The 115,343-nt window shown below is 38.2% G+C and carries 86 protein-coding genes (2 of these 86 running past the window's edge); 55 read left to right on the top strand and 31 right to left on the bottom strand.

The annotated features are described in order from the left end of the window. On the top strand, positions 1-2,599 hold the 3' portion of the coding sequence (locus tag H0W64_05685; GenBank protein MBA3661195.1) for an FAD-dependent oxidoreductase. 902 nt of this gene lie to the left of the window's left edge; only the last 2,599 of its 3,501 coding nucleotides appear in the window; the start codon falls outside the window, past its left edge; it ends in the stop codon at positions 2,597-2,599. Positions 2,600-2,775: 176 nt separating this feature from the next. On the opposite strand, the gene H0W64_05680 is transcribed toward H0W64_05685, so the two are convergent. Beyond that, complete coding sequence (locus tag H0W64_05680; GenBank protein ID MBA3661194.1) at positions 2,776-3,435, bottom strand: class I SAM-dependent methyltransferase; 660 nt, start codon at positions 3,433-3,435, stop codon at positions 2,776-2,778. Between the two features lie 155 nt (positions 3,436-3,590). Here H0W64_05680 and H0W64_05675 point away from each other — a divergent pair, with 155 nt between their 5' ends. The 15 genes from H0W64_05675 (at position 3,591) to H0W64_05605 (ending at position 19,968) form a co-directional block, all read left to right on the top strand. Continuing rightward, on the top strand, positions 3,591-4,166 hold the full coding sequence (locus H0W64_05675; protein MBA3661193.1) for a LemA family protein: 576 nt from the start codon (positions 3,591-3,593) through the stop codon (positions 4,164-4,166). A 6-nt stretch (positions 4,167-4,172) separates the two neighbouring features. Then, positions 4,173-5,219, top strand: a complete 1,047-nt coding sequence (gene htpX, locus H0W64_05670; protein MBA3661192.1) for a zinc metalloprotease HtpX — start codon at positions 4,173-4,175, stop codon at positions 5,217-5,219. Positions 5,220-5,221: 2 nt separating this feature from the next. After that, a complete protein-coding gene (hemH, locus tag H0W64_05665) occupies positions 5,222-6,214 on the top strand; it encodes a ferrochelatase (GenBank protein MBA3661191.1) in 993 nt (330 codons plus the stop codon). A gap of 250 nt (positions 6,215-6,464) precedes the next feature. Then, positions 6,465-7,688: a hypothetical protein gene (locus H0W64_05660; protein ID MBA3661190.1), complete on the top strand. Its 1,224-nt coding sequence runs from the start codon at positions 6,465-6,467 to the stop codon at positions 7,686-7,688. Between the two features lie 191 nt (positions 7,689-7,879). Beyond that, entirely contained in the window at positions 7,880-8,431 is a 552-nt protein-coding gene (locus tag H0W64_05655) for an acyloxyacyl hydrolase (GenBank protein MBA3661189.1), read from the top strand. A gap of 38 nt (positions 8,432-8,469) precedes the next feature. Further along, a complete protein-coding gene (gene mrdA / locus H0W64_05650; GenBank protein ID MBA3661188.1) occupies positions 8,470-10,410 on the top strand; it encodes a penicillin-binding protein 2 in 1,941 nt (646 codons plus the stop codon). A 60-nt stretch (positions 10,411-10,470) separates the two neighbouring features. Then, complete coding sequence (gene rodA, locus H0W64_05645; protein MBA3661187.1) at positions 10,471-11,610, top strand: rod shape-determining protein RodA; 1,140 nt, start codon at positions 10,471-10,473, stop codon at positions 11,608-11,610. A 13-nt stretch (positions 11,611-11,623) separates the two neighbouring features. After that, positions 11,624-12,628 carry a lytic murein transglycosylase B gene (gene mltB / locus H0W64_05640; GenBank protein ID MBA3661186.1) on the top strand — a complete coding sequence of 335 codons (1,005 nt, stop codon included), beginning with the start codon at positions 11,624-11,626 and terminating at the stop codon, positions 12,626-12,628. 11 nt (positions 12,629-12,639) lie between these two features. Next, positions 12,640-13,581 carry a septal ring lytic transglycosylase RlpA family protein gene (locus H0W64_05635; protein MBA3661185.1) on the top strand — a complete coding sequence of 314 codons (942 nt, stop codon included), beginning with the start codon at positions 12,640-12,642 and terminating at the stop codon, positions 13,579-13,581. Then, the gene (gene rseP, locus H0W64_05630; protein ID MBA3661184.1) at positions 13,581-14,939 is read left to right on the top strand and encodes an RIP metalloprotease RseP; all 1,359 of its coding nucleotides are present in this window, start codon (positions 13,581-13,583) and stop codon (positions 14,937-14,939) included. Before H0W64_05635 ends, rseP begins: the two co-directional genes overlap by 1 nt. A 140-nt stretch (positions 14,940-15,079) precedes the next feature. Further along, entirely contained in the window at positions 15,080-15,826 is a 747-nt protein-coding gene (locus H0W64_05625) for an ABC transporter ATP-binding protein (GenBank protein MBA3661183.1), read from the top strand. Then, the gene (locus tag H0W64_05620; protein MBA3661182.1) at positions 15,826-16,569 is read left to right on the top strand and encodes an ABC transporter permease; all 744 of its coding nucleotides are present in this window, start codon (positions 15,826-15,828) and stop codon (positions 16,567-16,569) included. Before H0W64_05625 ends, H0W64_05620 begins: the two co-directional genes overlap by 1 nt. A 64-nt stretch (positions 16,570-16,633) precedes the next feature. Next, on the top strand, positions 16,634-17,635 hold the full coding sequence (locus H0W64_05615) for an ABC transporter substrate-binding protein (protein ID MBA3661181.1): 1,002 nt from the start codon (positions 16,634-16,636) through the stop codon (positions 17,633-17,635). Between the two features lie 228 nt (positions 17,636-17,863). Further along, positions 17,864-19,042, top strand: a complete 1,179-nt coding sequence (locus H0W64_05610; GenBank protein ID MBA3661180.1) for a DNA recombination protein RmuC — start codon at positions 17,864-17,866, stop codon at positions 19,040-19,042. After that, entirely contained in the window at positions 19,036-19,968 is a 933-nt protein-coding gene (locus tag H0W64_05605; protein ID MBA3661179.1) for an LD-carboxypeptidase, read from the top strand. Before H0W64_05610 ends, H0W64_05605 begins: the two co-directional genes overlap by 7 nt. A 186-nt stretch (positions 19,969-20,154) precedes the next feature. Here H0W64_05605 and H0W64_05600 read toward each other — a convergent pair whose 3' ends face one another. Continuing rightward, on the bottom strand, positions 20,155-21,234 hold the full coding sequence (locus H0W64_05600) for a hypothetical protein (protein MBA3661178.1): 1,080 nt from the start codon (positions 21,232-21,234) through the stop codon (positions 20,155-20,157). Between the two features lie 211 nt (positions 21,235-21,445). Between H0W64_05600 and H0W64_05595 the strand changes: the two genes are divergently transcribed. Next, positions 21,446-21,667 (top strand): hypothetical protein, encoded by a 222-nt coding sequence (locus H0W64_05595; protein MBA3661177.1) that lies wholly within the window; start codon positions 21,446-21,448, stop codon positions 21,665-21,667. A gap of 46 nt (positions 21,668-21,713) precedes the next feature. Here the strand turns inward: H0W64_05595 and H0W64_05590 are convergent, their stop codons facing one another. Next, the gene (locus tag H0W64_05590) at positions 21,714-23,195 is read right to left on the bottom strand and encodes a carboxypeptidase M32 (protein ID MBA3661176.1); all 1,482 of its coding nucleotides are present in this window, start codon (positions 23,193-23,195) and stop codon (positions 21,714-21,716) included. 181 nt (positions 23,196-23,376) lie between these two features. Here H0W64_05590 and H0W64_05585 point away from each other — a divergent pair, with 181 nt between their 5' ends. Next, positions 23,377-24,669 carry a glycoside hydrolase family 16 protein gene (locus H0W64_05585; GenBank protein MBA3661175.1) on the top strand — a complete coding sequence of 431 codons (1,293 nt, stop codon included), beginning with the start codon at positions 23,377-23,379 and terminating at the stop codon, positions 24,667-24,669. 149 nt (positions 24,670-24,818) lie between these two features. Here H0W64_05585 and H0W64_05580 read toward each other — a convergent pair whose 3' ends face one another. After that, positions 24,819-25,808, bottom strand: coding sequence for a hypothetical protein (locus H0W64_05580; GenBank protein MBA3661174.1), 990 nt, complete (start codon positions 25,806-25,808; stop codon positions 24,819-24,821). A 100-nt stretch (positions 25,809-25,908) separates the two neighbouring features. Between H0W64_05580 and H0W64_05575 the strand changes: the two genes are divergently transcribed. Together H0W64_05575 and H0W64_05570 are read left to right on the top strand one after the other, a co-directional pair. After that, complete coding sequence (locus H0W64_05575) at positions 25,909-27,492, top strand: hypothetical protein (GenBank protein MBA3661173.1); 1,584 nt, start codon at positions 25,909-25,911, stop codon at positions 27,490-27,492. A 74-nt stretch (positions 27,493-27,566) separates the two neighbouring features. Continuing rightward, positions 27,567-28,775, top strand: a complete 1,209-nt coding sequence (locus tag H0W64_05570) for an outer membrane protein transport protein (protein MBA3661172.1) — start codon at positions 27,567-27,569, stop codon at positions 28,773-28,775. 45 nt (positions 28,776-28,820) lie between these two features. Here H0W64_05570 and H0W64_05565 read toward each other — a convergent pair whose 3' ends face one another. Together H0W64_05565 and H0W64_05560 are read right to left on the bottom strand one after the other, a co-directional pair. Then, positions 28,821-34,064, bottom strand: coding sequence for an AAA family ATPase (locus tag H0W64_05565; GenBank protein ID MBA3661171.1), 5,244 nt, complete (start codon positions 34,062-34,064; stop codon positions 28,821-28,823). Positions 34,065-34,256: 192 nt separating this feature from the next. Beyond that, a complete protein-coding gene (locus H0W64_05560; protein ID MBA3661170.1) occupies positions 34,257-36,962 on the bottom strand; it encodes an ankyrin repeat domain-containing protein in 2,706 nt (901 codons plus the stop codon). A 255-nt stretch (positions 36,963-37,217) separates the two neighbouring features. Between H0W64_05560 and H0W64_05555 the strand changes: the two genes are divergently transcribed. Then, positions 37,218-37,574, top strand: coding sequence for a hypothetical protein (locus tag H0W64_05555; protein ID MBA3661169.1), 357 nt, complete (start codon positions 37,218-37,220; stop codon positions 37,572-37,574). A gap of 78 nt (positions 37,575-37,652) precedes the next feature. Here the strand turns inward: H0W64_05555 and H0W64_05550 are convergent, their stop codons facing one another. After that, a complete protein-coding gene (locus H0W64_05550; protein MBA3661168.1) occupies positions 37,653-40,652 on the bottom strand; it encodes a glycoside hydrolase family 9 protein in 3,000 nt (999 codons plus the stop codon). A 170-nt stretch (positions 40,653-40,822) separates the two neighbouring features. Between H0W64_05550 and H0W64_05545 the strand changes: the two genes are divergently transcribed. From H0W64_05545 to H0W64_05520, 6 genes are all read left to right on the top strand, one after another. Next, a complete protein-coding gene (locus H0W64_05545; GenBank protein MBA3661167.1) occupies positions 40,823-41,851 on the top strand; it encodes a linear amide C-N hydrolase in 1,029 nt (342 codons plus the stop codon). A 244-nt stretch (positions 41,852-42,095) separates the two neighbouring features. Beyond that, on the top strand, positions 42,096-43,916 hold the full coding sequence (locus tag H0W64_05540) for a fatty acyl-AMP ligase (protein ID MBA3661166.1): 1,821 nt from the start codon (positions 42,096-42,098) through the stop codon (positions 43,914-43,916). 13 nt (positions 43,917-43,929) lie between these two features. Next, positions 43,930-45,354, top strand: coding sequence for a cyclic nucleotide-binding domain-containing protein (locus H0W64_05535; protein MBA3661165.1), 1,425 nt, complete (start codon positions 43,930-43,932; stop codon positions 45,352-45,354). 79 nt (positions 45,355-45,433) lie between these two features. Then, a complete protein-coding gene (locus H0W64_05530; protein ID MBA3661164.1) occupies positions 45,434-46,732 on the top strand; it encodes a cytochrome P450 in 1,299 nt (432 codons plus the stop codon). Positions 46,733-46,736: 4 nt separating this feature from the next. Further along, entirely contained in the window at positions 46,737-47,159 is a 423-nt protein-coding gene (locus H0W64_05525) for an acyl-CoA thioesterase (GenBank protein MBA3661163.1), read from the top strand. Positions 47,160-47,343: 184 nt separating this feature from the next. After that, positions 47,344-47,760 (top strand): CBS domain-containing protein, encoded by a 417-nt coding sequence (locus H0W64_05520; protein MBA3661162.1) that lies wholly within the window; start codon positions 47,344-47,346, stop codon positions 47,758-47,760. 45 nt (positions 47,761-47,805) lie between these two features. Here the strand turns inward: H0W64_05520 and birA are convergent, their stop codons facing one another. Next, complete coding sequence (gene birA / locus H0W64_05515; protein ID MBA3661161.1) at positions 47,806-48,792, bottom strand: bifunctional biotin--[acetyl-CoA-carboxylase] ligase/biotin operon repressor BirA; 987 nt, start codon at positions 48,790-48,792, stop codon at positions 47,806-47,808. 245 nt (positions 48,793-49,037) lie between these two features. Here birA and H0W64_05510 point away from each other — a divergent pair, with 245 nt between their 5' ends. Together H0W64_05510 and H0W64_05505 are read left to right on the top strand one after the other, a co-directional pair. After that, positions 49,038-50,093 carry a hypothetical protein gene (locus H0W64_05510; protein MBA3661160.1) on the top strand — a complete coding sequence of 352 codons (1,056 nt, stop codon included), beginning with the start codon at positions 49,038-49,040 and terminating at the stop codon, positions 50,091-50,093. Positions 50,094-50,504: 411 nt separating this feature from the next. Then, positions 50,505-51,677, top strand: a complete 1,173-nt coding sequence (locus tag H0W64_05505; GenBank protein MBA3661159.1) for a hypothetical protein — start codon at positions 50,505-50,507, stop codon at positions 51,675-51,677. 389 nt (positions 51,678-52,066) lie between these two features. Here the strand turns inward: H0W64_05505 and H0W64_05500 are convergent, their stop codons facing one another. Beyond that, on the bottom strand, positions 52,067-60,547 hold the full coding sequence (locus tag H0W64_05500) for a filamentous hemagglutinin N-terminal domain-containing protein (GenBank protein ID MBA3661158.1): 8,481 nt from the start codon (positions 60,545-60,547) through the stop codon (positions 52,067-52,069). A 229-nt stretch (positions 60,548-60,776) separates the two neighbouring features. Between H0W64_05500 and H0W64_05495 the strand changes: the two genes are divergently transcribed. The 4 genes from H0W64_05495 to ettA all read left to right on the top strand — a co-directional run bounded on the left by H0W64_05495 (position 60,777) and on the right by ettA (position 65,490). Beyond that, a complete protein-coding gene (locus H0W64_05495) occupies positions 60,777-62,060 on the top strand; it encodes an ATP-binding protein (protein MBA3661157.1) in 1,284 nt (427 codons plus the stop codon). A gap of 31 nt (positions 62,061-62,091) precedes the next feature. Beyond that, positions 62,092-63,318 (top strand): PAS domain-containing sensor histidine kinase, encoded by a 1,227-nt coding sequence (locus H0W64_05490; GenBank protein MBA3661156.1) that lies wholly within the window; start codon positions 62,092-62,094, stop codon positions 63,316-63,318. A gap of 24 nt (positions 63,319-63,342) precedes the next feature. Next, positions 63,343-63,723 carry a response regulator gene (locus tag H0W64_05485; protein MBA3661155.1) on the top strand — a complete coding sequence of 127 codons (381 nt, stop codon included), beginning with the start codon at positions 63,343-63,345 and terminating at the stop codon, positions 63,721-63,723. 93 nt (positions 63,724-63,816) lie between these two features. Continuing rightward, positions 63,817-65,490, top strand: a complete 1,674-nt coding sequence (ettA, locus tag H0W64_05480; protein ID MBA3661154.1) for an energy-dependent translational throttle protein EttA — start codon at positions 63,817-63,819, stop codon at positions 65,488-65,490. A gap of 101 nt (positions 65,491-65,591) precedes the next feature. On the opposite strand, the gene H0W64_05475 is transcribed toward ettA, so the two are convergent. Both H0W64_05475 and H0W64_05470 read right to left on the bottom strand, forming a co-directional pair. Continuing rightward, entirely contained in the window at positions 65,592-65,951 is a 360-nt protein-coding gene (locus tag H0W64_05475; GenBank protein MBA3661153.1) for an Hpt domain-containing protein, read from the bottom strand. Between the two features lie 4 nt (positions 65,952-65,955). Next, positions 65,956-66,465: a response regulator transcription factor gene (locus H0W64_05470; protein MBA3661152.1), complete on the bottom strand. Its 510-nt coding sequence runs from the start codon at positions 66,463-66,465 to the stop codon at positions 65,956-65,958. Between the two features lie 256 nt (positions 66,466-66,721). Between H0W64_05470 and H0W64_05465 the strand changes: the two genes are divergently transcribed. The 4 genes from H0W64_05465 to H0W64_05450 all read left to right on the top strand — a co-directional run bounded on the left by H0W64_05465 (position 66,722) and on the right by H0W64_05450 (position 70,815). Then, on the top strand, positions 66,722-67,294 hold the full coding sequence (locus H0W64_05465; GenBank protein ID MBA3661151.1) for a hypothetical protein: 573 nt from the start codon (positions 66,722-66,724) through the stop codon (positions 67,292-67,294). 71 nt (positions 67,295-67,365) lie between these two features. Next, entirely contained in the window at positions 67,366-67,785 is a 420-nt protein-coding gene (gene arfB, locus H0W64_05460) for an aminoacyl-tRNA hydrolase (protein ID MBA3661150.1), read from the top strand. A 99-nt stretch (positions 67,786-67,884) separates the two neighbouring features. Next, entirely contained in the window at positions 67,885-69,783 is a 1,899-nt protein-coding gene (locus H0W64_05455; GenBank protein MBA3661149.1) for an ATP-binding cassette domain-containing protein, read from the top strand. A gap of 57 nt (positions 69,784-69,840) precedes the next feature. After that, a complete protein-coding gene (locus H0W64_05450) occupies positions 69,841-70,815 on the top strand; it encodes a hypothetical protein (protein ID MBA3661148.1) in 975 nt (324 codons plus the stop codon). Positions 70,816-70,904: 89 nt separating this feature from the next. Here H0W64_05450 and bioD read toward each other — a convergent pair whose 3' ends face one another. From bioD to bioB, 4 genes are read right to left on the bottom strand one after another with little or no spacing between them, the layout of a single operon-like run. Further along, positions 70,905-71,576, bottom strand: a complete 672-nt coding sequence (bioD, locus tag H0W64_05445) for a dethiobiotin synthase (GenBank protein ID MBA3661147.1) — start codon at positions 71,574-71,576, stop codon at positions 70,905-70,907. Continuing rightward, positions 71,577-72,314, bottom strand: a complete 738-nt coding sequence (locus H0W64_05440; GenBank protein ID MBA3661146.1) for a methyltransferase domain-containing protein — start codon at positions 72,312-72,314, stop codon at positions 71,577-71,579. Continuing rightward, entirely contained in the window at positions 72,292-73,455 is a 1,164-nt protein-coding gene (locus H0W64_05435; GenBank protein MBA3661145.1) for an 8-amino-7-oxononanoate synthase, read from the bottom strand. The genes H0W64_05440 and H0W64_05435 overlap by 23 nt, the downstream gene beginning before the upstream one ends. Positions 73,456-73,457: 2 nt before the next feature. Next, positions 73,458-74,426 carry a biotin synthase BioB gene (gene bioB, locus H0W64_05430; GenBank protein ID MBA3661144.1) on the bottom strand — a complete coding sequence of 323 codons (969 nt, stop codon included), beginning with the start codon at positions 74,424-74,426 and terminating at the stop codon, positions 73,458-73,460. A gap of 103 nt (positions 74,427-74,529) precedes the next feature. Here bioB and bioA point away from each other — a divergent pair, with 103 nt between their 5' ends. Further along, a complete protein-coding gene (gene bioA, locus H0W64_05425) occupies positions 74,530-75,831 on the top strand; it encodes an adenosylmethionine--8-amino-7-oxononanoate transaminase (protein ID MBA3661143.1) in 1,302 nt (433 codons plus the stop codon). Positions 75,832-76,187: 356 nt separating this feature from the next. After that, positions 76,188-76,334: a hypothetical protein gene (locus H0W64_05420; GenBank protein ID MBA3661142.1), complete on the top strand. Its 147-nt coding sequence runs from the start codon at positions 76,188-76,190 to the stop codon at positions 76,332-76,334. Positions 76,335-76,423: 89 nt separating this feature from the next. Here H0W64_05420 and H0W64_05415 read toward each other — a convergent pair whose 3' ends face one another. After that, positions 76,424-77,008 carry an outer membrane beta-barrel protein gene (locus H0W64_05415; GenBank protein MBA3661141.1) on the bottom strand — a complete coding sequence of 195 codons (585 nt, stop codon included), beginning with the start codon at positions 77,006-77,008 and terminating at the stop codon, positions 76,424-76,426. Positions 77,009-77,267: 259 nt separating this feature from the next. Between H0W64_05415 and H0W64_05410 the strand changes: the two genes are divergently transcribed. Beyond that, a complete protein-coding gene (locus H0W64_05410; GenBank protein ID MBA3661140.1) occupies positions 77,268-78,497 on the top strand; it encodes a cyclic nucleotide-binding domain-containing protein in 1,230 nt (409 codons plus the stop codon). 274 nt (positions 78,498-78,771) lie between these two features. After that, the gene (gene recQ / locus H0W64_05405) at positions 78,772-80,592 is read left to right on the top strand and encodes a DNA helicase RecQ (protein ID MBA3661139.1); all 1,821 of its coding nucleotides are present in this window, start codon (positions 78,772-78,774) and stop codon (positions 80,590-80,592) included. 31 nt (positions 80,593-80,623) lie between these two features. Here the strand turns inward: recQ and H0W64_05400 are convergent, their stop codons facing one another. After that, complete coding sequence (locus H0W64_05400; GenBank protein MBA3661138.1) at positions 80,624-81,100, bottom strand: hypothetical protein; 477 nt, start codon at positions 81,098-81,100, stop codon at positions 80,624-80,626. A gap of 225 nt (positions 81,101-81,325) precedes the next feature. Here H0W64_05400 and H0W64_05395 point away from each other — a divergent pair, with 225 nt between their 5' ends. Then, positions 81,326-82,237 carry a hypothetical protein gene (locus H0W64_05395; protein ID MBA3661137.1) on the top strand — a complete coding sequence of 304 codons (912 nt, stop codon included), beginning with the start codon at positions 81,326-81,328 and terminating at the stop codon, positions 82,235-82,237. A gap of 425 nt (positions 82,238-82,662) precedes the next feature. Here the strand turns inward: H0W64_05395 and H0W64_05390 are convergent, their stop codons facing one another. From H0W64_05390 to H0W64_05380, 3 genes are all read right to left on the bottom strand, one after another. Next, a complete protein-coding gene (locus tag H0W64_05390; protein ID MBA3661136.1) occupies positions 82,663-83,565 on the bottom strand; it encodes a LysR family transcriptional regulator in 903 nt (300 codons plus the stop codon). A gap of 170 nt (positions 83,566-83,735) precedes the next feature. Further along, entirely contained in the window at positions 83,736-85,427 is a 1,692-nt protein-coding gene (locus H0W64_05385) for a hypothetical protein (protein MBA3661135.1), read from the bottom strand. 131 nt (positions 85,428-85,558) lie between these two features. After that, entirely contained in the window at positions 85,559-86,323 is a 765-nt protein-coding gene (locus H0W64_05380) for a helix-turn-helix transcriptional regulator (protein ID MBA3661134.1), read from the bottom strand. A gap of 143 nt (positions 86,324-86,466) precedes the next feature. On the opposite strand from H0W64_05380, the gene H0W64_05375 reads away from it, so the two are divergent. Then, complete coding sequence (locus tag H0W64_05375; protein MBA3661133.1) at positions 86,467-88,029, top strand: trehalase; 1,563 nt, start codon at positions 86,467-86,469, stop codon at positions 88,027-88,029. Between the two features lie 17 nt (positions 88,030-88,046). Here the strand turns inward: H0W64_05375 and H0W64_05370 are convergent, their stop codons facing one another. Then, entirely contained in the window at positions 88,047-89,039 is a 993-nt protein-coding gene (locus tag H0W64_05370; GenBank protein MBA3661132.1) for a hypothetical protein, read from the bottom strand. Positions 89,040-89,217: 178 nt separating this feature from the next. Here H0W64_05370 and H0W64_05365 point away from each other — a divergent pair, with 178 nt between their 5' ends. From H0W64_05365 to H0W64_05355, 3 genes are all read left to right on the top strand, one after another. Beyond that, positions 89,218-89,913: a MerR family transcriptional regulator gene (locus H0W64_05365; protein ID MBA3661131.1), complete on the top strand. Its 696-nt coding sequence runs from the start codon at positions 89,218-89,220 to the stop codon at positions 89,911-89,913. Between the two features lie 12 nt (positions 89,914-89,925). Continuing rightward, positions 89,926-90,441, top strand: a complete 516-nt coding sequence (locus H0W64_05360; GenBank protein ID MBA3661130.1) for a hypothetical protein — start codon at positions 89,926-89,928, stop codon at positions 90,439-90,441. Between the two features lie 542 nt (positions 90,442-90,983). After that, the gene (locus H0W64_05355) at positions 90,984-94,865 is read left to right on the top strand and encodes a hypothetical protein (GenBank protein MBA3661129.1); all 3,882 of its coding nucleotides are present in this window, start codon (positions 90,984-90,986) and stop codon (positions 94,863-94,865) included. A 444-nt stretch (positions 94,866-95,309) separates the two neighbouring features. Here H0W64_05355 and H0W64_05350 read toward each other — a convergent pair whose 3' ends face one another. Further along, entirely contained in the window at positions 95,310-96,680 is a 1,371-nt protein-coding gene (locus tag H0W64_05350) for a hypothetical protein (GenBank protein MBA3661128.1), read from the bottom strand. Positions 96,681-97,119: 439 nt separating this feature from the next. On the opposite strand from H0W64_05350, the gene H0W64_05345 reads away from it, so the two are divergent. From H0W64_05345 to H0W64_05335, 3 genes are all read left to right on the top strand, one after another. Continuing rightward, entirely contained in the window at positions 97,120-98,142 is a 1,023-nt protein-coding gene (locus tag H0W64_05345) for a PAS domain S-box protein (GenBank protein ID MBA3661127.1), read from the top strand. Positions 98,143-98,177: 35 nt separating this feature from the next. Further along, positions 98,178-99,512, top strand: coding sequence for a response regulator (locus H0W64_05340; protein MBA3661126.1), 1,335 nt, complete (start codon positions 98,178-98,180; stop codon positions 99,510-99,512). A gap of 243 nt (positions 99,513-99,755) precedes the next feature. Next, entirely contained in the window at positions 99,756-101,003 is a 1,248-nt protein-coding gene (locus tag H0W64_05335) for an outer membrane protein transport protein (protein ID MBA3661125.1), read from the top strand. 48 nt (positions 101,004-101,051) lie between these two features. Here the strand turns inward: H0W64_05335 and H0W64_05330 are convergent, their stop codons facing one another. The 4 genes from H0W64_05330 to H0W64_05315 all read right to left on the bottom strand — a co-directional run bounded on the left by H0W64_05330 (position 101,052) and on the right by H0W64_05315 (position 103,843). Next, positions 101,052-101,939: a DMT family transporter gene (locus tag H0W64_05330; protein MBA3661124.1), complete on the bottom strand. Its 888-nt coding sequence runs from the start codon at positions 101,937-101,939 to the stop codon at positions 101,052-101,054. Continuing rightward, positions 101,926-102,762, bottom strand: coding sequence for an SDR family oxidoreductase (locus H0W64_05325; protein ID MBA3661123.1), 837 nt, complete (start codon positions 102,760-102,762; stop codon positions 101,926-101,928). The genes H0W64_05330 and H0W64_05325 overlap by 14 nt, the downstream gene beginning before the upstream one ends. Positions 102,763-102,872: 110 nt before the next feature. Beyond that, positions 102,873-103,169 carry a hypothetical protein gene (locus H0W64_05320; GenBank protein ID MBA3661122.1) on the bottom strand — a complete coding sequence of 99 codons (297 nt, stop codon included), beginning with the start codon at positions 103,167-103,169 and terminating at the stop codon, positions 102,873-102,875. 290 nt (positions 103,170-103,459) lie between these two features. After that, the gene (locus H0W64_05315) at positions 103,460-103,843 is read right to left on the bottom strand and encodes an ester cyclase (protein MBA3661121.1); all 384 of its coding nucleotides are present in this window, start codon (positions 103,841-103,843) and stop codon (positions 103,460-103,462) included. Between the two features lie 373 nt (positions 103,844-104,216). On the opposite strand from H0W64_05315, the gene H0W64_05310 reads away from it, so the two are divergent. Both H0W64_05310 and H0W64_05305 read left to right on the top strand, forming a co-directional pair. Continuing rightward, positions 104,217-105,476 (top strand): MFS transporter, encoded by a 1,260-nt coding sequence (locus H0W64_05310; GenBank protein ID MBA3661120.1) that lies wholly within the window; start codon positions 104,217-104,219, stop codon positions 105,474-105,476. A gap of 305 nt (positions 105,477-105,781) precedes the next feature. After that, entirely contained in the window at positions 105,782-106,558 is a 777-nt protein-coding gene (locus H0W64_05305) for a uroporphyrinogen III methylase (protein ID MBA3661119.1), read from the top strand. On the opposite strand, the gene H0W64_05300 is transcribed toward H0W64_05305, so the two are convergent. Beyond that, positions 106,555-107,928 carry a hypothetical protein gene (locus H0W64_05300; protein MBA3661118.1) on the bottom strand — a complete coding sequence of 458 codons (1,374 nt, stop codon included), beginning with the start codon at positions 107,926-107,928 and terminating at the stop codon, positions 106,555-106,557. The two genes, H0W64_05305 and H0W64_05300, sit on opposite strands and share 4 nt — an antisense overlap. A gap of 68 nt (positions 107,929-107,996) precedes the next feature. Here H0W64_05300 and H0W64_05295 point away from each other — a divergent pair, with 68 nt between their 5' ends. The 3 genes from H0W64_05295 (at position 107,997) to H0W64_05285 (ending at position 111,030) form a co-directional block, all read left to right on the top strand. Continuing rightward, on the top strand, positions 107,997-108,578 hold the full coding sequence (locus H0W64_05295; GenBank protein MBA3661117.1) for a hypothetical protein: 582 nt from the start codon (positions 107,997-107,999) through the stop codon (positions 108,576-108,578). A gap of 264 nt (positions 108,579-108,842) precedes the next feature. Beyond that, on the top strand, positions 108,843-109,931 hold the full coding sequence (locus tag H0W64_05290) for a TraB/GumN family protein (protein MBA3661116.1): 1,089 nt from the start codon (positions 108,843-108,845) through the stop codon (positions 109,929-109,931). Between the two features lie 454 nt (positions 109,932-110,385). Then, complete coding sequence (locus H0W64_05285; GenBank protein MBA3661115.1) at positions 110,386-111,030, top strand: GNAT family N-acetyltransferase; 645 nt, start codon at positions 110,386-110,388, stop codon at positions 111,028-111,030. 26 nt (positions 111,031-111,056) lie between these two features. Here the strand turns inward: H0W64_05285 and H0W64_05280 are convergent, their stop codons facing one another. Then, positions 111,057-111,947, bottom strand: coding sequence for an EamA family transporter (locus H0W64_05280; GenBank protein ID MBA3661114.1), 891 nt, complete (start codon positions 111,945-111,947; stop codon positions 111,057-111,059). A 234-nt stretch (positions 111,948-112,181) separates the two neighbouring features. Further along, positions 112,182-112,472 (bottom strand): hypothetical protein, encoded by a 291-nt coding sequence (locus tag H0W64_05275; protein MBA3661113.1) that lies wholly within the window; start codon positions 112,470-112,472, stop codon positions 112,182-112,184. A 196-nt stretch (positions 112,473-112,668) separates the two neighbouring features. Here H0W64_05275 and H0W64_05270 point away from each other — a divergent pair, with 196 nt between their 5' ends. Further along, complete coding sequence (locus tag H0W64_05270) at positions 112,669-113,811, top strand: hypothetical protein (protein ID MBA3661112.1); 1,143 nt, start codon at positions 112,669-112,671, stop codon at positions 113,809-113,811. Between the two features lie 10 nt (positions 113,812-113,821). On the opposite strand, the gene H0W64_05265 is transcribed toward H0W64_05270, so the two are convergent. Then, positions 113,822-115,237 (bottom strand): hypothetical protein, encoded by a 1,416-nt coding sequence (locus H0W64_05265; GenBank protein MBA3661111.1) that lies wholly within the window; start codon positions 115,235-115,237, stop codon positions 113,822-113,824. A gap of 76 nt (positions 115,238-115,313) precedes the next feature. Further along, positions 115,314-115,343, bottom strand: the 3' portion of a protein-coding gene (locus tag H0W64_05260; GenBank protein ID MBA3661110.1) for a catalase. 2,100 nt of this gene lie beyond the right edge of the window; only the last 30 of its 2,130 coding nucleotides appear in the window; the start codon falls outside the window, past its right edge; its stop codon occupies positions 115,314-115,316.

Genomic DNA, 115,343 nt, shown 5'->3' with positions numbered 1-115,343 from the left:
GCTTGCCTCCTTAGCAATGGTGATGGTTGATAACCCGATGTGTCCTGCTACAGGGCATCGCATCTGTAATGAATGCATGAAAGCCTGTATTTATCAGAAACAAGAACCGGTCAACATTCCACAAATTGAAACCCGTGTTTTAACCGATGTCCTTGACTTACCATGGGGCGTTGAAATTTATGATTTACTCACCCGCTGGAATCCTTTACGTCAACATCAGTGGGTAATGAAACCCTTTAATGGCTTGAAAGTGATGATCGCAGGCATGGGTCCTGCTGGTTTTACGCTTGCTCATCATTTGCTGCTGGAAGGGTTTGCAGTTGTTGGCTTTGATGGTTTAAAAATCGAGCCCCTACCTGAGGCATATTTAACGCAACCCATTTATCGATTCGATGATTTAAAAGAGGCGCTCGATGAACGGCTGATGTCTGGATTTGGTGGGGTAGCTGAGTATGGCATTACTGTACGCTGGGATAAAAACTTTCTAAAACTTATTTATGTAAGTTTACTTCGCAAACCTTATTTCCAAGTTTTTGGCGGCGTTCGATTTGGGGGCACCATCACAGTTGATGATGCCTGGGATTTAGGATTCGATCATTTAGCCGTTGCTGTAGGAGCAGGCTTACCCAAAGCATTGCCTATCCCTGGTAGCATGGCACCGGGTATGCGCCAAGCTAATGATTTTCTTATGGCCTTACAATTAGGTAATGCTGCGAAAGATGACAGCTTAAACAATTTGCAAATGCGATTACCGGCTGTGGTCATCGGTGGTGGATTAACCGGTGTTGATACTGCAACGGAACTGCAAGCCTACTATATTGTGCAAGTAGAAAAAACATTAGAGCGATTTGAAACACTGGTGCAAACGTATGGCCAAGATTATGTGCACGCAACTCTTGATGCTGCATCCCAAGCAATTTTGTCTGAATATTTAAACCATGGGTTAGCGATTCGTGCAGAGCGAGAACGCGCTAAAGGAGCAAACGAATTACCGAATTTCATTCAACTCATCCGGCGTTGGGGTGGTGTTAGTATTGCTTATCGAAGGAGTATGCAAGAGTCACCCGCTTACATTAATAATCACGAAGAGTTAAAAAAAGCATTAGAAGAAGGAATTTATTATCTCGAAGGCGTTGAACCTTCTGCTGTCGAACTCGACGAATTTGGTCATGCTGCAACTTTAATTTGTCAAAAACGAATTCGGAATGAAGACTTACGCTGGGTTGCAACTGAGGAAGAAATAAAATTACCTGCGCGCTCAATTCTTGTTGCAACCGGTACACAACCTAATATTGCTTATGAGTTTGAACATCGCGGAACATTCAATAGAATGAATTTGCAATATCAACATTATGAGGAAGATGAAGAGGGAACGCTCGCAAGCGCCCCCGGTGTTCAACATTGCAAAGATCCTTTTTTTGGTGCTTTCACTTCTTATCAGAAAAAAGATAAAAGAGTCAGTTTAATTGGCGACACTCACCCCGTCTTTCACGGCAGTGTTGTTAAGGCAATTGCATCAGGCATGCGAACCTATCCCAAAATTGTGCGGACCTTGCAAGATCGATGTAGAGATAAAGTTGATGAAGCGATTTACCAACAATTTTCTCAAACCATGAAAGAATTATTTTTAGCGAAACTCGTGACCGTAACCCGCAAATCACAAGATACCCTTGAACTCATCATTAAAGCACCGCTTGCTGCTCGGCATTTCAAAGCTGGCGAATTTTATCGCCTGCAAAATTATGAAACTTATGCAACCAAGGTCGGCGCCACTTTACTTCAACTTGAACCCCTTGCGCTCATTGCCGCAGATTGCGACAAAAAAAAGGGGCTCCTTACTTTTGTTGTTAAAGAAACGAATGCGACTACGAAAATTTGTGCAACCTTAAAACCAGGTGAACCTGTATCGCTTATGGGTCCCACGGGTGTGCGTGCTAAAGTACCAGCAGTGAGAGAAACGATATTAATCGTGGGTGATCATTTTAGTTTATCTTTTATCCGAGCCTACGGTGCTGAATTAAGGACGCATCAAAATCGTGTCATTTATCTTGCGACCTATCAAGATCAAGATGATATTTACTCACAAACTGATTTAGAAGATGTGACTGACTTAATTATTTGGCTTACGCAGAAGGGGAACCCTTTTACCGCTAATCGTCCTCAAGACATTGTTTATCATGCCCTGACTCCTTTAGAGGGACTCATCAAATATCACCAAGAAAATAATAGTATTCCTTTAGCTGATGTTGATCGTATTCATATTGTGGGTAATACTGATTTATTGCGCATGTTTCAATCTTCGCAACAAATGCTTTGCAATGACTACTTCATCAAAAATCCAAAAATATACGGATCTGTTTATGGCAACATGCAATGCATGTTAAAGGGTGTGTGTGCGCAATGCTTACAATGGCAAATCGACCCGGAAACCGGTCAACGCACCAAAGCCGTTTTTGCCTGTTCTTGGCAGGATCAACCCTTAGAAATTGTTGACATCAATCACATCGATGAACGTCAAACCCAAAACCGTTTACTCGAGAAGTTAACAACCCTGTGGGTTGATTATTTGTTTGATCATTATCAAGTAGCAAGGATTTGATTAGGGCGAGTATTAATTAATACTCTAATCTTTCGTGGATTGTCCCCGTTGCTTGCAAGCTATTTCCCCGGCCCATAAATGCACAATAAGTCATTCAGATAAAACAACCTTAAACCAGGGAAATACTCAGCAAGGTAAACAAACAATTCAAATTTATCCAATGCTCTCCCAAAAATCTAACGCTTTCTCACTAAACTTAAACCATCACCGATAGGGACGAGATTATGCGTTACGCGGGTATCACGTAGAATTTTTTTATTCAGAGTGCGCATCGTTTGAGTTATTTCATCATTTTCTACGGATGCAGCAACTTTACCGCCCCACAAAACATTATCAATAGCAATCAATCCACCACGTCTTAAAAGACGAAGTGATTGCTCATAGTATTCATCGTAATTTTTTTTATCAGCATCAATGAAAATAAAATCGAATGTGGAAGCTTCATCATCAGTAAGTAGTTGATCTAACGTGCTAAGCGCAGATCCGAGTCTTAAGGAAATTTTATCGGTCATGCCAGCTTTTTCAAAATAACGCAGCGCAACCGTTGTCGCTTCCGGACTGACATCGCAGGTTACGACTTGACCATCAGATGGGAGGGCTAATGCGGCGATGAGGGCACTGTAGCCAGTAAAAGTGCCAATATCTAGCGTTTTTCGAGCATTGAGCAATTCTAAAAGTAAACCCATCAGCTGCCCTTGCTCTGGAGAGATGATCATTTCTGATCCAGTCATCTGCGCCGTTTCATGACGTAAAGCGCTTAAAATCTCGGGTTCGCGCGTATTAGAAAGAATATATTGATATAAATGAGGGGTTAAATTAAGGGTTTGATTTGACATAACGGAATTCTTTAGGGAAATTAAATGGGACATCGATCATAGCATTTATTTGGACTGAAACGAATGGTATAATTTGAAACTTACATTACCAAAAAATGCCCCCCGGAAACGCGTCTTCGCGTATACTATTTATAATTCTTTAGTGGGAGTAGACCATCGTGTGGTTAATTATTTTATTAGTTATTATTGCCATTTTGGGCTTTGTCGCGCTTACTTACAATCGCTTAATCGCTCAAATTGAAACCATTCACAATAATCAAAAACAAATTGATATTCAATTGGATCGACGATTTAAAGTATTTGAATCTTTAATTAATGTTGTAAAGAAATATATGGATTACGAACAAACAACATTAAAAGATGTTGTTGCACTACGTAATCAAGCACAACAAGCCAAAGCGAGTGGTAATGAAAAAGCAAGAATTGATGCAGAAAATCAAATTTCAGGTATTGCAAGCCGCATCAACGTTGTTTTCGAACAATATCCTGAGTTAAAAGCAAATCAAAACGCAATTCAACTGCAAGAAGAAATCGTTAGCACTGAAAACAAACTTGCTTATGCTAAGCAATCATACAATGATAGTATTGAAATTTATAATGCCAATAAAAAATCTTTTCCAGCGAACTACATTGTTTCAAGCTTTCGAAGTAAGCTCGACTTTGATTTCCCCTATTGGCAGTTGAGTCCAGAAAAAGTTACTGAACAAGAATCATATACGGTTCGTTTATAACTAATCATGTCTAATCCTCTCAACGAATTTACCAATACTACAGCTGATTGGCGCAAATCACTGCGCCAAAATCAGTTCCGTAGTACCATGGTTATTATTTTCTTTATGCTTATTTACATCAGTATTGGCTTACTTATTGATGTTTATTTATATGCTAGCACTTATCCGGATGCGCCACTGAGTACGCTGCTTATAGCCCTTGTTACTTTTAAACTTTTTCCTATTGCGACTTTAATTCTCGGTGGCATCGCCGGTATTTCTTTACTGGTCACTTTTACTTTGTACGATAAATTAATGTTACTAGGAACCGAATATCAGGAAATTACGCCGGAAACTGCTCGCTCGACACAAGAAAAACAACTGTATAATACGGTAGAAGAAATGAAAATTGCCGCAGGCTTACGATACATGCCAAAAGTTTTTGTAATCAATGCAGCGTATATGAATGCTTTTGCAAGTGGTTATAGTGAAAAATCTGCAATGGTCGCCATTACACAAGGTTTACTTGATAAATTAAACCGTGACGAACTACAAGCGGTAATGGCCCACGAATTAAGTCATATTCGTCACCTCGACATCAAACTTACATTGATGGCATCTCTGCTTGCCAATATTATGTTAATGGTTTTAGATTTATTATTTTATAATGCGATATATAGTGGCAACAGAAGTAATGGTCGATCGCGCAATTCTTTGCTTTCTGTGATTATTATATTGCGCTATCTCCTACCCGTCATTAGCATGATTCTCTTACTCTATTTAAGTCGTAAAAGAGAACTCATGGCAGACGCAGGCGCAGTTCAACTTATGCGAACCAATGAACCGTTGGCTAAAGCATTACTCAAAATTCAAAACGATCACCTAAGTCACCAGGAAGAATATCAAGCAGCTTATCGCAATACTCGGAATGAAAACATTCGCCGTCAAGCTTATCTATTTGATCCAGCTGATGCAGGCATTAAACCGCTCACTTCCATTAGCGATTTATTTGCGACGCATCCAAGTATGGAAGAGCGTTTGAAGGCACTTGGTTATACTAAAAAAATAAAATAAATATGCATACTATTAAAAAAAACATTGGTGTATTACTTACCAATACCGGTACACCTAGCGCACCCACGACGAAAGCAGTACGCGCTTATTTGCGAGAATTTTTATCTGATAGCAAAGTTATTCAGCTTCCTCGTTGGCTATGGCTTCCTATTCTTTACGGATTTGTTTTAACAACACGCCCCCAACAAAGCGCTAAACTCTATCAAAAAATATGGACTGCAGATGGTTCGCCCATGCGCATAAACATGCAAGAAATTGCAGAGCAACTCGCGCTCAACCTTTCACATGATTTACAGGCGAATGTCTTTGTTGAAGTTGGCATGAATTATGGAGTTCCTAGTATTGAAAATGCTTTGAAAAAATTAGCTGCCTGTCAACTTGATCATCTTATAATTCTGCCCCTCTATCCCCAATTTACCCAAGCAACCACTGGCTCATCGATCGACAAAGTAAAACGCCAACTTGGTGCATTAGCGATTGAAACTAAATCTCATTCCATTACCAACTACGCGGCATTTCCCGCCTATATTAATGCCCTTGCTGAAAGTACCAAAAGATATTGGCGGGAAATGAAAGTTCAACCAGAACATTTACTCGTTTCTTTTCATGGTATTCCGAAACGATACGTAGAAGCAGGTGATCCTTACCAACAGCAATGTGAAATAACTGCTAAACATTTTATTCACGCTTTACAATGGCCAGAAGAAAAGTGGACCCTCTGTTACCAGTCTCGATTTGGTTATGAAAAATGGCTTCAACCTGCTCTCCCTGATGTTTTAATCAAACTCTCACAACAAAATATCAGCCAAGTTGATGTCATTTGCCCAGGATTTTCAGTCGATTGCTTAGAGACGTTAGAAGAAATTGCTATACGTAGTGAAGAATTCTTTCTAGAAAATGGCGGAAGGTCTTTACGTTATATTCCTGCACTTAACGCGCTTCCCGCTCACATTAAAGCGCTTGCAAAGCTTGTTGTTGAAGAATTAAAAATTTAACCGGCTTTAACTTCGAGCGTTTTATCTTAAATTTAATGAAATAAAGATAATTTTTCTTGAACTCCAATACTCGCTCATCTTTATTATTATAAAATTTATTTCATATTCTAAAAGCTTAAGAATTGCTTAAGGTTTCTATAGGATCATGATCCATAACAATAATCGCTTTGAGAAGAAATGTAATTGACCTTTAATTTAGCCTTAACAAATTGCAGTTACAATGAGGCAAGTTTTAAAATAGGTATAAATAATGCAAAATCGAACGTTTTCGTTTGGCGCTTATCAGCCAAGTCTTTTGAAATATAACTTTCATTTTGATATTACGACTTTTGAAAAAGGCGAATATAGCGCTGTTGCTAGACTCATGGTCTCCCCTTATCAACGTCATTCTCTCAGTGCTGGGAAGAAAATACTTAAACGAAGATTAGCTCTCTTAGGAATCGACCGCGCAGAGCATTGCACTATTTATTTTGACCAGGGAATGATGTGTATTCTGCCTCCTTCAGGCCTTCCGCTTAAGGATTTCGTAGCTATATTACTATCTATAGATAAAAGACAGCCCCCTATAATTACCTATGGAAAATATGGAACCGTAAACACGACCCCACTCAGTGATAATGTAGCGTCAATCATTCAAAATACAGCTGTAAATCATTTTCACTTTGAAATTTATTCTGAAGATAAAAATTATGAATTTGTTATTAAAGTATTGACCAATCCTTTTTATGGGTCAAATCCCCAAGAGAATTCATTAAGATTTCAAAATTTACTTAAACGTGATGCTGGTCATCTGATACCAACTGCCTTATATGCTTGCCAGTATAGCAGTGATGATCAATATTTTTATCTTCATATCCAAAAAAATATGGGCTTAAACCTTGAACTAATCATTCAAATGCTGCAAACCTTAGAGAAAAAGTTTGGCCCCATTAAAATCAGCTTTGCAGATCAAAAAACAGAAGTCATAAGCCAAATGAATACGAGTTGTTCTCAGCAATCCAACCCGCACCCTCAGCAGCCGGCATTATCCCGATTAGATGCTAAGCAAAATTCGTTTGATACTTTCGTCAATCAAGCTGATCATTATTCTTCAGGCAAAGCACTCTATAAAAGCTCAAATTCTTATCCTGTAAACAATAATAATAACAATAATATGCCATCTCCTTACACTAACCCTAGTGAACCTTCGATTTGTAATGACCCTAGCTGTCAACTTAATCTTCTACCCGACGCTCCTGCATTTACTAACGCTAATCAAAATCATTTATCTACGAATGTTAATATTCATTCGGTGGCTACCACCTCACAACCAAATATTATGTCGTCTCAGGCTGATGAGCCATCTAAGGGGGAACCGACCGCTAAGTTATTTCGTATTGGAAAATTCATGTTGACCCTATTTCCAGATAGGAATTTCAACATCACCCCATTCAATCCTCCTTCTTCAAACCATTTGAATCCGACCAAACAATAGATATTCAGAATATAAATAATAGAAAAATTTCACATCGCGAAAGTTGCAAGGCACACAAAATTGAAGCCTTGCGCCCTCTTGCTTGAGTACTTGAAAAATAAAATTTGACGCCTTCACTCGATAAATTATCAAATGCATTCGTGGTGCTGCATGCTATGATCTTTAAGCCTCGGTATTAAGGATGATACCTTATGAGATTGAAACAGTGCGCCTACTTCGTCATTTTAATCATGTTGATTTTTCCCCCGCATACTTTTGGTTTTCCCCACTATGGCGGTAGACTTTCTGCCATTCTTCTAGGTAAAGAGCCTGCCCAAATTCAAGGCTATCAACTTATGGTTTACTATGATCCAGGATCACTAGCATGGGATAAGTTGTCACTTTATTTCGATGGCGGGTTCTCCCACTTTTATGTAGACAACATAGCTCATTACGCAGACATTCAAATCTATTCTGCAGCGCCTGTACTACGCTATGCTTTTCTGGACACCACTCACATTACTACTTTTTTAGAAGCGAGTATCGGACTTGCTTATCTTAACCACACCCGACTCAAAAATCGTAATTTAGGGATCCATTTTGCTTTTCAGGATCGGCTTGGAGTCGGCGCTTTAATTGGCCCTCAAAAACGAATCAACATCGGGCTTCATGCGGTACATTACTCGAATGCGCATTTATCCAGCCATAATTCCGGTTTAACTGCGCTTTTAGTATTTGATATTGGATATCAATTTAATTCTTAAGTGAGTAACGGTAAGATACTCAAAAGCAGGGCCGCAGCATGCGTAAAAGAATTCCCATTAAAAATCATCAACAAGAAATCCAGTTGACTGCAAAACGCACGATGCTGGCTTTATTTACTATTTTCATTTTCCTGGTTATTCTCACCATACGACTTTATTACTTACAAGTTTATAAACATGTTGTCTACAGTACGCTCTCCACAAAAAATCGTTTAGAACTTGTTCCTGTTGAACCAACGCGAGGCTTAATTTACGATCGTTATGGGGTACTCCTTGCGGAAAATATTCCTGTTTTCAGTTTAGATGTGTTTCCATACCAAATTAAACATTTCCCTAAAACACTGGACGCCTTGGCGAAGATCATTAAGCTCACGGACAATGATCTCAATCAATTCAAACGCCAATTAAAACAACACCGTCGTTTTGACGAAATCCCCTTAAAATTACGCCTAACTGATGATGAAGTGGCGCGTTTTGTTGAAAATCAACACCGGTTCCCCGGGGTCATGATTAAAGCGCGATTACTCAGGCATTATCCTTTTGGTAACAATTTTAGCCATGTGGTGGGTTATGTGGGTCGTATTAATACCCAGGAACTCAATGAAATCGATGCAACAAATTATAGTGCTAGCCACTATATTGGAAAATTGGGTATAGAAAAATTTTATGAAGCAGCCCTTCATGGCCATGTGGGCTATGAAGAAGTAGAAAATGATGCAAGTGGTAAGCCTATTCGGGTCTTAAAAGAAATAAAAGGTGCACCCGGAACCAATCTCTACCTCACCTTAGACAGTCACTTACAATTTGTCGCGGAAAAAGCGCTTCCCGGTCGCGGCGCGATCGTGGCACTCCAACCTCAAACCGGGCAGGTTCTTGCTATGGTTAGCAAACCTGGATTTGATCCCAATTTATTTGTCGTAGGAATTAGCCAGAAGGATTATCAAGAGTTAAAAGATTCGCCTGAACGACCTTTATATGACCGAACTTTGCGCGGTCTGTATCCTATTGCTTCGACGATTAAACCGTATCTCGCCTTGCAAGGCTTAGATACGGGCATTATCAACGCTAACTCCACAGTCAATGATCAAGGTGTATTTCAATTACATGACCATTCGCATGTTTTCCATGACTGGTTACGGCAAGGTCATGGAAAAATTAGTCTTGGCCGAGCATTAGCAGTTTCTTGTAACGTTTATTTTTATGAATTAGCTGCCAAAATGGGTATTCAGTCCATGGATAATATTCTTGAGCGATTTGGGTTTGGATCACTCACTGGAATTGATTTAGAGGGTGAAATCCCAGGCGTGTTAGCTTCGCCTGCATGGAAGATTAAAGCCAAGGGACATGCGTGGTATGAAGGAGACACAATTTTGTCTGGCATTGGCCATGGTTACATGCAGGCAACCCCTCTCCAGCTCGCCTATGCAACTGCCACGCTTGCCAATCGAGGCGACCGTCGTCCGCCCTACTTGCTCCTTGGCGAGCAATTATCTGGTCAAAGCTACAGGGTGCGTAAGCGACTAGCTGAGAAACGAATTGGATTAAACGATGAATCTAACTGGGATTACGTCATTAGCGCCATGACGAATGTCATTACCCATCGCGAAGGGAGTGCATTTCGCTTTGGACGTTCTCCTTACACCATTGCTGCTAAAACGGGCACGGGGCAAGTAACCAAAAGACGCATTGCGGAAGAACGCGATCAGCAAGAAAACCTTCCAGAAAAATTACGCGACAATCACTTATTTATTGCCTTTTCTCCCGTCGAAAACCCCGTGCTTGCTCTCGCTATTATTACTGAAAATAGTAATACAGCGATTGAAACTGCGCGCATCATTTTTGATTTTTATTCAGCTTGCTCACGAGAAAGCACAAAAGCTAGTCATTCACTAAGTAGCAGTGTCACAATAACCATGGGCCTTAATACTAAGTGCCAAAGTATTGCCGAAAATAAAATCGCAGCAATTAAGCACCTTTAGGCTAACCCTGTCCTAAGTTTTGGCCACTATGTACGGATAAATAAAACAAAGAGTAAACGTATGCTTATAGGTAATCTCAAAAATAAATTTAAAAAACCTCAGCATGACACACGCTATCGCAGTATTTGGCATTACTTTCACATTGATATTTTTCTTTTGACCTTATTAATGGGTCTTTGTGTTACTGGATTAATTATTTTATTTAGCGCATCCAGTCAAAAACCCCATGCTTTAGAATTACAAGCTATGCGTCTAGGTTTTGCTTTTTTTGTGATGATTGTAATTGCACAAATTCCGCCAGCTACCATGAGCCGCTTTGCACCCATGCTCTATGTTTTAGGGTTAATCTTATTAATTGTTGTCTTAGGCATGGGGCATGTTGGCAAAGGCGGCAAACGGTGGCTTAATTTTGGTGTCCTCCACTTACAGCCTTCCGAACTCATGAAGCTTGCCATTCCTCTTTTTCTAGCCTGGTTTTACCATCGCACGCACTTACCTATTACATTCAAATCAGTATTGCTTGCCATTCCTATCATATTTGTCCCTGCTATTCTCACTGCAAAACAACCTGATTTAGGAACTGCAATCTTACTTGCGGTAGCTGGCGGTAGCGTCTTATTTTTAGCAGGATTAAGTATGCAATTCCTGTTTACAACGCTAGGCTCACTTGCCATCTTAGTCCCTTTCGGATGGTATTTTTTGCACGATTACCAGCGTTCGCGGGTTTTAACATTTTTAAGTCCAGGGCGCGATCCTTTAGGTGAGGGTTACCATATCATCCAATCCAAAATCGCAATTGGTTCAGGGGGATTATTTGGGAAAGGGTGGTTAAACGGCACCCAATCGAATTTGCATTTCTTACCCGAACATTCAACTGATTTTATTTTTGCCGTATGTGGAGAGGAGTTTGGTTTTGTCGGTAATATGATTCTAATTGGCCTCTATGTTTTAATTTTATTACGTGGCTTCTACATCACGGTTCATGCCCAAGATACCTTCACACGCCTCCTCGCTGGGAGCATTACCATCTCCTTTTTTGTCTCCTTTTTTGTGAACATGGGAATGGTTACAGGTATTTTACCAGTGGTCGGTATACCTCTTCCCCTGGTAAGCTACGGAGGTTCCTCAATGGTAACGATATTAGCGAGTTTTGGAATCCTAATGTCTATTCAAACTCACAGAAAGTTAGTCACAACGTAAGGAAACCCTACCTATGCAACGCTTAGTGGTTTTATTCTTACTCTTATGCTCCGCATGGGGTGCTTTCGCAACTTCGCCTGAAGCGCCTTTTATAGAGCGTAATGAGGTTAAAAATTTTATTAATACGATGGTTGAAAAGCATCAGTTTAAAAAAGCTGAATTAACTAACCTTTTCAAAACCGTACAAATTCGCCCGCAAGTTATCGCCAATATTAAAAAACCTTTAGAAAAACATCCATGGTATTTTTATCAAATGTTATTTGTTAGTGATTGGCGCATTCAACATGGCGTGGAATTTTGGAATAAGCACGCAGCTGCGTTACGCCGCGCAGAAGATTTATTTGGTGTCCCCGCGGGCATTATTGTAGCAACCATTGGTGTTGAAACTCGATACGGTCAACGTAACGGTGATTTTAGGGTCATTGATTCACTGTCTAATATTGCTTTTAGCCAATCACCTCGTGCCGGCTACTTCCGTAAAGAATTAGAAGAATTTTTATTATTGTCGCGCGAACAACATCTTAATCCTGCAAAAGTGATGGGATCTTATGCTGGTGCGATTGGCCAGCCTCAATTTATGCCAAGTAGCTATCGTTATTATGCAATTAATTTTTCTAAAAGCGGTAAAACAGATTTAATCAATGATGAAGTCGATATTATTGGCAGCGTTGCTAATTATTATAAAAAACATGGTTGGCAAAATAATAAACCAGTTGCCTCGCAAGCAACTGTCATTGGCGATCGCTATCGCTATTTAAAACGTAATAATCAGCTCGATCAAACGATGACTGTAAAGCAATGGGTACGGTACGGTATTTTATCTAAAAGCAAACCGAATGAAGATCAATTGCTTGCGAAGGTCATTGAATTAGAAACGAAACGTAAAAAAGAATTTTGGTTGGGATACACTAATTTTGATGTCATTAAACGTTACAATTCAAGTGATCTTTATGCCATGGCTGTCCATCAACTAAGTCAACATATAACGGAATTGCACAATCGGGTTAACAAAAAATAGGATGAATGAACATGGAAGTAGGATATCCCATTTTATCTCGTAAAACGTCTATGCGATATTGGCTTCATTGCGCGCTGTTAATTATTGTCTCTTGTGCACTTTCAAATTGTGCAACGCGTGTAAAAAAAAGAGATGGTGCTCCTAATTTTTATGTAGATGAAACGAGAATTCCTAATGCCACGCCTAAACCTGAACCGCTTTCCAGAATAGGCAATAAACCTTCTTACCAAGTTTTTGGCAAACGTTATTACGTCATGCGATCCTGTAATAATTTTGAAGAAGTAGGCACTGCTTCTTGGTACGGAACCATGTTTCATAAACGCCATACTTCAAGTGGCGAACCATACGATATGTTAGGAATGACTGCGGCACACAAGTTTTTACCACTACCAACTTATGTTGAAGTTACTAATTTAGCAAATAATCGTAAAGTCATTGTGAAAGTAAATGATCGAGGTCCTTTTTCAGGTAATCGCATTATTGATTTATCTTATGTCGCAGCTAAAAAACTTGGCATGCTGGGGCGCGGTACCGCGCATGTCAAAATTAAAGCGATTAGCTTTAATGCAAGCTCGTTTTATGCTAAAAAATCAGCACCTACTTACAATCGGGTGTGGCGTCCTGTAAAACAAGTCCAAACCATTGCTGTTGCGCATAAGCAACCTATTTCCGCGAACCAAACCCTCGAAACTAAACAAACACTTACTCAAACCAAACAACTTAAACAAATGTATTTACAAGTTGGCGCATTTAAAAACCGTGAGAATGCCCTTAAATTAAAAAATGAATTATCCAATCGACTGAGCACACCGATTAAAATTATTAATTCTACCTTTGCTAATCGTTTATACCGCGTTCAAATTGGCCCCATCCTGGAGCCCAGGATCGCAGAAAAAATTACCACGCAATTGCATTCCCTTGGAATTAAACCCAATAAAACATATGGTGCTTAATGCTTGCTTTGCTCATTGCCCTATTCAGCATCCTTTTTACAATTTTTTTTGTTATAGGCACCCATGAAGCAGCTCATTTCATGGTTGCCCGTTTATTTGGTGTCAAAGTACTCCGCTTTTCTATTGGTTTTGGAAAGCGCCTATGGCATGGGTATGACAAAAGTGGTACAGAGTATGTGATTGCACTCATTCCGTTGGGTGGTTACGTTAAAATGTTGGATGAAAATGAAGCATCTGTGTCGTCTGAGTTACAGCATGCTGCGTATAATCGCCAACCTTATTACAAAAAGTTTTTTATTGTATTGGCAGGACCCGCATCCAATCTTCTCTGTGCTTTCGTTTTATACTGGCTTATTTTTATCATTGGCTTTACTGCGATTAAGCCCATTATTGGAGAAATAAAACCGGGTTCCATTGCTGAGCAAAGTGGCTTGCAAGCCCAACAACAATTTGTCGCAATAAATGAGCAGCCCACCAAAACCTGGGCGAGAGTCATGTTTCGCTTACTCGAACACTTAGGTAATGAAACTAAGCTTAGTATCGTTGTAAGTGATCGACAATTACCGACTGTTGGACAAACCAAAATATTAGATCTTACTCATTGGAAAATTAATCCGCTGATTCCAGATCCACTAGAAAGTTTAGGTATCAAACCTTATGCACCTCTCGTTCCTTTAGTGATAGGTCTTATTAAAACAAATTCTCCGGCCAATACATCTGATTTACGCGTTGGCGATAAAATAATCGCAATCGATAAAAAACCCGTTCAAGAATGGGGAGAAGTGATGAAAACCATCGCTCAAAACCCAAACGAAAAAATTTTATTTACCATCGAACGCAGTGGCAAGCTCAAAGAGTTACCGGTCATCATTGGTTCACAGCGTAGTTGGACGTGGAAGCAAAGTGGGTATTTAGGAATCGCACCTTTTATTGAAATTCCGCAAAATTTATTACACAAAATCCAATATGGACCGCTTGCAGCTGCTGGCTATGCTTATCAAGAAGTCCTCGATCTAACTTATTTCAATCTACTTTTGTTTGGCAAAATGCTCACGGGGAAAATCTCATTACAAAGCTTAGGCGGTCCCATTACGATCTTTGAAAGCGCAGGGAATGCGCTCAATTATGGTTTTATTTCATTCCTCGCCTTTCTCGCTTTTCTTAGCATTTCAATTGGCGTCATTAATTTACTGCCCATTCCTGGTTTAGATGGTGGTCATTTATTGTTTCAAACTATCGAAGCCATCATGGGCAAACCGCTCCCCATTAAAGTCCTTGAACTTTGTTATCGCCTTGGGTTTTTATTCTTATTTTTCATCCTATTTCAGTCACTGATTAACGATTTTCTGCGGATGTGAAACGCAGGGCAGCGGCGAAAAGGAGAAAAATTAGGAGTGAACACTCCGTATTTAGATATCACTTATGCAACAATGAAAGCGCGGTAGCCTCTAAAGAACCCGATTTCTTTAAATCCGACATCCGGGTATAGTAAGCACCCATGCAAATACCCGCTATTCATATTCATAATGCAACACTGACTTATCAGAATCGCGTTATTTTTTCTAATCTTAACCTTTCTATCCCTGCTGGAACCTGGGTAGGTTTGATTGGACCGAGTGGCGTGGGGAAAACATCTTTACTCCGGGCGATCGCAAACCTCCCATCGCCTGAGGCCCATTTTTCAGGGTCGATTGAGACTGATAACGGCATAGCGGCAAGCACGCAAACAGCTTATCTTCCTCAGTCCGATTTATTGCTCCCCTGGCTCACCGTCATTCAAAACATAACACTTCGGTCTAAGCTTCAGCGTCAACGAGGCGATGAGGCTCGCTTATTACACGAAAAAGCGGAACTTCTTTTAGATAAAGTAAAATTAAGTCATGCGCGTGATTTGTATCCCCATCAGCTATCGGGCGGGATGAGACAACGAGCTGCTTTAGTTCGGGTTCTGTTGGAAGAAAAACCGATCATGCTCTTAGATGAACCCTTTTCTGCTGTGGATGCAATTACACGCTATCAACTTCATGGACTCGCAATCGAGTTAATGCAGCACAAAACAGTGTTATTCATTACTCACGACCCTACTGAAGCACTGCGTCTTGCGCATTTGATTTATATTTTGCAGGGGGATCCCGTAACGCTAAAACAACTCGTCACTTTATCCACCACAACACCACGGACCTTGCCTAATCCAGTTGATTTACACATGCAAAATTCTCTCTTTGAACAATTGGCAGCGCAGTAATGAAGCCCGCCTGCCGTCTGGTTACCATGCTCGTCATACTGATTTTTCTCTGGCAAGGCATAGTGATGTGGTGGGAGATCCCTGCTTATTTTTTACCGACACCCTATCGCGTTTTTCAATCCATTGCCGAGCAAAAATATTTGCTTCTCATGCACGCAGGCCCCACGGTGCTTGAAATTATACTGGGCTTCTTTTGTGGGGTGATATTAGGCATTGCAGCGGGGGCGCTCGCAACTTTTTCGCGTACGCTTACGCCTTGGGTTTTACCGCTTCTTATTATGAGTCAAGCAATTCCCACCTTTGCTATTGCACCCGTCATTGTCATCTGGCTTGGGTTTGGACTTAGCTCTAAGGTCGCCATCACTGCGTTAATGATTTTCTTCCCTGTCATGAGTGCAATGTATGATGGCTTGCGCCAAACTCCGCCCTATTGGCTTGAACTTGCCAAAAATATGCAAGCAACGCCCTTGCGAATTTTTTGCTTTATCCGGTTTCCTGCAGCCCTTCCTTCTCTCGCTTCCGGTCTTCGGATTGCAGCTGTCATTGCACCAATCGGTGCAATTGTCGGAGAATGGGTGGGATCAAGCAGAGGCTTGGGTTTTCTCATGATCAATGCCAATGCCCGCCTGCAAATAGATCAAATGTTTGCTGCGCTCAGCATCTTGATGCTACTGGCGTTGGGACTTTATTTTACAACTGACTACATCCTACGCAAATTAATTTGGTGGGAACCTTCAACTTAGTTCAGCCTTCAAACCCAACGCATAAAAAGTTATACTCGGCCAACTATTGTTGCGAGGTATCAAAATGAAAAAACACTGGCTTCTCTGTTTAGTCTTTGTTGTCTCAATCACCCATGCCACTACAAAGCCAGAAAAGCTTTCCGTTGCCTTGGATTGGTTTATTAATCCTGACCATGCCCCTTTGATCGTTGCACAACAACAAGGTTTTTTTAAAGAACAAGGATTGGAAGTTGAATTACTGAGTCCTTCTGATCCCACCGACCCACCGAAATGGGTAACCGCAAAAAAAGCCGACATTGGCATCACTTATGAACCTGAATTCATGGAGCAAGTGGATCATGGTTTACCGCTTATTCGGATTGGGACTTTGATTGATAAACCGTTAGATTGCATTGTTGCCTTAAAAGAGAGCGGCATCAAAACGGTAGAAGATTTAAAAAATAAAAAAATCGGAATGAGTAGCAGTGGACTCACTGGATTGATGCTACGTTCCACGCTTGCAAAAGCACATATTAAAGCGAATGAAGTTGAATTAGTGAATGTTCGTTACAATTTAATGCAAGCTTTACTCTCCAAAAAAGTTGATGCAGTGACTGGTATGATGCGTAACTTTGAGGTTCCGCAACTTGAATCTTTAGGTCATCCGCTGGTAACTTTTTTTCCTGAAGATCATGGTGTTCCTAACTATAGTGTTTTAATTTTTATAGCGCATACCGCCCAAATTAAAGATAATCGTTTTCCCCGCTTTCTTGCTGCCATTAAAAAAGCCGTAGAATATCTTGATAACCACCCACAACAAACGTGGGAAGACTTTATTAAAATTCATCCCGAATCTAATAACGCAGTGAATAAAGAAGCTTGGTTTTCAACGTTACCTTACTTTGCGGAAGATCCAGGCGCGCTCAATTCTAACGATTGGCGCAAGTTTGCAGAATTTATGTTTAACAATAAAATGATTAAAAGTATTCAACCTATTTCTCGCTACGCTGTAGTGTTGCCGGAAATCCATGACTTTCAGTTAACAATGAATGAACCGCCCAAGCGTCATTCTCTCTTAAATGCATAACCGTTTGTAATTAAGCTACCTTATTCGTAAAGGGATTTTCTTATGTTAATGATGCAAATTTTAATTGCCCTTAATGCAGCAATTTTATTCTTTTTTATCATTTTTCTGATTAAGCAGTTTTTAAACCGTAACCAAAATCAAGTCTTGCAAGGCTTGATTGAATTGCATCTTGCAGAATTGCTTGAAACCAATCAAAGTAAAAACCAGGAACTTAAAGAAAGTGTATTGATGCATATTAGCCTAATGCAACAAACTATCTTTGACCGACTGCGACAATCCCAATTAGAAGATAATAAAGCTTTTTCTGAATTTAAAGAGCAATCGCAACAAGCTTTCACTTTGCACCGCTCACGTTTCGAGGAACGTCAATTAGAGGCACTCAAAATTTTGCAAGATACCTTGCTTAAAGGTACGCAAGATAATCGAGAACAAGTAAAAACCTCCCTCCAAGAGTATGCGTTGGAATTAGGAAAACAAATCACCCAATTGACACAAACCACGGAAGGAAAATTAAAGGAAATTAATCAACAAGTCGAAAAGCGTTTAGCTGATGGTTTTGAAAAAACTAATGAAACATTTGGTGATGTTATTAAGCGACTTGCCTTAATTGATGCAGCCCAGAAACAAATATCAGAGTTATCTAATAGCGTAATTAGCTTGCATGATATTTTAAATGATAAACGTTCACGCGGTGCCTTTGGGGAAGTCCAATTGTCCGCTTTAATTAACAATATGATTCCACCTCAACATTATAGCTTTCAACATTTACTGAGTAATCATAAGCGACCAGATTGCATGTTATTTTTGCCTGAGCCCACGGGTAATATAGCGGTTGATGCCAAGTTTCCGCTTGAAAATTTTAGATTGGCAATGGATGGCAATTTATCAGAATTAGAAAAACAACAAGCCGTCAAACAGTTTAAAGTTGATATTCGTAAACACATTCAAGATATTGCTGAAAAATATATTATTCCGGGCGAAACTTCTGATGGCGCAGTCATGTTTATTCCTGCTGAAGCCATTTTTGCAGAAATTCACGCGCATCATGTTGACCTTGTTGAGTATGCACAGAAAGCGAAAGTTTGGTTAGTTTCCCCCACCACCATGATGGCAATCTTAACCACAGCGCGGGCTGTTTTAAAAGATGCTGCGACCCGCAAACAAGTTCATGAAATCCAAAAACATTTACGACTACTATCAGATGATTTTCAACGGTTTCAAATGCGCATGGATAACCTTGCAAAGCGTATTGCGCAAACGCATACAGATGTCGAACAAATTCATATTTCTTCGCGTAAAATTACGCAACGCTTCATTCATATCGATCGCGCCGAGTTCGATATGCTTGATAAAATAGAATCACCTGCTTTAGTCGAAGTGGAATCGGCAGAAAGCAGTGTATGTTAAAGCAAATCTTAAAACCGGGGGACCGGGTCGATATCATTGCCCCCGCTTCCGGGTGTCATCCTGGCGTGCTAAAGAAAGTCGAAGCCTTATTAACTTCGTGGCAACTCCAAAGCTACATTCCAGAAAATTTATTAGGGGATGACTTTCTCTTTGCAAATAAACAGGAACACCGTCTTGAGCAATTGCAAAAAGCCCTCCAAAGTCCTCAATCGCGAGCCGTATGGTGTTTGTTAGGCGGCTATGGATCTGGAAAACTCTTACCTGAGTTAGGTCGCATGATACCGCCCAAAACTCAAAAAATTTTTCTAGGTTTTAGTGATATCACCGCATTACATATTTTCTTGCAAGTTAAATGGGGTTGGTCAACGATACATACTCCTTCAGCACGACAAGTGGCACTGGGTGCGGTAACGGAGGATTCTAGTCAAATGCTGCATGATGTGCTTTTTGGAAAAACACATTTGGTTTATGAAAACTTAGCCCCACTTAATCACGCAGCAAAAAAAAACGCTGTCATTGCAGCGCCAATCATCGGCGGTAATTTACATCTCATTCAAGCAAGCATTGGCACATCTTGGCAAATCGATGCAAAAAATAAAATTCTCTTCATTGAAGATGTTAATGAACGCGCATATCGAATCGATCGAGCCCTTGAACATTTGAAACAAGCCAACATCCTTAATCAAACTGCTGCCATTTTGTTAGGTGATTTTATTGGTGGAAAAGAAGTTGATGGTACATCACTCGTCGACGCTACGCTTAAAAGATTTGCCGAAACTTGCCCCATTCCAGTGCTGCAACTCAAACATGTTGGTCATGGTAAAGTTAATTATCCACTTATTTTAGGACAACCTGTAAAGCTTCAATTAGGCAAGCATGGCACCTTGGATTTCGACTGCAGTCTGGGTGGAACGCAAAGCGTGTAACCCGGCCGAAAATTAGTGTGGTAGTCCTGGGTTGCGCTGCTACACCCAGGCTTACTTCCTTCAAAAAGGCCAGCATGGCAGGTGGATTTCGAGCGAAGCCCGGATGGAACGCCAAGCGTGTAACCCGGGACCGAGAGCTGTATCGAAGCGTACAACATTATATTCTCCGCAACATCCGTCTTTTCCTTATAGATAATTTTTTCGCTTCAAGGTTGGAGGGTCACTTTCCTTATGGCTCGAGATGGTAGGATTGCCGTGCGTGAAAAAATGAGACAACCAATTTCCTTTAAGTCCTGGATGAAATTTGACTTCCTTTTCACCGCGGTTGAAAGGATGATTTTCAATCTCATGCTTTGCGAGTGTAGGAACTTCCGGTTTATTGCGGCGATCGTTATGCCTGAATAAATCCAGGTAACTTGCGTTTTCTTCTAAAAGAAAAAATTCTCTTAGGATTTCTCGTTTTAAAGCTTTGAAATCATGCATGCTATCTTTAGGAAATGGCATACCCACTTCGTTAAACCATTTTTCGATATTCGCTATTTTTGTATTTATCAAATCAGGGTTTTTAGTTCCGTTTGCATATTCTCTTAAATAACCTCGCACCAATTTAAAAAAATTATTGCCCGTAAAAATTTCTTTTTGTATTTCAAAATTCTTAAGATCAACCTTATAAGGACTTGTTTTAATGGGATCAAATGTTTCTTGGTTGTAATCTAGCGCGCTAGTATTAATGATATTTGATCCTGGATTGCCACCCACAGCAATGAGTAAATGACAACAAACTGCACCAAAGCAATCATTATCAAAATTTTCTTTGAAAGAGTTTACTAACTCGTCCCATAAGGGATAGTCGTCTCGCTCCTTGAAAACTCGCCATTTTTTACAAAAATACTGATGTTCAGGAGAGGAATAGTCTTCACTGAACTTAAGTTCATTTTTAAGATTGGTTAACGCTTTTTGAATACAGTCCTCAGCACTTCCATCATCAGTCGAAAAAAGAGCTTCGTTAATTTTACTTAATTGTTCAGCAAGCAACATCTGAATAGCTGTGGAGAGCTCGCCCTTTGGTAAAGTTTTTTGCTGCTGGTTTAAATTCTCCAAGATAGAAAGAATTTGGTCGGGTAGTAATTCATTTTTAGGATAAGAATTTATTATACTTTTTAAGCCAGAAAGATCTCTTCCGCCCGGTTGGAGATAAATTGCCTTAATTTTATTGATTAGATTAATTAGATCGAAGTCTTGTTGTTCATAAATACTGATGGGCATTTCACGCTCCTTTATAAGAGTTATTTTTTGGAGGGAGTTATGGATTATCCGAGAAATATTTAAATCAATCAAGGATTTCGACATATTTAACCCAAAAGGTAGAAAGCGATTGAGCAATTTTTGATCAAAGTTAAGCTAAGGGTTGGTAGTTTGGGAAAGTTTTTGTATAATGGCGTAATTTTGAAAAATAAACATCCACCTGGGAGGGAGAATGAGAAAATTCATTTTAATTTTATCGGCACTTCTAATCTGTTTCGCCAACGCCGCTTTCGCTGCCAATTTGGACACTCATAGTAAATTAAACTCATTAGGTTCGTCATGGAAAACTTACCAATCCATCACCCCTAAAGAAGACAAAAATGATATTAATATTGTGTATGGCGGTCAAGATATTTCCCTCAAACCCCATTTCTCACCTTCTACTTTTGCATAAATAATTTAATTGTGAAGCGAGAACTTTCGCTTCACAATCACCCTACTTAGTTATATCTTTTTTTCAATCCTTCAATAAAAAAATTGGTTGATAAGGGTTCCCCTGTCACTTTCTGCAACCATGTTTGTGTGGGTAGGAGAGATGCATGATCATAGACATTTTTTTTCAACCAGTGTTGCAATTGGGTAAAATTGCCCTGTTTAACATCAGCAAAGAAAGTGGGGGCTGATTTTTGGAAAGTCGCAAATAATTGCGCAGCGATAAGTCGACCGATCGTATAAGCAGGAAAATAACCAAAAGCACCAGAAGGCCAATGAACATCTTGCATCACACCATCTTGATCCTTCCCTAGGGTCGAGAGGTTAAGATAATCTTGCATGTACTTATCCCAGTAAAAAGGCAAATCCTTAATTTGTATTTCTCCTTTAAATAAGGCCTTTTCTAATTCATAACGCAAAATAATATGCAGGGGATAGCTAACTTCATCGGCATTAACGCGAATGAAGCTTGGTGAGACACGGGTTATTAAGGTATGTAAATCCCGGGCCGTCATGTCACAGCAAGCAGGAAAAGAGGAGTGAATTAAATGAATAAGGTAGTCACTAAACGCTTGCGAATGACACACTTCCATTTCATAAAGTAACGATTGGCTTTCATGCACAGCCATGCTGTGAATGTGACCGACTGGTTGCGATAACCACTTGCTGGGAAGTCCCTGCTCAAACAAGCCATGGCCTGTTTCATGACAAACCGCCATGAGAGAAGTCACAAATTCTGTTTTGGCATAACGTGTCGTTATTCTTACATCCCGCGGTCCCCCTGAACAAAAAGGATGATGACTCACATCAAGACGGCCATGCTGGAAATCAAAACCTAATGCGCTCATCACTTTCAAACCTAATGCGTATTGATGATCGGTGGAAAATTCGCCTTGCGGCTTAATCATCTTTTCTTTAGTTTGTTTTTCAAGAATTGTAGCCAATAAGGGTGTCAGTTGGGTCTTTAAGTCTGTAAAAATAGGATCCAAGGTTTTTTCATTAAATCCCGGGGCATAATCATCAAGTAATGCATCGTAAGGAGAAAGATTAAAGACGGCACTACGTCTTTCAGCAATTTCCTTAACGAGAGCAAATGATTTTTCAAAGCAAGGGAGAAATGCTTGCCAATTATTCTCCGAACGACAAGTACGCCACATTTGTTCACATTGAAGCGAAGCAAACGTTGCTTTCTCCACCAGAGGCAAAGGAATGCAATCCGCACGCTTAATTAACTTTTCCATATAAGCAAAATTAACTTTATCCCATTCTGATACAGGCTCAATTATTGTTGCTTCCTGAATCCAACGCTTCATTTTTGGGCTTACAAGAAGTTGTTGCGTTTGACGTGTGAGTGTAGCAATCGCTTTGCTTCGTTCATGGCCTGCACCCGGAGGCATCATCACGGCTTCATCCCATGTCGCGATGTGATGTAAATATTGCAGATGTGAAATTCTTTTAAATGTATTTTTCAATTTTTGGTATGAATTCATAAAACCATTCCGCCTAAAGTAAGTTAGGTAAGCTTAGTGCAGTTTTAGTAGATCATTCAATTAAACAATCCGACAAATGTTTATAATAAAGTTTTCAATTGCCCTCATTTTTTACCCCATTTCTTTCAGCCCGCCAAACGTGTACAGTTGAAAAGTTGAACTAATAAACAAAGGATTGTCTATGAAAAAATTTAAATTGAACTATATCGCTTTATTATGCTGCGCAAGCTTTTCAGCTTATGCGGCACCTTGTGCATTTGATGCAGCAAAAAATTGTACCGTTCAACGAGATATTTTGAATGATATTGGACCCAACGGTTTAAAATATTATGCCTCCACCAATTATGACCATCGAATGTCGGGTGAAATTAATGTTTACGATGTGAACTTAGTGCAGCCTTATGTTGATAGCGCAAACAAGCCTGGCCAAATTAAGTTTTTAGCTAACAAAATTAACAGTGGTTTTTGGAAATCGGGCGAAATCATGACGCGGCACAACCTCCATCTCGCGCCTTTTAACTCACCGGTTAAATCAAACACATGGACGACGAAAGAAATTAAGCATGGTTATGTTGAAGTTGTAGTAAAAATGCCTAAATGCGATACCAGTACGGATGGAAGATGCCAAGCTGGTACGCAACCCAATAGTTACCAGAGCGGTTTGTGGCCCGCTATTTGGATGATGCCAACTAATGATGGCAATTGGCCTCTCAATGCTGAAATCGATATTTCCGAAGCTTACCTGCGGGGCACGGATTACAAAACCAGCACTGGCGCAGTTCACTTTAACGGAAATAGCCCCAAATGTGGTGGCAATGATTGCGTCTTCCAAGGGTATCCTTTCGAACGGTCTATCGCCGCGCGTGAGCTTTGGAAGGATTTCCATACCTGGGGATTTGAGTGGGAACCCGATCCTGCCAGCACTAAAGGTGGCTCTATTATCAACGGCTATTTTGATAATAAAAAAGTTTGGGGACCGCTACGAACTGATACTTTGCCAGCAGATGGCCCCGGCGCTTTACAACGTGGTTTTAATGATCCCAATGGCGGTTATTACTTAATTGTGAACCTTGCATTAGGGGGCGGTTATGCGGGGGCGCCTAATGCACAAATGCAAACTTCTAGCATGTATGTGCAAAGTGTTAAATCGTACACGGTCAATGGTGATACACCTCCTTCCCCCCCAGGCGATTGCAAACCACCCGTTAACATTCAATCAATGTATTCGCCGGATAAAAAGCAAATTACTGTAGCTTGGATGGAACCTACTAACAGTGCGCCGATTCAAAACTATCAAGTTGCGGATTGGAACAATCGTGTTATGTGGAAAGGTGCGGGTCCAACGATTCGGGTCTTCCAAGATCAAACTTTGCCAGGATCCAATGGTAACTTCGTCTATTTCATTTCCACGGTTTGTAAAGAAAGTACATCAGCTGCCGTTAAATATTCAGTCAATGTTACTTTAAAGAAGTAAACCTTAACAAAACCTTGATGATGCTGCATTGGGTCATCAAGGTTTTTTTCTTTCAGAAAATTTCTCACAAGTTTATTATAAATAAGCTTTAATTGAGTCGTATTGACGCATACACGGTAATTTTCATGTTTATTTAACTGCAAAAAAAACTACCTGCGGAAAGATGTAGTTGATCTTAAATCATTAAGTGAAAGCTTAAAGCCTTCAATAGCATGACTTAAAGCCGATTTGTTTTTATGATTTAATTTTTTAAATAAGGAATAAGAGTAATTTTGAGAAAATAATTTCTTTTTATCATTCTGTAATTTCACCATAAAGTAATGCAGTTGATCATAATTATTTTTTAAGCGATCGGTTAGTAAAGTAAAATAATCATCATAATCGTGTCCGTCAATTATTGAAGGTTTTTCATTTTGATAAGTTGCAATCAATACATCAATTTCTCCCATCTTTTTATGCATGAAATTTTTCATCGCATGCTGCAAGGGTAAAGAAAGTAAATGTTTCGCTAAACGAGAGAAAGTCATTTTCAAATCATAGAGAGATTGAATTAAATGCTGAATCTTATATTCATAAATACTATGCATTTCCTTCAAATAATTTGAATGATGTCGTTGACTTAAATTTTTAATATCGAGCAAAAGCGAAGTGCGAACCTTATGAGTTGAAAGCAGGGGCCAGTATTCTTGGGTTGAATAAATACCAGGTCGACTCGCATCGCATAAAACTGCCTTATCTCCCCAAGTTCGAGGATCCTTTTCATTACTGCCAAGGGATCGATTAATGACGGTGAAAATTCGCTTACTTTCCTCACATTCAAAGATTTCTACTTTGCCTAAAAATTTTGATTGTTGCTGACTCAAGCCTAAAAAATAATCAGCGATTAAATAAGCAAACTCCCTCTCCCCGCCCATGGTGTATTTCTTGATTTTGTTAATGGTCACAGCAAATTGGTAAATAAGATCATCTGGGTCGATGCGCCAGAGTAAAGAAGGTTGGATACTCTGCATCACGGCATAGTCCTCATCTTTCCGAATTGAATTATCTGAACTAGGCAGCTTAGGAAGATGGTTATGGGCATACCACAAGGCTTTTAAAAGGAGTTTTCTGGAATTGTCGCGCTCACGGGAAAAGAACATATACCACTCCTAATTGGTTAAATTTTAGACTAAAATATGTATTTATTTTAAATATAATGTTAAAATATGTACAATTTATTACAAAATGATAATAAAATCAATGCCAAACACTACTACTCCAATCAATCTAGACCTTGATTTCAAACTTGTTAAGCAATTAGCCATTCAAGAAGACAAGGAAGGCCTGCAAAAGCTTATTGACCAAGGCTACTGCATTACAGAACTTGAGGGCGAGTTTTCCGCGGTCGGCCAACTCATTCTTGAGAAAAATATTAATGCCGCCGAGTTTTTAATAGAAAAGTTTGGCGCAAGCCGAAATGAAGCAGTTAAAGCTGCAGCTATGATCGGTAACACTGACTACACCTTTCAGTTGCTTTATAAAGGTGCCGGTTTTGATGATGCCATTCAAGGCGCCCTACTTGGCGGGAATAAAGCGTTATTTTGGAAATTGTGGGGCTACCGTCCCGACATGAGCGTCGCAGCCTATACTGCTGCAAAAATAAATGACATTGAAACTTTAGCTTGGCTGGAAAAGCAAAATCCACCCCCTTCACCGGTTTACATCGTGAAAGGCGCTATCGAAGGCGGACATACTGAGTTAGAAGAAAAATGGTTAACCCATCCTGAAGTAACAGCTGAAGGTGTATTTTATACATTAGGAAGCGCCAATAAAAGTGAAACGATCAATGATAATCTATTTCACCAGCTGAAACGTTCGCAGATGGTACCCACTTTATACGATTTCGCAGCAAAAGGAGCTAGTTACAAAAATCACAGGGCCTTTGTTTTCAGTCTCATCAAGAATGCTCATGCGGGTTTAGGTTATGGCGTTTTAGGTGCAACGACGGGAGGTCACGTTCAACTTAATAACGATTTGCTCCAAATTACTCCGCCAGCGGTACAAAAAGACATGTTGTTGACCATGATCCAGGGTGCAACTACGGGTGGGCATTTAGCTTTATTGAAAAAATATCTTGAAAAAGATAAAACGGGACAAGGACTTGAGATTGCTCTAATGATTGCGATTGATGCGAATCAAACTCACATCATTAACGCCTTCGCTGATCACATGCCCTCTACTTACCGTGTGTCCAAAACAATGTTTAATTATAAAATCAATTTACTTCCTAGGAAGGTAGATTTTATAGAAAATAGCACTTTGAATTTAATGAGCAGGAATGAAGTATTAATCTATTTATTATCGGTTGATTCACGCTTCCGCGAGTTAGTCCTCCCAAAAATTCTTCGCGAAAAATGGCCATTTAGCACGGCTAACATTGGACTGCAAGCCCAGCAGATTGAACATTATCTAAAAAATTATGGGATGACTTTCCCCGTCGCCTTGGAACTGACCATGACGACTCATTTAAATTTACATTATTGGATTTTGCACAGTTATCAAATCATGAAGCAGTACGATTTGAATCGTGACCTTTTTAAACTCATCACGACCTATATAACTTCAATTACATTTGAGGATGTAACTCAATTATTGGATAACTTTTTAAAAGTGACTGATAATCAATTGCGGAGACTTCCTTCATATGTTCCTGGAAAGGGAATTACACTCTTTGCGCCAAATAATAAAAACAACGTTCCAACCCGTCAAAGTGTTGTAAGGCCCATGCTCATGGACAAGCACGATAATCCAAACAATAACAATATTTCCAAGAAAAGGTATTAGCCTGCAAAAACAGATTATTTCTTTTGCGTTAAACCTATGACACAATAGTTGCAATTTGATGCAAGGAAGCAGTCATGAAAAAATTTAAACTTCGCGCTCTATCTTATGCCGCCCTTTTGATTCCTATTGTTAGCTTTGCTAATTATCGCGTTCCTTCTGAAAATGTCGAATTACTTGAAGATGCCATGTCAGGTAGTGCCGCAATTGCAATTGATGCCAGTACAAACTTTTTTAATCCGGCGGGTTTAACGCGCCTACCCAAACCTCAAGTTTTAGCCGCTGGGCGGATCAGCCGAATCGATTCCATGTTTTCAGGGACTAGCGTTGGTATGAGTGGAACGGCGCGAAGTAAGATTAATGGCATTATTCCCGCAATGCATTATGCCATGCCGGTTTATGCCAATACTTTTTTTGGGTTGAGTGTCACCTCTCCCTTTGGCTCCATTACGGAATACCCAAATGATTCGGTGCTACGATTTATCTCGACACGCAGCTTGCTTCAAGTCATCGATATTGGTCCAAGTCTTGCGTATCGTTTTAATCGCCACTTTTCATTGGGAGCAGGACCCGATGCGCAACACGGTCGCATTGTAGCCAATAGCTTCTTCCCGCCGTCTCCGTTTGTCCCTAGCTCCCCACTCAGATCCTGGGGCGATGATTGGGCTTTTGGATGGCACGCCGGTGCACTTTATGAATTTAACGATTTTACCCGTCTGGGTGTCAATTATCGCTCACAAGTTAGGCATCGTTTCGAAGGTCAAAGTAGTTATCTAGGCGTCCCTAACAATAACAATCTAAATATTACACTTCCCCTGCCTGCGATCACGTCTTTAAGTTTATATCATGCCTTTAATGCGACGTGGGCGATGATGGCAACCATGGATTATACGCAATGGGATATTGTCAAAAATATCGTAGCACGCAATAGTGCCGTTGCCAGTATTTTAGTTGTACCACAAAATTTACATAATACGATCCGCTATGCTTTGGGCGGGGAATATCATTATCAATCTCAATGGATTTTCAGAACAGGTTTAAGTTACGACCCAACACCACAGAATGGACGGGATCGTAATGTAACGCTGCCTGTTGGTAACAGCATTATTTTTGGTATTGGTGGTCATTATCAATGGAAACCGACTTTGGGGATGGATTTAGGTTATGTCCATGTCTTTGCAAAAAATGCGCCGATCAACAATACCCTACTCGGCTTAACTACGGTGGGTAACGTGCATACTTCCATCAATGTTGTGGGAATGTCTGTAACTTGGGATCTTGCTTAATTTAAAACAGGCTGGAAGAAAAACTTTCAGCCTTCCTTTCGACGCTTACTTATGCGTTAAAGTCGTCACACCGTCCCACTCTTCCGGTAACCCTCGTGCAATGTAATTCTGGCAACGCTTAATAAAATATTGGCTTACGCTGTCCTCGGGATAGAGTAATAAGCAAGCAGAAAATTTAAGCTCCGCTCCCGTTAAATCACCTTGAACATATGCCTCACGCGCCGATTGATACAACGCAATCAGTTCAGGAATAACTTCTGCAGGTGTATTAACTAAAACTTGCCAAACGGGTAAAATTTCAAGCTTCCCTTTTACTTTAACTTGATCAATCAAACGTAGTGGATAGGCCTTCGGATTATCTAAGCCTAAACGCGTGTGCTCACTTATTAAAATAGAAGTGCCGTATAATTGGTTTAAATCCATAATACGAGAAGCAGCATTAACTGCATCGCCAATAACTGACCCATCAATACGATGCTGACTCCCTAGCATTCCCAAAATCGTTTCACCCGTATTTACGCCAATTCGGGCCAGAATTTTACTCTCCTTTTGGACTAATTGCTGATGGTTATAATCAATCAGCGCTTGTTGAAGTAAAATCGCTGCACGCAAGGCATCATCAGCTGATTGAGGAAATAAAGCCATAATACCGTCGCCTAAATATTTATCGATGAAGCCGCCTTTATTGGCAATAATCGGTTCCATGTAACTCAAGTAAGTATTCATAAAGCTGAAAACTTCACCGGGTTGTAAACGCTCAGACATAGATGTAAATCCAGCAATATCCATAAATAAAATAGAGATGGATTTTTGTATAGAATCTCCTAACTTCACATCCATAACATTGCGTTTTTCTAAAAGATTTAAAAATTGTTGTGGTACAAATCGTTCAAATGAACTGTAAAGTCGAGCGTTTTCAATCGAAATGGCAATTTGCGCGGACATAGATTTTAATAATTCAATCCGGCTAGGCGTAAAAGCATCCATGGTCAATCGATTTTCAAAATAAAACACGCCTTGTAAAGCACCATGTTGGAGGATGGGCGAACATAAAATGGATTTTGGTTTGGATAAAATAATGTAAGAGTCACGACTAAATAACTGGTCTTTATCTACATTCGGGATAGAAACAATTTGTTTAGTACGTTTAACATAATCAATAATGGAGCTAGGAATATTTTCATACTCTGTATAAGGGATGGAGTTTAAAACACGGGCTTTCTTACCAACAAGGTATTCACCTTCGATAAAGAGTTCTTTATCACTTTCTAATAATAATACGCAACGATCAGCACCCATGTTTTCTATCATTATTTTAAGTGTTTTCTTCACCAACTTTTCTAACACGACTTCTTTTGAAATGACTTGAGAAATTTTTAAAATGGTACTTACATCTAAAGCTTGGCGTTGTGGCGCCGCAATGTCGTTCGCTATGATACTTAAAATCAAGTCAGGAAATAAATGTTCTAATTGTTGCAATTTCGGCTTACAACCCCAGCGTTGATACGCATAATACGCTTCTTGCATATAGAGTTTAGCTAATTTTTTATTTTTCTTGGCTAAATAAAATTTAGCAGCAAGCTCATTGGCTAAAGCTTCTTCCTGAACAAATTTATTTTTTTGGGCAAGCTCAATGGATTGGTCATAATAACTTATTGCATCTTCATCATGACCTTTTATACGCGCAAATTCAGCCGCCACCAAATAATATTTGCTTAAAAAATTATCAGGTGAATACTCTGACCATTTCTTTAGGCGCTTTAAATTATATTTAATTTTTTTCCAAGATGATTTTTTTTCTTTTGGTGATGCATCATTATATAAAGCCAAACGGTTTAAAGCACCGTACATATGGTACATAGCAAAAGAATACATACCGGTGAAATTATCAATTTGGACATGTTGTTCGTAGATAAGCGCTTTGGCATGGTGACCAAACAAATAATTGAAATAAAGTTTGAGAAAGTAATAAGCAGTAATTTGTAATTTATTTGCCGACCCAAAGTCAGTTAACCAAGTTTTCTCATCCATGTAAGAACCGGTAAAGTCAGTGGGATCGTCCTTAACATCATGGAGATTCTCTAACATCTGCAAAGTAAGTTGCATGGATGGAATAGGAATGTTTTGCTTAAAAGGAAGCACCGCTTCCAAAAATTGCTTTGTTTCTTCAATCGTTTCACTTAATTCATACCCACTCCAGAATTTAAAGAGGCAATAAAAAAAAGCGTTATAACCAACATAGGATATCTCACCTGTATCAAGAGAAATTTTATAAGATTCCAATAATAACGGCTCGCTTTTTCTTAGATGTCCAAACCAAGGTTGTAAAAAAGCGCCGGCAGTGAACAAAGTAATGCCTTTTTCCCGCTTGGCATGAAACCGGTCCGCTATCTGTAAAGCAACGGCACTAAACATTTTTGATTTTTTAAAATTACCGATGCGCCAAAAAATAAGTGTACACATCATATAGGCAACAGCACTGATCGCTGTGTTACCGTAGCGAATCGACAAGGTAACGGTCTTTAAAGAAACGTATGCTAAAAGTTCCACAGATTTCGATTGGGCTGAAGGCATAACCCTTACTAAAAGACGAAGAGCTTGCGCAATTTTTTCATTCTGAAGTGTGGGAAGGGAAACAATATCCTCTTCTGATTTATTAAATATTAAAAAATTAAGGTACAAAAGCTCTTTACTGATAGCAAAGGAAAGCATTTTTTTAGGCAGTTTCAATCCTAATTCACGTAATCCTAGACGTGCCGCATGAATTGCTTTAAAGCATTGATCCGTTTTAGTATAAGCATCTGTTTTAATTTCGTAAATTTTAGCTTTATCAAGTGCATTCGTTGCGCGCGCCAGGGCAACCTTCGCATACCGTTCCATCAATACTGTTTGATTGGTAATGTAGGCTATTTCTGCAGCTAACGTATAAAGTGACTGTGTCAATTTATAATGATTTTGCCAGGTGTGCTCAGGTAATAACGTAATTGCTTTTTTGAGATGCTTTAAACTTTGCGTAAATGCCACAGACTCTAAAGCTTTTTGTCCAGCAGAAAAATTTAAATTGGCAAGTTGCAATCTTTCCTCAGGCTTATTGAGCAAATCCATTGAAAAATTTAAATGATTAACAATTTCAAAAATTTTATTTTCTACAACTTGTGCTCTCGTCGTTTCCAACAAATAGTAACCAATTTTCTTATGAAAAATCTTTTTTTCATCTGTATCCATCGTCAAGTAAGTTGCTTGACGAATTCGATCATGAACAAATTGATAACACAATTGATATGAGGGATCTGACTTCTTAAATAAACTATCGTCGTAAGCTGTTGCATACCCTTCAAATAAGGCAGGCCAAAGCATTTCAGTTACACGCTCTTTACTTAAGTTCAAAATAGTTGATAAAGATTTAATATCAAAGGAATTACCTATACAAGATGCTAATTGCAATATTTTTTTAGTTTCTTCGGGCAATCGCGTTAATTTCTTAATCATGAGCTCAACAACATTCGTCGTTACGGGATGCGTGGTAATTCTCTCAATATCCCATTTCCAAGAATTGGTTGTTGAATCAAATTCAATAAAGCCTTCTTCATTTAAAAGCGACAAAAGTTGATTGAGAAAAAAGGGATTACCATCGGTTTTTTCATAACAAATCTTTGCCAATTGCTTCACTGAAATAATATTTTGATCTAACGTGTCCGCAATAAGATTTTCAACATTGGTTAGTGATAATGGCATAAGATTCAATGTTAAAATATTACGATAATCTTCTTGCAATTCAGTTAGGGCAAGTTTTAAGGGATGGTTATGCGTTACTTCATTATCACGATATGCACCAACAATCATTAAATAATGGATTTTTGATTTTAATAAGTGAGAAATTAATTGCAAAGAAGATGAGCTTGCCCACTGCATATCGTCAAGATAAATAACCAAAGGATGTTCTTTACGAGCAAATACTTGTATAAAATTTCTCATGACCCAGTAAAAATGTTTTTCAGCTTCTGCAGCTTCCATCGTAGAAGAAGCAGGTTGCTCGCCAATTATTAATTCAAGGGCAGGGATTAATTTGGTAATAACGCCAGCATTTTCACCCAATGCTTTTTGAAACTCGATTCGCCAACGGCTAATATTTTCTTCGGATTCCGTCAGTATTTGATTTATCAAATTCTCTAAAGCATTAATCAACGCACTGTAAGGCACATTTTGCTGAAATTCATCAAACTTACCGTTACAACTATATCCACGTTTAGCGATAACAGGTTTATGGAGTTCACTCATGAGGGTTGATTTTCCGACACCTGCATAACCGGTTACCAGCAGGAGCATAGAATCACCAGCACTCACTTGTTCATAGGATTTTAATAAGATTGCTAACTCTTTCTCACGACCATATAATTTTTTCGAAATACTAAAAGTACCTGAAGTATCTTCTAGCCCTAATTCAAAATGAGGAATTGTTTGTGTCTCTATCCATAACATTAAACATTTTTCTAAATCAGCTTTTAAGCCATGCGCACTTTGATAACGTTCTTCAGGAATTTTGGACATGAGCTTCAAAACAATTGCATCTAGCATTTCAGGAATATGAGGATTCAATTGTGAAAGCGGTATGGGTTTCTTTGCGATGTGTGCATGGACCATCCCTAAAGCATCGGGTGCTTTAAAAGGTAATCGTGAAACTAACATTTCATAAAAGGTAATGCCTAAGGAATAGAAGTCAGTTCGATAATCAATACTACGATTCATTCTTCCCGTTTGCTCAGGAGACATGTATGCGAGCGAACCTTCAAGCAAATCAGGATTAGTGACACCTTGTGTCTGGCGCGGCAATAACATCACTAAATCAAAATCAATTAATCTCGCGGTATGTCTTTCTAAATTTACAAGAATATTGTTAGGCTTAATATCTTTATGAATGATGCCACGTTCATGTAAATCGCCAATGGTTCTCGTAAGGATGATTGCCAATTCTAGAAATTCTTTAATGTTGAGTGGCTTTTTATGAATTAATCCACTCAACAACACATCCCCGCTGTCTTCTAGGATGAGTGCGGCTTGCTCACCATTTTGTATCAATTCTAGGGGCCTTGGAACATCATTACTGGGGAGTCTACACAGCAATTCATATTCATCTTGCAAAGACCGCAAATCAGTGACATTCGGATGGGGGGCCAGCAAAGTCTTGAATATAACAAGCTTATGATCATGACTGCGTTCCGCGCGATAGAGTGCAGTTTTCTCATCCTTCTTAATCATGTCAATCGAGGAAAATCCAGTTAATTCAACCACTTCAAACCCCTTCAATATCTTGCTCTATTTGAAGTATAGATGAGATAACGGGGGGTTTTAGGTGAAAGTGGGTTATTGACTATTTCTGCATCATAAAGGTTTTAAAAATAAATTATCTTTAAAATCATTAATTTAATGATTCCTCTCCCTTCGCCCTCCTTAACATAGTTAGCCCAACCGGGGATTGAGTTATTAGAGCGTGGGGATTTTACGGTATGGATTTCCACTATCACGATATGGATCTCCATTTGGCTCAAGCACGGCGGGTGAAAATAATCTTGCGGGTGCATGACTAAAATTAATAATTTCATACCGCTTGTTTTGCTCTGGTGCTTGATCTTCGCGGGCTCTCTTGTTGTTATGACAAATTTCATCTTGGGGTGAAACTAACTTATTATAAATTTCGAAAGTTTGAGCAAAAGAAATATTTTGATCCACACACACCTTTTTAATGGCAGCCCTTATAGAATGATGAAGCTCTAGGGTTCTTGTTTCGTAATCAAATCCATTGTAAAAATCCGCGATATTTTTTACATAATCATGAACTGATAAATCTTTCGACGCAGCATGCAGCCAAACAATAATATGATAATTAAGTTCCATTTGAGGAATGCCAATAAGATTAGCGAAATCTAAACACTGCCAATATAAGTCTTGATCTAGTTTACCCATCATTGTGTTGAAATGAATTTTGAAGCCGCTTTTAAAATTACGTGCTAATTGTCCTAATATTTTTATTTGATTGTCTTTTACTTGAAACATCATAGGGAGGATATCCGGGTTGCGTTTAACCAAATCCAAATAAAAATGTAACATTTCAATAAGGTTATCTACAGTAAGCTCGCCATTCTTTAAAAATTCTACAGCATGATAAAATAAATAACGGACAACATTGTTTATTTCTTTTTTTAATAAACGAAAATTTCTCAAATCCGTCTCTACCAATATCTCCTTCAATTCATCTGCGGTAGTGATAAATTTTTGAAAACTTGAATTGTTTAATAATAGGAATTCAACCGAAAAAAGTTTTTCTTTGGAATATTCGAAATCACACTTTACCATCAGCCAATCTAATAGACGTTCCATAGCTATTGAAATTTTGCCTTCACTCATAGCTTCTACTTCTTCCATGTCCACAAAATCTGTAATTGCTAATTGTGCCACCAAATCTTGAAATGCTTTTTCATCTAAAACAATTGTTTCGTTGAACTTAAAACCATTTTCTTTAAAAACTTCAAGGCAGTTATCTTTCAAATGATGAAATTCCCACACGATGCTATGCAAGGTTGGGTAATAGCCATGAGTTAAAAATAATTGCAATAATTCGGCATCATCATAACGAAGTGGTGATAAAATCACGCTATCTGCAATGGGGTGATTTCTTTGTCGGTAGCCGGCTAAAAGATATTCAACGATATGAACGTGATCAAAAGTTAAGGCGCAATCAAGTGGTGTCATATTATTCGTCGTTGTAATGAGTAATTCTGCGCCTTTGGCTATTAAAATTTTAACACTTTTAAGATCGCCACCTTGAGCTGCGAGATGGAGCAAACCTACACCTTCGCTATCTTGGGCCTTAGCATGCTCAGGCGAAATATTTTCAAGGGAGTATTTTGTAACCACCGGTTGCAAAAGCGCAATCAAATCTGGATCCTCTGGTCCCTGCAACTCTACAGTGAAAATAAATGGTTTTTTATCGTGAACACCTTTGAGACCATCATAAAAGTACAACCCCATCTCAGTATGTGGAACCGTCTCAAATATTTTCTGTGTTCTAACTTTCCACGCTTCTTTATGCCAAATAACTTCATAAGATTGTGCTAAATGGTAGAAAGTAATGTGTATGGCTTTTTCTAGCGCTGATTTATTTTGTATAAATAAATCAGCGAGGGACTGAAATAAATCGTTTAAATCACTGAGTTCAAACACCCCCGAAAAACAACCTAGCGTGGTCTCGATATGCAGGCGCTCCAATACTTTCTCCATCGATTGACTATCATGAACAGCTGTAAAAGGATCTCGGGTTTTTATGGGTAAGTTTTCAGGAAAATTGTTTCGATTCTTTACTTCGAGAAGCTTTTGCGGACACCAATACTTTTGACTGTTGACCTTATTCTGCCAATGATTAGAGTGGCAAGGGCGATTATAAACTTCCCCGATAGAAAAAAGGTTATCGGGAGAACAATTTTTAGCACTTAAAAACCGATTTTTAAAAGCAAGTAAGTCATTGGGAGTTGTTAATTCAGCTAAAATCATTGCAATAGTTCGAACTTTTTTCTCCCATGGATCGCAAATGATAGTATCTGGTTTCCATGACTCCGGATTCGATAAGTCAGACTTTGGATCTCGATTCAATATTAAAAAAACATGGTCTTCGGCTTTTAAATTGATGCGCTCAATTGAAACTGAATTTTGTAATGCTGGGAGTCCAGGTAAGCCTTCAGCGGGGTATTCCATTAATAAAAGTTGTGCAAAGGCACTTGTTTCACCACAATTGCCTACTTCCCACTTCAGGGCTTGTTTTGCCGTTTTTTCTAGGCTTTCAAGTGAAGTCCTTCCTTTAGACTTAGCACTTTTTGAACGGTGCGTCATCCTCTGGGCTTCCTTACTTAAATCATTAAGGCTATAAAAGTCCTGGTATGTTTCTATATAGTAATCGACCTTTTCCAAATCCTCGCGATTAACATCAGATGAAAGATCAAGTCGCCAGTTGAGCATTTCCTTTAAAAATTGTTTCTCCTTTGCATTTTGCGGTTCGCGACGCTCTAAAGAAACCCAAAGTTTACGATGTTTGAGTTGATTAAACCGATCCGGTAAATTGCCGCAATAGGGAATGATTGTCCGCGTTTGGGTTACTGCCCAATTTGCAATTTTTAGAATATCTTCAACAGAATTCATTACATCCCTCCGCTTTAAAGTGATCTCTATTGTAAAGCGTTAAGGTTAAGAGAATATTGGACCATCCACTTGGTAACTATTTGTATAATCAATAGAAAAAATTCAAAATTAACAATAAGCCTTAGGGTAATCTTAAGAAAGAACAAATGAGCCCTATTTCAGCCCACTTGAAAGAAACACAAGTATAATTAATTAAGGATAGACAGCGATTCAATTAGGATTTCTAATATTCGATCAACTCTATGGATGATAAATATGCGCAAATTTTTTTATCCCCTGTTTTTATTAACCTCCTTGGTTTTATGCGGAAGCGTAGCTCCAATTTATGCAGCTTCTGATTCCACTAATCTCTATCCCTTAACCGTAAAACCTAAGACTTACCGTTGCTATGGCACTGCCAATTATTATGATCCGGCGCCAAACAGTCCAGACTGGGAATGCGGTGGTTCGGGAAGCACCAATAATTCTTATCCGTGTCCCGGTAATTCTTTTGCAGGCGGCCTGAGAATGTATGTCGTCACCAGTCCTTTCTTCGCTAACCGATATTATTGTTACTTTCTATGCTGGACCATTAGAACCGGCCCTGAAATCTGTAAATGGGAAGATAATTGATTTCCATTTTGTGCAAATATCTATTTATGATTTAAAAAAAATCCCGTGCATCTCTGCACGGGATTTTTGCCTAAATGACTAACGACAAACGACACCCCCGATGGTCATCGATTGCAATGGATTTTCTCCTACTTTCATTGGATTTTTATTAAAGATAAAACCTGACAAACTCACAGGTAATTGGTTCGGCCAAATTTCACCTTTAAATTGACCCACATTTAAATTAAAGCTGGAAGAACTCATACCGAAATTACCCCAGAAATTTTGGACAAAATCATTTTTCAGGGTAAAGCTTCCATCCAACAATGTTCTGCCATTAGGCTCTTTTGGAAAGCCAGTCACTGTGAATTTCACTTCAAACGTATTCACTAAACCTTTCGCAGAACCCCAATCAGATTGTTGAGTAATTTTAGCATCGACAATGGAGCAAGACATGCCCGTATCATTATTATGATATTGATACGTTGCACTCACAATGCTAGCTTGATCCTTCGTAACGTTTACCTGGGCACGATTAAGTGTACTGGTGCAGTACCCTGCTTGGCCGCCACTTGCAGGAATCGACGATTGCGAAGTTAATTTCACTTGATGAGTACCCGTGGGGACGAGCACTGAAATTCCATCTTGCGCTACCGTGAAGGCCCGCCCCGTCGTTTCCTGATCCAGAAAAAGCGTGTCAGATGCATTATTACATTTAGGATCGGATTGTGCAGACGGTACAACTTGAATGGTTCCTTTTTCTACGGGTGGTGTCGGTCTAAACGTATAATTAGCAGTAAGCTGGCCGGGAACATTAGCCTGGTTTGCATTCAACCCGCCTTGGCAAGTTCCGCCTTCCACGGTAAGGGGATTTGCGGTGGAATTCAGACTAACATTGAAGGGTCCACCGAGAGGCATTGAATAAGAAAAAGGTGTCATGCCAATCGTAAAAACCGGACTATCATTTTGTCCAATCACTAAAGTATCTTTTGCTCCCAAACATGGTTGCGGTAGGTTCGCAGCAAAATTTAACTTCAAAATACCTTGCGGTTGGCTCACAGGTTCATTGCCAAATAATAATTTATCACTGCCCTCAATGACGTCATAAATAGGAACATACCGCGCAACTTTTAGATTATTTTGCGACCCTAAACCCTGATAAGACCAATCTTTGGTGTAATCATGAGCCCATGAAAATTGGAATTGCAGCTGCGTTTCTTTCGACGAAATTGCACGCTCATCGCCTCCTGGATAAATCGGAATATCTTTAAACCATACTTCAATATAGTAAATTTGTTTTTCAGCATCATAAAGTTTTAACGTTGAAATGACAGCGCGAGGATCCGTGCTAAAGGTCTGTACCTTAACCGTCCCATTTGCTGGTTTATCTGATAAATTAACGAAATATTTAATTTTAAGATTACGAGTGACCCGCGCCGGCCAGGCACTGTGATTGGTTGCAAGTAATAACACTTGCACCGTGGCTTGATTATTATCAATTCGACCTGATTGCACTGAGCCATTAACAAAAATTTCATCGGTGGGTGGCTTTTCTAAAGCACGGGTTGGCGGGAATTGATCATTAGGTAAAGGCGTTCCACCATATTCACCATACAGTGCAGCAAGTGCACCGACAAATCCGGCATTATAATCTAAAGCAATCTCATTACCGATATAATCACTACGATCATCTTCATACGTATCATTTGTATCTTTTGGGCCACCAACTAGCGCACCATAGGCAATGTGACGATTGTCTTCTCGTAAACCAACATCATTATTTCCACCCCAACGTCCCTGTGCTGTTGCATGATGCGATCGACGTGGATATTTTGTCCCGAATCCTTCTTCATAGCTAAAGCCTTTGCTGTTGTTACCTAATAAATAATCAATTTGATTTTTTGCAAAAGTGTCATACGTATTGGTGGCAAAATAAGCGTCATAAATCAGTGCACCGAAAGCAGTCGTTGCGGCATAACGCGCATTACCCCAAGGTGACAATGCTGTTGAGATCGCCAAACCATCCCGTGAAAAGACATGGCCGTCGGTGCCCCGTGACCAGGCATTTAACCAACCTTCAGCTGAAGCTTTTGCCGATGCTTTGACAGGATCAGTATCGGGTAAAAATTTGGCAAGCAAAAGGTATGTACCATAAGATTTATCATCCCAAGAGAGCGTAGCAACTTTGTTGCCTAAGGGTACGAATTGTTTTGCGGTATTTAAATAACTGACATCTTGAGTACCACGATAAAGCCAGACTGCCGCCCAACTCACTTCATCATTGTAACCACTCCAAGAATTATAAAAACTGCTAATATCTGCCTTTTTCCAACTGCCGCCTGCTCTTCTACCTAAATTATCTGAATATTTACCCTTGGTTGGCACATTAACTAATGTTTGATAAATACTTTTAGCAGCTGCTAATAATTGTCCCGCGTAAATTGGATCCGTCGCTTGAAAAGCCAGGGAGGTCGCAGTAAGTGCCGCTACCGTTTCGCCTGCGAGATCGGTTCCCGGATGCGCCTGATCCACATAAAAAGCAAAGCGTCGCAAATTCTTATCGATGGAGGCTTGATCAATCACTTCGAATGGCATCCATAAATTACTATGCTCAGCTTGCACACTGTCCGGACTGACTTGGCCATATAGACGCTGATTTTTGGTATCCCATGATTTTAATAAGTAGTTAGCAGCCCAGCGAAGATTCGCAAGCATAGGTTTCAATTGATTACTTTTCTCAAACGCCCCGCGAAATTCGATAACACTCCAAGCCAGCAAAGTGGTTGATGCAGCCATTGGGAAATTAAATTTTACATTATCACCTGCATCAGCAAATCCACCCCCGAGATCGACAACGCCTTCTTCATTGGGTAAAGCATAATCCTGTAAAAAGGAGTCGCCTCGCCAATAAACGCGGTTGGCAAGATCACCTGTCCCTTCTGAAACTTTTCCTAACCGTTGAATATCGTAAAAGAAAATAGCTTTTTGCAAGGCTTCGCCATAATTAAAAGTTGCAGCGATAGCAGATGAAATGGGATTGAGTGCGAATACTGCTGTGGCAAGTGTCACAGACAGCTTACTCTTGCACGGAATTTTCATAAGACATCTCCATTTTTTAAAATTGATCTTCCCTAAAATAGCTTTTTATTTTGTCCTTATTTAGGAAGGGCATCAAGAAAAACAGCCCAAGCTGAACCTTGATTTCCCTCGCCTGCGTTCGAGGGTTACAATAACCACACCCCTCTTTTATTGTGAGAAGGATCTCCTTTATGCTTGCTAAGAGAACATTTCGTACGAAATTGTATTTAATTGGGATGATTATTGCCTTAGCTCCTCAAATCCATTACGCCTGCACGATGATATTTTGGAATGATAATACGCAAGCCAAAGTCGCAGCTCGCTCGACGGATTTGTATGTTTCTGACATGCCTTTACTCTTTGTGCAACCACGAGGAATCGAACGCGATGGCGAGGGCGGGGAAAATTCCCTCAAATGGAAATCAAAATATGGCAGCGTCGTCATTACAGCTTTTCATACGACAACTGTTTCTGATGGCATGAATGAACATGGCCTTATTGCCCATTTACTTTACTTGCAAAAAACAGATTACGGTAAGCGGGATGAAAAAAGACCAGCGCTCGGCAATGGCTTGTGGGCGCAATACATGCTTGATAACTTTAAAACTGTTGATGAAGCGCTCGCGGCTTCAAAAAATTTGCAAATTGTTTCTATGAAAGTGCACGATAAAGAATGGCCATTGCATTTGGCCATCGAGGACGCGCAGGGTAATTCAGCAATGATTGAATTTATTAATGGCGAAATGAAGGTTTATCAAGGTCAACAATATCATGTTTTAACCAATGAACCCGCATATAGTATTCAATTAAAAAACCTTAAACGATATAAGTTATTTGGCGGCACATTACCTTTGCCAGGCGATGTCGATCCTCTAAGTCGATTTGTGCGCGCCTCTTCCTTCCTCAAAACGCTTCCTGCGCCAAAAAATTATATTGAAGCTATTGCAGGCGCTCTTTCTGTGATGCGCACCGTAATGGTCCCCTTTGGCGCTGAAGATACATCAGGTAGTAAACTAGAGGATTCTTGGCCCACCCGATGGATCTCACTTGCTGATACTACTAATCGTATTTATTTCTTTAGTGCAACGACTGCCCCAAACATTATTTGGGTTGATTACAAGAACCTCAATTTTGCAGAAGGCGCCCCTCTCTTGGCCTTAGATCCAGCTGACCCGCTTCTCATTGGCGAGGTAACCCGAAACCTTAAAAAACCAGTGTAGGAATGAGAGGGTCATATCGATTACTAGGCTCCTCTTAAGGACGATGAGCCTAGTTTTCACGCTGTTCAACCTTGCTAGAATAAGAAGGGCAACTGAACCTTTTACCCGTCCAAGAGATAATGTATTCTAATGGCCATAGATTACCCATCATTAAGTCTTTGATTATTCTATTATCCCTGCTAAAAAAGCCGTTCACTCCCAAAATTAAGTATTAAAGGGTACCCTTCACTCAATCGAGGGCCAAGTGCATTATATTCATCCTAAAACAAAAAAATACTGCACTTCGCTTATTGATGTATTGGAAACGTGCGCCGATTTTCAACCTGATACTTTAGCTTTTCGATTTTTACTCGATAAAGGTAGAAATCCTAAGAGTTTGACTTACCGTAATCTCGATCAACGTGCCAGAGCCATTGCTGCTTTGTTGCAGGAACGTAAAGTTAAAAAAGGTGATCGGGTCATTTTATTATATCCACCCGGTCTCGAACTCATTGAAGCGTTCCATGGTTGTATTTATGCAGGCGCTATTGCCGTCTTAGTCTATCCGCCCGCTAATCCTAAATTAGTGGAGCGTCTCCAAGCGATTATCGAAAATGCTGGCGCAAAAATCTTATTATCAACTGACGACATTATTAAAAAATTTCGACAATTAAAATGGTTGAAATTCATAACACATTTACCCTTATTAAAACACTTTACGCAGCCTTACTTTGCCAAACAAATTCCTTTTACCCGTTGGGATTTCGAAAAATTAACACTTGTCACTACCAATGACATCGCTTTGGAAACAGCAAGAGATTGGCATCCTGTAGCAATCGCAGCCGATCATCTCGCTTTTTTACAATACACTTCCGGCTCAACAGGCATACCAAAAGGCGTCATGATTAGCCATAAAAATTTATTGCACAACTTAAGCATCACGCGCGAAGCTTTTGGACTTACTGATGAAAGTATTGTGGTAAGTTGGTTACCGCCCTATCATGATATGGGTTTAATTGGAGGTATTTTGCAACCGCTTTTTTCAGGCATACCTTGCACGCTTATGTCACCTTTCCATTTTCTTCATAAACCTGTTGAATGGTTAAAAGCAATTTCTGATTTCAAAGGGATCGTCAGTGGGGGTCCTAATTTTGCTTATCGATATTGTGCTGAAAAAATTTCTGAACCTGATAAAGAAGAGCTTGATTTACGATCTTGGTCATTGGCATTTAATGGTGCAGAACCCATCCATGCTGAAACGTTAGAAAAATTTTATCGTGCTTTTGCAGTTTGCGGTTTTAAAAAGAAAGCATTTTATTGTTGCTATGGCTTAGCAGAAGCCACCCTTTTTGTCAGTGGTAATATGCCAGAGCAAGGCTACAAAGTTATTTATGTCGATAATGATGCGCTAAATAAACATAAGGTGATCATCGTCGACCAACATGATACCCATTCAAAATCATTAGTGAGCAGTGGCTATGTGTTTCAAGAGGTACGTATCGTTAATCCACACACGCGAAAAGAATGTGAAGATTTTGAGGTAGGGGAAATTTGGATTCATAGTGCGAGTGTAGCGCAAGGATATTGGCAACTTTCAGAAGCAACGCAAGCGACTTTTCATGTCCATATTCAAGGTGATGAAAGTCACAAACCCTATTTACGCACAGGCGATTTAGGTTTTATTTATAAAGATAATTTATATATTTCGGGTCGGTTAAAAGATCTCATCATTGTTCATGGTGTTAATCATTATCCTCAAGACATTGAGCATTCTGTCAATGAATCACATCAAAGTATTCGCATCGGGCAATCGGCAGCATTTAGTATTGAAATGGATGAAGAAGAACACTTAGGAATTGTCTGTGAAGTTCAACCCGACGTAGACGAAAAGACTTATCCAGCGATTTTTTCTGCGATTCAACGCGCAGTCGCTAAAAATAATCGGTTATCAACTAACATCATCGCTTTGCTCCCCGCCAAATCTTTGCCGAAAACAACAAGTGGCAAAGTTAAACGTGGGTTGTGTCGTGATTCATTATTAGACGGTACCTTGGTTACTTTAGCCATTTGGAAATTAGCTAAATAGGAGCATCATACTTGTGCAGGATGCATTTTTAAAATTTAAATACTTCATTAACAATCTGTCTTGGAAAGTTGGATCTGCATTTAATCGAAAAAGATTAGCGTCAATTGAAAAACTTTTGCAACACACCCACTTGTTCGATCATTTGGATCATACTAACTTAAAAAAATTAGTGAGATTGATGCGGCCCCTTCGTTTTCCAAAAGATACGCTTTTAATAAAAGAAGGCGAAATTGGCCACAGTTGTTACATCCTTATGCAAGGATCGCTTCGTGTCTTTACGCATAGGAATGAAGGAGAAGAAATTGATTTAGCACAACTGGAAGAAGGACAATATGTAGGTGAACAAGCCTTAATAAACGAAACCGGTGAACGACAAGCAAGCGTTCAAGCTTTGACTGACGTAATAGTACTAGAAGTTTCGCGACAATTATTTTCTCAATTTCTCGACAATAAAACCTTAGCTCACTTAAAAAAAATTGGCAAAGATCAATTTTTTGCTCGGATGAGTGCGCAGCATCACATTTATCAATCGATAGAAAAATTATTTCGTAACGATACAACTTTACAACCTCGGTATTTTAAAAATGGGGCGGTTATTTTTAAACAAGGTGAAGTCTCAGACGCAGTTTATTTTATTCAATTAGGAACAGTTGAAATTAGTATTAAAAGTCCGGGACAAACTTCGCAAGTGATCCAACTGAATGCCGGTCATCTTTTCGGAGAACTTGGAGTAATCACTAAAACAAGACGGGCTGGGACTGCTAAAGCGATGGGGTCGGTTGAAGTTTTGAAAATGCCAGCAGAACGTTTTGAAGAAATATATGCAGATTCGCAAGCTATTCGGGAATTGACGCAAGCCCAGATTAGTGTTTATCCCCTTCGCTCACATGGAATCATGATGCAATATTTAGGGCAAGTAGGAGGAATGGAAGCCATTTGCGCTATTTTTAAATTACAAGATGGCAGCGTAGCAACTGCATCTCGGGCTATTAATCACGACATTTTTGCTATTTCAAAATCGGATTTGCCCAAATCAGTGCTTAATCAAACCCAGACCTTAAGCTACGAAGGCGATAATCGGGTTAGTCGTAAAATAACTTTTTATCAAGGACGCTGTCTCAATTGTTTCAGTGAGGGAAGTTGGGAAGAACTGGGCAAAGTTTGTCGACGATTATTAGATGGAACAGCATTTAATGAGGAAGAAATTAATCATTTTACGGCGTCAGGACTGTTTTGGCCCCCGTCCCCATTGCCTGAAGGCAACAATCAAGAAATAATTTGTGAATGTATGCAAGTTACACGGGGTGAACTTAAGCAAGCTATTCAATCAGGTTTGACAAACTTTAACGCTCTTAGCGATAAAACAGCAGCTGGAACGGTATGCGGCAGTTGTCAGCCTAAGATACTTAAGTTATTAAACCTTAATAATGCAAAGTAGAACGGATGATGGGCACCACCTTCTGTATGCATTGAACAAAGTATCTATAATTTCAGGCAAGCCCTTTTTAAGGATTGATATGAAAGAAATGCCACATGCTAATATTTCACCCAGAGAAGTCCTTAGGGGCTTTAAACAGGACCGATTAGGTTTTATCCAAAAACTTATCAATCAATATGGATCCGTTTTTTCATTATCACTTAAACCGCATAAAGCCATTATAATGATGAACCCAGATATGATTAATCATATCCTTTCGAGTCATAAAGATAATTATATTAAAGGTACGCATGTGCAAGGCTCCTCATTTCATTTTTTGAAAGCTGCACTCGGTGACAGCATCTTTATAACTGACGACAAGGCACTCTGGGCTAAACATCGTCGCATTGTGATGCCTCATTTACAGCGTAGTAAATATAATGAATATGCAAAAGCTATTATCAGCAATGGTAATGAGATGATTACGCGGTGGCAAAACACACAAGAAACCCGTATTAACATATCGGAAGCTATTCCTGAACTGACGTTGCGTAATTTACTTAATTCCATCTTTAATGAAAAAAATTTTGATTTTGATACTTTATTAGAATTTACTTATTTAATGAAAGCGAATGATCGGCATAAGTCTTTTAAAACGCTTATTACTATTTTTGACAAACTCGTTTCTGATTTTATCTTGCGACGAATGAATCAACTGACTAGTAAAGATGACTTAGTCAATTCTTTCACTGAAGCTTATCAAAATGAACAAGAGCAATCGATTGTCTTTAATCTCATACGAAACGAATTAAAAGGTTTGTTAATTGCAGGACATGAAACGATTGCAGGTTCCATCATCTGGAGTTGTTATTTGCTCGCTCAAGATCCTGAGGCGCAATTGAAAATTAAAACTGAATTTGATGCAATCTCAGCGCAACATAGGCCGACCTATGATGATATCGCAAAGTTAACTTTTACATCGACTGTATTTAAAGAATCCTTACGTCTCTATCCACCCATTTATGTGATTTCACGGGTTGCAGTAGCTGATGATCATTGCGATGGGTTTATAATTCCCAAAGATGCCATTGTAATGATTCCTATTTTTCAACTTCAACGAGCTGAAGAGTATTGGGATCAACCCGAAAAATTTAAACCCGAACGTTTTTCTAATGTCCCCTTTCCAGAAGAAACCTATCCCGCTTACATGCCCTTTGGCGTGGGGCAACGTGCTTGTATTGGTCGTGAATATGCAGCTATGGAGGCGTGCTTAACCTTAGGGATGATCTTTTCAACTTTCCAATTTTCACTTCCTCATGATTATCAGTTAGCATTAAATGCGGAGAATTCACTTTGGCCTAAATCCCCTTTACAATTAATTATTCAAAAAAAATGGTAACACTATGGAAAAAAAGCTTTTAGCAACACCGCAACCTGTCTTTCAAACAGAAATTCCTGTCCAGATTTCTCACATTAACTATGGCAATCATGTTGGTTTTGATGCCATGGTTAGCTTATTGCACGAAGCACAAGTTCAATTTTTAAAAAACTATCATTACCAAGAAATTGATATAGAAGGACGTTTTTTAGTCGTACAAAAAATTGAGGTGCTTTATAAACGTGAAGCATTTTACGGGGATGACCTGACTTTCGTCATCGGTATTGGTGATATCACTAAGGTAAAGCTGGAATTACAATATCTGGTTAAAAATACAAAACAAGAAGAAGTTTGTCGCGCTGAAATCACCGTCGTTTTTATTGATCAGGCTTCAAGGCGCGTCGTATCACCACCTGCTTTTTTTCAAACGCTTAAAGAAAAAAATTAAATTAACGTTTGTTACCTGTTTCAATATTTTGAAAATTATAATATTTGCGTCTTTGGTGCGAAATCAAGCTTAAAGGATACGCTTTTATTAACTAATCAATAAGTTAACTCAAAAAAACGGACACAACCTTTTCCATGGTAAAATATAACAATAATCCAGGGAATTTATGAATAGGAGGTTAATTATGTTAGCCAAAGAAATAATGTCTAAAAAACCTGAGTTTCTCCCCCCCACGGCATCGCTCAAAGATGCAGCCTTAAGAATGAAAGCACAAGATTATGGTTTCATTCCCGTGGGTGAAAATGATCGCTTAGTTGGCGCAGTTACTGATCGTGACATTATTATTCGGGGCGTTGCCGAAGGTAAAGATCCCAATAAAACCCAAGTCGGGGAAGTGATGACGCAAGAAATTCACTATTGCTTCGAAGATGATGCTCTAGAAAAAATCGTCGACCAAATGGAAACCTTACAAATCCGACGTTTAGTCGTTTTAAATAAAGATAAACGGTTAGTGGGAATCATTTCACTTGGGGACATTGCAACGAAGTCTAAGAATTTGAAATTATCAGGTGAGCTTGCAGAAGCAGTCTCTCAAGATTGAAGAATCATGAGGCGTTGCCTCATGATTCTCTGATGTTAATCCTTTTCAAGCATAAGTCGTCTTAATCAGGGAGGTGTCGCCTGCGGAATAGGTTTGTAAGGTTCCATCAACGGATTCCATAATTAAATGTCCCTGCTTATCAATACCTTTTACATGCCCTTTAATTGTTTGATGCATATAATTTAAAGTCACATCTTTATTACGGAGATAATCAACTGCATGCCAAGCAGGCATAAAATCCGTAAAACCAATTTGTTCGAAATGTTTTAAATGAGCAAAAAGTTGCGTAATTAGTCGAGCAGCTAGTAGATTACGATCAATATATTGTCCTGTGATGGCTTTTAAAGAGGTCCAGGGTTGCTCAATACATTGGCCTTCCTTTTCGGACATATTAACATTCAATCCGATACCGATAATAACATGACAAGCACCATGAGCTTCAGCTTGAAGTTCTATGAGAATTCCCGCTAATTTTCTTCCTTCATATAAAATATCATTGGGCCATTTAACTTGATTGGCGTATGGCAAATGTAGAAATTTTAATGACTCAACAATCGCTAAACTAACCACTAAACTTAAGCCCGCCATTTCACTTAAATCTCGTTTGAAAGGATATAAACAAGAAAAATAAATGTTTTCACCGAAGGGAGAATGCCAATGCCGATGGAGTCTACCTTTGCCAGCTGTTTGAACTTCTGCTAAACAAATTTTTGGACTGGTATGATTAAAAAAATTTCTTAAATAATTATTAGTTGAATCAAGTGTTTCAAAAATTTCAATATCAACTTTTTCGGAGATATTTTTTTTAATTATTTTTTTATTCAGTAATTGCAGCGGCTCGGCTAAAGCATAACCTCTTCCCTTCAAAGATTGAACGGAGACCCCATAATGTTGAAGTTTTTTAATTAATTTCCAAACTGCACTCCGAGTCATCTTCAACTCACGACCCATCGTTGTACCATCATGAAATTGGCCATCATTTAAAAGATGAACTAACGCAACCAAATGATTATTAAGTTTAAGCGCTTTCATGGATTTCCATTAACTGGACCGAACTAATTGATAGAGAAGAATAGCATTTGAAAAGAAGTCTGAAAAGAAAGATTTAAGCTATTTTTAAGCTATTTTAAAAATATAAATATAAAGAGGAACATATAAATACTTGCAGGCTAGGTGCCCATAACATGGCCTTAAGTTAGTTGGGTTAAAATATGACTTTGTAAAATAGATCCGATAGTGATTTTAAGTTGAATAGCTGAAAATGAAAGGTACTTAATATGCAAGCTCGTAATAATTTTAGACCCACCCGTGAAGATCGCAATTTCGATGAAATTGATAATCAAACTATTACTGGAAGAAAATATAAATTTGATTTCATTCGTGATCCTTCAGGGACCCATCCCCTTCGTATTAAAGTGACCTCAATGCGGGGAATACAAGGAAAAGGGTTGAAGGCTGTATTAAACAAACAGTTGCGAGATTCATATGAATCTGTAAAACCGTTTACTGTATCATTTTACGATAATGAAGTGTTTTTAGTTTGTTTGCAGAATGTAAAACTTCGAGCGATTGATTTCTTCGATTTTATAAATAATCTCAGTAACGGGAGCTCTATTTGCAATCCACCTTCGAAATTATCCATAGATTGGAATAAAATTACCTATAACATAATAACCAATGGGGAGCATATTGAAGGTAATACAGTTAATACAGTTATGGAAGTTAAATATGCCAATCAAGTTTCAAAAGAGGAAATAGGGAAGATAAGAAATAATATATATCAATACTTGTATGCAAAAATGGAAAAAGGACGGGTGATAAAAAAATGGGAATGCAAGTCACGACTTGGAGTTGACAAAATAGATTTTACATTTGTAAATGAGCTCACTGATGCCATTGATCGGCACATGCAAAATTACTTAAAACAAAAAAGAGGTAATCAAAATAATAATACGCTGCCAACAAAAACCTTGAGTAAAACTACTGATTTGCCAATCGTAAATGAAAATAGTGAGATATTTTCACAATCCAGCACAGCACAAATTTTTAAAGTAACAGCGCCTACGGTTTCCAATCATTCAGCAATATCTAAGTCTCATAATCGAATTGATCATTTAAACGTAGCGCCAACTACAGTGATTTTACCGCGAGCGAATGACACTCGTGCTCCTCACTCAAACCTAAACGTTGAAGATGATCCTTTTAACCAAGTTCTACCCAATTACTTGGTGTTCGGCTGTTTTAAGCTAAATTTCGATAATTCAAACAATTACACCATAACAGTAGAGGAAAACCAAAACCTAGAGCCTACAATAGGTAATCGAATAACCTAATTTTGGTGAAGAAATTTCAAGTGCTCTATATCGATATTAAAAGTACCCAATATAATTTATCAGCAAAAGGAATAATTACACACATTTAACTTAACCTTAAGCTTAAGTCTTTAGAATAAAGAAAATTAATGAGTCCATACTATGCACCTACGCAATACAACTAATGAAAATCATCTATCTTCAAATTTAGATGCAGTGAAGTTTGATCCCATTATCGGCGAGAAATTTTGCTTCGTTTTTATGCCGCCAAGCACAGAAAAATATTCACTTGAAATATTAGTCTCCCCCGGCACGCATGCAACTTGCTCCACGCTCTTAGCTTTTAAAAAGTTTTTAAGTAATGAAATTACTAAACGTACAAAAACTACACCAAATTTTTACATATTTGAATTAATTACAAAAGACAACGCATTGATTTTAGGATGCAGAAAAAATGAATCGCTCCCAGCAAATCAATTGCTACGATTACTCAATCAACTTAATAAGCCTAAAAAGCAGATTAGAACGAAGAAACGATTTAATTGGAACGATGTAACCTACAGGATTTTTTCACCAAAAGATTCAAATCGACACAGTGGGCTACTTATATTTAAACTGCAAGGCTTTATTACTAATGCACAAATGGTAGTTATGGGAAATAATGTATACTCCAAATTAACCAACTTATACCCAGAAGTAAACGAAGGATTTTCTTTCTCAATTCAATTGAACGAGCTGCATGTTTTAGTTTCAAAGAAAATTAACATTGCAGATGTGGATGCAAAGTTAAAAGCATATCCACAACAAGCTACAGAAATAGAATTTCTATACGCTTCATCTGAGCCCGCCAATAAGGATTATATGGAAATTGAAACTGAAATGAAACGTCCCAAAAAGTCAGCACTTACAATTAACTGGGATAAAATTACTTATAAGTTAGAGAGAAATGACGATAAACAGAGTGCAGTTATGGAATTTAAATTTGAAATTCCAGTCTTGTTAAATGAAGCAAATCAGCTAAGAGATCTATTAAAAAATGCATTGGGCAATAGTATCTATAAATCCTCTCTCAGGGATGAGATCAAATTGAGTTACACTACTAAATTTGACTCAACGCATGTTCGTTTTAACTTTTCAGATGCAACCCATATTGACTTTTTTGAAGGGATTATTTTAAAATACTTAAACAAAAAAATCGTCCCGCGTAAAGAAGATACTTTATCAATCTCTGCACCCAAGACACCTTCCCTCCTTACAAATGAAAATGTTACCGTGTTATTTCAGTCTCTTGCACAGCAGACTTCTAAAATAGCCACTGACTCATCGAGCCTAAGTGTTACAACAACTGAGGATGTTTTCAATCAAACTGAGAGTTTAAATTCATCCCAAACTTCTATTTTTTTACCGCAGGAATCCAATTTTAATTTTGCCAATGATTCTTTTAATACAACCTTAACTGGCGAAGATAAAAATGTAGATATAAGCAATACAATCAAATGTTTTAAAGAAGGTTACCAGGTATTTGGCTGTTTTAAAGTGACTGTCGATACGCCAAGTAATCTTTCAGTCACCCTGGTTGAAAATCAACCAAAGCTTTACAATTAATAAATAATAAATTGACTCAAACTTAAGCTTAACTGTTAAATCAAAATTATTTTCTTTGTAAAATTTGGAATTTTTTATTAAGAGAGATTACCTAGAAATAACTTACTACCTTAGTTTCTTTGACTCTCAATGAATCCAAATTTACTTTAAACTCATACTCAATGAAAAATAAAGCTAGCTTAGCCGATCTTTTTTTCGGCAAGTAAAAGAAAATAAATCAAGATGATCTGCATTTGAAAACATCATGAGGATAAATATCGTTTTAAACGCTAACAGGACGGCTTATTAAGATTTAATACTGCAAACAAAGATTGAACTACATCATGTTATGATATTTTACAATAATAATTGAAATGGATTATTTATTCGTTCATAAAATCATCGTAAATTTAATTAGCAGGAATGATTTTTAAAATGTTTTGCGAGCCTGCTATTACATCACGAAGGAAATCCTTTTGGATGCTGGAAATCGAATCTACATCATCCTCATCAATTAACTTGGCAAAACCAATGATGCTGTTCAGCATCGTTCGTTGAGCAAATGATCTTTCTTCTACAGATTCTTCCATTGAGTTAAGCGCTTCAGTTTGCGTGAGATGAGTTAGCATATTTTTCGATTCGACTAAGACATAACCTAACATTTCTTTTTGTCTATCAGAAATAGCCCCGAGATCCCCATAATAAATTAATTCACTAAATCCAATAATGCTATCGAGGGCACTGCGTAATTTAAACGACATATTAGGAAGACTACCCTGATATCCATTAGTTCGTGAATCAACTTCAGTTAACTCTATTAATTTTTCTTTGCGTAGGAGCATATTCATTCCTAAGCTAAAGGCAATCATCATGAAAATGATCATGCTAAAGGTCGGTGCTTCAATCGCTGTTTTTAAATGCTCAGCAATATTTAATATTTTACTGTACCCTACCTCGCCGAATCCTAACGTGCTTCTGTCTGTCAATGTCACTCCATTTGGATTAAACAAGTTATGGAGATAACGTATAGATTGTGCAGCTGGTGATAAGGCACTGCTTCCTACAGCGTCTTCGCGACCAGTAAAGACAAGAGAAGTCCCCGATACTGAATCGGCAACATGATTGGTAATCGTGACATTAGTATTATTTACTAACTGCATTGGATTGATATTCGTATCAAATGGTGTAATGACGTTGGCAATATCAAGATTGACAAAATTGGGTATGGACGGAACGGGAGGAACTGGCACGTTACCATAAGTAATATTGCCACTAAAACGACTTGGATTAAATCCGTTCATTGATACAAGCACACCATCAACTCGTAATTGATTGGTTGCAAAATCATAGACTGCTGGTGCAATAAAAATAACCGGGTCATTGCTATTACTGGTAGCAAATGAAGTGAAGCCACTGAAGTTTAAAGGATCGCTTACAAAACCACTATTCGGACTACTAATGTGTAGTGAATTTAATTTAGTTGGCAAATAAAGTGTACTTCCGGGATTACCAATCAAATTATTAATATTTAAAAAATGGGTGATGACAGTACCCGAATTATTTGCTACATCGCCTGAATAAAAGAGGTTAGCTAGAAATGTCCCTAAGGGATCTAAATAATGCGAGTAATCGATGGTATTCACTGCATTAAGCTCATTACCGTCAATAGCCCCGCTTAAGCTTGCCCCATCATTAAGAACGAAAGTGTTACCCTTTGTCCCACCGATTAAATGACCTACATTGATAAAGCTTGCATCATTAATACCCGTTACCATGATGTTACCTTGATTTGCACCGGTAATATCCCAACGTTCACTGCTAACGCTATCAATGGCTAACGTATTCACACCATTGCCACTACCCGTTACGGTAAGTTGATTAAGCGCATAAGAACCGGCTAAATTAAAGATATTATCGCCCGGCTGTCCATTCAAGGTTAAGTTGCGGTCTCCTAATACACCACCTTGAAGACTAATATTGCGACCGAGCATCGTAAGATTGTTACCAAGTGTTACAACTGCACCATACACTTGATCTAAAGTTGTCGTGATGCTCGATGCATTGATTGCAATTGAATTTGCTTGAACATTTAAATTAGATACATTAACGGTATCATTAAAGCGTGCAATACCTGTTCCTGCATTAACATTAAGAGAATGAGGACCGCTTACAGCATCATTAATGGTCAGCCCATTCGAAGTTAAATTAACAGGTTGACCTAAAACAATGCCGCCCTGCGCTGCACTTAGACTCATACTGCCTGTGGCAGTTAAATCAGCATTCAACGCTAACGTGTCATTTGTACCCGCAGCGCCATTTACATTTGCATTTAAGGTAAGATTACCCGTACTTGTTGTTAGACTTGCACCCGTTCCTACAAGAATACCGTCATCTGTATTCACTGTTAGAGCTTTGAAGCTAACTGGGTTATTTATAAAATTAACATATCCTAATGTGCCAACAGTCGCCGTAAGGGTTGTCAATCCTGCAATCTGGCTACTATCGGCAACACTTACACCATCAACAAGGATAAAGCCATTTGATGCGGTATTTAAATTGAAGGTGCCAGCCGACATCCGTTGTAATTCATTGCCACTGATACTCATGGTTCCGGATGCATTGCCTAATCCAATACTTCCTCCAATAGTATTCTGCGTAAGAGTAAGCGCTCCATTACCACTGTTTAAAGCACCTGTGGTATTCAGATTAAGATCTGTTGCAGTAATAGCTAAAGGCGCATCACCAGAATTGATGGTTACACCATCATCCACCGCTAAGGTGCCAATATTAGTAATCGTCACAGCCCCGCCACCGCTTTGATTAAGACCCGTAATCGTAAGCGGTGCGGCAGTATTAACTAACGTTATGGCTCCGCTACCACTATTCGTTGCATTAAACTTATTAATTTGATTCGTTGCAAAGCTAAGGATAGTCCCTCCAACGCTGGATGTTGTAAGCGTATCCCCAACAATGAGTGCGCCTGTATTAGTTATCGCTCCGCCCGTTATTACGGTTGCGTTTGAAAGTGTCTGCAATGCTGCAACAGCAAGCGCATTCACATCTTGATAAATTAATACACCCGCAGTATTAGCATTATTAGCAACGTTTCTGGATTGTAAGTTAAGGGTTGTAAATGCATTAGCTAAATTAAAAGTAATATCTGCACCAACATTATTGAACGTTGAAGCTGTTAAGGTTGAACCTGACATAACGCCACTTTGAGTAATCGCATTATTACCTCGTAAAGTGACTGCACCTGTTGTTTGAACGGCAGCAACATCAAACCCACTTGCATCAATGTAGGAAATTGCACCCGCTGCATTCGCAGTATTAGTCGCATTACGCGCGCGTAAATCGACAGTCGAAACTTCATTACCGGTATTCGTTAAAGTGATCGCCCCGCTTGCGTTATTTAATGTTAAAGCAATGAGTTCTTGCGCCTCAATAATGCCTGTTTGCGTTATGGTTGTTGCTGTCACATTAGCAAGCGCCGTTGTTGCAATTCTGCCAATAGCAATACCACTAACATCGCTGAAGCTAATATTGCCCGCTTCATTTATAGTATCGGCAGCATTTCGACTTTGTAAGTTAAGCGTAGTTAGGGAATTAGCTGGATTATTCAATGTGATGCTTGCCCCGCCATCTTTGAGGGTTTTGGCAGTTAGAGTAGTTCCTAGAATGGAACCCGTTTGAGTGATCGCCTCACCCGCATTTAAATTAATGGCATTGGTTGTTGCAATTGTACTAATATCAAAGCCGTTTGCACTATTGTATGAAAGGACACCCGCAGCATTCGTCGTATCCGCTGCATTGCGCGATCTTAAATCAATCGTGGAAAAATTATTGGTGAAATCATTAAGTGTAATTGCCATTCCTGCATTATTGAGCGTTTTAGCAATGAGGGAAGTGCCAGTTAGCGTTCCTGATTGGGTGATCGCAGCCCCAGCTGTTACGATAAGCGAGCCCGTGGGGTTCATGCTGCCTAGAATAATGCCGTTGGTATCACGTAAATTGATATCACTTGCACTGTTTACGGTTACCGTACTAAAGTTGTTGGCTGCATTATTTAAAGTAATATTATTTAAATTCGCTTGAAGTGTTGTTAATCCAGTGATACTAAGTGCTCCACTTTGTGTTAAGGCTCCATTGGTGATGACATCTAATGTGCCACTAACCGTGGATGCACCGAGACTTAAAGCATTAGCATCCGTTAAAGCAACATTAAGACCACTGGTCACTGCTACCGTGCCAAAATCATTTGCTGCATTGGTTAAAGTAATATTATTCGTAGCCCCTGCTATTAAGGTCGTTGTACCCGGTACGCTAATGACTCCCGATTGAGTTAGGGCACCTGCAGTTTGTACGGTTAAACTGTTAGCCGCAATCGCATCTAAAATGAGTGCATTTGCATCACGTAAATTAACGACATTGCCACTTACTACTTTAACGGTTGAAAAATTATTAGTTGCAGTGTTGAGGGTAATATTGTTAGCAAGGCCAGCGGCTAACGTTGTTAAACCAGTAATAGCAAGTGTACCACTTTGCGTTAACGCACCATTGGTGATGACATCTAACGTACCACTAATCGTTGATGCACCGAGAATTAACGCATTCGTATCGGTTAAAGCAACATTATTACCACTTGTGACAGCCACGGTTGCAAAGTTATTCGTAGCATTAGTCAGCGTAATATCAGCTACTCCTGCGATGAGTGTTGTGGTGCCAGGTGATGTAATCACGCCTGATTGCGTTAAGGCGCCACCGGTTTGTACTGTTAAACTACCGGCCGTGGTGAGCGCTGCTAAAACTAAAGCATTGACATCACGTAGACTAACAACATTGCCACTGATAATGCTAAGTGATGAAAAATCATTGCTAGCATTGCTGAGCGTAATACTATTCGCAGCACCAGCAGTAAGCGTTGTTAAGCCAGTTACGGCAAGAGCACCAGTCTGAGTTAATGCACCATTGGTTACAACGTTCAATGTGCCACTAATTGTTGATGCACCAAGAATTAGCGCATTCGTATCCGTTAATGAAACATTATCGCCACTCGTTACGGCGACGGTGCCAAAATTATTAGCATTCGTTAAAACGATATTGTTAACACCTGCAATAAGGGTGGTGGTGCCAGGAGACGTAATCACGCCTGATTGTGTTAATGCGCCACCAGTTTGCACGGTTAAACTACCGGCGGTCGTAAGCGCTGCTAAAACTAAAGCATTAACATCGCGTAGGCTAACAACATTTCCACTGATAATACTAAGCGATGAAAAATCATTGCTAGCGTTACTGAGCGTAATACTATTGGCAGCTCCAGCGGTTAAGGTCGTTAAGCCAGTCACAGCGAGTGGACCCGTCTGAGTTAACGCACCATTGGTAATAACATTTAACGTGCCGCTAATGGTCGATGCACCTAAAATCAAAGTACCTGCATCAGTAACACTGACATTATTACCACTCGTTACCGTAAACGTAGCAAAGTTATTTGTAGCCGTAGTTAGCACAACATTGTTTAAAGTAGAATTAACGGTAGTGATACCTGTAACAACGACTGCTCCACTTTGTGTTAAGGCCCCATTGGTTATGATGTCTAATGTACCACTAACCGTGGATGCACCCAGACTTAAAGCATTAGCATCCGTTAAAGCTACATTAAGACCACTGGTTACTGCTACCGTGCCAAAATCATTTGCTGCATTGGTTAAAGTGATATTATTCGTAGCGCCTGCTATTAAGGTTGTGGTGCCTGGTACGGTAATAATTCCTGATTGAGTAAGTGCACCTGCAGTTTGGATGGTTAAACTGTTAGCCGCAATCGCATCGAAAATGAGGGCATTGGCATCACGTAAATTAACAACATTGCCACTTACGACTTTAATGGTTGAGAAATTATTAGTTGACGTATTGAGGGTAATATTATTAGCAACTCCAGCTGCTAAGGTTGTTAAACCCGTAATAGCAAGTGCACCACTCTGCGTTAACGCACCATTGGTGATGACATCTAACGCACCACTAATCGTTGATGCACCGAGAATTAAAGCATTCGTATCGGTTAAGGCAACATTATTACCACTTGTGACCGCAACGGTTGCAAAGTTATTCGCACCATTAGTCAGCGTAATATCATTGCCTGCCCCTGCGATGAGGGTTGCGATGCCAGGCGAAGTGATCACGCCTGATTGCGTTAATGCGCCACCAGTTTGCACGGTTAAATTACCGGCCGTCGTTAGGGCTGCTAAAACTAAAGCATTGGCATCACGTAGACTAACAACATTTCCACTGAGAATACTAAGCGATGAGAAATTATTGCTAGCATTGCTGAGCGTAATACTATTCGCAGCACCAGCAGTAAGCGTTGTTAAGCCAGTTACAGCAAGAGCACCGGTCTGAGTTAACGCACCATTAGTGATAACATCTAACGTACCACTAATCGTTGATGCACCGAGAATTAACGCGTTTGTATCTGTAACACTGACATTGCGTCCACTCGTTACTGTCAATGTACCCAAATTATTTGCTGCATTATTTAAAGTTATATCTTGCGTTGCACCGGCTGCAATCGTAAGCGTTCCGGGTAAAGTTAAAATCCCACTATTTGTAATGCTTGAACTTCCAAGCGAGGTTAAGGTTAACCCTGCAGTACTATTGATGGTTCCTAAATCTAATCCTGTGGTACCCGTATTGTTTATAAAAATACCGCTGCTTCCGGTTGTCGCATTTAACGTACCTGCAATAATGGGAATAGGCGTTGCTACCGCCCCAATGGCGCGTGCGGCTGCTTGTGAAGTCGTGAGATTGATCGTGCCCGAACCGACATTTAAAATGCCGCCTCCCATCGTAATACTGCCGCCTGTTATATTACCGCCCGTATTCGTTGCAACGGTAATCGTGCCCCCATTGCCTGTGGTCATAGAACGTAAAACAGCAGTACCCGTGCCACCACCTGCAGCAGCATTAACGTTAATAGCAATGGCTGAAGCCGTTGTATTGGTTGTTACGATCGAACTATTTGCACCCATGGCGAAGCCTTGAGAACTTAGTCCATCTTGATTGGCGTTAATTGCGACCGTGCCTGATCCAGTATTGATCGTGCCAGTAATGGCACCCGTGCCCATTGCAAAAGCGTTGGCCGTATTAGCTGTGAAATTACCACCATTGGTGGTAATGACAGAATTTGCCGTACTTCCCAATGTGACGCTATCACTATTAAAGACAACGTTCAGTCCACCTAGCGTTGAAGTAATATTATTATTTGCAATAATTGCACCCACTGCAGTCAAGGTTAACGTGGGTGTATTCAATGCTGATTTAACAATGGCATCGGTAATCGTAATGTTGCCCGTTTGCGTACCACCAGGGGTTGTTAAGATCGTGACACTTGTTCCTGAATTTAAAGAAGCAACAATGGTTGCAACGTTGGCCACCGCATTATTGGCAGTGGTGGTAAATACATTGGGTGAGGCGCCATCAAAGCTACCATTCACAGTCGCTGCAGCTGAAATGGTTACATTCGATGGATCAAGCAACCATAAACCAGCTTGACCTGCTGGCGCGCTCGCGCTAACTGAGCCCATGGCTTCTAAATTATTTTTACTCGAAGTTTCAACAAAACCACCATTTCCACCTTCTTGTCCGGCACGCGCAAAGATTTCACCATAAAATTTGGTTAATTCATTGGACCAAACAATAACCGTACCGCCATCACCATGGTGTAATGCATCTGCAATTAAACGCGTGTTCGTAGCAATGACCGTTGCATTGGCATTAGGCAAAGGACCTTTGCCGAGATAGTTGCCGCCAATTAAAATTTCACCCCCAGCGAGATCACCGCTGACATCAAGGGTTGCACCGTTATCGATTAAAATATTATGACCTGTGACATTAATTTTACCGCCTCGTTGAGCTGCAGATTTACCTGAAGCATTAACATTCGCAGCAACACGGACCACGCCGCTAGAAGGATCCCCTGATAAAATAATTTCGCCATTTCGCATGCTGACGGATTTCGCTTGAACAACCCCTTCTAAATTAATAACTCGATCTAAAACGCCTTGCGCAGCTTTCGCCGTAATCAAAACTTTGCCACCATCTGCACGAATCATCCCCGTGTTACTCACCCCGTGTTTTAAAGAACCATCGGAGTTACGATTTGCATGAATGGTTTGCTCATCAACTGTAAAGCTAATGAGTTGGTCACCGGATAAGTCGAGGGTAAATTTACTACCCGAACCAAGGGCAATGGTGCCCATATTTGCTTCGATATGACCTGAATTTGAAACACTACCACCGACTAAAGCAATCAAACCATGATCTCTTGCGATGATGGTCCCTGCATTGACGATTTGACCCGCATAGGATGATGTTTGATTAAAAATATATTGCCCTGCTAAAAAATTCTGACTACTAATATCAGTTGTTGAGGCAATCAAACTACCCACATTCACAAATGAATTGGGACCGAAATAAATACCAGCGGGGTTGACCAAAATAATGCGGCCGGTTGCCGTTAAATGTCCGTAAATTTCTGATGCCCCTTGCATTGGGTTGACCCGATTTAAAGTGACACCGCCTTGAGGTTGTTGGAAGTGCGTAGTTTCATGGGCATTAATATTAAAAGTTTGCCAATTAATAATTGCAGATTGGCTCGTTTGATTAATTTGTAACGTATTAGCTGCAGGTGTTGACATGCTCACATTACCTGCTTCGATTTGACCACCTTGTGGATTAGCAAGCACGGAAGTTGAGAAACTCGTAAGGACCATTGAAAGGGTTAACACCAAAACTCCCGATTTCTTCAAAAACATTGACCCCAACGTTTTGAAGAAAGCCAGCTTGGAACCATCCAGACGATCAAACTGCGCGATTAATGATGTCCATTTCCTACTCATTTTGTTACCCCTAAATTGTCCTAAAATTAAACATCTTTCTTTTCTATTTCTTGAAATAAGTATGGTGCTTTTTAAGCATTCCAAATGACGGAGAAATTGCATGTGAAATGAGGGGGTTAGAAAGAAGTTTTTTTTGCTAGCTTCTAAAGGGACATTCAATGAATAAATTTAGTCAGTCCCCCTATTTAACGGGTAAAAAATTTATAATAGAGGAATGGAAACTGAGATTGTGGCACCTAAAACGACTGAGCAAAATGACGCATCCGATTTAGATTTAGCAAAATTGGGTGGACTTGCGCATGTTTATGCTACGGATAAAATTTTTCCCTTACCCACATTCCCGGGATTCTATACGCTTACGGGCGGCATCATGAGCGGTAAAACAACTTTGTTAAAATTGTGGATGCAAACTGTAAAAGTTAATAAGCAAGCGCGTTATTCTTATTTTTCCCTTGCTGATATGAAAGATACGGCTGCACTTGTACGCGTATTAAAAAATAGCTTAGACACTTCCCAATCTGCGCTATTACATTATGTATTTTTGGATGATGCAAGCGCCTTATCTGACTGGGATAAAGCCATTAATGAATGTCTTAATAATAATCTTTTACAACAAGTTGTCTTAGTTGTCGCAGACGTTGACTATTCCATTACAGCAAAAGCTAAACAATTATTTGCGACCCTTTATCAATATAATATTCATCTTACTTCACTTAGCTTTCATGAAGTAGTTCTCCTTAAAAATCCAAATAAAGAAATAGAGCAAATTAACCTTCTCGAAGAATTCAATCAATACTTACTGCATGGTGGCAATTTAAATGCAATTAACGACATGGCAAAGTCCGGCAAAATATTAGATACGACATTGAAAAATTATATGCATAGATTAAAAAAATTAATCTTAAAACATGGACGCCATGAAAATTTCTTACAAGAAATTTTTGACGCTATGATTAAACATTATGATTCGCCTATTACATGGAATGAATTATCCCACGAACTCTCTATTGAGCATCCCAAAACTATCCAAGATTACATCACACTCTTGGCAACATATGATGCTGTCTTTATTCAATCTGCATTGGGTGCAAATCAACGTGATGCAGCCCCAAAGAAAGCCCGCAAATTGATGTTTACTGATCCATTCATTTTTCATGCAGTTCGAGCTTGGCTGAATCCTGTGAACGATGTATTTAATACGCAAATTAGCCCGATTCAAAATGATCTAGCTTTAAGTGCGAAATTAGTTACTGCGTGCGTTATTACACATTTTAGCCGTCATTTTTCAACTTTTTACATTAAAGCTCAAGGCATGATTGATTTAGCTTATTTAGCTAACAACAAAGTCTACCCTATCGTGGTGCATTGGAATAACCACTTTCAAGCCAAAGATCTAAAGCAAATTTTGAAATATCCAAATGGCAAAATTCTTACGAAGATGCAACGCTCAGGTGTTATTGAGCATATTAGAACAGAACCTGTTCCTTATGCTTTATGGAAACTCGGCGTATAAATTACTGCGGGAAAAGTAAGGAAGACATAGTATGGTTGTAACAACAGATGGTGTTAGTCTTTCAAAATTGGATATCAGTGAACAACTTGATTTGCTGAAGTCTGTGCTTGAAAGTTCAACTGAATATTCTATCGCAGCCGTAGATTTGCAAGGCACTATTGTTGCATGGAATGCTGGCGCCAAAAGAATTTATGGATGGGATGCAAGTGAAGTGTTAGGTAAAAATGCGACGATTATTTTTACTCCCGAAGATATTGCCGCGAAAAAACTTCCGTTTATTTTAAGCGAAGTTAGATTACGTAGTGTATGGACTGGTGAAATGATACGTATTCGTAAAGATGGCTCTCGTTTTACCGCACTCGTTACCGTGACATTGCGTAAAAATCAACAAGGTGAGGCGGTGGGTTACACAGCTATTGCACGGGATTTAACCGGCATTCAAAATGCCTTACGACTTTTGAATAAACTCGAAGCATCCAAGCGTTTATTGCAACTTAAAAACCAAGAATTGGAAAAATCAACGCGATTAGCCCAAGAAGCAAGTAATCTCAAAAGTGAATTCTTAGCAAATGTTTCGCATGAATTACGCACTCCTTTAAATGGCATCATTGGCTTTGCCAAATTACTTTATGATGGATTAGTTGACCCCCGCTCTCCTAAATCCAAAGAATTTTTAGGTGATATTATTTATAGCGCTAATCAATTATTATCTCTGATTAATGACGTATTGGATTTAAGTAAAATCGAAGCGGGTAAAATGGAATTTCACGCTCAAAAAGTTGATCTTTCCAAAATGCTTTATGAAATCCTTGATAATTTCCGTTTACTCATTTTAGAAAAAAATATCAAAATTCGGACTGAAGTCGATCCTGCTTTGCGTTTTGTGCAAGTCGATCCTGATAAACTTAAACAAGTTATTTTTAATTATGTCTCGAATGCTTTAAAATTTACTCCACCGGGGGGACGCGTTAATGTAAGCATTTGTAATACGAAACCGGATTTTTTTCAATTACAAGTTGAAGACACAGGAATTGGCATTCACGCAGAAGATCAGAAAAAATTGTTTATCAAATTTCAACAACTCGATGCGAGCACCAAAAAGATGTATGCGGGTACGGGATTAGGATTGGCGTTAACTAAACGAATTGTTGAAGCACAAGGTGGTGAGGTTGGGGTCAAAAGTACTTTTGGCAAAGGAAGTACTTTTTACGCCATCCTTCCTTGTTTTTACGAAGGCTTGGAACCAGACACACTTTAATGACATGCAGGGAAAAGCAGATTTATGACTGGTGAAACCATACTCATTGTGGATGATAGCCCACTTAATCTTAAGCTAGTCGAATATCTGCTGACGGTAAAAGGTTATGAAATTCACACTGCAACCAATGCTGAAGAAGCCTTGCAACTCTTAAACACTTTAGATCCCAAACTTATTTTGATGGATATTCAATTGCCTGGCATGGATGGTTTAGAATTAACCAGCATTCTCAAAGCAAAGCCTAAATATAAGACAATTCCTATCATCGCCATTACCGCTTATGCCATGAAAGGGGATAAAGAAAAAACATTAGCTGCAGGCTGTGATGGCTATATTACTAAACCCATTGATACGCGCACCCTCCCAGACGTCATTGCAGGCTACCTAGACAAGACCAATGTTTAACCTTACTTAAATAAATCAAAATGGCTATTGGCGATTAGTGCCATATCCAGGATAATGATGCCCTTCTTAATATAATGATTAGATGAATTTCTCATGGCGCAATATATTTTCACGATGCAAGGTGTTGGCAAAGTTGTTCCTCCGAAACGCGAAATATTAAAAAACATTTGGTTATCGTTTTATCCTGGCGCCAAAATTGGTGTTTTAGGATTGAACGGATCTGGAAAATCCACACTTTTGAAAATTATGGCGGGTTTGGACTCTGAATATATAGGTGAGGCACGTCCCCAAGCGGATATTAAAATTGGTTATCTTCCTCAAGAACCTCAACTGAATCCTGAAAAAACCGTACGGGGCAATGTCGAAGAAGGAATGATCGAGACTTTCAATTTATTGCAGCGTTTCGATGAAATCAGCGATAAATTTGCAGAACCCATGAGCAATGAGGAAATGACAAAATTACTTAATGAACAAGGCGACCTCCAACATGCCATTGATGCAGCGGGTGGCTGGGAAGTAGGTCGGAAGCTAGAGATTGCAGCTGATGCATTACGACTTCCACCCTGGGATGCTGATGTAACTAAAATTTCAGGGGGCGAAAGGCGGCGGGTAGCTCTATGTCGGTTATTATTGTCCAAACCCGATATGCTCCTTTTAGACGAACCTACTAACCATTTGGATGCTGAAAGTGTAGGATGGTTAGAGCGATTTTTGCATGATTATCCAGGCACCGTGGTGGCAGTTACCCATGATCGCTATTTCTTAGACAATGCTGCAGGTTGGATTTTAGAGCTTGATCGTGGCCAAGGCATCCCATACGAAGGTAACTATTCAGCCTGGCTCGAGCAAAAAGAAAAACGCTTGGAGCAAGAAGAGCGTCAACAATCTTCTCATCAGAAAGCAATTAAAGCAGAATTAGAATGGATACGGACTAATCCCAAAGGCCGACAAGCTAAGAGTAAAGCACGTTTAGCACGCTTCGAAGAAATGAGTTCGAAAGAATTTCAAAAACGCTGCGAAACCCAGGAACTCTATATCCCACCCGGCCCAATGTTAGGCGATGTTGTCATTGAAGCAAATCATTTGAGCAAAAAATTTGGGGATAATATTTTGTTCGATGACTTAACTTTTAATCTACCCAAAGGTGCCGTGGTTGGCATTATCGGCCCCAATGGCGCAGGTAAAACCACGTTGTTTAAGATTTTGAATGGTCATGAAGAAGCAGACTCAGGTGATTTTAGACTTGGTAATGCAGTCAAGTTAGCCTACGTCGATCAAAGCCGCGATGCACTCAATGGCAGCAAAACAGTATGGGAAGAAATCTCCGGGGGTCAAGAAGTTATCACGATCAACGGTTATCAAATGGCATCCCGCGCTTATGTCGGTCGCTTCAATTTTAAAGGTACTGACCAACAAAAATTTATTAAAGATCTTTCCGGTGGTGAACGAAATCGGGTGCACTTAGCCAAGCTGCTTAGCCATGGTGGCAATGTGTTATTGCTTGATGAACCCACTAATGATTTGGATGTTGAAACCTTACGTGCACTAGAAGAAGCGATACTGAATTTCCCCGGTTGTGCGATGATTATCTCTCATGATCGATGGTTTTTAGATCGGGTTGCAACCCATATTTTAGCCTTTGAGGGCGACAGCACCACCACCTTCTTCACCGGCAACTTTACTGAGTACGAGGAAGACCGCTTACGCAATTTAGGCGATAAAGCCTTACAACCGCACCGTATTAAATACAAGAAGTTAGCGACTTAAGACGCTGATTTAAAATAAAAACTTGGGTTGCAAATTTAGCAATCCAAGCTTTTAAGCGCTCTTGGTACGGGGCCCATCTAACAGTGTAAACGTAAGAAATCCTACCGATTAAACTTCTTTATCATTTCATGATTTAACTTATCAACCATTTTCCTACTATGATCAAGCGTCACACTTAACTTTTCCCAATCTGCATCTTTCACTTGATCTTCCATATGTTCACATAACTTATATAGCTTCATAAACCCGCTACTACCAACCGGGCCTTTTAACTGGTGTAAGGAATTTAAAACTGCTTCTGCATTCCGATCCAGAGCATCATGAGCGATTTGATCAAACTTTTCGGTTGCTGTTTTAATAAGCATCTTCAAAAAATCCTGCATTCCTAGCGCATTATTCCCGAAGATTAAATGCATCAAATTCATATCAATTAAACTATTTTTATCAATTTTCGTAACCATAGGGCTAGGTCCCTTTCAATTGCTTCACTAATAATTCCAACTCTTCTATTTTGCCATAACATTTTGCCAACTCTTTTTTGTGCTGATCAATCACTTGCAAGCATTCAACAATACGAGAACCAGCAAAAACACGAATACGTAATTCTTGAAAATTAACAGGCTTTAATAAAAATTCATTGGCACCGGCTTCTAAACCTTTAATCATATTTTCAACGCCTGAAACTTGCGTTAAGAAAATAATATAGGGATGAAAATCTAAAGAAGCACGAATACGTTCGCATAATTCAACGCCATTGAGTTTTGGCATTAACCAATCAAGAATCAAAATTGAAGGTGCCTCTGGTGATTGCATAATTTTCCATGCTTCTTCACCATCACTCGCCTCAACAACTTCATAACCCCACCCCAGAATCGCGGTGCTTAACAGCATACGCATAGCTTCATCATCTTCTGCTATCAAAATTTTGGAAGGATAAGATAATTCGTCGGGAGAATGAGGATTGTCGTTTTTCATAGGGCATCGCATTGAGTCTATTAAGATTACCCTCATCATAGGTCTTTTTGAGGGAGGGATGCAATTGGTCGTTAAGGATCGGGGAATTATTTGAACATCTTAGGTCATTTTTTAAAATTAATTCAGGCTCCCAATTAAATGGTTGTGTATTCATTCGCTTAGCTTTAGAAGGGGTGATGAGATGCGGCATGATTTTCGGTAATAAAGCAAAAAGAAAGTTTATAATAAGAAGAAGTGCCCATGAGCGAGGTGATGCATGTTTAAAAAGATATTACCAAAGAAGACAAAAGGTAAATCTCCCGGGAAAGACACAGTTGGCGATGAGAACGATGATCTTACTCATACCGGGCGCGTGAATAACACTGGCCAACGCAAAGAAAACTCAAATGCTAATCATAGCACCCCGACTGACGATGAAATCCGAGAGCTAACCCAAAATCCAACAACCCAAATACTTTTTTCTCATCCACCCCTGTGGAATAAAGCAGTTGTCTTTGCAGAAGATCAGCAAAATGCAGATTCTTTACGTCTCTACGAAATTTATAAAGGATTCCAGGCAGATAAAAATTCAAACCAGGATGATTGGATCAGCTTTAATAAGGACTTAAACGAATTGCTTACGCAATCATCCCAGGATTCGTTTAATACGTCAGCCGCTAAGTTGAAAAATTTGGATCAAGCAGTTAAGGCTGAACCTTTTGATTTAGGTAAAGCACAAAGATACTATAAAGCGCTGCTTGATGATGTTAATCGGGATATTTGTAACAACATTATTCCTCCCTTTCTTGACACCCTGAATAAACCCAGTAAAAAACCTGGTCGATCTTAAAAATAGCTATGGACAAAGCTGCATGCTAAGTTAAAGAACTTAGCATGCAGTAACTTCTTGAGATTAAGCGCATGATCGAAATTTCCTCCACGATTGTCATTCATGAATCTGAAATACACATTTCGTTTATCCGCTCACCGGGTCCCGGCGGACAAAATATTAATAAAGTTGCAACAGGTGTGCTTTTAAGGTTTAACGTCTTTCAATCGCCTCATTTAACAGAAGCAGCGCGGAGTCGATTGATCAACTTAGCAGGGAAAAAAATGACTTTGCAGGGTGAGCTTATTATTAAAGCCACGCGTCATCGAACCCAGGCGCGTAATAAGCAAGATGCCTTAGACCGCTTAAAAGATCTTCTCTCTCAGGCTGCAATTTCGCCCAAGAAAAGACGGGCAACTAAGCCTACCTATGCCAGTAAGGTTCGTCTCAAATCGGAAAAAAAGCTCCATGCCAAAGTGAAGTCACTGCGAGGCAAAGTGAGAGAAGGATAAGCTTACCCCTTGATACTCGCTACAAAACTTGGTCTAAAAATAGTAAGATAGCCCTATTAAAATATAACAATATCCCTCAACTTAAAGACGCAGAAAACCATGTCCACTTTACTTACCCTCGATCAAGTCAGCTTATCCTATGGTTTAGATCCATTGTTAGACCAAATAAAATTACAAATAAATGCCAAAGAGCGCATCTGTCTTATTGGCCGTAATGGTGCTGGTAAATCTTCTTTGCTCAAAATTGTTGAAGGTATGACGTTGCCGGACACGGGTACCATTTGGCGCAAGCCGAATCTCCGCATTGCCCGTTTAACGCAAGAGTTGCCCAATGCACCTGACCAAACGATTTATGAATATGTAGCGGAAGGTTTAAGTGAAACGGGAAAATTATTAGCGCAATACCACGCTTTGACTGGGTCCCTCTCTCCCTCTTCGACTGAAAAAGAATATGCAAAATTAGAACGCTTACAAGAAAAAATTGTGGCGGCAAATGGTTGGCAATTTGAGCAAAATATTAGTCAAATTTTGATGCGCCTTGCACTCAATCCCGATCAATCGATGTCTTCCCTCTCGGGTGGTTGGCAACGCCGCGCAGCCCTTGCGCAAGCCTTGGTATCCTCCCCAGAACTTTTATTATTGGATGAACCAACTAATCATCTCGACATTGCAGGTATTGAATGGTTAGAAAATGAATTGCTGAATGCCGGACCCGCCTTACTTTTTATTACCCATGACCGGTCCCTTCTGCAGCGCTTAGCGACGCGAATTTTAGAGCTGGATCGTGGACAACTTACTTCATGGCCAGGTGATTATGCTAACTTTCTGCGTCGAAAAGAAGAAATGTTACATGCTGAAAATCAAGAGAATGCACTATTTGACAAAAAGCTAGCACAAGAGGAAACCTGGATTCGGCAAGGCATCAAAGCACGGCGTACACGTAACGAAGGACGTGTTAGGGCGCTAGAAGCTTTGCGGATCGAACGATCTAAACGGCGTGAAGTCCAGAGCAAAGCAACATTTAGTCTTAACGAAGCTGCACGTGCTGGTAAATTAGTGGTAGACGCGCAAAACGTTAGCCATTGTTTTAATGGTCAACCTGTAATCGATCATTTTTCCATACGGATTATGCGCGGTGATCGGATTGGTTTGATAGGACCGAACGGTATTGGCAAGAGTACCTTGCTCAATATTTTGCTGGGAAACTTAGCACCTCAGGAAGGTTCAGTCACGTTAGGAACCAAATTACAAATTGCTTATTTTGATCAATTGCGTCAAGCCCTCGATTTAGAAAAAACCGTGGTTGATAATGTCGCCGAAGGACGGGACTCAATAGAAATTAATGGTCGATCCAAACACATCATCAGTTATCTCAGTGATTTTTTATTCACTCCAGCTCGCGCGCTCACGCCCGTTAAAGCCCTCTCTGGCGGAGAATGTAATCGTTTATTGTTAGCCCGCTTATTTAGCAAACCTTCAAACCTTCTCGTAATGGATGAGCCCACTAATGATCTTGATATTGAAACATTAGAATTATTAGAAGATTTACTGTCATCCTATCAAGGCACACTTTTGTTAGTGAGTCATGATCGAGCCTTTGTGGATAATGTGGTTACGGGTACGCTTTATTTCCAGGGTAAGGGGCGCATTCTTGAAAGCGTCGGCGGGTATAAAGATTTAGAAAAAAATATTACTGTGGACCCTTCAAAATCTGTATGGATCGATAATGAAAAATTAATCGATCAAAAAAATATAAAAGTTAAAATGAAGTTCGGTTATAAAGAACAAAAAGAATTGGAAGCGCTGCCCAATAAATTGGAAAGCTTGGAAAAAATGATAGAGCAACTCCAAATAAAAATTGCCGATCCGCATTTCTATAAACAACCCCAAAAGGTAGTCAATGAAACACTAGAAGCGTTAAAAACAACTGAAGCCGATTTACAAAATGCCTTTAGCCGGTGGGAAGAATTAGAACTGCAAAAGAACACGCTACAATAAACGGGCAGCGTGAAACAATCGGCTATTTCAAATAATTAACGCTTACTCTGGACTCTCATGCTAAGCCAAGCAACTTTATTTAAATCATCCCAACCAAATTTAAAGCAACGCTTAACAACTGCTCTTAGGAACGTCAATGAGACTTGTGTGTTTGGTACATCGAATAAAATGGAAGATGTGATACGAACGATGGGCCGAGTTTATTTTCATCAATTCCGCTACGATAAAATGGGCGAGTATGTAAAGAAAAATTTTGATCCGAAAAATAAAACAGATCACGCTGACCGTTATTATAATCCACTAATACATCCTAAGTTAATCGTAAAAACCAATAGAAAATGGTTTTATCGTTACCAAGATACATCAGTAAACATTCCATGGCCTTCTCTTATTGCGAGATTTCCTAACTTAAATCCAATAGGTGATCCCGTATTTCATCTATCAAAATCCCACAAGTGTATTTTAAGCTTTGCATTACTTGCGCAAACCAAGCGACAGGGAAATTGTTATGACAGAGCTTGCTTGTTGTCTAAATATTTATGGGAAAATAATAAGAATATACAAAGAATAGAAATCATTGGTTTTAATTTTGATCATTGTGTCGTCATGATCAACAGAACGGGTGATTTAAAAGATCCTAAGACGTGGGGTCATGCTCTCATCGTTGATAGTTGGTATACGCAAAAAGAAGCGATTTATACACCGTCTGAATTTAATCAAAGAATAAAAGAAGTTAACGAATATATTAATAAGGAACAGATAGAACAAGAAAAAATTGGCGTAAGCCATCGGGAAAGCCATTCTTCCAACGATATAACCTGGTATGTTGAAGACGAAATACGCCCACAACAAGATGTCTATCCAACTTACTCACACTCTCCTTTTTACCCTGTGGACTATTATTATGACGTACGTAATGCCTATACTTTAGATTTACTAAAATCTGAAAAAGACTTTCCCCTAGCGGTTGATCGTGCCACGCATGAACATCAATACAAAGCTTGTTTAGCTGAAATCGTCAAGACCATCTAATCGTTAGAGCATGCTAAGAATAACCGCTTACAAGTTTTAATTGCTGAGCTGCACCATGTAACCAGCTGGTTAAGCTCTGGGCTAATCCATTAAATAAGTTGCAGCAATCCAATATCCAACCGATCCTCTGCAGGCTGTTGATAGCCTATCATACCTAAACAAGGGGCTGCGAAACGCCGTTGTAAGGTCATGGTCATAGGAAGAACATTATCAAGATGCGGTTGTGAAACATTGGCAATCCAACCGGCAATGGGAATGTCCTTCATTTGCAAAGACTCATAAGTAAGAATAGCGTGACTAAGACAACCCAAACGAATACCCACGACTAAAATAACCGGCCATTGTGCTTGCTGAACGAGATCAGCCATGGTTTCTGTCGCATTCAGGGGGACTTGCCAGCCGCCTACCCCTTCAATGCAAAATATGTCCGCCGCATAGTTTAAAGCTTGCTCCATTTGACGAAGTATTACGTGACAAGAAAGTTCAGTCCCAGCTTTATGAGCAGCAAAGTGCGGTGCAATAGGGTCTTCAAAAGCAAAAGGATTGATTAAAGGATAGGGAAGTTGGACAGTGGAATTTTCTTGCAGTGAAAGTGCATCTTGATTTTGTAATGCCGCATCGATCAAATTGCAACCCGATGCAACAGGTTTCAAGCCCACTGTTTTATAACCCGCTCGATTAAACGCTTTCAATAAGCCTACAGTAACATAGGTTTTACCAATGTCCGTGTCTGTGCCTGTGATAAAAAAATGATGCGCCATTTAAGTGCTCCGTTGTGCGATAAAATAACCAAGTTGATAGGTGAGCTTAGGATTCTCAGTTGCAGTTTTTTCGAAAGGAAAAGTTCTGCTTAATGACTTATCTTTTTTATGAACGATATAATTTGCTCCAGTTGCTTTGATATGTTTAAGAGCAGCAACCCAAGTATCAAACTGTAACAATCGTTTATCAGTTGCATAGTCTATAACAATTAAATTCGCCGCTCGTAATTGATTTAAAATATGATTGACTGTTGGTAAACCATTACGACACTGAATCGGTAGCTCTTGGAAAGTTTCTTGCAAAGGGAGTGAAAAAGCCACGATGCCTTGTGATTTTAAGTGAAGATGAATGCGTTGCAAAATTGCTGGAAAGTCAATGCTCCACTGCAAAGCCATATTGGAAACAATTAAATCGAAAGCAAGCAAGGGAAAATGAAAACAATCATAATCTGCTAAAAAAAATTGAATAGGAACGTAACGTAATCTTGATTTCGCTTTTTCTAATAATTTTTCAGCAATATCAATAGCATAAAATTTATCATAAGTCATAAACGCTGCAAGGTGCTCAGTGAAATCTGCACTACCACATCCCAGATCGATAATATGCGGTGCGTTAATCACGTGTTGCTTTATTTTATTGACTAAGCAATGCCCGGCTGCTTTTTGAATCACGCTCGAGGCATCGTAGGTTTCTGCCGCGCGATTAAAATGATTTTTAAGAGCATGCTTTGAATGCATGATGATAACGTCTACTAATGAAATCCAATAATGCAGTAATATCACTTTCTTTCTGCATACAATTTAAAGAAATACGTATCCGCGCAGTGTTGTTAGGAACGGTCGGTGGCCTTATACACGCTACGAGAAAATGATGGTCGCGTAAATCGCTCACCAAACGAGATGTCGCTGCATTACCCCCTATGATGATAGATTTAATAGGAGTCAAATCATCAGAGGTTAACGGTAAATTACGGTTTTTTGCCTCACGGATAAAATGTTGAATGAGACTTTTTAATTGGTCGCGCCGCCAATTTTCTGTTTGCAAAATTTTAAGCGCTGCAAGTGTTGCAACAGGAATCGCTGGTGGCAATGCGCTCGAATAATGATAAGTGCGCGCAAACTGAATCAAACTTTCGATGGCTGCATGGCTCCCCGAGACCAGTGCACCCATGGTACCTAATGCTTTCGCTAAAGGCGTAATTAAAAAGTGAATATCTGATTGCTGCAAATTAAATTGATCGCATCCCCCCGCGCCAAGTTCTCCTAATATCCCAATACCATGGGCATCATCAAGCACTGTAATGGCCTGATATTTTTTTGTAGCAGGCAGGTATTCGGGAAGCGGACAAATTTCACCGCTCATGCTTGAAACACTCTCAGTCACGAAAAGAGCGCCCCAATTTTTTTCTAATAACTGACTTGCATGTTGCGCATGATGATGTTGAAAACGACAAAGTTTGGCACGAGATAATCGAATACCATCGAGGAGAGAAGCATGTAAAAATTTATCCGCAATGATTGAAGTATGTCGATCTGCTATGGCTGAAAATAAGCCACAATTTGCATGGTAACCACTATTAAATAAAACAGCACGATCACGTTTTAAAAAATCAGCGAATTGTTCTTCAAGTGCGCGTGTTGACTGATAATACCCCGAAACAACGGGCGATGATCCACTCCCTACACCATATTGATTGATCCCATCGATCATCGCTTTTTTTACTCGAGGATCGGTCGCAAGTCCCAGATAATCATTACTTGTAAAATTTATATAACTTCGCTGGTCCTCCCCAATGTGTTGAGCCCGACGAGATTCGCAAACCATACGTGCACGAGTTAAATGCTGAGCCCGATTGGCATTCAGCTTTTTAGTAAGCAAACCTAACATGAGCGTAAGGATGATAAGGATTGAAGGGAGGCACTTAAGCCTAATTTTTCAAAAAGGATTTGATCGTGATTAACAGTTGGATTGTTTGCAGTTAATAAAACATCGCCAATAAAAATAGAATTTGCACCCGCTAAAAAACACAACGCATGCATTTCTTCTGACATCGTTTCACGTCCTGCGGATAAGCGGACAATAGATAGCGGCATGAGAATACGAGCGACTGCTATGGTTCTTATAAATTCTACATTATCAATTATTTCAACGTTGGCGAGTGGTGTGCCTTCAATCGGTATCAATCGATTAATAGGCACGCTTTCAGGATGTTTTGGTAAATTAGCTAACTGTGTTAATAAGGCAATACGATCTTCTTTCGTTTCACCCATGCCAATAATGCCGCCGCAGCAGACATGAATACCCGCTTTCCGTACGTGTTCTAATGTATCTAAACGATCTTGATAAGTTCGAGTAGAAATAATTTTTTTATAATAATGATCAGAAGTATCTAAATTGTGATTATAAAAATCTAACCCACTTTCTTTCAAACGTTGGGCTTGATGATGAGTTAACATGCCAAGGGTCAAGCATGTTTCAAGACCGAGCGCTTTAACTTCCGCTACCATCTTAATCACGTCGTTAAGCTGCTTGTCTGAAGGGGAACGCCATGCAGCACCCATGCAAAATCGCTTAGCACCATTTTGCTTTGCACTCATTGCCGCTTTCTTTACTGCTTCAACCGTCAGTAATTTTTCTTTTTGTAAGCCGGTTTGATAATGGCCACTCTGTGGGCAATAAGCACAATCTTCCGGACACGTACCGGTTTTAATACTGAGTAAGCTGCACTGTTCAATCGAAAGCGGATCAAAATTTTCTCGATGAATAAGTTGCGCTTGAAAAAGAAGTTCAATAAAAGGTAATGCATAAATTGCCTGCACTTCACTGATCAGCCAACTCTTTTTTTGCATAAAGAAATTTCCGTAAAGACTGCTTCCGGAAAACAATATATGTTATGCTTTTTTTGCAGTCAACTTTTTTTATAATTTTAGTTTACTAAAGGTTTATGTTGTCATGAATCAACCTTCCACTCATTTATGGCATCCGTGTTCACAAATGAAAGATTATGAAATTTTTAAACCCTTATGTATCAAACAAGCACGGGGCAGTTACATCGAGCTTACCGATGGCAAAAAAATAATTGATGCAATTTCAAGTTGGTGGTGTAAATCGCTCGGCCATAACCATCCTCGACTGAAAGCGGCTTTATTAAACCAATTAGATTATTTCGAGCACGTCATTCTTGCCAACACCACCAATGAATTAATTGTTAATCTCTCAACACAGCTCGCCCAACTCATGTCGACATTAAAAAAAGTTTTTTACGCAAGTGATGGATCGTGTGCAGTTGAAATCGCATTAAAAATGAGCCTTCACGCTCGCTTTATTTTAGGTGATAGCAAGCGTACTCAATTCATTGCATTACGCAATAGTTATCATGGCGAAACGATAGGAGCATTAAGTGTTAGCGATTTAGGAATGTATCAAGCACCCTATTCCCCCTTATTATTTAAAACGCATTACATTACACCGGTCTACGTTTCAGGGATAAATGATCCTTTATGGCATGATTGCGGCGCTTATTGGGAAGACATTGAATTACAGCTTGCGCCTTTTTGTAAAATAGCAACTGCACTCATTGTTGAACCCATTGTACAGGCAGCTGGGAATATGAAAATCTATAGTCAGGATTTTCTCAAACGGTTACGTCTATGGACCGAACAACACCATGTTCATTTAATTGCAGATGAAATCATGACAGGGTTGGGTCGTACGGGAAAAATGCTAGCTTGTGAACATGCGAATATTGAGCCTGATTTTCTATGTCTAGGAAAAAATTTAACGTCAGGGTGGCTACCGCTAAGTGCAGTGCTGACCCGCGATGATATCTATTATTTATTTTATGATGATTATCAGACTGGAAAAGCGTTCTTACATTCGCACACTTTCAGCGGGAATGCATTAGCCGCGAGTGTTGCCTTGGCAGCCTTGCAAGTTTTAAAAGATGAATCCATTATCAATCACACCCATCACTTGCAACTCGCCATGAACACTGCAATGCACGAAGTTGCGAAAATCACCCAATGCATAACCGGCATGCGTGGAATTGGTGCAATGGTGGCAGCTGAGCTCAATACGCATGAAACACGGAGTCGGGTTGGATTTGAGATAACACGAAAAGCTTCTGAACTGGGCGCATTAATTCGACCGTTAGGCCGTACTCTCTATTGGACACCCCCGCTTAACACACCCATTGCAACGATAGAAACATTGAAACAAATTACCATTGAAGCCATTCAGCATGTCTATTTTTGAAGATCAGCTTGAATTGAGTTGTAGCGCAGTAAAGATTATGATGAATAAAAATGAATCATATTGGTTTAAAATAATACGCTTCAAGGTGAGTTACGATTTCGGGAAACCCAGGGCTTTGTTTTGTAAGTTATTGTTATTTTTAATCATTTTATATTTTATTTGGCTTAATTGATCTTTAGGTTATAATGGAGGTCCATGATTAATTTTTCCTTTCAGTTTTCAAGGAGTAGAAAATGGTCGCGAAGAAACGAAGCAGTGCAAAAACAAAAAAAAGATCAGGCGCTAAAAGCGGCCGCGGTCGATAACCTGTTTTTTTAACTTTCCACTTTTCTTAACTAACCAAAGGGAATTTCGCTATGACAAACTACGACAACAAGAACCAAAACAACCAACAAAATAACCAAAACAACCCACAAAATCCAAATAAACAAGGTCAAAATCGCCCACAAAATCCAGGACAACAAAATCCAGGACAAAAAAATCCAGGCGATCAAAATAGATAAGCAATCTGGGTTATTCCGAAGGATATTCCTTCGGAATAACCTTTGATTTTTCGATCAACTCTTAAATTGTTTCCCGCAACGCCCTTACCCTAGATCACTAAAGCAACGTTAAGTGAAAACATTTTAGTATTAGGTATACCGGAATTAACATTACTACCTTTCTTACCCGTACGGATAAATTCTAAACTTGTCACTAAATATGAAGTGAAGAGATAACTTGCACCTAATCCTGCTGTGGAAACCATTCCTTGTTCGGATGAAGAACTAAGTTTAGTTGAGCCTATTCTTGTATCTCCAACACCATACATTTCAGCAAAGCCAAGGATGCCGTACACATCAAAGGAACCAAGAGGTACGTAAGCTTTTACCACACCGGTGAGAGATTTTAAACGATAGTCAACATTCATATCGCTACTGGCTTTGACGGTATAATTGGTATGACCATATTGAGTATAAGCTGCTTCAAAACCGATGGTTGCTGAATAATTGTAACCAATAAAAAATCTTTGTCCTTGCGTCCAACTTGGCCCATATTGTGTTGTGCCATCAAAATCAGCTAAATAACTATAATCGAGTCCTACCCCTCCAAAAATTCCCGGTGAAGCGGCATGAGCTGGCCATGAAAGGGAAATGGCTGAAATGAAAGTCATCATTAATTTTATTTTTTTATTCATTTTTTAGCCCTTGGTGAGCACCATAATTTTATCATTCACAAGATAAATTCGAGTCGACTCAGGTGAGTGAGCCCAAGCTCGTCTGTCGACCTTATAACACTGCCCTTCCCGTTTGACCAGAAACAAATTAAAGTTTTCTAGTCGGCAAATGCGAAATGGTTTCAATTTGGACTACCTCCTTGTCTTGAGGTTTAATTCATTGTTATATTGATATATTCATAGTACGACTCACCTACATCGCGTATTTGCATGGAACGCAATGAACAAACCCCAACCCACCAATGAAGTATTAAATTTTCTCAAAGAGAATGAATTGTTTTTGGGCCTCACTCAGCAGCAATTAGAAACGCTATCTTCTGAGTTAACTGAAATCCATGTCAATAAAGGCGATATTATTATTCATGAAAATGAATTAAATGATGATCTTTATATTATTAAAGAAGGTGAAGTTGAAATAACAAAATTTAATAATGAAACGAATCTTTTTCATCGTCTGAATATAGAAACTAAAGGCGCAGTCCTTGGCGAGATGACCTTGATTGACAATTTCCCCCGTTCAGCAACTGTGCGTGCAACCCAACCGACTACTTTACTTGTATTATCTATACAAAAATTACGCACGCTTGAAACGAAAAAAAACTGCTTTGTAAAATGGTTAAACTATTTTAAAAAAAATGATATGCAACCTATTTATGCAATCATGGTGCAAAATATTTCAAAAAATCTTGCTAAACGTTTAAGGTCAACCAATGCGACGGCGGTAGTCGCTTTAAAAAATGAATTATTAAAAGCGAAAGCGCATAACGCTATGAGCGATTTAATCATTAACACGCTCATTTTACTTTCTGTCTATATTTTTTCACTTCAACTCTTTTTGTTTTTGCGCAGTGAAATTGTGTCAACGACTTTCATCACCATTCCCTTGATGATTTTTTTAGTGACGCCTTTAATATATATGGTTAGAAACAGTGGTTATCCTTTAAGCGTGTATGGGTTAACTTTTAATAATTGGCGTCGCTCTGTCTATGAAGCGATTATCTTCACCACGCCCGTGTTACTTTTAATTTTATTGTGCAAAGCTTTATTAATAAGGTACACACCAAGTTTTGCGGGTCAAAATCTCATCAGTTTTTCATTTGATCTCACCCCCGTGGCCGCAAATGCACATGTTTCTTATTGGGTCGGTGGATTATTAGTTTTTCTCTACCTCATCTTCGTGCCTGTGCAAGAATTTCTAACGCGCGGTGTATTGCAAAGCTCCTTCCAAATTTTACTGACCGGACGTCATCGAACGATTTGGGCGATTGTACTTTCCAACTTATTATTTAGCGCCATGCATTCACATGTATCTTTTGCTTTCGAATTTGTTGTCATGATTCCAGGTCTTTTTTGGGGTTGGATGTATGCAAGACATGGCACGTTGATCGGTGTTACCCTATCCCATCTGATCATTGGCGCCTGGGTACTTTTTGTTGTCGGATTACTATAGGTTCTCCATCGCTTCTCCTGACTAAATTTTTTACTTCTCGTTATCCCTTCTTTTGTTCCTCAGGATGAATCAGGACGCTATATGCTTCTTCTTTTACTTGCAAAGACTGTAAGGTGTTAAACTCCTTGAACCCATTTATAAACCCGTTCAAGTAAGCGGCGGCCGGGCAATGCCTTGCAAAGTAAGCGATGCAAGCTTAAGCGCTTGTAATCAGCCATTGTTGATAACTGAGACTACGACACCCAGCATTATTAAAAATTGTTATGAAGGATTCATGATCATGGTTTCACCCCAAGAAGTATTATCCCAGACGTTCGGGTACAGCGAATTTCGGGGGGACCAGAAGAGTGTTGTTCAGCATATGATCGACGGGAAAGATGCCTTGGTTTTAATGCCAACCGGCGGGGGCAAGTCCTTGTGTTTTCAAATTCCAGCCATTGTAAGACGGGGCGTAGGCGTTGTCATTTCACCTTTAATTGCATTGATGCAAGATCAAGTCGAAGCCCTATTGCAATTAGGCGTAAAAGCACGTTTTCTTAATTCGAGTTTAAATGCCAAAGAAGCATGGGAAGTTGAGCAAGCTTTGTGGCAAGGACAGTTAGATTTAATTTATGTTTCTCCTGAAAGATTATTAACCCCCCAATTTTTGGAAGCATTAGAAAAAATCCCCTTGGCTTTATTTGCAATCGATGAAGCGCATTGCGTGTCGCAATGGGGGCATGATTTTCGACCTGAGTATGTCCAGCTGAGTGTTTTATGTGAACGCTTTCCTACCATTCCTCGCATTGCTTTAACCGCTACTGCCGATGAGCCAACGCGCAAAGAAATCGTGGAGCGCTTAGGCTTAACTCATGCCCGCCAGTTTATAGCGAGTTTTGATCGTTCCAATCTTCGTTACACTGTTATCCCCAAACAAAAAGCACGCGAACAATTATTGCAATTTATTGAAAAAGAACATCCTGAAGACGCAGGCATCATTTATTGCTTATCCCGCCGAAAAGTAGAGGAAATAGCAACTTGGGTTAGCAGCAAAAGTCGTATCGCTTTACCTTATCACGCTGGATTGTCGCAAATGCTTCGTCAAAAAAATCAACAACGGTTTATTCGAGAAGAAGGAATTATCATGGTCGCTACGGTTGCTTTTGGCATGGGCATTGATAAACCCAACGTTCGTTTTGTTGCCCATCTTGACTTGCCTAAAAGTATGGAAGGCTACTATCAGGAAACAGGGCGTGCGGGTCGTGATGGATTACCAGCTAATGCGTGGCTTTCGTATGGATTAGGTGATGTAGTGATGTTGCGAAAAATGTTAGACACATCCCTTGCTGATGTTCAACACAAAAGATTAGAACGGCATAAACTCGAAGCACTTGTCGGGTATTGCGAAACCACCTGTTGTCGTCGACAAGTCTTACTCAATTATTTCAATGAACAGTACCAAGCGCCCTGTAACAATTGTGATAATTGTCTCCTACCCGTCGAAACTTATGATGGTAAGCTTGTCGCCCAAATGGCACTCTCTTGCGCGTATCGCACCAAACAAATATTTGGCGTTAAACACTTAATTGATGTGTTAATGGGGAAAATGACACCTCAAATTGAACGCTTTCAACATCATGAATTATCTACTTTCGGTATTGGTAAAGATTACAGTGCTCTTCAATGGCAAAGTATTTATCGTCAATTGGTTGCAGCCAATTTTCTAAGCGTTGACATGGGTAAATTTGGTAGTTTGCGACTAACGGAACTTAGTCGTGCTGTATTACGAGGAGAACAAACGATTGCGCTACGTAAAGAACGTGAAAAAATTGAAAAACCCATTAAAATTAAATCTTCACGCCGAGATATTAAACTTCGCATCATTCCCCAGGATGACATGTGGCATCGGTTAAAAGCCATACGACTTGAATTAGCTAACGAACAAGGCGTCCCACCTTATATTATTTTTCATGATTCAACTTTGGCGGAAATACATACTAAACAACCTCAAACTTTAAATGATTTTGCACAAATCTCAGGGGTTGGGCAAAGTAAGTTAGAGCGTTATGGTGAAGTTTTTATTACACTCTTTAGAAATGAAAAAACGGCAATATAAGCCTTGAAGTTTTTGCTTCAAGGCTTCACCCTTAGTAGGTCGTAACAGGTGGTGGCGCAACGCGTGGCGGTGGAGGTGCGGATTCAGCAGGTACAACTGTTTGAATTACAGTATTTGGCGTGGTCGTTGTCGTCACAGGGGTCACAAGCACCGATTCAGTTGGTGCGGGTGCGACAGGTGTGACTAACACTTGGGTTGGGACCCCAACGGGAGTAGCAGTACTCCGCATATAATAAGCAAAGAAAACAATTAAAAAGATTGCGACAATAATCACAGCTAGCACAGCAATGACTCTTGCATACCCTTCTCGTTCAACTTCGATGGGCGAAACATTATAGGGACTGTTTGGATTATTAGGATTATTCGGGTTTAAAGGACTATTAGGATTGTTGGGATTGATGGGACTGTTGGGATTATTTGGATTGTTAGGACTATTCGGATTAAAGGGGCTATTAGGATTATTTGGATCATTGGGATCAGAGTCTCTGGGATCATTAATATCGGTCATGGTCGTCTCCATTACAAATTGATTAATTAATATAACATATAAAATTCAACGCTTTGTAAGCCTTAAAGGATAAACGCCTAGGTATAATTTTTATTGGAATTAATCAAAAAATTTCATATTTGATATTGATAATCATAAGCATCGCCTCGCGAGCCCGAAAGCTAAACATTCTGAAGCTGATACTGCTGTTTATCCAACTTTAATTTTCTGCATTAGGATTTAACGATGATTTTTGACAAGTTGATCGGAAATTATATATTACCCGCCCAGCATTCTATTCCTAAAAACATTCCGTTAAATATTGAAGAGGAAGGCAATTCAAGCTTTTCCAATTTTATGGTCTCGAGTGTTAATGGTGCGGAGCTAGATACACTAATCATACGACCCAATCATCTCAAGAAAAACTCGCCTTATGTTGTTTATTTGTGTGGTATGCGGGGCAGCTATACTCACAAAATAAAACAATACCAGCAACGTGCTGAACAATATGGCCATACAGCCATTTGTTTTAATTATACTAACGTAGGTAATAGCACCGGTGAAGTTTATAACGAAAAACAATTAATCAATGATGGTAAGGCTCAAGTTCAGCGTCTTTTAGATTTAAATATTCCTGCGAATAAAATTACTTTATATGGATTATCCTTAGGAGGGGCGATAGCGACCCTTATCGTTTCTCAATTTCAAAAGCGAGGTTTGCGCATTCGCTTGATCAATGATCGTTCTTTTTCAAAATTATCAGAGGCTTTACCCCAACAATTGCAAAAAGTTAAGCCCATACTGTCGCCCCTTTTAAAATATTTTGGCTGGGAGTTAAATGCGGCTCAAGCCATGCAATTTATTAATAAAGAAGATATTTTTATAATTACTTCCAAAGAAGATCAATTAATTCCTTATCGCAATGCTGCTTTATACCAAACTATGAAGCCTGAAATGAAAAAACTTTATGAAAATGTTTGTTATAAAAAACTTACCCATTCATATAAAATTTCTAACGGCATTGAACTTAATGAACCCAGGGGTAATGGATGCGATCCTGAATCTAAATATGGTGTTCATGGAGCACTACTTGAGAAATTAATTGATAAAGATAAAAATAGAGTTATTGAATCAGTATTTAAATTTGTTCGCAGTTAAATGCTTGTCTTTAACTCTTTTTTCTGCGAAAGCTACAATTAAAAACCAAACAAATTAATGGGTCATATCAATTCTATTTTTTAACCACTCATTACAACTGTTACGATTTACCATGACAATTTAAACCGTAAAAACGAGATCTAATTAAATTATAATATTGCATTAAACGCTGCAGTTTTTTATTGTATTATTCTAATTCAGTCTATTTTTACCGTGCACTTGATGCAAATACTATCCTGACAAAAGCCATCACTCAACCGTATTTTGTATTTTTAAATAGCGTGTTGATTGTAATTAAAAAATTTCGTTAACCTCGCCAATACTTTATAGACAATCCTATTTAAACTACAATCTATCTTCCTTATACGGCGTATTTATAAATATTTTTATGTGAAACTTTAGCACAAGAGTGTGTAAGGCCAACTTCACTTGCCCATCTTTTTAACAGCTTGCGTAATCACTTGAATAGCTTTAATTTCACGATTTTCCCCATGATATAGAACACAAATTTCATCACGATAAAATGGTGTTTTAGGAACCATGGTTAATTTTCTTGTTGCTGCAAGGCTTGCGGGTAAAACACCAATGCCACAACCGGTTGCGGTTAAATCGGCAATGACTTCTAAACTACTTGTCGTCAGAATGCGCGATGAACTTAAGCCGTGTTTTTTTAATTTCTTAAGTAACGCTTGCGTTTGATTTAATTCGGGATCACAAATTAACAGCGCGCGTCCAGATGCAAGGTTATGGTTTTGACGTTTCGATGAAGCTTGCCAGAAGGTAAATTTATCTTCATATAATGTTTTGATAACTAAGTCAGGATGTCTTACGGGGTTCACGGTAATCCCAATATCAATATTGAGTCTAATCACTTCATCCGTAATTTTTCGTGATAGATCATGCTTTAATCGAATTTCAAGATTAGGATGAGCTAAGAGTAAGTCGGGTAAAAAATGTGAAAGAGAGTAAATGCCTACTGAAGGATGGCATCCTATAGTAAATACACCGCGTACTTCATTCGTTACATCTAGCGTTTTAGATTTGATTAAATCCCAATGCTGCATAAGTTGACGGGTATTAACGAGCAATTGCTTTCCTGCCTTGGTTAGCGTAACACCTCGCTTATGTCGAATTAAAATTTTAGTTTCAACTGCCCGCTCTAAACGCCGCATGGCGAGCGTTAAAGAAGGTTGACTCACTCCCAAATTTTCCGCAGCATGGGAAAGATTTTGTAAACTAGCAACTTCAATAAAATAAGTTAAATCAGTGGGGGAAGGGATCATGAAAGCCTCATTGTTGACGAGCAATTTTTTTTTAGCGTAAAGCATGCTAAATCACATCATGCCGCAAATCAAATGAGGGTAAGGACTTGCTTCGCCTGAGCCTTCACAAAGCTCGTACTAATATTGCAGCTTAACGACTCCCTACAAAGCGCTTCGCACCTTGCGTAAAACAAAAGCATCCCCATGTCTATTCGACTGGGGATACTTTTTATTTGCTAAGTACGCCGGTTTGCAGAATAGTTCTGCTGTGGTGCTGGATAAAGCTGCGGAGCTTGGGGTCGATTTTGATTAAAAAAGCTGTTTGCATTGGTTTGCAAATTGGCTGGTTGATTCCAACCCCCCATATTATTTGGCGCGGGTTGAGCTTGCCCCCAATTATTATTATTGGCAGGTGCACTTGCTTGATTCCAATTAGTGGCAGGTGGTGCCGAGGGTGCAGGTTGATTTTGCGGATAATTCCAAGTGTTCCCCTGTACTTGGGGATTATAAACTGGATTTTGCGCCTGGGAATTATAGGCTGGATTTTGTGACTGAGGATTATAAGCTGGCGTCTGCACCTGAGGATTATATGCTGGCGTCTGCGCCTGAGGGGTAAAAGGAGGTTGATTACTAAACTGACTATTACCTTGCCCAACATATTGAGATTGAATAGGTGCACTACCAGGCGGTGTACTTAGAATTTGATACGCCATATAAGGTTCAGTCGATAAACGATTAAAATAATTATTATAACGATGTGCATTCGGATTCAATCGAAAATATTCTTGATATTCTATTGCTGAAGTCACGCGACCCATCAAATTATCCAAGGTAAACTTTGAAAAGGGTTTGGGTTCATCGAGCTTATCTAAGTCGTGGGGATTAATCGCAGCAACTAACTGGCACATTAACCAAAGACCACGGCTAAAGGGGAATTTGGGTCCATGCGATTTCAATACTTCAGCAGATTCAGTGACAAAATCATCAATTTCTGCAACCAACTGTTTGCTTTCATCTTGATCAATATCTTTAATCCATTGCACTTCAGCGTTATCCCCTGTGCAGGTAATAAAATTAATGGGGTTTCGTGAAGCATTACGATTCATGACTAAACTTTTGACATCTTCTTTTGTATAAAAGGTTGGCTCACCATCGGTTAAAACATAATGCACCGTGGGTTTGTTAAACTTCGTAAATGATTCATTAAGTTTTTCATAAAGTGGCGTGGGTCCTGAAGGTATCGATCTAAATTTTTCAGAAATCATGGCATGCGCATATTTCGCAAATTCTTCTGGCGTTTTATTGGTATGATCTAATACGAAGTCTTTTATAGCGCCGTTACTCGAATCAGGATTGAGAAAGGTAAAATTAATGGGTCCGGTTGGCACGAAAGCTAACATATCGATCATAATATGAATTCTTTCTTCAGCTTCTTCCCAACGGGTCAACATCGCATTTGGAGTTAGAAAACGTGGATCATTGGATCTACACTTATCTTTAATATATTGACTGGCGGTATTGAATTTAACATCCGAAGGATTCATCATCGTGCCACTATTATCAATAATAAAGTTAAGGTTATATTCTGTTAGCATTAACAATTTATTGGTCATACCAATCGGAACTTCATAGCGATTAAAAATCGCTGATAAACCATCTAATATGGTACCGCCATCGGTCGCTCGCAATTGGTTGACATAACTTGGATCTTGCATAATCTCCATTGAATTCTTCGTCGCCTCCGACATTTGAATGCCTGAAGCTAGAATATCTTGCGTGGAGGATACGATTGCTAATGCTTGGGAAGGAACTGCTACGGTTGAAGGAACATTATTTTGCGCCCCACCAAAATGAGGGTTAAGCTTCATTAATCCATTTTCAAAAATATACTTTCTTGTATCTTGACTCAGACCTTGTCTTGCATCCATAAAAAATTTCCTTTTTAGTATTATTTTAAAAAGCCATCAGTAATCTGCCCGAACGATTGATGAAGCGCAAGTGGTAAAAAAAGATAAGTATTTTTCGCGCCTGAAGTTATTTTCTTTATAGGAGCGCGTACTTAATTTCCAAATTTCGTTCCACCCGCAAGTTCAATCAGTAATTCAGTTTTATTGTTAACCGCTAACTTAATTTTCATATTATTAATGTATGTTTCAATAGTACGCGGGGACAGATTGAGGGCTTTAGCAATGGACTTAGTGGATTTACCTTTTAACAAATGAAAAGCACATTGAGATTGCTGGCGAGATAAGCGAATCTTATTTTTTATAAATAACCCATTAAGTTCAGGTTCAGGTAGAACAATTGCATTTTTTTGATTAAGTGAATTTGAATGGAAGGGAAGAATAAGATGATGACGCTCTGCTTCACGAATAATGCTCGCTGCTTTTTCTTTAAAATACGGAATAAAATTTTTAAAGACATCGTAATGTGTCATAAAAATATTAATGACATGGCAATTTTTAAGGGTAGTTGAGAAATTAAAAAATTCCGTAAAATTTTCCGCGGGACGTATCACAAATATCCCATCCATAAGTCCCAAATTACGCTCATGCTGAAACAATTGTTGCTTGGGCAGGGTTGACCACAGCAAGGTTTGCTCTTGATAACCACTCGGATTATTTTCGCAGTTGCCAATCAGATACAATTCATCTAAAAAATAATGATGAAGCAGCGATACATGCGTTGTAAGATAAATTCTTTTACCCGATGTATAAGATTTGGTGAATGAAAAATGATTAATATTTAACTTGGCCAAGGGCGCGCAAATCTCACGCACCAGCGGGGATGCGGTATAAAAGAAATGATTGTCTTGCAGTTGCATTTTTTTTATCTTAATTAATAAAAATTAAGCAAAGTTTGTTCTTATATGAGTTATTTAAAAACTACCATACAGTGATTTCACGGTATTTTTTTGTAAGTATTTTATTTAGTGTAGAAGCTAATCTATTTAGGGTATCGCATTAAATGCTGACTTACACCAGACATTTGTTCTTTTTCTTACTATGCTCACTATGGCTAACCCCCGCTGCTTGGGCCATTGCAACTTCGCATCATCCTACTCAAGAAGAGACCAGACCAACTCTCAATTATATTGCAGCCAGTTGGAAAGAATTAACTCGCTCGATGCACGAATGCAAAAGTTTAGTCGATCCTAAAACCCATCAAAACTTTTTACTTTATTTTCCAAAAGATTTTCCCATTCCTGCAGCCGTTCAAAAGCTCAAAACGCATTGCTCACTTATTATCAAACGATTACCCCAAAAGATTAATCGTTTGGGTCAAGTCGATGTAAAGAATATTTACCCCGATGGCTTGCTGTATTTACCTAATCCTTATGTCATCCCCGGTGGGATGTTTAATGAAATGTATGGATGGGATAGTTATTTTATTATTCGCGGATTAATTAAGGCAAAGAAATTAGAATTAGCCCGGGGCATGGTCGAAAATTTCTTTTTTGAAATTGATCATTACGGAGCAATATTAAATGCCAATCGAACTTACTATCTATCTCGCTCCCAACCACCGTTTTTAACTTCCATGATACGCGCGGTTTATCAGTCTGCACTGCCTGATTTACCTTGGCTTGCCAAAGCTTATCACTATGCACGTAAAGATTATCAATTATGGACTGTCAAACCGCACCGATTCAATCACGCAACGCTTGCGCGATACTATGACTTCAGCCATGGTCCTGTGCCAGAACTCGATGATTCCGCTCAGGATTACTACGCTAAAATTTTACAATATTTTAAGACGCATCCCAAAATAGGCAAGACTTATCTTTCTCCTTCCAAAAATCCACCTTTTACAGTCAGTCTTAATCATAACTTCTATAAAAGTGATCGGGCTATGCGCGAGTCTGGTTTTGATACATCCAATCGATTTGGGATTTTTAGCGCAGCAACGACCGATTTTGCACCGGTAGAATTAAACAGTTTGTTATATAAAGCAGAAAAAGATTTGGCCTGGATTGCTTTAACCTTAAAGAAAACTAACGAGGCAAAATATTGGGAGAAAAAAGCAGCCCTACGGCTGCGTCATATCAATCAGTATTTTTGGAACGAAGCCCAGGGATTTTATTTCGATTACAATTTTAAACAAAAGCGTCAATCCACTTACATTTATGCTACTTCATTTTATCCCTTATGGACGGGTGCTGCATCGCGCCATCAAGCGAAAAAAGTTGCCGCGAATTTACACCATTTCGAAAGGCAAGGCGGTATCGTCTCTAGTCCCTACAACACGGGTGCCCAATGGGATTCCCCTTATGGTTGGGCCCCTCTTCAATTGATTACGATAGAAGGTTTAAACCGATATGGTTTTAAAGATCTTGCCCATCGTCTTTCGCGTAAATATATTCATATGATTGTTAAAAATTTTAATCATGATAAAACGATTCATGAAAAATATGATGTAGAATCACAAACAGCTAAAACCCATGTCCAAGTCGGCTATAAAGTAAACGTTATTGGTTTTGGATGGACAAATGGCGTATTTTTGGTTTTATTGAACGATTATTTGCAATAATAAATCATGGAATGAAATTACAGTTTAAACTCTATTTTCTTAATCTCAGCAAGCATCGTTTGCAGGGGCGAAGGACTAAAAAAAGAAAACTTATGTTTACTCTTGACAAGTTGCTGATTTCTAAACTCCCAATTGTCAATCGTCCGAAACAATTCATAAACGGTTTGATTACGCTTATCTTCAAGCTGCTTGTATAACCCTTTCAACTTTTCAAACTCTTCTAAAGCATGGGGGTTACTTTCATATATTTTGGAAAAACTTTCGAGTTGCTGATAAATGACGGAGAGGATATTAAATAGCTTAGCAGAGAGTTTTTCTTTACAGGGCGAAATGGGAAAAATAAATAAAGGATTATCCATTTTGCCGAGATTAAATTTTGTTTTAAAGGGCAGTTGTGTTAAAAAGCACGAAGAAACGCCTTGTCCTTCACTCTTCCCGCCGATACCCACATCAAGCAATACTTTTGCCGTATTGCGACAGGTATTACTCACACTTAAATAGCTAGCACTTTGATTAAGCGGATTCTCATTTTGAGGATGAGTTTGATTTAATTTTGAATAAACGTAACGCACCGTTTGCGGATCGTTATGATCTAAGTCTTTGTGAAATGCGCCAAGGTTGCTTGATCTTGTCGTTAAAAATAATTGTTCAAGGTAATTTTGATAAAGTTGTTCAGTAATCGTAAATGCTTTATAAGTGACTGCATAATCCTTTGCGACATACACGCCTTCATCTTCTTTTAAACGCCCCGGTATAACACTAAAAAATGCTTCTAGGAGTGAAAAAGGGATTTTTCTGACCTGACGGTTAAGATATTTTCCTGTAGAGCTTAAAATGTGGTTTTGATCTGTTCGCTTATCTCTTATACCAACGACTGTATAAGTATGAATCGCTTTTTTATCATAGCAAATCGCTAAAAACAATTCGTTATCGACTGAGACAATAATTTCGTCTTGCGCATCCTCTTGCTGATTTTTGCGAGGTAAATCTATCGTTCGATTATTAGCCATAATTAAGCCGCATGTCTTTAAATTTAGGGAAGTATTATACGATGCTCTTCTTTAAACACCAGTTACACAGAACCATTTAGGAAAATCGAAGTAATTAAATATTTTTTAATAAAAATACTTGCACCTCACGTAACGTTATGCAGTATAGTCTGGCGGATTGATTAATGAGCAGGAAGCTATGAGTAAATCTTACACTGTTAATGCGTTATGCAAATTAACTTTAGTTAGCGTGAGAACGTTGCATTACTATGATGAAATAAATCTGTTAAAACCGAGCAATCATACCAAGACGGGTCATCGCCTGTATCACGATGATGATTTACTGCGGTTACAACAAATCGTAACCCTCAAATTCTTAGGCTTTTCATTATCCCAAATTCGAGTTTTCCTCGAGGAAAATAAGTGTAACGTTTTGGAATCTTTAAAAATGCAGTCACAAGCATTAGCAAAAGAGTCTTTACGCATTGAAAAGGTATCGCATTTCATAAACTATCTAATCCAACAACACGAGGTAGATAAGCCATCGGATTGGCAAACGGTAACGCATATTATTCAAATTTTAAAATCAAAAAATTTAGATAATCAGCAAAATACGATTAGTGGAAATGCACAAATTATCGATATCGCGTCTTTAGCCATAACGCAATCGTTTAAAACAACGCCGTCACTGAATCCACTCCCCGTGCCGATTAACATTGCCATACGTGCCAATCAAGAACAGGCTTACATAACCAATGCTTTTGCATGTGATATTACCCTTATCGATCTTATCCGGGGGGACAATTTTAAACAAATTTACAGCAGCACAAATGCCGGATGGCATAGCGTTGTCGCCACTCATGGTTCAAAATCCAGAAGTTACACTTTAAATTAAATGGAGCTTAAAATGAAAAACATGGTTAAACATTTTTACCTTTTTCTTTTTTTAATACTAACCCACTCTACCGCTCAAGCACTTACGCCTTGCCATGACGCATCACGTCAATGCATGATTGCAGTGGGAAAAACTTATCTCAATGCGTTAGTCACTCATGATGCAGCTTTTGTACCTTTAGCAGAAGATGTTAAACGCTGGCAAAATGGCGTTAAAACTGCAGCCAATGCTCGCGATCTACGTATGAGTATCGATACAGATTTTGCAATTAAAACGATAAAACAAATCAGAGATGTACGCTGGATTATTGATGGCAACCAAGCCATTGCTTTTTATTTATTAGATACTTCTATTCCCTATGCGAAAATCCATGCGAGCACTACACGGATTGCTGAGCGCTTTCTCATTACAGATGGTTTAATTAAAGAAATAGAAGTTATTTTCTGTAACAGCCCTAGCTTTCGTCCAGAAGGACGTGAAGTAAAACCGCATACCCCATTATCTTTTATCTGCACGCGCACAATCTAGATTTACAAACCTATAGCGCTTCATAATGAAGCGCTATAGGTTATACAGTTGAACTGCTAAACAAAACATGCTGGTCATTATTTTTGGATTATTTTTTGTCTAATCCTATACTTCTTTTACCGCATTCATTTTGGTTTATCGTTGAATGAGCACAGGATTTTTCGTATTCCCCTCATATAATGGTAAAGTTAGATAAGAATATTTGGTAACTTTTAATGATGATGATATTTACCTATCATCAAGACCCGTTGAAACAAAAGTTTTATTGAAATAATTAATCTTGTTATTAACCTAATTGTATTTTGCAGTAATTAGAGAGGGTCAAGTTTACTTGGGCTGCTCCCTTTGAACTAACTTGTTTTCCCTGCGACTTGCTTTAAATACTTAAGAACCTTAAACCCGGCTCTTTAATAATTCCTTAATTTTGAAGGCCGACTTTTAAAAAAATTCATATTAAATTCAACTCATTAGAAATCACGATTTTTTAAATCTTCGTAAAATCTCGCCTATACTTTAAGTACTAACAATAAGGTAGGGCTATTATGTCAAATCCACGCAATCCGAATAATAATAATCAGAATAATAATGACGATGTTTTTGTCGCCCAATTTCCTCCTGGCGCTGTCGATATTTTAGACGTCAATGAGAATGGCCAAGTTTATCATCCTGATGTACTTGAAATGATTAAAAACGAATATCTCTATCCGAAAAAACGCAAAGCTTTTGTAGAAGACAAAGTTAGTAAACATGTCATTAAAAAGGATTTAGCAAAGAAACTTAACCCAGAAATGCCCGTTAATTTCAGCCCTCTATTTGTGAAAGATAATGATAAGAAGGAAAGAGGCTTTGCAGTTTACGAAGGTAAGATTGGCGAAGGTGTTTTTGGTGGCGTTAAACTTGCAATCGATCTTGAAACTAATGAATGGGTAGCTATTAAAATTATTGAAAGCGGCCAGCTTGCATCAAATATGGTTGAAACTAAAGAGATTGCAGACGATGATGATGCTGAAAATATGGGGACGTTTGAAGCTAAAGAAGATGCGGTAAATACTGTTGTCGGTGAATCTAACATCACCTACGATGATGAATTTACCATTTTAACAGAATTAGCAGCCGGTAAAGCAAGGTTGGACCGTAAACACGTAGCAAGAAATGTTAATCAAAATTGTTTAATCATGGAGCTCGCGCAGGGTGATCCTTTATCGAGCTTAGTTAAAACTGAATCGAGAACAACAGCTACGCTAGCTGACGAAGAAATTTTAGAAATTTCGGTAGCGTTGCTTAAATCCATGCATGGTTTAATTAATAATCAGGGCATTATTCATCGCGATATCAAACCCGATAACATTATGTACGATAGAGCGGCAAAAAATTTATATCTTGTCGATTTTGGCCAAGCGGTTAAATTATCACCTGACACTAGAATTGTGTTTGACAAGGTCAATGGATCGCCGGGATGGATGGCACCAGAAATTAATACGTTTGCGAAATTAACTTTAATTGAAGAACTTTTAGAAAATTCCATTACGTTACTTGATGAAATCAATGAATTACAGCTTTTGACAAACCAACTGGCTAAAAATGAAGTCGAAGCGGGACAGGAAAGAATAGGTATTTTAAAAAAATATTTGGATGAATTGAAAGATGAAAAAAATGATATGGAAATAATGTTAAAAAAAACAACCCAAGCTTTAAAAAGTCAACGTATTCGAAAACAAAAAATTAATTTAACTTCCTATTTAGCTGAACTCAAAACTAACCCAGAAATGAATCAAACAAAGATAATGGAACTAGAACATGATTTAAATATCCGACCAACTTCAGTCAAAGAGGCTCAGGATTTACAAAAAAGACTTAGTACTTATTTAACCGAATATTCAGCAGCACTAACCAATAAGTTTGATGCACTTGTCCAAGAAATCGAGTCCCTCCAACAAAATATTGCTGAAGAAAATGTGGATGAAGTGAGTTATCAACAATACCAAAAAAAGTATTTAGCTATTCTTGAAAAAGATCTTGTCCGAGCCCATCGCAAATTAAATAACAAAGTCGGCAAATTACAAAATCAGAATACAAATAAAAATTCCGATAGCATTCCTATCATGGCGGCTACATTATTAAAAAAAACATCCCCTCCTGTTGAAACGCCTCGCTGGGAATCTGTCAATGCTCGCATTATTGAGCTTTCGTCATTCATCAACTTAGTCGACTCAGCGCCTGAAGCAGCCTATCAAACCATTCCAAGACTTATTGCAGGTTTGAAACAAGAACATGCTTCTATACCAGGACTTAGACTGCTAGAACGGATCAAAGAGGGAACAAAAACACATCAAAGATACAGTTCCATGCAAAAAAAAGTTCCGAAAAGAGATTCCAAGAAATTGGATTTCATAGAATACAGTGAAGCAACCGAGATTTACTCGGTGGGATTAGTTCTTTTAACGTTAATTCAACATATGGATAAAAACAGTGAAATTAGAAAAGAAATTTTAAAAAACTTTTTTTTGTTAGACTGGAGCGCTCCCTTCACTCAAGCAATCCCAATTCCAAACCAGGAGATATCAACGGACCCAAATTCTGAAAACTTTAATACACCGATGACACCAAGGCTTTCAAAAAGAAATTCTTTTGCAAATTCTGATAACAATAATGAAAGTAGACGATTAGTGAATTGGGAAGATGTGCAAGCTCGTCCAACTTTCGAGCAAGCTCTCAATTTTTATGAAAGATTGTTAAAGCAACATGAGATAACCAAAAAACCAAAAGACATTTTAATGATTGATTGCGTCCTGTTTCTGAATGATAGGCAAGAAATCGATCAAGCCAAAGTAACTGCTTTCATAAACCAATTTAATCATGAAAAACATAAAGAAATCATCCTAGTGAGTATGAATACAGTCCCTTTCCAAACTTATGCGAAGATAAGATCAGCATTACATCAAGAAAATATTTATGTAAACCATAACATCATTCTAACGAAGCACGTGGTATCTCCCCATACTGTCTTGGCCAAAGCAGAACCAATCATCAATAAGACTGTGCAAAAAAATATTAATCTTCATAGCAACCAGCTTACTAAATTTTTACACGAGTGGGATACTTTGCAATTAAAAATTCAAAATTATGACGATGAAATTAACCGCAAAAAAACTGAAGCGTTAAATCTTCCGAATGTTAGAAAAGAAATTGTAACTCAAATGCAAGATGAAGTGACAGGATTAGAGAAACAGCTTAAAGAAGCAAACAATGATGATGATGTAAAACAACTAACCCTTATGCTTAAGAGAAAAAATGTTCAATTAGACAGAGCTGTTGCGAGCGAAAAAGATTCTCCCAAGATGGTTAGTTGGTACAACAAGCTAGCCGAAAGCAAAACAGTTGAACGAGATCAATCTGCCAAATTAAAGACAGTCATTTTAAGCAAGATAGATCGCGTTATCAGCCAAATTGAAGCCCTCGAAGGTGAATCAAGCAGCATTGTTTATATGCGAGCTAATCAGCTTAAAGATTCTGTTGAATCCATTGAACATCATGTCATGATGCAGCGCGATAACAAGCTTTCCACGTTAATGGAAAATGCTAAAAAAACGTTAGAAGCCGAGATATTAAAACACTTACCGTCTGAAGCCGAAGTCTCGCATCCTCATGTAGAACAAACTAAACCCGTCGATGAGAAATCTAATGAGGAAGTGATACTGATTACGGTTACGAAAAATGAAGCTGACGAAACTCAACCCATCGAAATCGAACCTATTTACTTTTCTCGTATCAATAGCCCAGAAGATGAGACAAATCCAGCTGAAAATACACATGCTCAACCCGTTATTTTAATCAGAAACAAAGAATATGACGAAACGAAAAGTATGACTTCAACCCAATCCCTGTCAAACAGTACAGACTCTTACGTAGAGGAGAAATTTGGTACTAAGCAAAACTATGATAATGAAACTGCAATTTGGCAAGAGTGGCCTGCACTTCTACAAGAATCCATAGCGCTAGTTGAGAAAGAATTCAAAATTGAACTTAATTCCTATGCGGCTAAATATAAAGACGATGAGACAAATGATGGAAAGGCACGCAAACAATTTATTAAGCTTATTCATTCTACTTTAGACAATCCCAACCCTCAAAAAGGTTTAGATACTTTACAAACTCTTTTATCTGGGTCTTTAACATTCTATGGAAAAGCCCCTAGCCACCATATACATTTTAGCCTATTCAAAAATTTTGCCAAACAAGATACCACTTTGGTGCATTGTATTAAAAAAGCTAAAAAAATCTTAAATAATAAAATTGTACTATTAAGTGAAGCTGATACGTTCAAACAAGCAATTGAGCATGATTCTTCTTTGCAAGATAAGCAAATTTCCCAAGAGAACAATAACGACAACACGCTTCTTGCTATCCCAAAGAAATCTCGTTAATTTTTTTTAGTAAAGTATTATTTAGAAGAATGCGAAACGAGCGTTCCGCATTCGCGCTATTTATTTATTACAGCATCCCTTTACTTGACAGCAAGGCGCTCCACTCTTACTCACATTGCATGTCTTATGCACTTTTGCAGTATGGGAATTTGGACAATGCTTTTTACAGCAATAACATTGTTGGTTGTGCTGCGGTGAAACAGGAATGGAAGGGAATATGGGTGAATAACAACCGGCCAATGAAATACTAAACAGCAGGGGAATAAAAAAATACAAACTTTTTTTCATTTATAATTCCTTTTAACTAGTTTTTTGATGTTGAACGCAGTCATTATACTAGATTTAACCGCTTATGTTACGAACAAATAAACGCTTGTCAATTTTTCTTTAAATGATTTCAACTTTACCCCACCTTAGGTAAGCGGGGTAAATGTCTATACCAATCTACTTTCTTGTGGATCCTGTTCCGAAAGCACTTCTCGCCATTTCTTCATCTGAAATAAATTTTTCATCCTCAGGTGCTTTACCGTGCATAGAAACAAGTACCGATTGAGACAAAACTCTGATGTCTTTAAGTGCTTGACGAGTAGAAGGTTTTTTTAGCTCACTCATAAAGTTATTAAAGAATGATGCTTGATGAGAAGATATTGCCTCAAAGTCTTTATTTTTTTGGGGTGTGAAATCATTAATGTGTTTATAGCTGTCCAAGATAAAAGCTTTTACATTTTTAACAGATGGATCAATTTCTTGATCCAGCAGATCAAAAAGCATTTGTAACGCTGCTACATTCCGTAAGGGTAAAGTTACAGAATTAATGCCTTGCTGAAATTTATTAAATCCCTTTTCCTTCAACAAGGTCAGTAAAGGTTCAAAATAAGATGCAGTTGTTCGGATAGTTAATGAGCTATTATCATCAAAACTACAATGCAAGGTAAACTTAGTTATAGCAGGATCGGTAAGAAGATTAACATAGGATTCGCTACGGTTAACTGATGCATTTGCAAAGGGAATTTTTATTGAGTCTACTTTGCTCCACCCAGGTATAGTTGGCTCTTCTTGAGAATATTTTTTAACGTTGCGAATGAGTTCTTCAGCGATGGGTGCCAAAGAGACATCGAGTGCTATGAGTTTCTCTAAAAATAAAACAAAAAACTCAGTGTTTGGAATAAACAAACGAAGACTATCATCATAAGTTTTCTTCAAATCAGATGGTATGAAACCCTCTGCCACTAACGTATTAATGACAGGCTGAATATGTAGCTCTGTTATCGTCATACATAGCGCTAAAGTATTATTGCGATATCCACGCAAGCCGATTTCACTAATTTTTTGTGGATTGCAACTTTTGTATTGAACATTTCTTTCAGAATCACCAACTTTACATAATTCATCGAAGTTACCGGATTTTACCCACCCTGAGTCTGAAGACACTTCTTTTGAAAAAGGTTCAAACGTTGTAACAATTTCTTCCATAATATGTTTAACATTTGGAAAAATTTCTAAGAGGGCCTCTAAAAAACGATTTAAAAAACCAACGTTGGGTAAACTTAATTTATATAATTCTGAGTTGATAAAAGATGTTGGAAATTGACGTTTTTTATAAATTTCAATTAATTCCGGTTGATAAGGGGGGATTGATTTAATGAGAATGGCTACATCATGATCGGCATGACTTATAAGAGAAATTTCCTGCACCTTACTAACATCCGTAGCGCGATAGGTGACCATTCTCTTTAAAGGGCCCTGGCTCAATTGAGTAAAATCGCCAATTTTGATCCAACCCATATTCTTTATTAGGGACTCTCTAGGAAACATGATATTTGCCTCTTGTTTTTATTATTGTGAGCAAACAGACTAGAACGCTTTTAATCCCTTAGAGTTAATATTAGAACCGGCGAAAATTGGTATAAGTTTTGGCCTGGCTCATTTTACATAATGCAAATTTTATACGCAATATTTTTTTTTGATCAAAAATACATCAGAGCTTCATTCGCCACCTTACTTCTTTTCGAGCATCATCCTCTCCCCTCCCCATCAAGAAGGGGCTTGGGCGCTAGAGGAAAACAAAGCGCCAGGCCTGTCATCATGTCCTAAAAAAAGTCTTTTATTTCATGATATTATAACGAAACCGCGGCCCAAGGCGTGGAGAAGTGAAATCATGGAAGTCCTTCAATATCAAACATTTATGATTAATAATTACCCATATAAACATGATAAAATGGACCATAGGGAGCGTGACTCTTAGGAGCAAGGAATGAGCAAAGTTATTAATCCATTATCCGCCGACTTTAAAGCTCACTTACGCAGCACGCCCGATATTTACCTTTTGCTAACACCCGAACTCATCATTGTTGATGCTAGTGAAGTTTTTTTAAAGACGACAATGGTTACGCGTGAGCAAATCACGGGGAAAAATGTTTTTGAAATATTTCCTGATAATCCCAATGATGAAAAAGCCGATGGAGAAAAAAAAATTAGAGCGTCATTTAAAAATGTCATTGAAAATAAAGCTCCAGATACGGTAGGCATTATTAAATATGATATCCGCACATCTCAGAGCAAGGGCGGAGAGTTTGAAGAAAGATATTGGAGCGTTATTAACTCCCCTATTTTAGATGAAGACAATAATTTAATTTACATTCTGAATCGTTCTGAAGATGTTACTAAATTTGTTAACATGAAAAAAACCCAACAAGAACAAGTTGACTCTATTGCTAAACTTAAAACTGAACTAGGACGTAATGAAAAAGAAATTTATGATCGCGCTCAGGAAATACAACTCGCTAATAAAAAATTACACACCTCATTAGAGGAAATTTCTAAGCATCAAATTGTAAAATCCAACCTCGCTGCAATTGTCGAGGCAACCAGTGATGCAGTCATTGGGCTTTTGCCAGATGGGACGATCAAAAGTTGGAATAAAGGCGCAGAAAAATTATATGGCTATGAAGAAAGTGAAGTTTTGGGGAAGAATTTAAGGATTTTATACCCTCTTGAACGCTTACAAGAATATACTGAAGTGTTTAAACATATTATAAATGATAAATCCTGGCAATTAGAAACAGAACAAGTTCATAAAAATGGCCACCTTCTTTCAGTATCTTTAACTATTTCATCGATAAAAGATGAAAATAATAATGTTATTGCTGCTTGCAGTATTGCCCGTGACATTGCTGAGTTTAAAAAAATAACACGTATGAAGAATGAATTTATTTCTATTGTTAGTCATGAGCTAAGAACACCATTAACATCCATTCAAGGTTCCTTTCCTTATTAGTTTCAGGTACTGCAGGTCAATTACCCGATGCCGCAATGAAATTATTGCAAATAGGCAAACAAAATAGTGAAAGATTAATTCGTTTGATTAACGATATATTAGATGTAGAAAAAATTGAATCGGGCAAGATGGAATTTAAATTTGAACCTTTGCATTTAGATTTGATTGTTAGAGAAGCTATGCTTGCTAATGAATCCTTTAGTAAAAAATTCAATATCAATTTGAAATTAATCCAAAAAACAGTCACCACCGTTAATGTGGATCGTGATCGATTGCTACAAGTGTTGGTTAATTTAATTTCAAATGGGATTAAATTTTCTACTCCCGGTAAGGAAGTTACGATATGCGTTGAGAAAAAAGAAAATAACGCCATTGTCTCAGTAAGTAATCACGGCGCCGGTGTTCCGGAAACTTTCCGCCCCCGAATTTTTGAAAAATTTGCGCAAGCTAATCCGACGACTTCAAGAAGTCAATCAGGAACAGGATTAGGATTAAGTATTAGTAAAGAAATTATAGAAAAATTAGGCGGAACGATTGATTTTGAATCGGAAATTGATAAGGAAACACGTTTTTGGATAGAATTACCGATTTACGATAAATCATTCGTAACTAAAAAATCATTTGAAAAAATTAAAAGTATTTTAATTTGTGATAATGATAAAGCAGCCTTAAATTATTTAAAAACCGTCTTGGAAGAACAGGATTTTAATGTCATGACTGCACAAACTGCCACTGAAGCTAGAAATATTATAGATGAGCAGCATGTGGATGCTTTATTGCTTGACTTAACGCTTCCTAATCAAGATGGCATTTCTCTAATCAAAGATTTACGTAAACGTTTCAGTATCACTGACTTGCCTATAACAGTTATTACCGTAGAGCCAGATGGCGCAAAGAAAATGAATGGCAATGCTATTTCAGTTTTAGACTGGATTGAAAAACCCATCGAACTCGGCCGCTTGCTTGCAGCAATCAAACTAATGAAAGTGCAAATTGAAATTAAAACCCCTAAAATCTTGCACATCGAAGATGATCAAGATCTTATTCAAATCATTGCCAAATTATTGCAAACTGAAGCAAGTGTGTTGGGTGTCACGACCTTAGCTCAAGCACGTGAGGAACTTCAATCTTCGCATTTTGATCTGGTTATTTTAGATTTAATGTTGCCAGACGGTTCTGGCATTGAAATGTTACCCATCATTAGTAAAAAGCAAATCCCCGTCATCGTTTTTTCAGCCTATGATTTACCGCCTGATTATAATCAGTTTGTCGTCAAAACATTGTTAAAATCCAAAGCTTCTCCTCATGAATTGTTAAAAAATATTATTGCTTCTTTGACCCATAACAAAATGCCAATTAAAGAGATTTAGCTCAGACTCGCATTCAGCATGTTTTGAATCGTCCTTTTTTCAACTTTTTTCAGCAAGAAATAGAGATGCGGACCTCAGCCAATGGGTTGAAGTTGCGTTTTTAAAGAAAATTTTGTCTTTTTTAGATGTTTATTCTCTACCTTTAGACCTAAATATCATTTTATTATTGCTTGCGTTAGATTTGGCTTTTAGAATATAGGTCACGATAAGTTCTTATATTTGGGTTTAAAGGAGAAAGTCAGTATGGATACAAGTAGGCATAGTCCTAGATTAAAATTAAAGAAGTATGTCAAAATTTCGCTTGCATGCTTTGCTTTATCCGCAGCAAGCATCAGTTCAGCTAGTAATTTTCAAAATTTTGCCGGGATCAATTACACCAATCCCGCTGAGTTATCTATTTTAGTTCAAGACGCTTCCTTTATCTTAGGTTATGACTACATTATTCCTGAAGTTCGTTGGAATGGCACCATCACCGTCCCTAGTCCTTTAGGCGGCCCAAGTGTCGTGACGACAGGAAAAGCTTCAAACAATTCTAACTTTGATCTTCCCTATGGTCGATTTGCGAAACGAATTAACCCACAATGGGTCGTTGGGCTCGATATAACCCCCCCTTTTAAAAGTGTTATCAAATATTCTCCCTCTTCTAATGCTCGCTATGCGACAGTTAATACTTCGGTGCAAAGTACAAATTATTCACCCAGCGTGTCTTATCAATTTGCAGGATGGTTAGATAAACTCTCGGTCGGTATTGGTTTGGATGTCATGGAAGTGTGGGCGGCTTTAGATCAAATGTACCCCTCACTAACCTTTCCTTTTGGTGCAGGACCTGACAATACCATTCGAAACCATGGTTCCGGCTGGGCTTATGGCTGGCATGCAGGGGCTTTCTATCATGCTTTAAAAGGAACCTTCGTAGGTCTTAGTTACTTCTCAGCGAGCACATCAAACCTACAAGGAATAAGCTCGTTTACTGGTTTTGCTGATTCAAACCAATTGAATGCACGACTTAAGTTACCCGCTACCACGTCACTTTCAGTAACTCAGTTTTTTAGTCAAGACTGGTTTGTACGCGGTCAAGTTCGTTTAACCCAATGGCGTCGTTTACGACAAGTCATTCTCAATGGTTTATCTGGCCCTAACTCCTCGGGTATCTTGCTGCTTAATTATCACAATACGTGGGAAGCCGAATTGAGCACAAAGTATAACTTTAATTCTCAATTTTACTTGGGTGGTTTCCTTGCTTACGATCAATCGCCAACAAATAATACCGATCGGACTTTAGCCTTACCCGAGGTTAACCGAGTCGTTTTAGCTGTTGCGCCAGGATATAAATTCAATAAAGCAGTCTCCGCTGAATTGCATTACGCGCACGTATTCACAGTTAAAACCTCGCCTCTTAATAATGTGAGTCCAAATAACGGGACAACGACAGTCGGTAAAGCAAAACTTTCAGCCGATGCGGTAGGTATTCAATTTAATTATAATATCTAACGGACATTTAGTGGGCACCTTACGTGCCCACTAAATTTTTCTTACAAACTACACTTTGAATTTCAGCACGTTTTCTTTATTTTCTATTAACACCACTAACAATCCGCCCAAAATAACTAAACCTGAACCTAGCAATCGGTAAAAGTTTGGCTGTAAGTTTTCAAATATCATCGAAGCTAATAAAGCCATCATAATTTCAGAATAAAAAAGAATCGAGATTAATTGCGAAGAGATATAACGCGAAGCATAAACTACACTGAGTTGGACAAAAAAGAATAAAATCCCAATTATAATTCCTAATGATATATAGCGAATAGAAAAATTAAAAAACTCAGGTTGCGTCATTAATAATGAAGCGACAATGATGCTGCTCAGTAAAAAATAATAAAAAATCGCTAACTTTGGATCTGCAGTTCGGTAATTTTCTAAACATAATAATGAAAGCGCCATGCATAGCATACTAAAAATAATGACCAATATTGCAGGCTCAATAATATGTTGATCTGGTGCCAATATTAATAGCATCCCAAAAAAGGCGAATAAAACGCCTGGAAAAATCCAAGAATTTATTTTCTTTTTAAGTATAATAAAACGAAGCAAAGGAATGATAAGTGGAGCAGAGTTTAAAATAACCAAAGCATTAAACACACTGACGTACTTCAATCCATAAATGAGTGAATAAATCGACGCTAAACTCAGAACAATACGTGGCAAATAAAATGTTTGCTTTGAACGCCATAACTGCTTCCACCGATACCCGCTAATCTTTAAAAAAATTCCAGAACAAAGCAACCCAGATAGACTTTGTAAAAAAATAATGTAATTGATAGAAAGATGTTGGCCAGTTATTTTTGATACCGCACTCATAAGAACATAACATAGCGAACCAACAAGTGTGATGGCAATGCCCAACAAGGTATATTTATTTAATTTCATTTTTAACTATATCAATCACTGTTTCATTAGCAGAAGCGACTGTTCCTGCCATAATGCCGCCATCGATGACGAGTTCACTGCCTGTCATAAACAATGATTCGTCAGATGCTAAATATAAAGCTGCATAAGCAATATCAATTGGATTACCCATGCGCTTAAGGGGAATGTGGCGGCTGAATTCAGCAATCCGATGTTCACGCCATTCATCATTACCCAATTCTTTATCCCACATTTTACTGAGAATAGCCCCAGGGTGAATTACGTTGCAACGAATTGAATAATTTTGTCCGGCACAATACATCGCAACCGTTTTAGTATAATTACGAATAGCCGCTTTACTTGAAGAGTAAGCAGCAGACGATGGGATTCCTACTAGCCCGGATCGCGAGCCAATGTTAACAATGGCGCAATTAACATTATTTTTCATCAGTCCAATAGCAAATTTGCACCCGAGAAATACACCATCTAAATTAACTTTATGCACAGCGGACCAATCCTCTAGCGAACAATGCTCAGGATTTTGAGGATTAATTGCATCAAGCGGGTATTCAATGCCGGCATTATTAACGAGGATATCTAACTTACCATACTTTTCTTTAATCAAATCCATAGCGTCTTGCCACGCTCCCTCCTTTGTCACATCCAATTGTAAATACTGGACATCAGTATGAATGCTTTTAGCAATTTTATTACCTTCCTCTGTTGAGCGACTTCCAGAAATAATCACATGGGAACCCTGCGCTGCAAACAATGCTGCAATGGATACACCAATGGATTGAGTCCCACCTGTAATGAGTGCAACTTTGGATTTTAATCGTGGCATGCTTTTCTTCATTAGGTTATTTTTTAATAGTATAATTAAATGCGAAAAATAAACAATATTCGAAAATTAAGAAGAGATAGTTTAATGTTTAGATATAATGAAGTAATATTTTATTTTACATTAGGGGTATCGAGATGAATTTTGCGAAAAAACCAATGCGCGACGGGAGCAAAAATGATGCCCACGATGAGAATAAATAAAAGCCCACTAAATAATGCATAAAATCCGGCAAAAATTCTCCCTGCATCGGTATGTAGAGGCTGTAAAGGTCCCATTCCAGATAAAATCATTGAGGCATTGGCAAAAGAATCAATCCAATTCATTTGTTCGTACTCATGATAACCAAGCATGCCAATATACAAAGAAATTAAGATTAAAAGGAATCCTGAAGTTGTACTGATCAACATATGAAGTATAAGTTTATGAATAGGATGCATTAGCTTATGCTTAGTTTTCATTTCCCACTTCTTCCTTGAGCCAAAATCATTATTCCCATTGATTAAGATAGCATTTTTAAAAACGCAGGCCAATTTTTATGGATTTCACCTATAAAAAATAATCATGATTAATAGTACCTGGGAGCAGTAGTCTGGAGGAGCGCGCAACCCAGAAACAACGCCCCTATCCAATCTCATCATCTACCCTTCCAATAAAATGAAATGATAATATGCTATCCCTTCGCATCCACCCTACTTGCCTAAAACATTGTATTTTTATTTTCTGATTTGTTAGGCACAATTTGCAAAACGTCCCAATGCTCAACAATTTTTCCTGCGCCATCGAGTCGGAAAATATCAATTCCCGCCCAATCATGATCTCCCGGCCAAACTTGTAAACAATGAAGAACTACATAATTATCTTCAGCAATAACGCGTTTAAAATAAACCTTTTTTTGCGGATATAACTTTGCCATTTTTGTAAAGTAGGCAATAAAGCCTTCTTTGCCATCACTAACATGGGGATTATGTTGAATGTAAGTATCTCCGACATATTTCTCGTAAGCTTCTTCAGGTTGATTTTCATTAAACATGAGATGATAAAACGCTATTACATTTTGCTTATTCTGCTCAAGCTTCAACATGAGACTTTCCCTCCAACCGATATACATCGCAATACATTTGATTCTAAAGAAGCGTTACCGTAATTAGAAATAAATTATTTTACCTTAGTTTATTCTTTATAATTTATCCTGCTTACAAATCAGTATTCATCCGCCCCAATCTTAGGCAGCAAAGTCTTTAGGTAGCGGATTTGGAAAATGACATACATATGGCTTATGAAGTAAGAAAAGACTTCCTGAATGGGTGACTTATACATCAGCATCTATTTACATAGACATTTAAATAGAAAACCGAATACGATTTGGCTACCATCTACCCAACCTATTGCCACTCGCTTAGATAATTTTAGGTGCTTCCGAAAAAATATCTTATTACTTTATAAGTAAACCTTTTATGAACACATATGTACTACAAATAACCAAAACCTATTGGGCCAATTATACAGGATTACAAAAGCTAGCTTGGCATGGAATTTTTTTAAGTTTTATTGAGTCTATCTTTATCGGTATTTACTATTTTCTACCCATTTACTTTATTCAAGAACTCAAATTCAACCTCATATCCGCGGGTTTTATCATTTCATTTTATGGCTTTGGAACAATTGCTGGTGGATTTATAGGAGGAAAGCTATCAGACATATTCACCTCGACTAAGATTTGTATTTTTAGCTTATTATTACAAGCAATTGTATTCTTGTTATTAGTAAAAATAAAATCTTCTTATTTGCTATCATTAGAGATGTTGCTGATGGGTTTTTTTTCTTACACATTTCTAACTGCAAACCACTTATGGGTTTTAGAAAAATGTGGTTCAGATCAAAAACAAAAATTAAGAGCCCTCAATATTTTAAATGTCGCATCAAATATGGGATTGGCTATTTCAGCCATCATAATGGGTTTTTTAGTGGGCTATCACTTTCAAATAATATTTATTGTGGGCAGTATTTTTATATTTTTATCGGCTATTTACTTTGCAATCATTCAAGAGGATAAGATTAATACTTCCCGGACAAAAAATATGAAGTTTACAACCAAAGGTAATAATCTACATGGTAACAACATTCCTATAATTATTCTATTAGCGTTGCTTTGTTCATTTCTAATGGGTTTCATTATTTTTCAAACCAATACCACCTACTCTCAATATCTGCAAGATACCTTCCCGAATTTCGGACTCCAAGCTTTAAGCATCCTATTTACCATTAATTGTTTAATGGTCGTTTTTTTACAAACACCGCTAGTGGGATGGCTCGCTAAATTCAACAATATATTGCTCATGGGTATGGGAGCTTTTTTCATTGGGGTTGGGATGGTTGTATTAAATTTTTCCCATCTATTTTGGATTACTATTCTTTCTTGTATCATTTACACCGTAGGCGAGATGCTTTTTTGCTCACTTTCCCAACTTATTTGTTACCAAGCAGGCGAGGCAAATAAAAAAGGGAAAGCAATGGGTCTTTACAGGGCAGTTTATGCAAGTAGTCGAGTCATAGCTCCCTCATTGGGAAGCTTAATTTACCAGGTTTGGGGTGGAAATATCTTATGGTATTTTTGTGGCACACTTGGAAGTATATGTTTTATCATTTGTATAATTTACCAAAAAATCAGTGTTAACTCTTCTAAGTGCTTAACGGTCACATCAACTAAGTTTTGAATTTATTAAATATTAATAAATTTTACAAAGTAGATTTGAATTAAATTTAATTATAAGATATTAAACTCAATTTGTGCGATAGAAGGTTCTATGGATACTATAAAATTGCTCGAATATTTGGCAGTCAATGCTCATTATCGTATTGAATTACTAGATCTAATTAAAACTCAACCTAAAGAAATTCAAATATCCTTCTTAACGAATGATAGTAATAGCTTAAAAAAACTACTAAATCAAAAGGGGCCATTGGCGGACCGATCTACTATTTTTCAAATATAAACGCATATTTAGTATTTGGGTGAAGTATGAATAAGAAAAACTCCTTAGTATTGGTTGGCTCAGGTATTAAATTTTTGTCGCACATGACAATGGAGACAAAAGCTTATATTAAACAGGCAGATCATGTTCTTTATCTAGTGAATGAGCCTCTTATGAAAGAATGGATTCAAAAAACTAATTTTAATTCAGAATCACTAGATGATTTATATAAAAAGTTTCAGCTTCGAATTGAATGTTATGAAGCTATCACCAATTTTATTTTAGAAAAAGTGCGAAAAGGTAGTCATGTTTGTGTTGTATTTTATGGCCATCCTACAGTTTTTGCTAAGCCTGGATTAGATGCTGCATGTTTGGCAAAAAAAGAAGGTTATGATGTAAGGATTTTACCAGGAGTCTCTACAGAAGATTGTCTTTTTGCCGATCTATTAATTGACCCTAGCTCATGTGGAAAGCAATCTTTTGAAGCCACTGATTTTCTTATTTATCGTCGAAAATTTGATCCATGTAGCCATCTTATTTTGTGGCAAGCAGATGTGATAGGCGCAGTAAATAATCCTGAATATTTTAATAACGAGATCGGAATTAAACTATTATACAATTATTTGAGGACATATTACGAATCAGCGCATAAAATTATATTATACGAAGCAGCACAATATCCAGGATTTGCCCCAAAAATAGAAACTTATACATTGCGGGAATTAGCTAAAATTAAACTCACAAGTATTTCAACCCTGTATTTTCCACCATTACCTAAAACACCCTATGATTATCCAATAGCTAAAGCATTGAATTTAATTTAATTATTATTATTTTTTTTTCTAATTCTACTAATACTTATACACCCTCTTACAAAAGGGGCGTCACTAGCAAATTTTGCACCACTATTTTTAAACTTATGGTGGTTTTTATTAAATCTGCGATCAATTTTTTCCAGTTGCTCTGACGAATTGATAACACCATGACGGTCAACTTTATTATGAAAGTATTGAAATTGTACTTCTTGAGCAACTTTTCCAATAATTGTATCTCGACACACGCTATCGTTTTGAGATAATTCATCCAAAAAAATACGCATAATATGCTGTAATTCACGCATTTCAGACAAAGTACTGGAGACCTCTCTTGACTTCGGGGAAAACACATGTGTAGAGGGGTTTTGTAACGAATAATAAATGGGAAAATTATCAGTTTCAAAACAATAATGAGACGGCTTCATTATCGTAGGAAAATATTTTTTAAGTCCATATGAGGAAACGAATATGTTCTGTAATAATTGATAAGGTAAAGATTCATTATTTATTGCAGGTACATATCCAGGTGCTGCCCCTAGAGCGGTTGCAAATAGATGACGTGCGGTATCAGCTAAATATGGGTTAGGCTTTAAGTTGCGTTTTTTTTGAATCATAGAGAAAGTAATATCATAATAAATACGATTTCGTTCATACTGATATTGATGCCAAGCTAACTCATGTAAATACTGCTTGAGCCGTGACCACGATTTATCATTATGAATTTTAGTAACCCATTTTTCAGCAAAATACATTACGCAGCAACGCCAATCGGAATTAACAACTTTGCTATTTACAATTTCTTTAAATACATGCCAGTGTTCATACAAGGACTTGGGAGAATGGCATTTAAGATTAAAATCGCGCTGTAAATTAGAATGATTAATTGCGGAACCAATATTAGGCAACATAAAAACAGATCTAGCACCAGCTGTTGAGGAAAGTAAACCATTGGGTTCATAAATACGTTGGCTTTTTTGATTTAAAATTCTCGAGAAAGGAAATACTTTCCCAGGTGTGTAAATTAGCCAAGGCAAAGTAATACCCTGATCTTTTAAGTCAATATAACACTCTAATTCTTTATCAAGAACCATTCCTAAAGGCGTACTATTAATACTATATCCAAGATTTTTAACAATATCCTTGGGCGCACAAACATCCGTTATCCGATAAAAACCTTTATCCATTGGAAAAAGTGAACTTTGAGTATCAGCATCATTCGCCCCATAGGGATAATATGCTAAATATAATGGTAAGCTTGAATCAGGAGTTAATTCATCTATCAGCTTGGCAAGGAATGGCTCAACCTTCGCGACTCTGTGTCGTATATTTTCCCAATAAACCTTGACTAGACCCGTCTCATAATTAGTATCGGTAGTCATTATTTTCCTTTTGATCTAAAGATTGTAGTTAATAATTTTATAGTATTTTTTTTGCTAAAAAATTTACGATGAAAAATACTGATAAAAAAATGCAAAGAATTATCAGGTATAAAATAAATGATATCAATGGTTTTATACTCACTTACGTTGCCGTATCTAGAATTATGCAACAAGTTATGAACAGCACGCTAAGAAAGATCAAATTATTTCAAAGTAAATATCGGTGGATTTTAACCAAAAAAGGAACATATATGGCATCAACGGATCTATTATTAAGTTTATTTAGGCCTTACATTATTAATTTATCAAAAAAGGAAATCCTTTTGCTGGAGCTAGTTTTTTTTATTTACCTCTATCAAGAGTTAACAGTATGGTGCCATGAGCATGGTTCAGTGGAGAATTCTATGATAAGTAGTTTAACAATTAGTAAGTTAGTAAACGATCTTTTAATTAACAACGAATACTCGCTTGAGGGTTTAGCGAGTTACACGGGATACCCCCAGGATGTTATCTATGATTTAGCTGCGGGTGTAAATTCTGAGCCTACACTAGTTTTGTCAGCAAAAATTATTGAGCTTCATTCAATTGCGCGGCGAGAAGTTTATAATGATTTAGTTCATAAGGCACTTACCAAATTTATCAACACTTAAAAATTTGATTTTAATTTAGCAAATAAACGATTGCGTGGTTTTTGACTTTTAAATCTTCAGAAAAACTAAATGTATAAATGAAAGAACCATGCAATTAATTTGAGGAAATCAATTAACATAATAAGAATATTTACAAGAAGTAGAAGTGGTAAAGTTAAGAAATTTTTAATCTAAATATTCCATCAGGGGCTAAATAATCTTATTATGCTTAATCTTTGTGTGTATAGGTCTGAGAATTCAATTTACATTTTAAGGGAAAAAATAATGCAAACCCGGGAAAATATTTTTTATAGAATAGTAAAAGACAATAAGATAAATTATCTCTTAGGCACGATACCTTGCCGAGATGCGGATAGCATTGCTTTATCTAGTGTCGCAAAGCATGCATTTGAACATGCTGATCGTGTGGGTTTTGAATGCAGCAGTGACCATGATGAAATAACTAGTGTATATGATAGTTTAATTAAAGAGTGGTTTAACGATCATAAAAAAGAAATCATTCCTTTTGAAATTGAGGATGAATATCGTGACAAGATGATTGAATTATTTGCTTACAAAGCAAAGTGTAGCAAAGAAAAACTATCAGCTATTTTTGATAAGATGAAAAGTACCACCCCGCCCTTTAGCCTTCTTTGGCAAGCTTGTTTAATATTAAGACAAAAAAATCTTGGATTAACAGACGGTCCTCATTTAGAACTTCTATTGTTAAACCAAGCCAACAAATTGAAAAAACCTATTATCTATCTAAATTCGCTTGAAAGTGAATTAAGTAATATTTTTGGTTTAGAATTTAATTATCAGCAGCAACTAGAAGTTTTTATGGATCAAATTAAAGCCGTGCTGGTGAGTGAAGCTGTGATGAAAGCTAAAGCAAATAAATTAAGCCAATTTTATCAAGAAGGTGACCTTCAAGGGATTAATGAATTACTTTTTCATGATATTGAGAAGAGTCATTCTGAAATTACCAAACAAATATTGAATAGCATTTCTAATGATCGCGATTTGATTTATGCAGATAAAATTACTGAATATTTTCAGTCAGGTAATTCTTTTATTGCAATAGGTGCATGTCATTTGACACGCGTTATTGAACTTTTAAAAAAACAAGGTTTTACGGTAAATAATATTAAGGAAGGACCTCGCGTTTACCCTATCCAACACAGTGATACAGCTAAAATTGCAGCTCCACTATCAATTTTAGCTAATAATTCTTTATTTCATCGTTTTAAAAAAGATGCCATTAATGTACAGTCACGCCTCAATCAACATCTTACAGCATTTAATGAGCAAGGAAAAAATACTGATGTATTAAGTTGCGAACCCCAACCAAACCGTTACCTTACTAAGTCTTAATGACTCAATACAAATTAAACATCACGGGTTCAAAGATGTCTGGAAGTGTTGAAGATATGATAGGCGCGCAAGAATTAATGAACCTATCACGTGTCATAGCATGAAATACATTTGAAATATTTTTATATCAGGCACAGTCAAGTTCATCATTACAACATAAACGTTCAGATCATTTTGGCTGAACGTTTATCCACGTAAAACGACTTATCATCCACATTGTTCACAGCTAGATATAATTTTATTCATATAAGATCACCTTAAGTGACCCCTCAAAGTTGCACCATCATTAAACGATTAATCTTCCTTCTTCTTTTTTTCTATAAATAAATCCAAGTTAGTTATCACAAAGCAAAGCGTACTGATTTACTGTCTAACGGTTTATTTAGCTTGAAAGTTAATCACATTCACATTAAATTAACGCTCACCTACCATGGGAATATTAAGGAATATACACGTGAGTGAAATTAAATTTACCGTTGATGAAAAAACAGGAAGATTAGATGTTACCATCGATACAGCCCGGTTACATTTAGAATCAATTAACACAACTTATTGTGATGATATTGTTAAACTGTGTAATGACCCGGTTGTAATGATGAAAAATGCTGATGGACTTCCCTGGTCTATTGAGGATACAAAACACATGGTTGTATACTGGGCCGCCCAATGGAATAGAAATAATCCTTTAAGTGATTTTGCTGTTTCAAAAAATGATGGTGGGAAAGAATTTATTGGCATAGTCGGTCTAGTTCATACGCCTTATCCAGGTGAAGCAGATGTGGGATATCTTTTTAATAAATCTGCCTGGGGACAACGTTATGGCACTGAAGCAGTATCAGCCCTAGTCAAAGAATACGTCCCTGAAATAATCAAACATAATTATCAAATAGGGGGCGAACCGCTTTCAGTTTTGACGGCAGATGCGCATACAGATAATGTGGCTTCCGTCAAAATATTAGAAGGTGTTGGTTTAAAAAAAGTCGCTGAGAAAAATAAATACGGGTATCCACATTTCTTTTTCTCGATGAAAACAGCAGATCTTGTTAAACCTACTATAAGTGCGGAAAAAGATTTTCAACCTACCAGGCTGAGTGCTTAACTAAGCATCTCGCTACTTAATGAAATCTATTCGTTAAGACTTGCAGGGCTTATTATAGATCTTGAGCGAAACAAACCTAGATTGATTACTAAGCCTGCAATAACTAAAAATCCTGCCGTTAATTTCCAAGTTTGTAACGGTTCATCTAATATTAAAACTGAAGTTAAAACACCTACAATAGGGACCAGCAAAGTAAAAGGTACGATTAACCCAACTCGATGACGGCTTAACAGCCAATTCCATATACCATATCCAATCCAAGTTGATGCAAAAACGATATAAAATAATGAAGTTAACCCAAGCCATGTTACATGTTGGTAAGTCGTTAATATATTTTTTGGACCTTCAATAATAAATGATAAGAATAAAGTCGGAAAACACGCAACGAAACTTCCCCAGATAACTAAAACAAACATATTCATATTATCAGCTCGTTTAGTTATAAGGTTACCAATCCCCCACGATGCCGCAGCAGCTAAAATAAAAATAAATCCTGTTAATGAAACATGACTATCAAAATGCATTGCTACAACGCCAATACCGAGAAAGGAAATACATGCGCCTATAACCTGCCAAATTCGCGGCATTTCGTTTAGCAAAAGGGCTGCGAAAAACATACTAAAAAATACTTGGACTTGCATAATTAATGATGCCATGCCTGGGGTCATTCCTGCACGCATACCGATGAATAAAAATAAAAATTGCATGGCAAACATGACTAATCCATACAAAGCAACGATTCTAAATTGGCCGGCTGGTAGTTTAATAAAAAAAATAGCTGGCACGCTTGCTAAGAAAAAACGAGTAGCGCAAAGTAGTAAGGGAGAAATCTCGTCAAGACTCAATTTAACAAAAAGAAAATTAACACCCCAAATAATAACAACAAGTAAAACTAATAAAACATGAGTAATAGGCATGATGATTTTAAGTATAAGTTATAAGATAAAAAAGGATTTTAGCATAGGGTATAAGACTTGACCAACCTGATTATTTTTTTACCTCTTCTTTTTTCGTTGTACAAGCACTGTAAGTTATAATCTAAACCACAAGGTAAGCATAGATTATTGATTATAGTGGTTATTTTCATCGAGATCCCTGACGAGTAAATCAAGATTCATGCGACTGAGAATGAAATCAACTCATTATAGCTTTCATTTAAGTTGAGAACGTCGTGAAGTTAATACCGGCTCTTTAAACTCTTTAAATAAACTAATCAAAAGTTGTTCTTGTTGAGGGTTTAAAGACAAAGCATTTTTCTCTATACGATAACTTTGTATTTGCTTAATTAAATTCAAACTATAGGGGGCATTATAAACATCATCTGTCGATAATAAAAATTTTCTTTGTATGAAGTTAGAAAATCGAGTTCTTTCCTGATTAGAAAGTTGACTGATTATTTGCGTCATGGTTTTGTGAGATGATTTGGAAAAAAAATCCATCATGAATTCCTTTTTTAATAAGCACGCTTAACTCCAAAGAATTGTAATTTACTTTGTTAGCATGTATCAAGAGACAACCTGTCGCCAATTAACTTGAAATACCTATTACCAAGGACTATTATTTCATTCCAAAATCATTATAAGCGTATATCAAATTATGCCGCAGTCTCCTTTTGATCTATTACCAAATGACATTTACATGACAATTTTTTCTCTTCTTCCGATCCATAACTTAGTCTTGCTAGAAAGGGTTAACAAAAAGTTTCAAAATCTCGCAAAGAAACCGACGCTATGGCAACCCATTTTGCAGAAACAATTTTTATCGAATCCCCCTTTAGATGAAAGTGCAAGAAACTATTTTGCTAAACTCACCGCAGCAAAAAAATATTTGCTTAACAAATGGCTTGAGCATGCCCTCCTCAATAAAATATTTAAACTAACTTCAAATCGCGATGAGGTTTTAGAAAGAATAAAAAATGAAGTTGGAGAATATAGCCCTGAACCTGACTACAGTGTTTTACAAAAAATTGCTACAACTTATAATTTAAATAATAACTTGGATGCTTTAAATCATTGTTTTCAGATAGCTTTATCGAGTGTACTCTCCCTATTGCCTGGTACGTTAACGCAGGACGCAATTGATTTACTCACTTTTATCAGTTCACATAAACGTTTAGGTTTTGTGATGGGCTCTCATAAGCTACCTTTGGATCCAATCACAATAGATCGCTTTAAAGAACTTATCGGTGATAATATTGATTTTGAGCCCAAAAAATATAACCTGCTTGCTCAAGCTATTTTATCCCTGCTGGCATCGATGTGTAGCATTATCAATAATGATTTTTTTAATTTAATCTTGCACAAACAGCCTGCGCTTGCGCAAGTAAAATTGGCAAAAAAGGATGGCTGCTCCTTGTTACATATTGCAATTGAAAATGGACAATACGAAAAAGCCAAAAATTTAATTGAGATGGGTGCCGATGTAAACTTAGTTGATGTTAAGATAACTTCTAAAATGCAAAGTAAAAACCCTCTCTACAATACATTCAATTCTTTATACCCTTCCCCCTTACATCTAGCCTTAGAAACCATGAGGAATGATGCAGACCAGCAAATCAAATTTATTGAATATCTTTTAGCGAAGGGAGCCAATCCGCAACTTGAATGTCTGGATCGTGATACGGACCGAATGGATAGCACGCCTTTGATGTTATGTATGGAAATACAAAAGATGATTGATCATAAAAGTGCCCATCATGCTCGCGTATTTGAAATGTGTCAGAAAGTTATTCATGCCGCAGATCAATTCAATCACTCCACGCGAATGTCATTGACAACGTAATTGACGAATATTAACGCATTTGAATTTCACCCACTTTGACATCAAAAGGTAAGCGATATAACCCACGATCCATACCATAATTTAACCGATTAATAATAGAAGTCGGATAATCGAGTGACAAGTAATCATCTTTCGAGCGGTAATAAGCGCCCACATATGCAAATCCATCGACGTTTCGATACATTTTACCTACTGCTTCTTCAATGGATCTTCCAGCACCTGTGATGACCGCTAAATTCCAATCAACGCCTACGGTTACTAATTTACCGCGTTGATTGCGGCGAACATCCCAAAGCCACAAATCTTTCTCAATATCCGGACGATAGTCGATGGCAATATCGGCTGATACTTGTTCAGTATCTTCATCACGGCTTAAATTAAATAAACGCACAGATGTTGCTACCGTCCCTAAAGTGAAAGGGGATTCTTTTCTAACAATTTTTTCAAAAAATTTAGTTGCAGAACCGGTTAAGGCTAATTCAGTGAAAATTGAATTATATCCTGGACGATTTGAACAAAATTCACCAAAATACATTTTTCCATCGCGACGATTAATTAAAACCGAAGCATCCCAAATGAATAATCCTTTATGTTGGCGGGCCATGGCATCGACAATGGGTGGAAAGCAAATTCGGTTAATGCGATCATCAAGTTCAGTTGGAAAAATTAAATCTTCTGAACAGCCCGTTTGAATGGAAATATTACCACTGCCAAAGGATTTATTTTCAAAATTCATCGTGGTGGCTAGGGGAACGCCATCGTAATAAATTTTTTCCGGCGTTAATTCTATAATGGAGGGAATAAATAGTTCTAAAATAAAACCCATACGCTCATATTTTTGAGGGAAATTATTTAACATTTCTATAATTTGCCCCTTGGCGAAAACCGCATCTTTCATGGTTGGAACAAACGTTTTTGCATGATCACTTTTACCTTTAAGCACCCAAATTTCATTAGTTTCTTTTAAAAAAGCGATAGCTTCAGCAACTTTTGAAAATTCTTTAACTAAGGGAGTATTTAATTTTTGATAATGTGTTTTAACAAATTCTTTTGCATGTTCGCGATCGATTTCAAATAGATAATCTTCCTTGGTAGGAAAATTTCCATGAAAATCAAGATCGCGTACTTTATCAGCCCAACGATACAAATTATTTTCTTCAAAAAAAAGAAAATATTCCTGAGGATTCTTGACTTGTCGTAGTTGTTCAATAACACGATTGGCAGGTTGCAACTTGACCATGTTTTTAAAAAGTTTAAGGCGTCTGTCGCGCAATACATCACTTTCTGTTGCGCGCTTTACCTCTTCTTCCATGACATATTCTTTAATGTCTTCGATTTGTCCTACAATGACTTCATTCCCTTCTTGTTGCAATCGGTAAGCTATCGGTAAGCTGAGTCCACTATAAGTAATAAAAACATATTTCATCACAAAGACCTTCATGTTATACATCGTAATATTTTCAACTAAACCTAATCTCAATATATCCTGGCAAAAATTAATTTCATCCTCTATCCCAATATCGTAACGCTGT

The organism is Gammaproteobacteria bacterium, from assembly GCA_013816845.1.
Taxonomy (GTDB): Bacteria; Pseudomonadota; Gammaproteobacteria; order DSM-16500; family DSM-16500; genus Aquicella.
Note: the sequence above shows the minus strand (reverse complement) of the source record. Positions and strands in the feature narration are given on the sequence as shown.

Bases quoted from the DNA above. Each gene is read 5' to 3' on its own strand.
- rseP (MBA3661184.1), top strand. From the start codon at position 13,581: ATGCTTGCTTTGCTCATTGCCCTATTCAGCATCCTTTTTACAATTTTT.
- H0W64_05575 (MBA3661173.1), top strand. From the start codon at position 25,909: ATGCCAAACACTACTACTCCAATCAATCTAGACCTTGATTTCAAACTT.
- H0W64_05520 (MBA3661162.1), top strand. From the start codon at position 47,344: ATGTTAGCCAAAGAAATAATGTCTAAAAAACCTGAGTTTCTCCCCCCC.
- H0W64_05280 (MBA3661114.1), bottom strand. From the start codon at position 111,947: ATGCCTATTACTCATGTTTTATTAGTTTTACTTGTTGTTATTATTTGG.
- H0W64_05470 (MBA3661152.1), bottom strand. From the start codon at position 66,465: ATGAAAAACGACAATCCTCATTCTCCCGACGAATTATCTTATCCTTCC.
- H0W64_05440 (MBA3661146.1), bottom strand. From the start codon at position 72,314: ATGCATTCAAAGCATGCTCTTAAAAATCATTTTAATCGCGCGGCAGAA.
- H0W64_05305 (MBA3661119.1), top strand. From the start codon at position 105,782: ATGAATAAGAAAAACTCCTTAGTATTGGTTGGCTCAGGTATTAAATTT.
- H0W64_05350 (MBA3661128.1), bottom strand. From the start codon at position 96,680: ATGTTTCCTAGAGAGTCCCTAATAAAGAATATGGGTTGGATCAAAATT.
- H0W64_05655 (MBA3661189.1), top strand. From the start codon at position 7,880: ATGAGATTGAAACAGTGCGCCTACTTCGTCATTTTAATCATGTTGATT.
- H0W64_05320 (MBA3661122.1), bottom strand. From the start codon at position 103,169: ATGTTGATCAGTACAACTTCAGGATTCCTTTTAATCTTAATTTCTTTG.
- birA (MBA3661161.1), bottom strand. From the start codon at position 48,792: ATGAAAGCGCTTAAACTTAATAATCATTTGGTTGCGTTAGTTCATCTT.
- H0W64_05570 (MBA3661172.1), top strand. From the start codon at position 27,567: ATGAAAAAATTTAAACTTCGCGCTCTATCTTATGCCGCCCTTTTGATT.
- H0W64_05500 (MBA3661158.1), bottom strand. From the start codon at position 60,547: ATGAGTAGGAAATGGACATCATTAATCGCGCAGTTTGATCGTCTGGAT.
- H0W64_05400 (MBA3661138.1), bottom strand. From the start codon at position 81,100: ATGACCGATATTAATGATCCCAGAGACTCTGATCCCAATGATCCAAAT.
- bioD (MBA3661147.1), bottom strand. From the start codon at position 71,576: ATGGCGCATCATTTTTTTATCACAGGCACAGACACGGACATTGGTAAA.
- H0W64_05510 (MBA3661160.1), top strand. From the start codon at position 49,038: ATGCAAGCTCGTAATAATTTTAGACCCACCCGTGAAGATCGCAATTTC.
- H0W64_05360 (MBA3661130.1), top strand. From the start codon at position 89,926: ATGAAAAACATGGTTAAACATTTTTACCTTTTTCTTTTTTTAATACTA.
- bioB (MBA3661144.1), bottom strand. From the start codon at position 74,426: ATGCAAAAAAAGAGTTGGCTGATCAGTGAAGTGCAGGCAATTTATGCA.
- H0W64_05555 (MBA3661169.1), top strand. From the start codon at position 37,218: ATGCGCAAATTTTTTTATCCCCTGTTTTTATTAACCTCCTTGGTTTTA.
- bioA (MBA3661143.1), top strand. From the start codon at position 74,530: ATGAATCAACCTTCCACTCATTTATGGCATCCGTGTTCACAAATGAAA.
- H0W64_05335 (MBA3661125.1), top strand. From the start codon at position 99,756: ATGGATACAAGTAGGCATAGTCCTAGATTAAAATTAAAGAAGTATGTC.
- H0W64_05275 (MBA3661113.1), bottom strand. From the start codon at position 112,472: ATGATGGATTTTTTTTCCAAATCATCTCACAAAACCATGACGCAAATA.
- H0W64_05580 (MBA3661174.1), bottom strand. From the start codon at position 25,808: ATGTTCTTTTCCCGTGAGCGCGACAATTCCAGAAAACTCCTTTTAAAA.
- H0W64_05530 (MBA3661164.1), top strand. From the start codon at position 45,434: ATGAAAGAAATGCCACATGCTAATATTTCACCCAGAGAAGTCCTTAGG.
- H0W64_05330 (MBA3661124.1), bottom strand. From the start codon at position 101,939: ATGAAATTAAATAAATATACCTTGTTGGGCATTGCCATCACACTTGTT.
- H0W64_05455 (MBA3661149.1), top strand. From the start codon at position 67,885: ATGTCCACTTTACTTACCCTCGATCAAGTCAGCTTATCCTATGGTTTA.
- H0W64_05585 (MBA3661175.1), top strand. From the start codon at position 23,377: ATGAAAAAATTTAAATTGAACTATATCGCTTTATTATGCTGCGCAAGC.
- H0W64_05525 (MBA3661163.1), top strand. From the start codon at position 46,737: ATGGAAAAAAAGCTTTTAGCAACACCGCAACCTGTCTTTCAAACAGAA.
- H0W64_05410 (MBA3661140.1), top strand. From the start codon at position 77,268: ATGAACAAACCCCAACCCACCAATGAAGTATTAAATTTTCTCAAAGAG.
- recQ (MBA3661139.1), top strand. From the start codon at position 78,772: ATGATCATGGTTTCACCCCAAGAAGTATTATCCCAGACGTTCGGGTAC.
- H0W64_05610 (MBA3661180.1), top strand. From the start codon at position 17,864: ATGCATATTAGCCTAATGCAACAAACTATCTTTGACCGACTGCGACAA.
- H0W64_05595 (MBA3661177.1), top strand. From the start codon at position 21,446: ATGAGAAAATTCATTTTAATTTTATCGGCACTTCTAATCTGTTTCGCC.
- H0W64_05550 (MBA3661168.1), bottom strand. From the start codon at position 40,652: ATGAAAATTCCGTGCAAGAGTAAGCTGTCTGTGACACTTGCCACAGCA.
- H0W64_05390 (MBA3661136.1), bottom strand. From the start codon at position 83,565: ATGCTTTACGCTAAAAAAAAATTGCTCGTCAACAATGAGGCTTTCATG.
- H0W64_05365 (MBA3661131.1), top strand. From the start codon at position 89,218: ATGAGTAAATCTTACACTGTTAATGCGTTATGCAAATTAACTTTAGTT.
- H0W64_05475 (MBA3661153.1), bottom strand. From the start codon at position 65,951: ATGGTTACGAAAATTGATAAAAATAGTTTAATTGATATGAATTTGATG.
- H0W64_05600 (MBA3661178.1), bottom strand. From the start codon at position 21,234: ATGCCCATCAGTATTTATGAACAACAAGACTTCGATCTAATTAATCTA.
- H0W64_05420 (MBA3661142.1), top strand. From the start codon at position 76,188: ATGACAAACTACGACAACAAGAACCAAAACAACCAACAAAATAACCAA.
- arfB (MBA3661150.1), top strand. From the start codon at position 67,366: ATGATCGAAATTTCCTCCACGATTGTCATTCATGAATCTGAAATACAC.
- H0W64_05450 (MBA3661148.1), top strand. From the start codon at position 69,841: ATGCTAAGCCAAGCAACTTTATTTAAATCATCCCAACCAAATTTAAAG.
- H0W64_05615 (MBA3661181.1), top strand. From the start codon at position 16,634: ATGAAAAAACACTGGCTTCTCTGTTTAGTCTTTGTTGTCTCAATCACC.
- H0W64_05385 (MBA3661135.1), bottom strand. From the start codon at position 85,427: ATGGATGCAAGACAAGGTCTGAGTCAAGATACAAGAAAGTATATTTTT.
- ettA (MBA3661154.1), top strand. From the start codon at position 63,817: ATGGCGCAATATATTTTCACGATGCAAGGTGTTGGCAAAGTTGTTCCT.
- H0W64_05680 (MBA3661194.1), bottom strand. From the start codon at position 3,435: ATGTCAAATCAAACCCTTAATTTAACCCCTCATTTATATCAATATATT.
- H0W64_05310 (MBA3661120.1), top strand. From the start codon at position 104,217: ATGAACACATATGTACTACAAATAACCAAAACCTATTGGGCCAATTAT.
- mltB (MBA3661186.1), top strand. From the start codon at position 11,624: ATGCAACGCTTAGTGGTTTTATTCTTACTCTTATGCTCCGCATGGGGT.
- H0W64_05590 (MBA3661176.1), bottom strand. From the start codon at position 23,195: ATGAATTCATACCAAAAATTGAAAAATACATTTAAAAGAATTTCACAT.
- H0W64_05315 (MBA3661121.1), bottom strand. From the start codon at position 103,843: ATGTTGAAGCTTGAGCAGAATAAGCAAAATGTAATAGCGTTTTATCAT.
- H0W64_05375 (MBA3661133.1), top strand. From the start codon at position 86,467: ATGCTGACTTACACCAGACATTTGTTCTTTTTCTTACTATGCTCACTA.
- H0W64_05325 (MBA3661123.1), bottom strand. From the start codon at position 102,762: ATGCCACGATTAAAATCCAAAGTTGCACTCATTACAGGTGGGACTCAA.
- H0W64_05625 (MBA3661183.1), top strand. From the start codon at position 15,080: ATGCAAATACCCGCTATTCATATTCATAATGCAACACTGACTTATCAG.
- H0W64_05635 (MBA3661185.1), top strand. From the start codon at position 12,640: ATGGAAGTAGGATATCCCATTTTATCTCGTAAAACGTCTATGCGATAT.
- H0W64_05560 (MBA3661170.1), bottom strand. From the start codon at position 36,962: ATGAATTCTGTTGAAGATATTCTAAAAATTGCAAATTGGGCAGTAACC.
- htpX (MBA3661192.1), top strand. From the start codon at position 4,173: ATGTCTAATCCTCTCAACGAATTTACCAATACTACAGCTGATTGGCGC.
- H0W64_05270 (MBA3661112.1), top strand. From the start codon at position 112,669: ATGACAATTTTTTCTCTTCTTCCGATCCATAACTTAGTCTTGCTAGAA.
- H0W64_05415 (MBA3661141.1), bottom strand. From the start codon at position 77,008: ATGAATAAAAAAATAAAATTAATGATGACTTTCATTTCAGCCATTTCC.
- H0W64_05340 (MBA3661126.1), top strand. From the start codon at position 98,178: ATGAAATTATTGCAAATAGGCAAACAAAATAGTGAAAGATTAATTCGT.
- H0W64_05545 (MBA3661167.1), top strand. From the start codon at position 40,823: ATGCTTGCTAAGAGAACATTTCGTACGAAATTGTATTTAATTGGGATG.
- H0W64_05620 (MBA3661182.1), top strand. From the start codon at position 15,826: ATGAAGCCCGCCTGCCGTCTGGTTACCATGCTCGTCATACTGATTTTT.
- H0W64_05465 (MBA3661151.1), top strand. From the start codon at position 66,722: ATGTTTAAAAAGATATTACCAAAGAAGACAAAAGGTAAATCTCCCGGG.
- H0W64_05265 (MBA3661111.1), bottom strand. From the start codon at position 115,237: ATGAAATATGTTTTTATTACTTATAGTGGACTCAGCTTACCGATAGCT.
- hemH (MBA3661191.1), top strand. From the start codon at position 5,222: ATGCATACTATTAAAAAAAACATTGGTGTATTACTTACCAATACCGGT.
- H0W64_05300 (MBA3661118.1), bottom strand. From the start codon at position 107,928: ATGACTACCGATACTAATTATGAGACGGGTCTAGTCAAGGTTTATTGG.
- H0W64_05370 (MBA3661132.1), bottom strand. From the start codon at position 89,039: ATGGCTAATAATCGAACGATAGATTTACCTCGCAAAAATCAGCAAGAG.
- H0W64_05485 (MBA3661155.1), top strand. From the start codon at position 63,343: ATGACTGGTGAAACCATACTCATTGTGGATGATAGCCCACTTAATCTT.
- H0W64_05660 (MBA3661190.1), top strand. From the start codon at position 6,465: ATGCAAAATCGAACGTTTTCGTTTGGCGCTTATCAGCCAAGTCTTTTG.
- rodA (MBA3661187.1), top strand. From the start codon at position 10,471: ATGCTTATAGGTAATCTCAAAAATAAATTTAAAAAACCTCAGCATGAC.
- H0W64_05395 (MBA3661137.1), top strand. From the start codon at position 81,326: ATGATTTTTGACAAGTTGATCGGAAATTATATATTACCCGCCCAGCAT.
- H0W64_05355 (MBA3661129.1), top strand. From the start codon at position 90,984: ATGTCAAATCCACGCAATCCGAATAATAATAATCAGAATAATAATGAC.
- H0W64_05380 (MBA3661134.1), bottom strand. From the start codon at position 86,323: ATGCAACTGCAAGACAATCATTTCTTTTATACCGCATCCCCGCTGGTG.
- mrdA (MBA3661188.1), top strand. From the start codon at position 8,470: ATGCGTAAAAGAATTCCCATTAAAAATCATCAACAAGAAATCCAGTTG.
- H0W64_05490 (MBA3661156.1), top strand. From the start codon at position 62,092: ATGGTTGTAACAACAGATGGTGTTAGTCTTTCAAAATTGGATATCAGT.
- H0W64_05290 (MBA3661116.1), top strand. From the start codon at position 108,843: ATGCAAACCCGGGAAAATATTTTTTATAGAATAGTAAAAGACAATAAG.
- H0W64_05605 (MBA3661179.1), top strand. From the start codon at position 19,036: ATGTTAAAGCAAATCTTAAAACCGGGGGACCGGGTCGATATCATTGCC.
- H0W64_05295 (MBA3661117.1), top strand. From the start codon at position 107,997: ATGAAAAATACTGATAAAAAAATGCAAAGAATTATCAGGTATAAAATA.
- H0W64_05345 (MBA3661127.1), top strand. From the start codon at position 97,120: ATGAGCAAAGTTATTAATCCATTATCCGCCGACTTTAAAGCTCACTTA.